This is a genomic window from Leptolyngbya sp. Cla-17, assembly GCF_016807185.1.
Lineage (GTDB): Bacteria > Cyanobacteriota > Cyanobacteriia > Leptolyngbyales > Leptolyngbyaceae > ULC077BIN1.
Genome location: NZ_JAEVYN010000002.1, coordinates 1,180,536 through 1,295,878, shown reverse-complemented (window position 1 = coordinate 1,295,878; position 115,343 = coordinate 1,180,536). Strand labels below are relative to the sequence as shown.

The following is a 115,343-nucleotide window of genomic DNA, read 5'->3' as shown; positions in this document are numbered from 1 at the left end:
CAGGTGGCACCATTACGGGTGTGGCGGAGGTGCTAAAACAGCGCAAGCCAGGATTTAAAGCGATCGCCGTGGAACCTGCTAATAGCCCAGTCCTATCGGGAGGTCGTCCTGGACCACACAAAATTCAAGGGATTGGAGCCGGATTTGTGCCCCCCGTGCTAAACGTAAACCTGATTGATGAAGTGATTAGTGTGTCAGATGATGACGCGATCGCCTACGGTCGTCGGCTTGCCCGTGAAGAAGGTTTGCTCTCCGGCATCTCCAGCGGTGCTGCTCTTTATGCCGCTATCCAGGTTGCCCGTCGTCCTGAAAATGCAGGAAAATTGCTCGTGGTCATCCAACCCAGCTTTGGTGAACGCTACCTCAGTACTCCTCTCTTTCAAGAAGCAGAATTAACGCTCTCTTCCTGATGACCATTAATAGGAAGAGGGTAGTCCTAAAGATGTGATGATAGCTGAAAGCCCCTGCCAGTCTTGAATCTATGGATCATCGCTTGCCGCAAGGGGTTGAAGTTCCCGCGCAATATGGAAGCGAGAACACTGACTATGGCTTAGGCTGGCGCACTTTCGACTCAAAATCAGCCTATAGACTTAAGGCGTAAAACTGCTAGCTGTATGCCTGCAACGTCTGTTCAGTCTTCATAGCAGGCATCATTACCTTTAGGGCACTACCTAGGAAGAGAATCTTTTCGGCGTTGCTGAATCGAGGGATAAACCGCAAAACTCGCCCTTAACCTTGAATTCAGCAACACCATCTTTTTGAGGATTTTTATCCACTAAAAATCTTGACAAAACTCTGAGATTCTGCCTCAAGGCAAGCGCAATTTTTAACTGAATAAACCATCAGAAAGCAACGCAGGCTATGATCCTGGTGTTCTAGCAAGCACGATAGAATACTTGCATGGCAGAACCCGATCACTACCGCATCCTGGAAGTTAGCCCAACGGCAACTCAGGCAGAAATCAAGCAAGCTTATCGCCGCCTTGCTAAACTTTTTCATCCTGATAGCAATCGCAGCACCAATAACCACGAAAAAATAACGAAGGTGAACGCTGCCTACGAGATTCTAGGAGATCCCCACAATCGGCGATCCTATGATCAGTTGCGAATTTACCGCGCTCAATTAGACGCAGCAGGTTTTGCATCGGAAGCTGGGAAATCTTCTAAAAATCAGCGTCAAGAGCGCACTGCTAAGGCTCAAGCACACTATCGAAAGCAGCAAAAAACTGGACAGCAAGCCGATACGGAGCTAGATCAATGGCTCAAACTGGTTTACACGCCTGTGAACCGAATCATCCGCGACATCTTAGATCCGTTAAAAGATGAAATTAATGATTTGTCAGCCGATCCGTTTGACGACGAGTTGATGCGCGACTTTCAGCTTTATTTAGAAGACTGTCAAGCTTGGCTGATGCAAGCCGAAAAAGTTTTTCGTTCCCTGCCCAATCCTGCCAGCGTGGCAGGTGTAGCCGAACATCTCTTCTACTGTTTAAACCGTGTTGAGGACGGCATCGAACAGCTAGAATACTTCACGGCTAATTACGATGAAGACTACTTGCACACTGGGCAAGAGCTTTTTAGAATCGCTAAAGGCTTACTGCGAGATGCACAGGCAGCCGTGAGAGCGATCGCATAATGGAGCGCCGACCCTCCAAACCTAGCAGCATTTGGATCACCCAGTTCATAGTGATGATGGGGATTTTATTATCCCTGATCTTTATACCCGTGCAACTGTTTGGGCTAGTTTCACACTGCTTAATGCCAGGAGTACAAAACTGCTTCACGGTAGGAAAGATTTTAGATTTAGCAGGCTCCTGTATCCTTTTAGGTTGGCTTTTGCTAACAATTTGGGGGCTTCAAAAAAGGAAACTGTATGGTAAGTGGCTGGCGATCGCGTTTCTGCTGTTTGCCGTGTTGGTAGCGATAACTCGTAGTTCATACTTTCAACTGATCTACCGTGCCCTGACTTCAGGTATATCCCTACCCGCTCCTCCCTACGACTGTTGGAAAGGCAGCGTTGGGGAAGTTGAACAGAGATACTGCGGCTATTCGAGCTATGTCGATTTGGGATTGCGGGGAGCTTTAGATATTCTTTTTCCGGCAAGCGTGCTGGGATTTTTAGCAAGCCGGGTTGCGTTTGGGCACGCTGCCAAGCGCTTTTTTGAGGCGAGGATAGAAAGTACAAAATAGTTAAAAGCTTTCAGTAGTGCTCGTTGAGAGTAGTAACAAATCACCCTCTTTTCTAAAGAAGTTTACCGTTGTCATTAACCGAGTCTTAAAGCGATCGCGTTAGATTCGTCACAGAGCGAGACTTTAAGCAAATCTAATATGACTCTCATCGCAGACACTTTCTTCTTTTTCTAGGTGCGACAGCGACGACTGCCGCTTGTGGAGTCCGCCCCGGTCAGCAAACCTCAACCAGTGGCAGTTCCACTTTTAGTCCGGGGGTAAAGTTAGCGTTCCAGCCCATCAAAGGACCAATGCCGCTTGCAGTCAATGCCCTGGCCAGCGATCGCTGTTGTGCTTTAGACTTAACAAAACTCCACATTTCATCGGCTTCTGCTTCTGTATCCTCCCACTGGCAGAGCTTGACGATGTTTTGAGTAGGTTCTAGTTCAGCGAGTTTAGCTGCATTCACCGCTTTGAGTTGACACTCTTTTTTTTAACTCCTTAATCACGGTAGTCGGGCTAATGTGAAGCACACGGGCCGTATCTCGGATGCCACTCCCATTCATCGCCATATCGCTGATTTGTTGCTTGACTTCAGGCACATATCCTGGATACTTGTATTGCAAAATAAAAGTGCGCCGATGGCACTGGGAGTTTTGACAAAAGTAGCGCTGTTTGCCATCTGGAGTGGTGCCGTGTTTGTCACTTCGACTCCATCACATTGAGGGCAGTGAATCGGCTCTAGAACCATGCTTGAGTCTCCACAATATTTGATTCCTCTATCAGAGGAATCTTTGTTATCAATAACAACAAGTTTGAAACATTACCCATTCGATTAAAGCTATTTTATGAAGTCTATTCATATCTGCTTTTGCAAGCTTTTATCCTGCATTAAGGTTTCACACAAGCTTTACGCACAATTAGTAGCATTTACTAGTCTTTTACACAAATAGAACTAGATTAGGGAAGTCAAATTTAGCAAGTAACAGTGTTCTTACACTAACCCTATTTAAGTCCAACTAATTTTTTTAACAGAGTACGACCAGTATTTTCTACAGTTTGAAGTCAAGTAGAGATCGCTACATTTTGCATTAATAAAAGTCTACTTCAGAAGATTTTAAGCGCGTATCCACAAAAGCAACAGTAAAACTTCTAGTAATTTTTTTTGATACAAAATCATACAACTCCTCTGCATTTTTACTTGAGGTCGTTCAACTAGAAGTTTCTTAGATAAAACAAGTGATTGCCGAAATCAACTTGATCTTTGTGTATAGAAACTATACGGATTTGTCATTCTTATGGATTTAAAACCGCAATGATTCAAGCTGTACGCTCATCATTTCAGTTGCCAGAGCCTAATCATTTAACTGCTGAGCAACTTGATTTACCTACTCAACTCTACGATCCACCAAACTTGCCAGTTGATACTCAGAAGTGGAATGAATCAATTCAATGTATTCATCAATGGTTTGAAGCCCAAGTTGACAGCACACCCAACGCGATCTCTCTCTCCTTTGACGGTCAACATCTACCCTATGAAACGTTGAATCAGCGAGCAAACCAACTAGCTCACTGCCTATTACACCAAGGGTTGCAACCTCAAGAATTGGTCGTAATTTCCACGCACCGCAGCTTGGAGATGGTAATCGCTTATTTGGGCGTACTCAAGGCAGGTGGAGCTTACGTACCGCTTGATCCGGAGTACCCAGCAGAACGACGGGCGTATCAACTTCGAGATGTGCAAGCGCGGTTCATTCTCACGCAGAAAAGTTTGGTTGATTCGTTACCTCAACACACCGCATCGGTCATTAGTTTAGACTCGGACTGGCAGTTGATTTCATCCTTTAGTGCCGTTAATCCAGATGTTTGCACCACAGCGGATCATCTTGCCTACGTGATTTACACCTCTGGGTCTACTGGATTGCCCAAAGGAGTAATGGTGCCTCATCGGGGGGTCGTCAATCATAGTCGGGCAATTACGCGCGCCTTTGAGATCAGCGATCGCGATCGCGTACTCCAATTCTCCAGCATGAGTTTTGATGTCACCGTGGAGCAACTGTATCCAGCCCTGGTTAGCGGAGCGACCGTCATTCTCCGCTCTGAGGACGTTTTATCTTCCACACGCCATTTTCTCCAATTTGTGGAACAGCAGAACATCACTGTTCTCTTGTTACCCGTTGCCTTCTGGCATGAGTGGGTGAATGGCATGGCATTGTTGAAACGGTCTGTACCTGCTAGCATCCGGCTTGTCGCAGTGGGTGGGGAAAAACCTTCTCGCTCTATCTATGCTCAGTGGCGCAAACTCGTTGGAGATTATCCACGCTGGCTAAATGGCTACGGTCCCACCGAAACCACGGTTACTGCCACCCTTTATGATCCGATCGCGGCACACTACGATCCATCTCAGGGTGATATTCCCATTGGTAAAGCGATCACCAATGCTGAAGTTCATATTTTGAATGGAAATTTAGAGTCTGTGCCCCAGGGTGAATGTGGGGAACTCTACATTGGCGGGCTAGGAGTTGCACGTGGATATCTTAATTTGCCAGATCAAACGGCTGAGCGGTTCATCTCAAACCCCTTTAGCACTGATCCTCAATCGCGTTTATATAAGACTGGCGATCGGGTGCGATGTTCACCCGACGGCAATCTAGAATTTCTGGGGCGCTATGACTTTCAAGTTAAAGTGCGAGGTTTTCGGATTGAGTTATCCGAGATCGAAGTTCAGTTAGAACAATTTGCACCGATTCAACAGGCGATCGTGCTGGCACAGGACGATCATACTGGAAATTCTCGTTTGGTTGCCTACTTGAAATTGCATCCCAGCCAGAAGTTCAATCCAGATGAGCTGCGGAGCTTTCTACAACAGAAGCTGCCAGATTACATGATTCCAACCGCTTTTGTGAAGATGGAGACTTTTCCCACCACGGTTAACGGTAAGGTAAATCGACAAGCGCTACCCGCTCCTCAGTCGATAGAAATAGCTGAAGATCGAGCGATCGTGGCTCCCACTACTGCTACAGAAGCTCAATTGGTGCAAATTTGGGAAGAAGTTTTGGGCATCAATGGGGTTGGGATCACCGACAACTTCTTTGAGTTGGGTGGTCATTCTTTGTTGGTAGCGCAACTATCTAATCAAATTTTTCAAGCGTTTGGAGTCGATCTCCCCCTATCGATTTTGCTGCAAGCCCCCACGATCGCCCAACTTGCAGCAGTGCTTTCGGAACCGCTCCAGGTAGAGTCAGTAGTGTTGTTGCGATTGGGAGGTAATAAGCCACCCGTTTTCTTGATTCATGATGGGGATGGCGAGACTTTGCTATATCGAACCCTTGCCCATCAACTCGATCCAGAACGCTCGATCTACGGCATTCAGCCCTGCTCCAATGCAAACCACCCCATTTTGCATACTCGGATTGCGGACATGGCATCCGATTACTTGCAGAAAATTCGCTCGATTCAACCGGAGGGACCCTATTACTTGGGTGGACTATGCGCGGGGGGAGTGTTGGCTTACGAAGTTGCTTGTCAATTGCAACAACAGGGGCAAATGGTATCGATGGTTGCTCTGTTTGATGCAGTCTATCCTGCTTTGGATCGATCTCAATGGGTTCAAAATCAACGCCGCGATCGCCTTGCCAAAGCAATGGGTCAGGATCAATCAATCACGCTGCTCAACTTAATTCGTAGGTTGACTACCTTAATCAAGAAAGCCAGAAATTTACTCCACTATGAGGTTACATCCTTCTTGCAACGCAATCTGGATGAGACCAAATTGCGCCTCTTCCGCCACTACCTAGATCAGCAGCAAACTCCTCCCCAATTTCTTGGTCATATTCTTGTCCGCAAGACGTATCTATTTGCTGAAGCTGAGTATGCTCAAGATATAAAGCTGGAGGGGCGATTAGTACTGCTTCGGGCGACGCAAGGGGAAGGCGGTGATCATCCCTATCAGGAAATCTACACTGATCCAGAGTTGGGTTGGGGACAACATGTCACTCAAAAAGTGGATGTTTATGACGTTCCAGGAGGGCACTCCAGTATGTTACAACTGCCTCATGTGAAGGTGATCGCTGATATCCTACAAACCTACTTGAACGATTTAAACTCAGATTCAGGGCTCTGTCTTGAATCGGTATAGTCTTACGGATACAGCGATTTAACCAGATGTAGATATGTTTGCTAGTGCTTTCAAATTATATTTTGACTCCTTCTAACACTTATGCTGGCTAATTCAACGATGGCAATAGCTCAATCTATTCAAACCAGTTCGGTGTTGGTGGCGATCGTCAACTACCGCACACCTATCTTAACCATCAATTGTCTGCGATCACTTGCCTCTGACATCTCCTCTCTACCCAATACACACGTCGTCGTCGTGGACAACGATTCTGAGGATGGATCGGTGGAGCAGATTCAAGCCGCGATCGAGACTGAAGGCTGGAATCATTGGGCGACACTGCTACCAGCAAATCACAATGGTGGATTCTCCTACGGCAATAATGTTGCCATTCGTCCCGCACTCGTTTCGGAACATCCACCAGACTATATTTGGTTGCTTAACTCGGATACTGAAATTCGTTCTGGAGCACTCCATGCCTTAGTGGAGTTTATGCAAACTCACGATAAAGTTGGGATTTGTGGTAGTCGCTTTGAAGAACCCGATGGCACAGTTTGGCCGATCGCGTTTCGCTTTCCTACCATCTTGAGTGAGCTTGAAAATGGGTTTCGCTTGAGTTTAGTGTCTAAAGTATTGTCTCCTTGGAAAGTGGCTCAGGTGATGACCGATCAGCCTCAACAAATGGACTGGCTACCCGGGGCGAGTATGCTGATTCGCCGAGAAGTGTTTGAGACGATCGGTTTAATGGATGAAGGGTATTTTCTGTATTACGAAGAAACCGATTTTTGTTTGCAGGCTGCCCGTCACGGTTGGGAATGTTGGTATGTACCCACCAGTCATGTCATGCACCTTGCCGGACAAAGCACTGGAGTTACGACTCCCCACATTCAGCCCAAACGTTTACCCCAGTACTGGTTTAATTCACGCCGTCGGTACTTTGTTAAAAATTATGGTCGTTGGTATGCCGCGATCGCGGACACGGTTTGGTTTTTAGGTTTTGCCTCCTGGAGCGGACGCAGACTGATTCAACGCAAGCCTGATTTTGATCCCCCTTATCTACTGCAAGACTTTGTCCGGAACAGCGCAATCCTTAACCATGGCATTCCAGAGCATCAGTAAGTTCGTCTACCTATGCCTTGCACGACCGTTTTAGAGTGGTGGCGATCACGTAATGAAGCACAAACCCAAAAACTCCAGCAGCCCATAGACCCCAACGATATTATTAACCGAGTCTTAAAGCGATCGCGTTAGATTCGTCACAGAGCGAGACTTTAAGCAAATCTAATATGACTCTCAATCGCAGACACTTTCTTCTTTTTTTAGGTGCGACAGCGACGACTGCCGCTTGTGGAATCCGACCTAGTCAGCAAACCTCAACCAGTGGCAGTTCCACCTTTAGTCCGGGGGTAAAGTTAGCGTTTCAGCCCGTCAAAGGACCCATGCCACTTGCAGTCAATGCCTTGGCCAGCGATCGCCAGATGACTGAATTTAGCCAGTATGAGGTGGTCGATGATTTGGTGCTGCCAGAGGGATTTACCTATGATGTAATCGCTTCCTGGGGCGACAAAGTCGGCGACTCTCGCTTTGGGTATAACAACGACTACCTGGCATTGATTGAAACCAGCCCCAATGAAGCGTTGATGTCCGTCAATTTTGAGTACGTTAGTGCGGTGCCTTGGCAGCAGAGCTACGAGCAAGTGATGGGCAAGGCGCTACCGTTTCGTGAAGTTGACCAAGCAGTCCGGGCAGCGATTAAAGCAATTAAGGATGATCAGGTTCCTGGGTTGAACGCTTACGCTTTGCCCGATGGCAATCCGATTAAGGAGCAAGTCAAAACAATTTGCAGAGAAGGCTTGATTGATCAAGGCGTGGGAGTGATTGCCCTGCGGCGATCACCTGACGAAAAATGGAGGCGATCGCAATCTGCTGCCGAGCGCCGCATCACAGGCATTTCTGGGTTGGAAGACGGACGCTACTTAAAAACCACAGGTCCAGCCGTTGCCATTTTCCAAAAAACAAAGGGACAGGGCTATGTAGACAAGTTAGGCGACAAAATTATCGGCACTTTTCAAAACTGTGCCGGTGGCATTACCCCGTGGGGCACCGTATTCAGCGCCGAAGAAAACGTGCAGGTGCAAGTGCCTGAACCCGTGTATGCCGATGGCACCTCATTTGACCCAATTAATCGCCCCTTTAACATTACCGATGAAGAACTGACGGGCATGGGCAATGTGTTTGGGCTGGCAGGCAATAAATATGGCTGGATGGTGGAGCTTGACCCCACGAATCCAAACGACTATGGCACCAAGCACACCTGGTTAGGGCGCTATCGCCATGAGGCAGTCGGGGTGCGAGTGGTGGCAGGCAAGCCATTGGCATTCTATTCAGGCTGCGATCGCCGGGGTGGACATCTCTATAAATTTGTCAGTAAAGCCGCTGTCACTGATCCTAAAGATAAAGCCAACTCCAAACTGCTGAGCGATGGGATGCTCTATGTGGCTCAGTTTCAGGCAGACGGCACGGGACGTTGGATTCCCCTAGCACCCACCACCGCGATCGCGCCCACGCCACCCACGTTCCTGAGCGGAGTCATGCTGCCCTTACCCCAACGTCCAGAAGGCGGCGTTTTCAAAGCAGATGACGATGCCCAAATTGAAGCATTTCAGAAAAAGTATAAAACCCTGGGCGCTCTCTACGTGGGCAGCGAATCCGAAAAGCAAGGTGCCATCTTAATTGATGCTCACTTCGCTGCCAATGCGGCGGGCGCAACCTGCACCGCACGTCCAGAAGATACCAAAATTGCACCCGATGGGTCTCTTTTCGTCACTTTTACCTCTGGCGGCATTAGCAAGGAGGATGGTAGCCCCGATAGTCGGATCTTCAAAGGTCCTGATGGCAGCACTGCCTATGAATACGGTTGGATTATGCGCCTTGCAGAAGATGGCGATGCACCAGAGGCGAAAACCTTTAACTGGAAAATGGCGGCAACAGGTGGCGAACCTGCCAATGGCGGACAAGGGTTTGCTAACCCCGACAACCTCGCCTTTGATGCTCAGGGCAATCTGTGGATGGTGACCGATATGTCGTCTGACAAACTGAATCAGGAAGTGCTAGCCAACCGCCGAGAAAAAAACGGAGTGCCCATCACTTCTTCGAGTCTGCGTGGCATCTATGGCAACAACGCCATCTGGTACATTCCCATGGCAGGCGAAGGCTCAGGGCAGCCTTATTTATTTGGAACTGGACCGATGGATTGTGAAACGACGGGTTTGTGCTTTTCATCGGGCGATCGCACCTTGTTCCTATCCGTTCAGCATCCTGGCGAGGTCAACGGCACCCGCAAAAACATGGCGGCAGAAATGCGGCAGTTTGCCATGCAGACCACCGATGGCAAAGAATTCATGCAAACCCGCAAAGTTCCGATTGGGTCAAATTGGCCTAGCAAACAAGCCAACGACCCGCCCAAACCCTCAGTGGTTGCGATTCACCGAAGTAACAATCAGTCGGTGACTGCCTGAGCTAAGGGCGGAGTGCGAGTGGCGAGGGTGAGATAATCGCCCTCCCAGTTTTCATCAAAATTTGCCTAATTGGGCTGAAAAATTAGTAATGGAATGGGTGGCGCTTTACCAAAAAGACTTGTTACAGATGTGGTCTGACTAAGAGTTTCGTAAACTTCCACCTTTGAAATAACTGTGAGTTTGATTGATGAAGCCTCCTAAGATTATTTCTGCTCAAGCAATTGATGACCATACCTTACAGATTGAGAGGAGGTATTCAGGTTTGACTAATTATATTCATGCTGGCACTTGCCCCAAGTGACGAGGAGGGTGATCACCTAGGGCAAATGCCGCTAACATTTCAATCCTGCCGCTCAATTAATCTTGTAGTAGAAAAATTATTGTCAAGACATCCGCAGGAAAGCTGTGATAGTACCTTCCAAGATGGCTTGGTCTAAATCTACGCCTTCCAACAAAGCTTCACACAGAATGGCTTCACTGAAATCTGTGCCAACCAGGATTGCCTGACTGAGGTTTGCCAGTTCTAGATTGGAATTTCGTAGGCTGGCATCTTTAAGGTTGGCTCCCTCGAAATTCGCACCCATCAGTTTCGATTCAATCAACCTCGCCCGCTCCAGATTTGCTCGAATAAATTTTGCACCCGTCAGATTAGATTCACTGAGATTTGCGTTGTGCAGATCCGCCGCCTGTAAATCTGCTGCGATCAGTTTGCTATCGGTCAAGTTAGCAGATCGCACCGTCGAGCCGATTAAATTTGTGCCGATCAGATTCGAGCCTTTGAGGGTCGCCATATCCAGGTTTGCCCAGGACAAATCTGCCAGAATCAAGCTTGCCCAAGACAGTTCTACGCTGATGAGGTTGGCTCCAATTAGGTTGGCTTCATTTAAGTTAGCGCCCCGACAATTGGCAAATCCTAATTTTGCTCCTCTGAGGTCGGTATTTTTGAGATAAGCCTCGCGTAAATCTGCATTAATTAGGTTAATGTCCGGGAGAATTGCCCCCTCTAGGTTCACATCCCTCAGGAGTGCTTCATGGAAATCTCGTTCACCAGCGGCGTAGCGCTCCAGTAGTTGGTTTGCGTCCATGCTTTTGTTCTCCCAAGTTTTGATAGGTTCAGGTTAAATCAAGCATTGCGATTAGGTAACAGCAAAATCGCCAACAAAGTAAGGGTAAGTTCACTAATCCTAGACTAGTTGAAATCTGGGGATTTTCCATTAAGTTTGCTTAGGCACCTCTGATACCAAATTGAAAAAAGGGAGTAACAAATGGGAGACTAAGTTCTACCGTGTGGAGAACAACAGCAATGGTGGGTGTCACTCGCATCAAAATCCAGGAAACAGTGGCAGAACTAGAAGCTCTGATTCAACAGCAATCAAATCCAAACCGGAAAGAGCGGTTGCAAGTGTTGTATAGCGCTACGCATGAATGTTGGAACACTGATTGAACGCAGCATCGACACACTCACGAAAGCTATCAAACTCATCCCACCGTTGCCTCATCCAATTCTTAAGCACAAACCACCAATGCTCAATCTGATTGAAGTCAGGAGAGTAGGCAGGCAGATACCAAAGCTCACAGTCAGCCGCTGCTACCCTGTCCTCAATGCTTTGAGAATGGTGAAAACTAGCATTATCGATGACGATGACATCTCCTGGCTGCAGTTGCGGTAATAGACACTCCTCTAACCACACCTCAAACAAATCCCGGTTACACGAGCCGATAAACGTCAGCGGTGCAAAAAGCTTCCCCTGTTTAAGTGCCGCAATCCAACTGACTCTCTCGGTGCGTTTGCCCGACTTGAGGGCATGAAAGCGGTGTCCAATCTCGCAGTAGCCATAGGGATACTCGTCTCGATTATCAACGCCTGCTTCGTCGACATAAACCATCTGAGCCGCTGTCTTGGTCTTCAATCGCGCTTGAAACTCTTGGCGCTTAAGCTCATCTCGCTCTTGATACCCGTACGTCTTTTTTTTCGACTGATTCCCAGCTTTTGCAACGCATCACTGATGTTTTGTTGCGTCACACCCTCTCCCCATAAAGTTGCCATTTGCCCTTGGGTCTTGCCGCCATGCTCTTGCACAAACTCCCTAAACCGTTGCCAATCGGTGATTTTATGTCTACACCCCTGCTGATAGTTGCGTATGGCTCCACACTTCCCGGTTTGGGCTTCTCGTTTGAGCCACTGGTCTAAGGTATTGCGGCTGATATTTAACATCCGGCTGACTTCGGTTTTACGGTCTCCTCGTTTGACTGCTGCAATTGCTTTCTGACGAAGGTCGTCACTGTAGGGGGCTGGCATAAAAGGTCATTGATATTCTTTGCAATCTTAACTATACGTCCTCATAAGATTTCGTAGTGCTATACTTGCTGAAGTTAGCGGATGCCAGGAGTATTAGTGCGATTGCAAAAGTGGTCGGGCGGCACCGGGGGAGTGTGCAACGCTGGTTGAGCCAGTATCGGGAAGCGGGACTGAACGGATTGCTCGAAACTCGCCAAAGTTCAGGACGACCGCAGGTGATTCCAGGGTGGGCGCTCAAGAGCCTGCAACGACGATTGGATGACCCTGAAACAGGCTTTGGCAGCTACACACAAGTGCAGCAATGGTTATCAGAGACCTTGAACGTAGAAGCCGAGTATGCCACCGTGCATCATCTGGTGCGCTACCGCTTGGGTGCGAAGTTGAAAGCCGCCCGTCCGGTTCATGCCAAGCAGAACCCAGAAGCCCTTGAGGCCTTTAAGCAAACCTCAGCGACGACCTGATTCTGCTCAAACAGTATGCAACGCTAGTAAAACCGGAGTTTGAACGGATTCGCTACTTCGCTCAGGATGAAAGTCGATTTGGGTTGAAAACGACAGTTGGACGATTGATCACGAGCTTAGGAGTCAAACCACTAGGCAGTTGGCAATGGCAGTTCAAAGCCTTTTGGATCTATGGTGCGGTGGAACCGACCACCGGAGAGCAGTTCTTTTTGCAATTTACCCATGTCGATAGTGAATGCTATCAGCTTTTCCTCGACCAATTTTCGCAAGCCTATCCAGATAGCCTCAACATCCTCCAAGTCGATAACGGAGCCTTTCATAAAGCCAAAGACCTGGTGATTCCAGACAATATCATGCTGCTGTTTCAACCGCCTTACTGCCCTGAGTTGAATCCCATTGAGCGGTTGTGGCAGCACTTGAAGAAGGATTTGCGCTGGGCACTGTTCAAGAACCTAACTCAACTACAAACGAAAGTGGACAAATTGATTGCCGATTTAACGACCAAAACCGTTGCTTCTCTGACTGGCTTTAGCTTTATTGTAGATGCACTATCTGTCGCAGGCATTTTTTGATTTGGTATGAAATCAAACCCTTGGAAAAGTCCTGCGATCACCGTTTAATTCATCATTGATCTGCTGAACCAAGGCTGGAACGCCAACGAAATCCTCCGCAACTACCCCGTACCTAGTATTACCCCAGATATATCCAAGCAAGCCTCAGCTATGCCAGTGCAGCGCTCAAAGCCGAAAAAGTCGCCATTCCTGCCTAGTGTATGGTCGCGCTTCATGATGACTGGGCTGGGCAGTTCCACGTTGTATGAAGATGACAAAATCCGCATGAGAGATCTTTAAGCGCGATCACTCTCATCCCCAGAAACCAAGGTTTTTGCAGCAGAACTGGGCGAATGGGATGATTTGAGGCAGAACCCTGATTTCTTAAACCTTGTTCGGTAGAGGCATCGTTCAATAGTCCAGTTAGTGCAAAAAGTGGCGAGTTCCAGTCAGCATCATGACGATGCCCAGTTCATTTGCGGCGATGATTGAGTCTTGGTCGCGCAGGCTACCGCCTGGTTGAACGATCGCCTGAATGCCAGCTGCCGCAGCCATGCGAACCGAATCATCAAAGGGGAAAAAGCCATCGCTAGCCAAAATAGCTGCTTGAGCCTTTTCGCCTGCCTGTTCTAAGGCAAGTTTGACCGATCCGATCCGATTCATTTGCCCAGCACCCACTCCCAAGGTGGCGCGATCGCGAGTTACCACGATCGCATTTGATTTCACATGTTTGCAAACCTTCCAGGCAAACAGCAGTTCTTCTAGCTGAGCAGGCGTGGGCTGTTTCTCAGTTGCAACCGTCCATGCCTGCGGATCAACCGCCTGATCATCACTGGTTTGTGCTAAAAAGCCACCCGCGATCGCCTTCACCGTATAGTCTTCACCTTTCGCCAAATCAGGCAGCACCAATACCCGCACTTTAGACTTCGCTGCCAAAATCTCCTGTGCTTCAGGGTCACAACCAGGAGCCACCACGCATTCCAAAAAGGTTTTGGTCAGTAACAGTGCCGTTGGACCATCAATCGGACGGCTCAATACGACAATGCCTCCAAACGCAGAAATAGGATCAGCATTGAATGCTTTTTCATAAGCTTCCGCGATCGTGTGTCCCAAAGCCGCCCCACAGGGATTTGTATGTTTCAAAATAGCGGCAGCAGGGGGAGTTTGCGGCTCCACAAACTCCGCAATCAGCCGTCGTGCGGCTTCTAAATCAACCAGGTTGTTATAGCTCAGTTCCTTACCTTGCAGTTTGGTTGCCGCTGCCCAACCGCTTGCGATTGCCCCAGTTTGATACCAGGCAGCCGGTTGATGAGGATTTTCGCCATAGCGTAAGGGTTGAAGCTGCTGCCCTGTGAGGGTGAAATTGGGTGAAAGGTCGCGTGCTTCCGGTTGCTCACCCAGATCGACAGCGGATTGTTCTAAAAGATAAGCGGAAATTGCCTGGTCATATTCGCCCGTATATTGGAATACCCGTAAAGCAGCCTGTTGCCGGAATTCTAACGCGACCTCACCGCTACTCTGGCGGAGTTCTTGTAGGTAGGGAGTGTATTGGCTGGGCTGACAGAGTACGGTCAGATGGGCGTAGTTTTTTGCCGAAGCCCGCAGCATTGCCGGACCGCCAATATCAATTTGCTCGATCGCCTCTGCAAGAAATACATCAGGACGGGCGATCGTTGCTGTAAAGGGGTACAAATTCACTACAACCAGATCAATCGGTCGAATGTCTTGGGCTGCCAAATCTGCCATATCGGCTGGCATATCTCGCCGTGCCAAAATACCGCCATGAATTCGAGGGTGTAACGTTTTGACTCGTCCGCCCAAGATTTCTGGTGAACCCGTGTAATCGGATACTTTAGTAACAGGCAAACCGGCTTCCTGCAAAACTTTTGCCGTGCCGCCACTGCTGATGAGATCAAACTTAAATTCTTCAACCAGAGAACGGGCAAACTCTACTAATCCCGTTTTATCTGATACGCTCATCAGCGCTAGACGTGCCATGCTCACAATTCCCACTAAACCTTTCTCTTGAGTTTAGCGGACGAGCGCATACGGGTTCAAAAATAGGGATTTAAATCAAGAGGTTAGGGTTCAAGGGTTAGGGACAGGAACTACTTCTGTTCCATCTGGCGTTTCATTTGATCTCGTGCAGTCTGCAAAATGGTGCGGAGTCCTGCTTTTTGCTGATTATCTAACCGCCAGAACGTCGAAAATTGCTGGCGTAAATTTTCCGTGCGGACTGCATCTGGACGTTTTAGCTTGCCGGGATCAAAACCACTCGAAATCACGGACTCTAGCTGGTCAAAAGCAAATTCGCTAATGGTTGAGAGCGCTTTTTGCTGCTGAGTATTTAACCGGATGGTTTTCTCCAGTTCGCCAATTTCAGAGGATTGGGTCGGTGCAGGAGCCGGAACAGGAATAGAAACTGTTTGAGCCATTGCGCTAAAACTAGACAGACAGGACAATCCAACAGCGATCGCGCTAGCAAAACCAGAGATGATCACAGACGGTTTTAGTTTCATGGCTTAAAGATAGATTAGGTTTCTAACGACTAGAGACTAACAGATGGCGTATCGAATGCGCCCCAGATGAGCAGCCAAACAATTAAGATGCATCTTACCCCTGACTCAGTAAACTCAGAAAAGTTTCGGAAAAATTCATGTCAACCACGCTCTACACCATTTCTGTGCCACCTAAAAGTGGACAACCACCGCAAGGAGTCATCGTGCTGCTTCATGGCTGGGGTTCTAACTGCCAGGATATCGCTGCGCTGGCAAACTACATGGATTTGCCAGACTATCAATTGATGTTTCCTGACGCACCCTTCCCCCATCCTTATAATCCCGTGGGCAAGATGTGGTATGCCTTGCCGCAAGACTACAGCTTTTTGGGAAAACCAGAATTTGGCGATCGCGCTGACCTTTCCACCAGCCGCCAGCGACTGATTGAATTCTTGACCCATCTTACGCAAACTTCCAATGTTCCCCTCTCTCGCACTATCTTGGGCGGATTTTCCCAGGGTGGTGCAATGACTTTGGATGTGGGTGTGCGGCTGCCGCTCGCAGGTTTGATGATTCTAAGTGGCTACCTTCATGCCCCGCTACAACCTCCGCAGACTCCCCTGCCACCAACCTTAATGATCCACGGCAGGCAAGATCAGGTCGTGCCGTTGCCAGCAGCCCACCAGGCGCGCGCGCGCTTACAAGCCCTGGGCGTAACTCCCCAGTATCAGGAATATGATATGGGACACGAAATTCAGCCGATGGTGTTGAACCAGATGCAAAGTTTTGTTAAAGAGTTACTGCCAAGCCTTAATAAGCCGTGAATATTCAGTCTGACCCTAATTAAGTCGGCTAAGATAAGCAAGGACGAATACGGATAGCCTGAAGCGTCTTGGGTTTTCATTAAGCTTTGAACACTGCAACCCGGAGGTGCCAGTCATGCCAGCATTACATTTAGAAAGAGAAAAGGTTTCCAGCTTGACTGAGAAGGACGTTGCAGAACTGGCAGCTCGGTTAGAGCAAGATGATTACTCCGACGCCTTTGAAGGTCTAAAGGATTGGCACTTGTTACGGGCGATCGCGTTTGAACGTCCTGAGATGGTGGAGCCTTACCTTTACCTGCTCGACATGGAAGCTTACGACGAAGCGTAAAAAGCTAAAAATTTGTGATTGCAGATTTGAGAGCCTGGACTGATGATGAACTCATTGGTCTAGGCTCTCAAGTTTTATGCAGGGTTCTCGCGTTTTAGTGGGTGTGGGGGGTGGAATTGCGGCCTATAAAGTGTGCGAAGTCGTTTCAGCCCTGGCAAAAGAGGGTGTCCAAGTCCGCACGGTGCTAACGGATGCTGCCCAGGAATTTGTCACACCACTCACCTTTGCCACGTTGAGTCGGCATGCATCCTATAGCGATCGCGATTTTTGGCAGCCCGTTCACGGTCGTCCATTGCACATTGAGCTAGGAGAATGGGCAGACATTTTTCTGCTGGCACCCCTAACGGCAAACACGTTGGCGAAGCTGGCACATGGCATGGCAGATAATTTATTAACTAACACGGTGCTAGCCTCCACTTGCCCCGTGCTGCTAGCGCCAGCCATGAACACCGATATGTGGGAGCAGGCAGCAGTGCAGCGCAACTGGCAGCAAGTCCAGCAAGATCCGCGCTATCACACCCTTGCACCTGGATCTGGGCTGTTGGCGTGCGATCGCGTGGGTGCCGGACGCATGGCAGAACCCGCTGAAATTTTGCCGTATGTGCGATCTCTACTGCAAACTAAGGGCGATCGCTCTCTGGCAGGTAAACATATTCTAATTAGCAGCGGCGGCACACGAGAATTTCTTGATCCTGTGCGATTCATCGGCAATCCCTCCACCGGAAAAATGGGGATTGCCTTAGCCCAAGCCGCTTTGCATCGCGGTGCTAAGGTAACCCTAGTACATGCTCCCTCAACCGCGATCGACACCGTTCGTGCACTAGCAGGCGTGCGATGCATTGCCGTGAAAACGGCAGCAGAAATGCGGCAAGCAATGCTAGACCATCTCTCTCAGGCAGACTGGACGATTATGGCGGCGGCAGTGGCCGATGTGAAACCTGCCTATTACAGTCCCGAAAAATTGCCCAAGTCTGCGCTGCCAACAAACCTGCCGTTGGCACCAGTCCCAGACATTGTGGCAGAGTTGGCATCTCTAAAACAGCCCCATCAACGGCTAATTGGCTTTGCTGCCCAAACGGGAGACATTGTTACGCCAGCAAAAGAAAAGCTGGAAAGAAAGCAGCTAGACGCGATCGCTGCCAACCCAATTGACCAGCCCAACAGCGGCTTTGGCAGCGATACAAATCAGGCAGTGTTCCTTGATCGCCATGGACGACAGCACCACATCGATCAGCCATGCAGCAAACTAACCATGGCGCATCAACTGCTCAACTTCATCCAAGCGATGCCAGAGCATGGCTAATTACTGATTTGCCATCCTGACAATAGTGCGACCGTTGGAGGACAGCCGTTTGGATTACGCGATCGGTTTCGATTTGATGCGTTTTTTCTCAAACATCGCCTTGGGGATAATTCCATGCACCCCCCAGTTGGCATCAACGACTTGGGTAATGGCAAAGTCACCGCTCACCGTCATTAGAGAATAAGCTTCATCCTCAGTCAAATTCATTCCATTCATCAAAAAGTCTCGTAGCTGAGTGGAACAGTTTTTCAAGGCTGGATCAAGCGATGACATTTGGAAGATCTTGGTCTGAGCTTCGGGACCTAACTCTGCTAAGTAGTTCCGGAAGGTAAAACCATGCACAATCCACGAATCGGGGGTTTCCAGCAAGGGATAATCCACTTTGTCTAAGATCGTGCCTGTGAGTGCTGCTTTTTTGTGTAAGACAAATTGAAAGGTGCCGACGAGTGAAGTTTCGATCGCAGTGCCATTCAGTTCGGAATCTCCCTGAGTCGCATGAGCATCGCCAGCTGAGAAGAGTGCCCCCGGAACCGACACGGGATAGTACATTGAAGTGCCAGCCGCCACATGACGATCATCGATGTTGCCACCAAAATAGCCGGGAGGAATCGAATTCACAATGTCGGCTTCTTTAGGAGCTAAGCCCATCGCCCCAATGTGCAGCCGCAAAGGCACCTTCACCCCATTCAGGACATCCATTGTTTCTTTGACTTTGCCGTGGTCTACGATAATGCCGGGATAATCAATCGTGCCATGGCTTTTGCCATCGGGTGTGGTTTGGTTTGTCCACCGAAAGCTATAAGCTGCTGTTGCCCACTGTTGTTTGCCAGTCGCATCCATTTCGTAAATCGTGATGACTTCCCGTGGCTTTGGTTCTTGGGACAGGTTCTTGTAATGAAAACCCCACCAGGCGGCGGCGTTGGAGCCAAATGTTTTACCAGGATAACGAGGATTACCACTCGGTTTCAGTTTCAAATCAACAATGCGAACTTCTAACAAATCTCCAGGTTCGGCATCGCAGACGTACACGGGGCCCGTGAGGATGTGGACCCCCGGACCGCGATCACTCACTCCTTTTTCAGTCGCAGTCCAGCGGTAAATACTTTCAATTCCTGGATCACCTTGAATCATCCGGGCATAATCATCGCCAGCATGGTGAGTAATCAGATCCATCGTGACGTAGTCTTTAGATTGAACCGCTAGGACAGGCGGTGATTTCTTGCTAAAGAATCCCCACTGTACGGTGTTGGCATTGCCAGTGATTTGATAGCGATTGGAAGATGCACTCTTCTTGGTGCAACCAGCCGTTGCTTGAGCTGGCCGCGTTGTGATCGGCGACATAGCTTTTGGTTCCGCCGCTTTCACACTGAGAAAAGGTGAAAAATTAGCTAGTGTAATCAGCAGCAGCCCCAAGATGCCACTCAGCAGAAAGAATCTTTTCCGTTTACGACCCCACACCATACCCTTTAATTCCCTGTAGCGAATAATACTTTGAATAGCAGGGAGTCTAAGGGAAATGTAAAGCAGTGTTGGTATTCCAGGTTACATCTGGGCGCGATCGCTGAGCCTCAAAACACCTGTGCGATCCTCTTGCCGATGCAGCTAAGCAAATTATAACCGTCGCCAATTTTCGGTCTGTAGCCCAGGGACTCGATCAAATTCTCGCGGGTTCGCAGTGACCATCAGTAGATGATATTGCAGAGCAGTTGTAGCAATCAAAACATCATAAGCACCAATCGGTTGTCCTTGAGTTTTGAGAATGGCACGAATTTGAGCCGCTTGCTCAGCTTCCGAGGTGGTGAAAGGAAGAATTGTCACAGAAGCAAGAAAACTGGCGATCGTAGGCTCAACTTTTTGAGCGCGTTGAGGATTCAACGCTAAGCCATAGCGTAACTCCATGACCGTGATTGTAGAAACTGCAATGTCAGCAGGTGACGTTTGCTTGAGTCTGGTTTGAGTGCCGGGTTCACCTTTGATGAAATCGCTGATGACGCAGGTATCGAGTAGATAGTGCATCAGAATAAATCCGATTCACACGGCGGCAGGAGGTCATCACGATAGGACTCGAAGGCGGGAAAGTCAGGTATTCCTTTATAGGACAACACGACATCCGACCACAGGGAAGCTGAACCAGAGGTCGCTTGGGTTCGCTGGCGTAAGGTTTCGAGGATGAGAGTTTGGAGCGGAACATTCAACTGAGCGGCTTGACGGATCAAGTCTTGCTCCAGATCGGTCGGTAGGTCGATCATAATTTGCATCAATGTTCTCCATTCGTCTTATTGATCGCAACGCTCACTCACAGGAATCACTGGTAGGATTCCATGGGTGGACAGGTGCAAACCAGGTTGCGATCGCCGTAGGCCTGATCAATCCGTCCCACAGACGCCCAAAATTTGTTCTCCCGCGTCCATGGGGTGGGGTAGACCGCCTGCTGACGTGAGTAAGGATGGTTCCACTCTTCAGTTAGGGCGATCGCGGTGTGGGGTGCGTTTTTCAGCAGGTTGTCTTGGCGATCAACGTTGCCCTCTTCAATCGCGCGGATTTCGGTACGAATGGCGATCATGGCATCGCAGAAGCGATCGATCTCTACCTTCGATTCGCTTTCCGTCGGTTCCACCATGATTGTACCTGCCACAGGCCACGACACCGTGGGCGGGTGAAAGCCATAGTCAATCAGCCGTTTCGCAATATCATCGACATCAATATCCGCTGTTTTTTTGAACTGGCGCAGGTCAAGAATGCACTCATGGGCAACCAAACCCTGTTTACCCTTGTATAGCACTGAGTAGTGTCCTTCTAGTCGCTTGGCAATGTAGTTGGCATTCAAAATAGCAACCTGGGTCGCTTTTGTAAGTCCTTCCGCACCCATTGCAGCAATGTAAACCCAGGAAATCGGCAAGATGCTGGGGCTGCCCCACGGTGCGGCTGAAACGGCACCAATGCCCTGTTTGCCGCCAACCTGCACCAATGGATGATTGGGTAGAAATGACACCAAATGTTTTGCCACGCCAATGGGACCCATGCCGGGACCACCACCGCCGTGAGGAATGCAGAATGTTTTATGTAAATTCAAGTGGCAGACATCGGCACCAAAATCACCGGGGCGACAAATGCCCACTTGAGCGTTCAAATTGGCACCATCCATATAAACCTGTCCGCCATTGGCATGGGCGATCGCGCAGATTTCCTGAATGCCCTCTTCAAATACACCATGGGTCGAAGGATAGGTCACCATCAGAGCCGAAAGCGTTTCTTGGTGCTGCTCCGCCTTTGACTGCAAATCGGCAACGTCAATGTTGCCATTGGAATCACATGCCACAGGCACTACTTTCATGCCTGCCATGACAGCACTTGCAGGATTGGTGCCATGCGCCGATGTGGGAATCAGGCAAACATGGCGATGTCCCTCTCCCCTCGATTCATGGTATTGCCGAATCACCAACAAACCAGCATATTCGCCTTGAGAGCCAGCATTCGGCTGAAGAGAAATACCCGCAAAGCCCGTGATTTCTGCCAGCCAATGCTCGAGCTGGTCAAACAACGTTTGATAACCGTTCGTTTGCTCCGTCGGCGCAAACGGGTGGATTTGCCCAAACTCTGCCCAAGTAACGGGCAACATTTCGGATGTGGCATTCAGCTTCATGGTGCAAGACCCCAAGGGAATCATTGCTGTTGCCAGGGATAAATCTTTGGTTTGCAAGCGATACATATATCGCAGCAACTCGGTTTCAGAATGATAGGAATTGAAAACAGGATGAGTCAGATAGGGCGTAGTCCGCTGAAGTGCAGCGGGAATAACGGCATAAAGTGAAGACGAATGGAAGAGATCCTCTGGCGTAAAGTGAACGCCCTGTTCCCCCGCAAAGACTTGGAAGAGGGCAAGCAGATCGTCGGTAGACACCGTCTCATCTAAAGAAACGCCGATCGCACGATCGCTCAGTTGGCGCAAGTTGATGTGATGAGAGTGGGCGCGCCTAATGATGTTGTGAATGCGATCGCTGCCTACATCGATCCGTAGCGTATCAAAGTAAGCTTCAGAATCAAGCGTGTAGCCTAATCGCTTCAAACCACCTGCTAGCAAAATTGTTAGGTGATGAACCCGCGCACCAATATTTCGCAGTCCTTCAGGTCCGTGATAGACCGCATACATGCCGGCGATGATGGCAAGCAGCACTTGAGCGGTGCAGATGTTGCTGGTGGCTTTATCCCGTCGGATGTGTTGTTCGCGAGTTTGCAGCGCCAGACGCAGAGCCGGTTGACCCTGTGCATCTTTAGAAACGCCAACTAAGCGACCAGGCAGTTGGCGCTTAAAGGCTTCTTTTGTGGCAAAGTAAGCGGCATGAGGTCCGCCATAGCCTAAGGGCACACCGAAGCGTTGGGTGTTGCCAACAGCGATATCGGCTCCAAATTCACCGGGAGGCTTGAGCAAGGTGAGGCAGAGCAAATCAGCGGCGACGATGACTAAAGCTCCAGCAGTGTGAGCGCGATCGCAAAACTCATGATAGTCAAAAACCGTGCCATCCGTCGCAGGATATTGCAACAGCGCACCAAAAATCGGCTGGTCGAATAGGAAAGTTTCATGGTCGCCGATGATCACCTCCAGTCCCAAAGCTTTGGCGCGAGTTTGTACGACTGCGATCGTTTGAGGATGGCAAGCGTTGGAAATCCAGAAAGTTTTAATATCGGTCTTGCAATGTCCATAGCTCATGGACATTGCTTCTGCCGCAGCGGTCCCTTCATCCAATAGAGAGGCATTGGCAATTTGTAGCCCGGTCAAATCAGTCACCATCGTTTGGAAGTTCAGCAAGGCTTCCAATCTGCCCTGAGCAATTTCGGGCTGGTAGGGCGTGTATTGGGTATACCAACCAGGGTTCTCCAAGATGTTGCGCTGAATCACGGGCGGGGTAATGCAGTTGTGATATCCCATCCCAATGAAAGAGCGGAACACCTGATTCTCTTGAGCAATTTCCTTGAGTTCTTGCAGTAGCTCATATTCCCCTTTTTCGGCTTCCAGTTTCAAAGGGGCTTTCATCCGAATCGACTGAGGCACCGTTGCACTAATCAATCCCTCTAGATCACTGAAACCAAGTAGGGTCAGCATTTTAGAGATGTCAGCATCGTCTGGACCGATATGCCGCTGTACAAAGGAATCAGTGTATGCGAGAGGATTGGACAACGCAGCATGCAACGATGCCTCAGTTGTTATGGGTAGGCTGTTGTCATCGCGATCGCGGCTATTGGCTAGCGTGCTATCTGAAAGTACACTGGTTTGATCCATTGGACGCTCTAACATAGATGGGGAGTGTTGGGTGAAGGTGATCCAGTTACAAGAATGCTTTTCACAGACTTTAACATCTTGCCCGATTTCTAGGGGTGTCGGCACAGTTGGGGCGAGATTTGCGATACTGGTCTTGGTTGAATAATTTGGTTCTTGTACGGATACGCTACATGTTTATTATTGATGTCACGTTAAAGAGTACGCCGATTACATTGTCGGTGCAGCGCAAAAACTCGGAAGATGCAGAAGCGTCTTATCAGCAGGTAGTCGAAGCCATGAAATCGGGTGAGCACCACTTGATTGAGCTAGTGTGTGAACATCAGGCTGGCAAGAAAATTAGCATTATAGGTAGCGAGATTACGGCAGTGCAGCTATACGAAAAATCGGGCGCAGGCACTTCTTCTGGCAAGCCACCGGGCTTCAGCTTTGCAGTGGCAGAATGACGACGATCGCCCCTACAAGTGACGCTATCGCGATTCAGGTTCAAGATTTGCACTTTCATTGGCACAAAGGCAGCGTGGTCTTGGATGGCTGCTGCCTGGATGTGCCAAAAGGTGAATTTTGGATGCTGCTGGGCACAAATGGTAGCGGTAAATCAACGCTTTTGAAGCTGCTGGCAGGGTTGCTGCAACCTGAATCTGGATCGATCAAACCCTTACCCAAACTGGGGTTTGTTTTTCAAAATCCCGATCACCAACTGGTGATGCCCAGTGTGGGGGCGGATGTCGCCTTTGGATTAGCAGCCGAACAGTTAACAGCAATACAGGTAAGGCAGCGAGTTCACGATGCCTTGACTGCTGTAAACTTGCAGGCTTTGATCCAGCGTCCGATTTATGCACTCAGCGGTGGGCAAAAGCAACGAGTCGCGATCGCGGGGGCGATCGCTCGTCAATGTGACGTGGTGCTGTTTGATGAACCCACGGCCCTACTTGACCTTGACAGCCAACGAGAACTGGTTGCCCAAGTGCAGCGCTTAGTCAAAGAGCGGGGACTAACTGCTCTGTGGGTAACTCACCGATTAGACGAACTGGATTATTGCGATGGTGCATTTTTGCTAGAAGGCGGTAAGGTGATTGACCAAGGCAATCCACAACGTCTACGCGATCGGATGATGAATGAGAAGAGCGAGGGCTGAGAGGCGTGAGGTGAATGCCGAGGAACGAATGACGAACAACGAATTAAAACAAGCGATCGCCTTGTCTCTTGAACCTCCAAAACCTGAAGCCTGTGATACCGGATACCTGACAAAATAGCGATACACTGGAGCTACGCTCAGCACACCTTAACCAGTTCCTACTTGCTGCCATGCCGCGCTCCACACCGCTGGCGATTTTATTAGTTGACGGCTACAACGTAGTCGGCAGTTGGGCTGAGCTAAAACAAATTCGCGATCGCGATGGGCTAGAAGAGGCACGGCGACAACTAATTGAAGTATTAACAAATTACAGCGCCTATCAAGATTTCGACACGCGCCTTGTGTTTGATGCTCAATATCGAGATATTCCTAGTACTCGCGAAGTCATCACCAGCAATCTTGCAGTGTGCTATACCGATTTTGGGCAAACAGCCGATACATTTATTGAAAAAGCTTGCGCTGCCTTTCGCAATGACGTTCGCAAGTTTCATCAGCGGTTGATTGTGGCAACGTCGGATCGGGCACAGCGGTTGACCGTTGTGGGCTATGGCGCAGAATGCATATCGGTCGAACAGCTTGCATTGGATGTTCATGCCGCAACCCTTCAGGTAAAACGCAAGAAAAAGCCCACTCAGAAAAGCGCCGGGCGATTTTTAGCGCATTGCCTTGACCCAGAAGCCCAAAAAAAGCTGACTCAAATGCGCTTTGGCAAAACCGAGTAAAACTAGGCGCGTTCATTTAACTTACCCTGTAAACTTATGTTAAGTAGTTGTTCGGGTAGTTTGAACATGGTGCGATCGCTGTTCTCTTCGGTTTTAGCTCTGTGCCTGATGATGTTTTCAGTTTTGAGTCCTGCCAGTGCTGCTCATGCTTTAGGTGGTCCCTTACCACCGCTCAACCAACCCGCCCCAGAATTTTCGCTGCCCAGTAACATCAGCGATCGCGCCATTTCTCTTAAAGACTATCGCGGCAAGTGGGTGGTAGCTTACTTTTATCCCAAAGATTTCACGTCGGGCTGCACGTTGGAAGCTCAGCGATTTCAAGCAGACCTGCCCAAATACCTGAGCAAAAACACACAGATTTTAGGAATCAGCGTCGATTCCGTCGATTCCCACGTCGAGTTCTGCGATTCTGAAGGGCTAAAGTTTCCACTACTAGCCGATGAAGACGGAGCGGTCAGCAAAGCCTACGGCGCTTGGCTAGCACCCATGTCTTTGCGAAACACCTATATTGTCGACCCGACTGGTGTTTTGCGTGCCACTTTCACAGGCGTGCGTCCGGTCATTCACAGTGCAGAAGTCCTGCAAAAACTAGACGAGTTGCAGCAAGTCGGATAGTCACCGATCAACAAACTATGTATTTCCAAATCATTTCTACTTAACAGCACTTTTTTGTAAAGAAAGATCAGTGCCTGTAGCCAGGGATCTCATCTTCGGGATGACTTAAAAATACATCTTCCCGAAGTTGTTGAATTTGCTGCATGAATTACGTAAGGCAAACCTTGTGGTTACTTCCAATTCGGTCAAGTATGCACTTCGCTACAGGCAGCTTAAGTACCCATGCTCGACATCCAATCTTTCTCAGGTTTTGATTCCGCTGCTCGTGCTGTTTTAGGGTTCCTTCAGGAACGCATCGGATTTGATCTATGGATGGTTACTCGCACCGAAGGGCAAGACTGGATTGTTTTGCAAGCGAGTGATCATGGATATGGAGTAGAAGAAGGGGATGTGTTTCGCTGGGCGGATTCATTCTGTTGCCAAATGGTAGCGGGCCATGGTCCTCGGATTGCGCCTTGCTCTGATGCCATACTTGCTTACGCGATCGCCCCCATTGGCAGACAAGTTCAAATTGGTGCCTATATTGGAGTTCCCTTAACCTATAGCGATGGCTCATTGTTTGGAACCCTCTGTGCGATTCATCCCTCTCCGCAAACAGAAGCAATTACTGACAATCTTGACTTGGTGGAATTGCTGGCAAAACTGCTGAGTACAATTCTCAATGTTGATCTCTATGCAGCGAAACAGACTCGCTTCGCCGAACGGGCAATAGCCGAGGCCATGAGCGATGCTTTAACTAGCCTCTATAATCGCCGAGGTTGGGAAAACCTGTTGGCAAGCGAAGAAACCCGATGTCAGCAACTGGGCTATCCGGCTTGTGTGATTTTGCTTGACTTGGATGGCTTGAAGCAGGTGAATGATGCTCAAGGACATGCAAACGGCGATGAGTTGCTGAAGCAAACGGCTCAAGCGCTGTTGAGCGCAGTGCGTCGGCAAGATGTAGTGGCGCGGCTGGGCGGAGATGAATTTGCAATTTTGGCGGTGGAGTGCGATCGCGCAGCAGGCAGTCTGCTGATGGAACGAATTCAAACCAGTTTAATGGCTGTTCAGGTAAAAGCATCGTTAGGGATTGCCCAACGAGATCCAAGTTCAGGACTCTTTCAGGCGTGGGTGGAAGCAGATCAAGCAATGTATGTTTGCAAAAGAAGTCACTCAAAAGTTTAGGGACTGATGTATCAAACAAGTTCACTCTAGAAAAGTCTGTAGTCACCCGCGATAATCAAAACAGCTCTAAGTCATTCATTAAGGGCGATCGCTCCCTAGCGCTTGAATAAACTGAACTACTACAGCGATCGTTAGCAATTAACCAGCATATCTTCAGGTCATCAAATAAGGCTGTTCACATCTACGCAGTCGATGAATGCACTTTTAGCGTCATTGATCGTTCTTTTTTCGAAAAACCTCCGGAGCAAAACAAAGACCTATCGTATAGTATACAAGTACTATACAGTTCAACCTATGTCACGGAATAATAGTTCGCAAGCAACCTCAAAAGACGAGCTTTGCGAAAAACTTAGAGATCTGGTTGTGGAAAAACAGCAAGTAAAGGAGCAGATTAGAGAAGTAGACAAGCAAATTGATCAACTACAAAACAAAACAAGTCAAGCAGGATAAATCCATGTTTTTTTACCGCAACTTGACTTTTAGGAGCTTAACTTGAAATTTAAGCCGAAAAATTTCTGCTTCTCCGGATATTTCTAAATCGACTAGCAAGTATGGGGTGTAGTAAATCCTAGAGACTTGTTATGACTGATGAAGAATTCTCAGCCCTGATTAATGAAAAGCAGAGCTTAAAGTGGAGGCTTAGAGAAATGACTAGAAGCATAGAGGAAATTCAGAGAATTCTAAATAGAGTAGATGAAATTGATCGACAACTTGGCGTATAAATTCAGCTCAGTAATATAGCTGCTATAGCGTTAGAAGTAAGCCTGAAGTCTTTCACATAATTCATCGAAATGCTCTTCGAGCTTACTTTTCTGAGAAGATTCAACGTTGTCATTTGGAATATTTTCTTTGAGAATTCTGAAGACTTCTCTATATACATCGGGGGAGGCATGATCGTAAACATCAAAATCTGCAAAGGTAGGAGGGGTCTGAGGCTCTCGCAAAAAGAGTTTATTATCCTTTGACAAGGAGAGGTAAATTAACTCCAAATAGCTTTCCAACTGAAAATAAAAATCGTCTAAATTTCCTTTTTCTTCAGCTTCTCTTCTTAGACTTTGAAAGCTCCGAAGTGCTATTCTTCCATATCTCTCAGCTAGAAGTCTTCTGCCGGATAACCAATGCAAGAGAATATCTAGACCCGGTTCAACACTATCTTTCTTTAGAGAGAGTGTTACGCGTTCAATCTCTAATTCTACTGCTTCGAGTTTTTTCTCTAGTAGGCTTTTTCGTACGAGAAGATCATCAATAGTTGAGTCGAATCTAGGTTCTCGATTAGAAGAAACAGAAGTTAGATCGCGACTGCTAGACTTCTTAATGCTTTTTACTAACTTTTCTATAAAGATGCCAACGTCTTGATAATTCTCTATTTTTAGCCACGAACGTCCGCCTAAAAAGAGAAATTCTGCTGATTCTAAAAAGTCCTCACTTACACAAGGTAATACAACCGGAATCACACGAGATCCATTTCTAATGGATTGTTGAATTAGAACTCTTTGTTCATCTTGTTGCCATTTTCCAAGCCCATGTCTTCCAATAAAGAAAGCAGCGCACGTACTGTTTTTTATTGCAAGTTGAAGTTCATCAAGGATCAAATCTCCTCCTAAAATTTGATCTTTATCTAGCCATGGACTCAAACCCTGTTCTTCAAGGCTTTCAGCAATTTCTTCAACTAACTCCTTATCTTTACTGTTGTGAGCAAGAAAAACATCGAATTTGGGCTGACCACTCATTATTCAATTGCTCCTAGCTACTGTTCGACTCCTGCAATTTTTGCCAGCGCGATCGCATATTGCTCTAAATCGCTCCGCAACTCCGTTAACTCTTGACGCATCTGGGCAACTTCCGACCAGTTCTGCTCATGCACCTTTTTGCTCACGTTGCTAGCGCGCTGCACTTCCCATTCCTCTAGTGTGGGGTGCCAGCGGGCCATAAACGGACGCAAGCCATTGTTCAAAACCGCGATCGCGATTCCCCCCACAGAATGCCGCGATGCGCCCACCTTCGGACCCGCTGATCTCAATACCTCTCGCGTTGTGCCAAACAGCGTATACAGTGAATTTAGCGCCTCCCGCAGCAGCCCCTGCTCCGTTCCTAGTGATTGCACTGCGATGCGCGTGACCAATTCCACATACAGTGACCATGCCGCATTTTGCTCGGTCGGGTCAGCTTGCCACTTCGCAGAGCCAATGCCAAACGGCAAGCTTACAGATACTTCTTTCAAAACCGCAGGAGCTTGCTTTGCCATTAAAACTTTTAATTCCTAATTGGTGGGTAAATTTGAAATACTAATCAGGTATCAAATTGAATTGACAAAAGAATTATATCGATGTGCCAGTATTTACTGTTGTGAGATGTGTCACATAATACTCACTCATCTATCGCTTTTGCGGCTTTGTTTTTTCTATAGAAAGAGACTATGGATGAGGATCTTATTCAACAAGTCTGTGAAATCGCCCAAGCACTCTACAACGACAGATAGCAACAAAGGTCGAAAAAACAGTGGGGTATCACCAAGCTTTACAACGGATATTTCCACGGACTGACCAGCCAACTCTTCAAGCTGCACACCACACTAGATCGCTTCGTGATACAAGCTTACGGTTTCAACCCAAACGATGACTTGCTCGAAGATTTACTCGAAGATTTACTCGAAGATTTGCTGGCGTTAAACTTATTAATTGGCAAAGAAAGAGAACGGACAAAGCGATCGCTTGTTTTCCGCTCCGCTCTAAAGAGGTGGAGTTCCCAAACGTATCAAGAGTTTTTATAGCAGCAGAGATTTGGGATGCGTTTGCCCTAATGCTTAAACCCGGCATTATTCCATCTCCGCCTTTATGCGATCGCGCTCCAATTCGTCAACTCGTTTTTGCAATTGCTTGAGCGTTTGATACATATCAGGTAAGCGACTATAAATTGCCGACGACTTGAGATAAATTTTGTGTTCCACACAGGGATAGCCGGAAACCACCTGTCCGGGATCAACGGTGCCATGTACACCTGTTTTAGAAGACGCGATCGCGCCATCGCCAATCTTGGCATCATTCGCTACGCCCACCTGCCCTGCCAAAATGACGCGATTGCCTACTTCCACGCCGCCAGCCAAGCCCACCTGCGCCGCAAATGCACAGCCAAAGCCAATCTGAGCGCCATGCCCAATATGCACAAGATTGTCGAGCTTGGTCTGTCGCGCAATCCGGGTTTCGCCCACCGCCGGACGATCAATCGTGGAGTTGCAGCCCACTTCCACGCCGTCTTCTAACACCACGCAGCCCGACTGCTGCATCTTGTACCAGCCCTGCGCCGTGGGTACAAAGCCAAACCCCTCTGCCCCAATCACCGCTCCCGGTTGAACCACACAGTCCGTTCCCAGGCGGGTGCGCTCGTGAATCGTGCAGTTGGCGTGGAGAATGACGCGATCGCCAATTTGGGCATCGGGATAAATCACCACGTTGGGATGAATGCACGCTTGATTGCCAATGGTCACATTTGCTTGAATCACCACATGCGCGCCAATCGCCACTTCTGTCCCAATTTTTGCCGTCGGATGAATCACAGCGGTTGGGTGAATCTCTGGCTCTGGCTGAAAAGGTTGATAGAACACCGCGATCGCTTGGGCAAACATTAGCCGAGGTTCTGTGGTTTCGATCCAGACAATGCTCCGCTTCGTAGCAGCGGCTTGTAAGGCTTGATTGCGGGGCAAAATGAGAGCGATCGCGCAAGTTGTTTCGATTTGGGCTGCAAACTTCGCTCCATCGATGTAGCTCAGTTGCCCTAACGTTGCTTCGTCCACCGCCGCTACTCCAGTAATATCTGGATCGGGGGCATTATCTAAGCCAAGACTGGTGCGTTCCACTGACACCCCTAGCCGCTGGACAACTTCGCTAAATTTCATCGATTTCAACCTGCAAATGCCCCATTATCCTAGCTTTCCTGGGGATTTACGATCAAAATTTCGGTTGGATTCAGGGCAAGCTCAACGCGATCGCGATAACCAATCCCAGCGATCGGCGGTGCCAAAATTTCTAAAATGGCAGAGTTTTGAAAATGACGCTGCTTGGTTTCAGGGTGCGGATAATAGACAAAACCCTCATACTGAAGAGATTGGAACCTAAGCTGGCAGGGCGAAAAGGAAAAGGTTTCTGGGGGATGAGCCGCCGTCCAATGAACCTCGCGAAAGGTATAGGTCGGATGCTGCATCACAAAGGTGGCAGGGTAAATGGAAATATTCAACGTGCCGTTGAACAGGGCAGATAAATCTAATCCCAATGCCTGAAAGTAAGGCATTTGCATTGCAATGCTGCCCTTGGGATAAGGACTATAATTCGCCCAGCCAGAGGCAATTTGGTGTCCTTGCTGTACCACTCCAGGAACGACCTGCCAGTTGTCAATCATAGAAACTCCGAACTTCGTTCGGGTAGGGTCTCCGAACTCCGAACTTCAAACTCTTAACTCCAAACCCCGCACTCTACCTATCGTCTACGAAATTCCACTACTTCTTGCTTAACAGTGACATCGTAATCGCTAAAAAAATCATGCCCCAATAAGCCGACATCTAGAGCGGCATTGGCGATCGCCACAATCACATCTTTGACCACTGCGTTACCCACGGCGATTGAATCAACGTATGCCAACGGCACTTCCACACCCGTTTGGCTAGCAGTATTCACCTTAGTTTTGCCAATAATCCGAGCACCCAACGCCTGCGCCATTGCCTGGGTAATCACCGTGCCGCTGGCTCCCGTATCCACAATCATTTCAAAGGTTTGATTGCCGTTAAAGGTGACATCAATCACCGGAGTGCCCCCTGCTCGTCGTTTAATGGGGGCACGGAACACTTTGCCTGAATTTGTGCCGCTGGTGGCGATCGCGCTAGAGACTCTGAGCGATCCAGAATCACCGGCTGTTAACCCTGAGGTTTGTATGGAATCACTATCGCGCTTTGCTTGCGCGAGTTTCTTTTGAGCCGTAGCAAATTCTCGCTTAAACTCCTTCAGCTTGGTTTTTGCCAACGGTTGATAAGGGGCGGAAGCAGGCAGAGATTCAAGCAGAGAGATTGCCGCCTCTAAACGGCTTGCGACCAACGTCCAGTCGTCGTCCGTCAGGGCAGTGCGGCTGATATTTCTGGCACTGCTTGCTTTTTGCAGCGCCAGCTTATAAGCAGCTTGCATCGCAGCCGGATCGGTGGTGGAAGCAGCAGATGGAGCAGGTGGAGTTACCATGGCGCTGGGCGCTGGTGATGGTGATGCAATAGGGGCGATCGTCTGAGTTGTTTGATTGCTGCGGCATCCAGTGACTCCTGCTAGCAAAATAGCCAAAGTTAATAGCACCGTCTGAAACTGAGAGCGTTTAAGCATGGGGCACTGGCTAAAGAACAAAATTGAAACAAGGCAGCTAGCAGATCCAGTTTAGCTGTTGCATTCTTTCTCGCCAATCATCAATCGTCATTCCCTATCTACCACCTCCAGCACTGCTTTTGGACTCAACTGATCCTTGAACCAAACTAATCGAGCGGGAGTTTGGCTAAAGTTGACTCCAGCTTTTTCTAGGTTGAGCCGCTCAGAGATTGCCAGCACTAAATCATTTCGTCCTGACTGCTGCACTTGAGAAAACTTTTTTTGCAGATATTCGGGTCGCCAGTAGCCGACGATTTCTAGCAGAAAGGTGCGTCCGTCAGGATGAACTAGCCGAAAATCGGGAATCATCACGCTGCCAGAAATCGGGATTAGATCGACTTCGCGCTCTAGCCGCCAGTCGGTTTTCGTTTTTGCCCAGCGATCAACAAATCCCGACTCCAGCATACTGTCATAAGGTTTGCCAGGGGGATAGTGGGTGACCAAGCCACAGGTTGCATCTAAGCTGAAGCGTCCAGTCCGCGCTTTACCAGAGTAGGAATCTTTCTGTTGCAGAGTGGCGGTCAGGTTCCACTTGGTCACATGCAACAGTGCCGGCAGCATCATTGCTAATTTCAGACCGTAGCGGGTGCTGGGTTTGAATAGGCTGGTGGGACCATCGATAGTGAGGGTGAATCCATGATCCGCATCGCCTTCAATGTAAGTCATCAGCCCAAATAATTTTAGGTAGCGAAACAGCAGCTTATATTCGCCCGGATCGTTGCGGTGTGCGTTGAGGGTGATGTGGCTAGCGCGATAAAAGATGCCCTGAGCCTGCGATAGGTTGTAGCGATGGAGCAAGGCTTCTGGAGTCGGTGGTTCAAAGCTGGTTAAAATTTGGTTTTCAGATAGATCAGCGTAGAGTCCCGTTTGAATTTGATTGGTCAAAATCTCGTGACCCAGTTCTTGGGTTAGGGCATCGGCAAGGCTTTGAAGGGTAGCGGTGGTAGCGATCGCGCTAGCCGGAGCTTGAGCCGAGATCTCAAAGATCCGCTGTCGCAACGTGGCGGGATCGAGTGGACTGACGATTTCAAAAGTGCTAAAGGCATCAGCGCTAAGTAAATGAGCCAATCCGCGCTTGATGCGATAGTCCGTATCCTCGCCTTCAAGTTCTAGCAGTTGACGATTCAGTTCGCCCCTTGTGCCGCCTTTTGCTTCTTGAAACTGATGAATCAAATCCGCCGCGATCGCCACGTTGGCTGAATTGATCACCAACCGCTTTGGCACTACGGTTTCGCCACTGTAGCGATGAATTAATAAGTCACTCGGCAACATAGCAAGATATTCCAATCACCCAAAATCGTCACGCAAATCAATTATGGTATTTTTTACCAAAACTGATTATAATAATCTTTAATATCAGCCCTTTCAGTGTACTGGAGTTGCCCTATGGCTCAGGCTCAGTTACCCATTCCAACCCACTTTAATCCGCAGACTGTGAAAGACGTTTGGCGAGTGCACTATGGCGATCGCGCTGATGAAGCGACACGGTGGGCGCAGCACCATCGTCTTCAGCCTGCGGCAGAGGACACCACACGGATTTGCCTGTTGGCGATCGATGTGCAAAATACTTTTTGCATTCCCGATTTTGAACTATTTGTGGGTGGACGGTTGGGTATGGGCGCAGTGGATGACAGCAAGAGGCTATGTGAGTTTATCTATCGCAATTTGGGCGTGATTACCCAAATCATACCGACGATGGATACTCACACGGCAATGCAGATTTTCCATCCGATTTTTTGGGTGAATGCAGCGGGAGAACATCCAACTCCGGCAGCGACGATGATTACCTTGGAGGATGTGCAGCAAGGCGTGTGGCGCGTCAATCCGGCGATCGCCCCCAGCATCGCTAAAGGCAACCTGGAAGCGTTACAGCATCATGCTCTGCACTACACCAAAAAGCTAACGGACGCAGGCAAGTATCCTCTGACCGTGTGGCCCTATCATTCCATGCTGGGCGGCATTGGACATGCACTCGTCTCAGCCGTAGAAGAAGCGATGTTTTTCCATAGTGTTGCCCGCAGCAGCCAAACCCAATTTGAACTGAAAGGCAGCCATCCACTAACCGAAAACTATTCTGTGCTACGGCCAGAAGTGATGGAGGGTCAGGAGGGCAGTATTTTAGCGCAGAAAAACACATCTCTGATTCAAACCCTGCTGGAGTTTGATGCGGTGATTGTGGCAGGTCAGGCAAAAAGTCACTGCGTTGCCTGGACGATCGCCGATTTGCTGACAGAGATTCAATTGTTTGATCCTGCCCTAGCAAGCAAAGTGTATTTGCTGGAAGATTGCACCTCGCCTGTCGTGGTTCCTGGTGTGATTGACTTTACTGAGCAAGCCGATGCTGCCTACGAACGTTTTGCTGAAGCCGGGATGCACTTGGTTCGATCTACCAGTGAGATCGCGGATTGGGATGGCATTACTCTTTAGCTTTCTAGCCACCAATGGGCTGAAGCCGTTTTTGAGCCGCTTTCAGTAAATTTTGAGCCACTGGGTAAACAGTCGTGCCCTGTTTTACGTATCTCAAAGTTTTTTCAATTTGGCGGAGTTGACTAATTTGCTGCGGTGTCGCCGTTTTTGCTCCTGATCGGACTGAGGCAAGCAACGATATTTGTAACTGCTGAGCTTGTTCAAATGCCTGGGCTGATTCCTGCTCTTGCTTCAAACGGATTCGGACAGAGCTGAGTTTTAGTTGATATTGGCTCAATAATTTTCGAGCTTGAACATAATCAGGATCGTCTGACTTAATAGTCTCTAGAGTTGAGATCGCCTCATTCCACAGCTTTTCTGCTTCCTGCCACACTTCCACACCCTGCGCTTTGCCCGTAGAGAAATTTGCTGCTGTGGCTGCTGAAAATTGTGCTGCTTGGATTAAGTTACCCGATCGCTCGTTGTCTACACTAAAGCCCACCAACTGCTGAAAATCTCTTTCGTAAGCCTTGAGTTTTGTTTGGGCGGTACGTCCTGCTAAGGTTTCACCCGGCACTTCTTGCAGTCGATCCATTCCTTGCTGCCATTGGGCGATCGCATCATCTTTTCTGGCTTGATTGGGGGCTGCTTGATACGATTGCTTCGCGCTATTTACGGCAGTATTTGCCTGTTGCAACTGGGTTTGAGCATTTTTTTCCTGGAATAAACGAGCATCCATACGGGCAACGTTTTTCCGTGCCTGCTGAAACTCATCCAAGGTGAAACGCCAGCTACAGCCAAACCAACCACAGTAAGCACTGGGATAATAGCCCAAAAACCACACCGGCAGAGCATCTAGATGTTGTTGGGCGGTTTTGACTCTGGTTGCGCCCAAGTCAAAATCGGCTGAGCTCGTCGCATTATTCACCAACTGATCGGCTTGTTCAGTAGTAGCGATCGCTTGTCGATAGTGGTGATCCATACTCATGAAGCTGGGTAGCAGCACCATCGGCATCACACGTGCCACTGGATACCGAATCATGGGGTAAGGCAAATTCAAAAACCAGATGCCGCCAGCAATCCCACCAACCGCGATCGTGCCTAGTTTAATCGAGTTCCACAGGGCAGAGGGCGGGCGATTCGCCTTTGCCGCTTGTTTCAAAACTTTGGGATTGAAGTTGGGGAATAAGTCATTTAAGGTCTCGCGCAACTCGTCTTCAGTCAACGGAGTTCCCGTTTGCAGCCGCAGCTTTTCTAGCCGTTTCAACACAATCTGTTGCTGAACTTGAGATGCCACATCGTTAGTGTTGCACCGTCGCAGCTCAGCATTCAAAATTTCAAAGGCACTCTTGTTGAGACGAAACATAGATTTAAAGAGGAACTGAGTTTACAGACAGATTCAATTCAGCAACACTTGATTCCCGACCCAGTGTCAGTGTGCCCATCTGCCTTATAAAACCGCGATCGCTTAAATATCGTCTGCTAAATATCGTGGGTCTTGTGTCACATCTGAATCAGATCTTTTAGATTGAGGCTCTTCTGCGTAGTGAGATTTGGCAATATTTTCGGCAGCCAGAACAGGAGCAGAATGACTGCCATCATTAAGTTCTGACGGATAGGTTGTTTCTTCCACAGCCGCGCGTGGGCTGGGTCGGATGGGGAGGCGCTCTTCAGAGGATTCCAACCGCGCACCACTTGTATTGCTAGCTTGCAGGCGCTCGGTTGATCGCCGGGGGGACGCTGGCGATCGCATAAAAGTTTTCCAGGCAGTTTTCACCCCTGTAAATAAACTGCGAGTGCCAAGCTGCACTTTTTTAGCTTGCTTGCGGGCACCGCTGAGAGACTGATCTACCTGCTTCACAACCTGCCCGGCACTTTGCACACCTTCACTCAAATCATCCGTGAGGTCAGTAATTTCCATGCCCGTCAGCCGAATCGCCTCTAGGGTTGGTGGAAACTCTCGGCGCAAGGTGTCAAACAGTTTTTCTGCACTACGGGCGGCTCGGCCTAATTCCTTTAAGGTAGGAATAGCAACGATAAGTACAATCGTCAAGCTGGCGGTGACGAACAAAAAAGATAGAACTAGCCAGAAGAGAGGATTGGTCACTGGTGGTGGCTACAAAAGGGTATCGCGGGTAGGAGCTTGAGATTGGGTAGCCAAGGAATCGGATTTTTCTAAGGCTTGATGTTGCCGCTGAGTTGCTTCCATTCCAGCCGAGATCGCATCCTTTAAGCGACCCAAGGTGCTATCCCAGTTTCGCAGCGCCGACTCCGAAAGGCGATCTGCCTGAAACTGCACCGTTGTAGACAAGTCTTCTGCTAGCTCTGGTAAGGCATCCGCAGATTTTTTCAAGATCTGACGCGTTTCACGACCCGTTCGAGGTGCCATCAAAATTCCCGCGACTGTACCAGCGGCGGCTCCTAACAGCAGTCCTCCCAAAAACGATCCAGACCGATTATTTGACATATTCCAGCCCTATTTTTGCCATTCAGGAAAACGTTAAGTCAGTTTCAGCTATCAAAGCTTTCATCTTATCAATCTTTGGCAGACTAGGAGAGATTGGGGGTGATGGTGCGGGTGTCAGAGCTAGGGAATTTCTAGAAAAAACCACACAACCCGTCTGTCATGAGTATTTTGCTTATTAAAAATCTTTTCAGATTGTCTTACTTGCCTTATTTTTTAACTTTTGGCCCTCGCCCCGAACTCCTGACTTTTGATTGAAAAAGTTTTGCTGTCGCCAAAGGGATTGCCCTAAGCTAATGAGTGATAAAAACTTTTGGATTTTCTGAAGCTTTTGCTCTAAACCTTGATAGCCATATCGCGCTTTATTAACGCTCAATGTTGCTTTTCCAAGTTTGGTGGGAGCAGCGTAGAGGAGTCGATAAAAATACTGTTCAACTCCTGAGAGTTTACTGGCTATTTTAGGTAGCTTTAGTTTTAGCGCCCACAGTTTTTGGGCAACAATCAAGCAAATAAACCCAATTAAAATGTTAAAGCAGACAACAAAGGGAACCATCACGAAATGAGTAATTGGGGTAAATAACTAGGTTAAGCAGTGGGCGATCGCATTCCTTACTTTTGAAACTGGAAACGCCTTTCGACTATTGTAGTGATGACCACCTAAGACTGATACCCCATCTTGATGATTGGGGCGAAGCGTAAAACATCACAATCAGCGAGTGAGAGAAGATTATGGTTCAAGCTGCACCTGCTGCCACTCTATATATTGATTCAGCAAAAGGCAACGACGCTGCTGCTGGAACTCAAGCGGCTCCCTTCAAAACCATCAGTCGTGCGCTGAAACAGGCAAAATTGGGCGATCGCATCCAGCTTGCTCCCGGAACCTACAGCGCTACTAGCGGCGAGGTTTTCCCCTTAGCCATTCCTGCTGGGGTGACGGTGATTGGCAATGAAGCCACGAAAGGCGCTGGCATTGCGATTAACGGCAGCGGGAGTTTCGCTAGCAAAACCTTCGCCGGACAAAACATTACTCTTCGCATGGAAACGAACGCCCAGCTGCGGGGGGTGAGCGTTACCAATCCGGCTACACGGGGAACGGGAGTCTGGATTGAATCGACCAATCCAGTCATCATCAACTGCACCTTTATCAACTGCAAGCGAGAAGGCATTTTTGCGACCGGAAGCGCTAGCCCTGCTGTGTATGACAATGTGGCGACCCGCAATGATGCCAACGGTTTCAGCATTGTGCGAAATGCTAAGGGGGAATGGCGACGAAATGTTTGCCAGAACACAGGCTTTGGCTTTTCTATTGGAGATCAGGCAGCTCCGCTGCTAGCAGAGAACCGGGTATTTGAGAATAGATCGGGAATGGTGCTGGGTCAGGAATGTCGTCCGGTGCTGCGATCTAACGTGGTAGAACGCAATACTAGTGAAGGCTTGACGATTATCGATCGCGCCTTTCCTGACCTGGGCAAAGGGCAAGATCCAGGGGGCAATATTTTTCGGGATAACACCGAGTTTGATATTAACAATGCCACCGCAACCAAAATTGTGTCTGTGGGCAATCAGGTGAATCCCACTAAGGTCAAGGGTTTATTGGAACTACTGGCAAATGAAGTTCCTAACCCTGGACCACTGCCTACCCCAACGCCTGTGCCCCCCCCTAATCCTGGTGAACTTACCGATATTCAAACCCATTGGGCGGCTGGATTCATTCGCGGCTTGATTGGCAAAGGCTATATCAGCGGCTTCCCGGACGGCACCTTCAAGCCTCAAGCTGCCATTACCCGCGCCCAATACGCCGCCATTATCGCCAAAGCCTTTAATTTGCCTGCAAAACAATCAGCTACCCCATTTGTGGATGTGGCGCAAAGCTTTTGGGCATTCCCCTTTATTCAAAAAGCTAACCAAATGGGCTTTATTTCGGGTTTTCCCGATGGTTCCTTTCGCCCTGATCAAAATCTGACGCGGGTGCAAGCGATCGTGTCGTTGATTGGCGGTTTAGGGTTAACAGGCGGCATGTTGGATGTATTAAGCTTTTACGTTGATCGCGTCCAAATTCCTGGCTATGCCACCGAAAAAGTGGCGACAGCAACCCAACGCCAAATCGTGGTGAACTATCCTACGGTGCGCCAATTAGAACCCATGCGGGATGTAACGCGGGGTGAAATTGCGGCGCTGGTCTATCAAGCGTTGGTGGCGCTGAACCAGGCACCCGCGACATCCTCGCCTTACATCGTTACTCCTAATGTGACAGCTGCTGCTTTCATCGACATTGCTGGACATTGGGCAACAGACTTCATCTCGTCTCTGGCAAAGCAAAACCTGATTGGCGGGTTCGCCGATGGTAGCTTTAAGCCGGATATTGCCATCAATCGGGCGCAATATGCAGCGCTGTTGGTCAAAGCGTTCAATCCTTCACCCAAACGGGATGCGATCGCATTTTCGGATATTCCAGCAACCTTTTGGGCAAAACCGTTTATTGATCAAGCCTATCGGGCTGGTTTCATCTCAGGGTTTCCAGATGGTTCCTTCAAGCCCGACCAAAATATGCCACGGTTTCAACTGCTGGCATCTTTGGTCAGCGGCTTGGGCTTATCTGGTGGAGATGCCACTCTGCTTGCTGCTTACGATGATCGTGCTTCCATTCCTCAATACGCCCAAAATCAAGTAGCAACGGCAACTCAGCAAAAGCTAGTGGTCAACTTTCCAACCCTCCGGCAGTTAAACCCGGTGCGTGACACCACCCGTGCCGAAGTCGCCGCTTTTGTCTACCAAGCCTTAGTGCAATCTGGGCGATCGCCTGCCATCGCTTCGCCTTACATTGTGTCTGTTTGACCGACTTAATCGACTTAATCGACTCTCAAAACATTTTCTTAGATGAAGGAATGAGCAGCTAGAGGCTAGTTTTGTTAGGGAACTCCCAAATTTTGACTGCGATCGCGGAAACTCTTATATCCTGAAAGGCAGGTTCAGGTTGTTAGGTTTCAGCAGATTGCTATGTTGTCACACATTGTTCGCCCGATGGTCCAAACCCAAGTTCGACTGCTGGCAAATAGCCGTGCAACTCGTTCTGTGCTTATTTCAACCGTTGCCCAATGGCTCAGTTTTTTGGGCGTTCACGCTCAAGTAGAGCAACTTAAAACAGCAAACGGCAAGATTCATCTCTGTCTCACGGTAGATAAACCCGAAGCCTGCGATAGCGGCGATTGGCAAAAAATAGTCGGCAATTTGGGTAGCGGCACGTCAGAATATAGCGAATCTATAGATACTGCTCAATTCACAACCCATCAGCAAATTACTCTACAGCGGTTGCTTGCTTATTTAATTCAAGTTGGCAGCCCAGCTCAGCCAACGGCCTGGGAAAAGTTGCAACCTCAGTTAGAAGCAATTGGCTTTGATGAATCCACTTTGCTGGGTGTGCGATCGGCGTTGAAAGTGCCCCAATCATTGGATGATTTGATGGATGGACTGGATGCAGATGTTGCCGCGATCGCCCTCCCGAAAGCGGTTAGTCTTGCCATGATGGATCGGCAGGTGAATCAATCCGAAGATCAGGCATTGGCGGCATTACTCAAGGCAATGAATCACGAAAGCGCCTGTTGAGGTCAGTAAGCAAAAACCAATTTCATAGCTTTATCGGACAAATCGTAGTGTGTAGCGATAGAGCGCAACGGGGCGATCTCCTGCCACAAACGCTTTAGGATGGGGTGGGTTGAGATAAACCGCCGTGAATTGATCAGCCGTCACACTGCCATCAGGCTGATGAGCATAGGCTGTGGTCGTTTCTACCTGATTCTTGTAGGGTTTTTCGGGTGCTTGAAAAAACTGCTGGAATAGCTCCGAGGCAATGAAATGCTCTGAATCAGGTTGTTCAACGCTGCGCCCGGTGGCAAAGGAAAACAACTTTCGATTATCCCGAAATTTTGTGGTCATGCGATTGGGATCGCGTGAATCAACCCAAACACGAAATACGCGATCGCCCAAGTAGGCTTTGGCAAGGCTTAGACCATTAAAAGCCCGATCAGAGACAACCAACGCTTTTGTCAGAGATCCGGTTGGCAAGGATAGAAATGGTAATCCTGCTTTGTGCCGCTCCAAAACATTGCTGGGTAAAAATCGCACTTGACAGGTCACGGGTATATTCAAAAAATCTTGATTGCCATCAAATCCAGGAGTGGTCACTTCGGGTGCCAACGGCGCAACCATATTCACCAGTGTGCTGGTCATTTTCCAGGTGCCCACCATCCAATCTGGGTAGATTAAATCGCCTTCAACAGGTTGCACAGCGGGCTTATCAGTCCACTCAGGAAACGCAACAATACGCTCTGTCAAAGTGCCTGCAAGCGCTGGGGAAGAATCCAGATAGAGGAAGCAGATTAGCAAAAGTGGAAGCAAATATTGAGCCAGCGCAAACAAGGCAGGAACACTTGAGAAAGAAAATTTCATGAGGCGTGTTTGGAAGACAAGTAAGCTAAAAGGCAAATAATCTTAAGAGGCAGACTAATAGGGCGAACAACTTTCGTCGCGCTTGCGCTACGTCATTCCCGACCTTCCCCCTTATTATTCCTTGGTTCCCTTACTTATCTCAAAATGATGGGCTCGTTCCGAAATGGGATGCTTCCTTCAAAATACCTTCTTCTAAAACGATGCGATCGCGCCCACTAGCTTTTGCCCGATAGAGTGCCCGATCTGCCGCTGTTACAAGATGAATCGATGATACATCGGCCAGGGGAGTAACCACTGCAACGCCAATACTAATCGTGACGAAGGAGTTCACTAACGATCCTTGATGAGCAATTTTCAAGTCTGCGATCGCACATTGAATCTCGTTGGCAACTTTTAATGCGCCCTGCGTCGGCGTATTGGGTAAAATAACCGCAAATTCTTCTCCTCCATAGCGAGCCACCAGATCTCCGGGGCGCTTGGCTGCTAGATCGATCGCACCCGCAATTTGACGCAAGCATTCATCACCAGCTTGGTGACCGTAGGTATCGTTAAACTGTTTGAAACAATCCACATCACACAGAATCAAGGCTAGAGGATGTTGCTCTCGCGTCAATCTGCACCATTCGTAGGCTAGAGACTGATCAAAACCACGACGATTCGCAACTTGTGTTAGTCCGTCCAAATGAGCCAACCGCTGTAGTTCTTGGTTCGCAAGTTGCAGAGAAGTTTCGGCAGCACGGCGATCGCTCACCTCATGGCGCAGTTTTTCATTTTGCTGTTCAAGTTGCTGTTGTAATCGTCGCAACGACAAATGCAGTTCAACACGGGCGGCAACTTCAGTACTATGAAACGGTTTTGTAATGTAGTCCACTCCGCCTAGTTTGAAGGCTTTAATCTTGTCTGGCACATCGTTTAGAGCACTGATAAAAATAACTGGAATATCTTTGGTCGCGAGGTTTGCTTTGAGCTTTTTGCAGACTTCGTAACCATCCATCTTGGGCATACAAATATCCAGCAAAATCAGTTCAGGCAAAATAGATTCTGCTAATGCTAAAGCAGTCTCGCCATTTGAGGCTGATTGAATGCTCATCTGCGAAAGGCTTAGCATTTCGCGAAGCAAAGCTACATTGTCAGGCACATCATCCACAATCAGGATAGTACTCTGGTTACGCTTTATCTGCGGCTCGTTCATTAACCACTCTTCATTCCAAAAAACTAGTACTCAAAAAATTGACAGACAGCTAGAAAAATAAATTTTATATAAAAAGGTAAATCGATTATCGGTCTGATCTCCTAGCCTTAATCTACTCTTAAGTTTGCATAGTCGTATCCTATCTAAAATGACCAAAGCGATCGCATTTACAAATGATTTCTCAAAAATTCTCTCTGCAAATGCTTTAAATCTCTAATTTTGATTCAACTTAGTGTTCCCCTCAAAGATGCCATTGGTATACAAATGCGCCACAGTAGCAGCCAAGTTACGATAGGTGGCAAAGATCTAATAGGAAAAACCGTAAATTTGTCATGCCATCGCCTTTCCTCTCTCTTGCTAAATTCGCTCCTGCTAAATGCCTGATTTAATTCTGACTAACGCTCGTATTCCAGGCTACGTAGGCTTACAACAGCTTACGATTCAAGATGAAGTCATCCTCTCTCTGCAACCGCAGTCCAGCATGATTCCGGCTGCTGCGTTCTTGGATTTGCAGGGCGACTGGATTTCCCTCGGCGGTATTGATCTGCAAATCAACGGGGCATTAGGGTTAGCTTTTCCTGACCTAGATTTTGATACGGCAAGTAAGTTAGAAGCCATCAATCAATTTCTTTGGCAGCACGGTGTCGATGGTTACTTGCCAACCCTGGTCACAACTTCTGTAGACAATATTCAGCGATCTCTCTCCATTCTTGCCACGCCCTCCTCCCGCATTTTGGGCGTTCACTTAGAGGGTCCTTTTCTTAACCCTGCTAAACAGGGCGCTCACCCCGCAGAATATCTGCTGCCGCTGACGTTAGATACTGTAAGACGGGTGCTAGGCGATTATGCCAGTCTGGTCAAAGTGATGACATTAGCCCCAGAACTGGATGAAACAGGTGAGGTCATTCCTTACTTGCGATCGCTGGGTATTACCGTTAGCTTGGGGCATTCCCTGGCAACAGCGGCTCAAGCACAACGAGCCTTTGATCAGGGAGCCACTATGGTGACTCATGCTTTTAACGCGATGCCGTCCTTGCACCATCGAGAACCAGGGTTACTGGGAGCTGCGATCGCTCATCCTCAAGTGCGCTGTGGTTTAATTGCCGATGGGCAGCATGTTTCACCCGTAATGATTGACATCTTGCTGCGGGCCTCTAACTACGAGCAGGGAATCTTTTTGGTCAGCGATGCCTTGTCTCCTCTTGGCTTGCCCGATGGCATCTACCCCTGGGATACTCGCCAAATTGAAGTCACTGACGGCACGGCCCGATTGTTGGATGGCACCCTTTCTGGCACAACCTTGCCGCTGCTAGTGGGGGCACAAAACCTGGTGAAGTGGGGATGTGATGTAGAGCAGGCGATCGCTCTGGCGACGAGTGCACCTCGACGGGCGATCGGTTTGTCTACTGATTACATTGGGCAACCTGCCTCTTTGCTGCGTTGGCATCAATCGCAATCCGGGGAATTGCAATGGGAAAGGTTAGGGAATTTTGAGTCGTGAGTGAGATGAGAACTCAAAACTGCACTGCAACTCCTGTACGATCAACACTGATTGCAATCTCACGACAAAAATAATCACTATGACCGCAGTTGACGATAAAAAAATTGTTCGCGAATATTTCAACGCTACCGGATTCGATCGCTGGCGCAGAATCTACGGCGACGGCGAAGTGAACAAAGTCCAGCTAGACATCCGTACCGGACATCAGCAAACCGTGGATACCGTGCTGGCGTGGTTAAAAGCAGACGGCAACCTGAAAGACCTGACCATTTGTGATGCAGGGTGTGGGGTTGGCAGTCTCAGTATTCCTTTAGCAGAAACCGGAGCGCAAGTATTCTCCAGCGACATTTCTGAAAAAATGGTGGGAGAAGCGAAAGATCGGGCGGCGGCACTATCGCTAGAAAATCTTACTTTTGCTGTGCAGGATTTAGAAGGATTAACCGGGCGCTACCACACGGTTGTCTGTCTGGATGTGTTAATTCACTATCCTCAAACCAAAGCAGCAGAAATGATCCAACATCTGAGTTCATTGGCAGAGTCGCGCTTGATCCTCAGCTTTGCACCCAAAACTGTTTTTTACACTGTATTAAAAAAGATTGGTGACTTTTTTCCCGGTCCTAGTAAAGCCACCCGCGCTTACCTGCATAGCGAAGCTCAAGTAGTGAAAATTTTGGAAAGCCAGGGCTGGAAGATTGAGCGCAACGCCATGACCAAAACCCGTTTCTACTTCTCTCGTTTGCTAGAGGCCGTTCGGACATAATCGAGTTTCAACTGCATTTTTTTCTGCCATTTAAGATCGCAGATAAATAAAATCGGATATTGGGGCGTACGGGTTTAGCGTTCGGAACGTCACTCTTGGATGGATTGCAGAGACGGCTGCCCGAATGGCAAATCCCCACCAAATATCGGACTTGTTGAATTTTCATTGCTTAGCGTTTAACAGTGACAACTTATTCTCAACAAAGTTAGGATTTAGCAACTTCAATCTGAGTTGGACTATGAAACTTCTCACAACTGTTTGGGCAACTGTCTTGCTAAGTCTTAGTGTTGTCCTAATTGGCTCTGGAATTTACGCACCATTCAATACGGATATTAGTAGGAAAGAGCGAAAAGAAGGAGCGATCGCTTGTCTTGCGTTTGGGGTGCCTCTCGCGGCGTGGGGAGGCTGGATTGTTTTGGGTTTGCGTCAAGACAAGCAACAGCAACAGCGCGATCGCCTGAATACTGCCTTCTCTAAACTCCTGGATCAGGGAGATGGACGAATTACGACCCTTGCTTTTTCAATGGAAACTGGATTGTCGGGGAAACTGGCAAAAGTTTACTTGGATGAACGGGCTAAAGAATTTGATGCCAACTTTGATGTGGATGATCAGGGAAACGTCAATTATCGGTTTTATGTGGGAAAGTTTGACCAAACCTAATACCGCGATCGCCCCAAAAGCAGCAAACCATGAAGTTACTCACCAAAATTGCCATAGGAGTTTTACTGGGAATTGGTATTCCCATTTCCCTCGTAGGCATGACTGAGGCCCTTAACCCAAAGAATACGGCTGGCGATCGCGAAGGTGCCGTTGCAGCTTTAATTATCTTAGGTTTACCGCCGACTGCTTTCGGTAGCTGGTTACTGTTCTCAAATGTGCGGCGGAGTAAGCAGGAAGAACGCGATCGCCTCCAGGCTACCTTTTTTCGACTATTACAAGAACATAGTGGGCATCTTACCGTATTGCGCTTTTCCATGGAAACCGGATTGGAGGGGCAAGCTGCCAAAGCCTATCTAGACACCTGCGCCAAAGAATTTAACGCTTCTTACAACGTCACCGAAGAAGGCAGCTTTTCCTACTATTTCAACCTCGAAGCACCAAAAGAACTAGGCGGCAGTCAAACAGAGTAATGCTTGAAACCCGCATTTCGCACCTCACACCTCGCACTTTTTATGCCTCAACTTTTCCTCGCGATCGCTGCTATTTTTGGTGGGCTTTCCGTTGCCGCTGGAGCCTTTGCTACCCATTCCCTGCGTCCTCAACTCAGCAATCGCGCCCTAGAGATTTTTGAAACGGGTGTCCGCTATCAGATGTATCATGCCCTCGCGTTGATGGCAGTTGCTTTATTGATTTATCAGGCTGAGTTGCCGCCGCCAACGCTAACAGCAGCAGGCTACAGCTTCATTGCAGGCGTACTAATTTTTTCTGGCAGTCTCTATACGCTCAGCCTAACTGACATTAAATGGCTCGGCGCGATCGCCCCTATCGGTGGCGTTGCCTTGATTGGCGGCTGGATCTGTTTAGCGATCGCAGCCCTAAACTATCGCTAAGCTCCTCTCCCCTTCCCCCTTCACTCCTTTAAGGTAGGGAAATCCGCATCTCCAACGAAAGCTCCTTCCCTGACTACAATTGAAGCAACTTGAATTGAAGCAACTTGCTCAAAATAGCGTTGAGGCATTTTCCACCCTCACTTTTCATTTTTGATCCCTCACCTCTATTCTTCTGGAGTTTTCCCTATGACGACTGTGCTGGAAAAAGGCAATATTTCGATTCATACCGAAAATATTTTCCCCATTATCAAAAAATGGCTGTATTCAGACCATGAGATTTTTCTCAGAGAACTGGTGTCCAACGCTGTGGATGCCATTCAAAAGCTGAAAATGGTTTCTCATTCCGGCGACTACTCCGGCGATTTAGGTGAACCCGAAATTGTCATCACCTTAGATAAAGCAGCAAAAACACTTTCTGTGTCAGATACTGGCATTGGCATGACCGCCGATGAAGTGAAGAAATACATTAACCAAGTCGCTTTCTCCAGCGCTGAAGAATTTATCGATAAATATAAAGCCAGCACCGATCAACAAATTATCGGGCACTTTGGGCTGGGGTTTTACTCTTCTTTCATGGTCGCTGCTCATGTAGATATTGATACCTTTTCCTACCAGCCCGGTGCCACTCCCGTGCATTGGTCTTGCGATGGCTCTACGGAATTTGAATTGAGTGAATCAACCCGCACTACCCGGGGCACCACCATCATTCTGACGCTGCAAGATGAAGAACTGGAATATCTGGAGCCATACCGGGTGCGGCAGTTGATCACCAAATACTGTGATTTCTTGCCTGTACCCATCAAACTGGCAGTGATAGAAGCGCCACCTGAACTATCAGCAGAGGCAGAAGTAGAGTCAGAAATTGCACCAGAACAAGCCGCTGAACAAGCCATCGAACCCAAAGCACCGGAACAGGTGAATCGCCAAAAGGCACCTTGGAAGGAGTCAGCTAGCAATCTCAGCAAAGAGGATTATCTAGAGTTTTATCGCTACCTCTATCCCTATCAAGAAGAGCCCTTGCTGTGGGTGCATTTGAATACGGATTATCCGTTTGTGGTGAATGGGATTCTCTACTTCCCCAAGCTACAGCCCGATGTGGATGTGACCAAGAGCCAGATTAAGCTCTTTTGCAATCAGGTTTTCGTCAGTGACAACTGTGAAGAGGTGATTCCGCGCTTTTTATTGCCCTTACGCGGTGTGATCGACAGTGCTGATATTCCGCTAAACGTGTCTCGTAGCTTTTTGCAAGCTGATCGCACGGTTCGTCAAATTGCCAACTACATTGCCAAGAAAGTGGGCGATCGCCTCAAAGAGCTGTACCGTGACGATCTCAACGAATATATCCGCTGTTGGCAAGACCTCAGCACTTTCGTCAAATTTGGCTCCCTCAACGACGACAAGTTTAAAAAGCAAGTCGAAGATATTCTCATTTATCGCACCACGTGGGAAGGCAGTCAGGAGACGAAGATCGAGGAGAGCAGCGCTACTCCTGAAGTGCAAGTGCAGTCGGGTGAGAGCGACGTTTGGCAAGATGTCTCTTCTCCAGCGGCGTCCACCTCTAGCACTCAGACCTCAAACTCTATCCCTTACACCACGCTTAAAGAGTATCTAGAACGCAACAAAACCCATCACGAAAACCGCGTTTTTTACTGCAATGACGAAATCACTCAAGCGACCTATGTGGAGCTCCACAAAAAGCAAGGCATTGAAGTCTTGTTTATGGACTCGTTTATTGATACCCATTTCATCAGCTTCTTAGAGCGAGAGTATTCCACGATTCAGTTCTCTCGTGTAGATGCGGATTTAGATGACACTCTGATTGATAAAGACAAGGAAACCGAAATTGTCGATCCTGCCACTAACAAAACTCGCAGTGAGCAGATTAAGGAGCTTTTTCAAAGCGCGATCGCCAAACCAAAAGTGACCATCCGTACCGAAGCGCTCAAAGCTGGAGATCCTCAAAGTGCGCCGCCTGCGGTTGTGCTGTTGCCGGAGCATCTGCGCCGTATGCGCGAAATGACCGCTATGATGCAGCAGCAAGCGGTGGAATTTCCCGAAGAACACATTTTGCTGGTGAACACTGCCCATCCGCTGATCGAAAATCTGCTGACCCTCAATCAAGGAACCATTCTGCAAACCAGCGGACAGTCGCCCTCAGCCGAGTTGAGTACTCTTATCTGCAACCAGATTTATGATCTGGCACTGATGGCGCAAAAAGGCTTTGATGCTGAGGGGATGAAAACCTTCGTCGATCGCTCAAACCAAGTTCTGACCCGTCTCACCGATCGCTAAGTTGCTAAGGCACATTTCAACACCATTAATTGACATTACCTCAAGCCCCTCGCCAGCTGGCGAGGGGCTTGAGGTAACTCCTGTTTCCCTCTTAATGATGGTGGGTGAGGGTGGGGTCAAAGAAGTCACAGATTGCGTTATTTTCCGTTCCCTCTATATAATGAAGGACTGGAATAAACCGAAGATATGAAAAGCTGGAGGCTGGTATGGGTCGCAGATGTGAATTAACTGGAAAAAAAGCAAATAACGCCTATGCTGTCTCGCACTCTCATCGCCGCACCAAAAAGCTGCAAGGCGTGAACTTGCAGTGGAAGCGTGTATGGTGGGCAGAAGGAAACCGTTGGGTGCGCCTACACCTTTCCACCAAAGCAATTAAAACGCTAGAAAAGAAAAGCATTGCTGCTTTTGCCAAAGAAGCCGGAATTGACCTCAACAAGTATTAATGCAAGGTTAACTGAATACAAGAAAACCGCGATCGCGATTTTCTGAAGGGGCGTACTAGAATGTACGTCCTTTTTTGTTTTTGTGGAATATTTAGTTTGTACGGGTTTGACCTTGGGGATATCACTTTTGTTATGAGTGTCGAAAATTGCCCAAATGTCAAACTCCTATCAAATTTTGTGAATTTGGCACTTTAATTTCTTTGCTTGTGAACCAGGTCACACAGAGGCAATTTACAGAATTGTTATATTAAGTTGATAGATTTTTTACACACAGTGGGTAACATGGCTGCATGACGGTGAGATATCCGCTCTTGTTAGATGTTTACCAATTTGCTCCCCCAGCCCCCAGCCCTGTTGCTTTAGATTCAACTTTATCGTGCTCTTTGATTGACGTTTTCATGATGGATTAGTTGAATTATTCGTTTCAAATAGCCTTGGAAATAGGTGGCTTTTCCAAAAACTCGTTCATAATTTACTGGGTTTGGAACTTTTTTCTCTTTCAGTTCCATTGTTCGCTTAATTTTATTTCTAACGCTTAGCTTCTCAAACCTATCACTTACTTAGTATTTCATTTCTGACCCCACCCTGTTCCCTTTTCAAGCTCCCTTTCTCGTCACACAATTACCCTCAGGACGCAGCCATGTCAGATCGCAAGTTAGCCAAAAAACTTCAACCCATCTTGAAACAGGTTTGGAAGCTCTCCCGCCGCCTGAGCAAAACCCTTGTTAATTGGCTTCTGCGAACAGTATTTTTGCTGAATCGGCAACCCCGTAACGCTGGGTTTGTCCTGCCCACCACGGTTTTCCTGATTTTGGTCGTTTCTCTGACGGTGGGCGCACTGACCTTCCGGGCATTTAACAGCACTACCCGCACGATTGGTAATGTGAAAAGCCGAGAGATTTATAATGCGGCGACCCCAGCAATTGATCGTGCCCGTTCAAAACTCGATTATTTGTTTGGCAAAGATGTCCGATTACCTAGCGGCACCCCTTCCGAAGAATTCCTCATCGGAATGTTGTTGAATGAAGAAACTCGACCCGTTGGTCCAGCAGGAGTTAAAGTGCCAGCTTTGACAACTGGGGCAAACCCCTACACCCTGAGTGATGAGAGACGCGTTGACATTAATGGGGTGGGTGGGGTTGATAATGCTTGGACGTATAAAGACGGTGACAATGCGATCATCTACTCGATTAATTTTTCCACCCCTGATGATCCTGATCCCGATGATGAGGACGAACAGGGTCCGGTGTCTTTGCTTAAGCTGGATGATGGACAAAAAGCCACTGGCAACGCGGATGGTCCCTATGTCCGTTCTGGACCACAAAGCAATAGTTCTGCGGTCAAGTGTCGCACTAAAGGCGGCGGCTCTAAGGTAGAAGGGGGCTGGTTTCAAGATGTATCCAACACCTCCATTCTGCGGAAGCGCTTTCAGATTGATGCTTTGGTTGTTAACCAAACGGGCATAGATAAAGCGAACCCTGTCAACTTCACCACCCTAGAGTTTTTGCAAGATTACAAGCTAGACCGGGGCAACAAATGGGGGGCCTGGTTTAAGTATGACTTGGAGGCTGTTTCTGGGGCACAAATGAACTGGAATGGTGCCATGCATAGTGAAGGTAATATCTTCATTGGGCGGGATGATGGCCGTATCTTTAACAGTTTTTTGATTAGTGCCACGAAGTCTTGCCTATTTAAACCTGAAAGCAACTCAGAGATCTCGGTACGCGAGTTTATCTTAGATAGAACCCTACCTCTAACCGATTCAAAGCAGATAAATGGCGGTGTCGCCTTTAAGGGCATCATTGCTGGGGCTGAGATAGGGCGTAACACTGAATATAAAAGCAGCCAGCGAGTCGATAAATATAAAGGCGCTGGCTATGAGAGTAAGAACTTTAACCCAGGCAACGATTGGGCAAAACAATCAAAAGATGTCATTGGGATTTCCACAGATCCGGTCAAACTGCTTACAGAAGACATTCACCAGGCAGTTACGCCTGATGTTACGAATAAAGACGACATTATCGATAACATTGAACAAACGGAATTTAACCCTGGTCGCTTTGTCAGCGATGCAAGTGGCACTCAGCCCTACGTAGATGACCTTTATCGGGCAGACGACCGCTATGGTCCTAAAGTGCGTTACAACGCCAAGCCTGAAAATAGAATCCCTAGTGGAACGGTAGTTGGTGCGAACATACCAGCATCAATACCTGATCTGATCAACAACGTTTTTACCACCGGCACCCCTCCAGGGCTAGATGGCTATTGGGAGCGTCGCACCTTCAAAGATTCAGATATTTCTTCTTCTAAGGTCTACACGGGCGGCATGAGAATCTTGGTGGGAGAACGCCTGGAGCTAGGTAACCCCTACGGCTGGGTCGCCCCCCAAGATCGCCCAGTGGGCAATAATGATGCTGCCAAGCAAGATTTAACTTCGACTACGATTTCTCCTGGAAATGGCACCTTTGATAATTTAAGAACTTTTGATCCGAACACGCCAGCAAATAACTATCTACCTGCCACAGTCGTTGCTAATAATGTCAGCTTGGAAAATAGCGATAATCCTGGTGACCCGCTTTATCCATCTTATGCTTATACAGGTGCTGCAAACGACATCCGTAAGCATGAAAACAAGCAGAGACGGGCACTACGAGATAACTTAGCAGCCGTGCAAGCCGCAACGGTTTACCACTATCGCATAGGGGATGGACGAACTCCTGCCGCATGCCTTGCTCTGACTGCTCACCCTGGTTCACCTTACACCTTACGCCAATCAGTTAACTTTTCATCTTCTAAAGCTGCTGGGGGTTCAGATCCTCTGGTTGACTTCTTTTATGGTAAAGGTACTAACGGCTGGGAATTCACGCCCCCTGATATCACATCTGGTACGATGCAGACGGCACTAGCAAACCTGGCAAATTTTGCTGGAGAACTGGATGGAGCCTTCCCGCCCAAGCAAGAATCAGCGGGAGGCAAAATTCACCCCGACCCTACTTTAACCATGTGGGGCAACTTCTCTAACCTAAAACGGGCATTGGAAGCCACAAACAATAGTCCAGCGGATCAAAGCTACAAAGAAACCGCAGGCTGCATGTTGGGCATGTTGGCTTACAACATTAACCAAGTACAAAAGTTTGATCCGGCTGCTGCCGCCAATCAAGCCAATCAAGCGACTCTAGGTGCAGATTTATATAAGTTGATGGATGGTGATACTAGAAATGGTGAAATCTTACCGTCTGGTGCATTAGCAACCTATAACTACACTCAGGCTGCAAATGATGACACAGCGGTTCCTGCTCTAAGCAATTACAATCCACGTGACTACGATCGCGCTACTCCAGAAATGTTTCTGGCGAAGTTGCTTGAACAGATTAGGGCTGCGGGTGGAGCTGATCCCGAGAATAATCAGCTTTACCAATTAGGCACTTTAATCCACGAACATTTCCAAATTCGGCGAGACAGAACCTATGGCTTTCGCCCTTCTCCTGCCGCCAATACGTGGAACTACAATCCATACCTCACTGCTTTCGACATTACTGGCACAACCAACAAACCAACCCTGTGGTCTTCAGCTTGTGATCCAAATATTTTTGCAATCACTGGAGCAACCTCAACGGGTTCTACAGGTGCAACAGCCCTGAACTTGCAAAGTTCAGAAGCTCGTTATCGTTTAGCTCTTTCTCGTCTCTGCGGTACGGTAATTCCTCCGGGGGCAGTTCACGACTATCCGGGTGATAATAGCTATCCTTCTAGGGCGACTGGTGGAATTTTAGAAGAGGTAGTAGGAGTTCCTGCTGCTGACACTTTAAAACCTATAGATGCAACAGCCACTAATGCTGAATTCAATAGGGTGTCAGGTTCCGGTACTCCGCCTAACAACACAATATTTAGCGATCCTGTCTTGACCGCTGCACCTGCAAACTTGAAACGTGCCCTCGTTTCACCAAAGTTCCCCTCTCTCTATTACATTTTTCCTGAATTTGATCATGATTGGGACGGAGACAGTGCAACTGTTGGGGGCATACCTGTTGATCATCGTCAACCAGGAAATCCAACGTTGGATACTCTTCCAGCGGCATTTCAGCCTTGGGTGGAGCCTTATATAAAACAAACCCCTAACACGTTGTTTCTTTATCAGCCTGTTAGTGCCGTACCACCTACGATTGATCGACTCAGTGAATCTTATAGTGCTGGTCCTTATGCAGGTTCTTCTACATATAATCCTGCCTCTACTGCTCCAACTGGAATTGAGAAATTTAGTTACAAGCCTTTTCAGGTTTTTCCAGAAGAGAAATTGGTCGATTTGGGCGTAAGCCCAAGACCCATCTCAGAGTGGGTGTTACCGACGATTGCAGATCCGGATGCCAGTGATCCACCAAATCCCAACCGCATTATCGCGACTGATGGCAGTGTTCAAGCTATTCCCTTCCAAGATAAGGTGGCATTCAATGGGCGGGAGTGGTTGCCTGCCCGTGTGTTAGATATTGACCTGGATATGCTGCGAAACTCCGATAAGGGAGTTGGCAATGATACCTGGTTGCCCGTTACTGGCATTGTCTATGCCTTCCGCGAGGATGCGGTGCGCGAAGATGCGATCGCCCGACCCGCTAGCACCTTAGCATATACCGATGCTCAAACTCCCGGTGCAGAAACCGATCCAAAGCTAAATGCAGCCTTTAATGTTTCAACCAAGCCTGTAGATTTCATTGCCGACCCAGATCGCCGTCCTCATGGCTTCCGCCTCCGCAACGGTGCGATTCTCAAGCGAGGTGGCAGCGTCAAAACGGAGGACAACTTCCATGGACTTTCCTTGATCACTGATCAACCCGCCTATGTCATGGGCGACTTCAATCTGCACCAGGACACCGATGGCAAGCGTCTAGAAGAATTTATGGTGCAGTTGCCAGCAAATCCGGTAGACTACACCAGTGAAACTTTCTACGATAATCGGGATGACGGCGGCGCTGAAGAAAGGTTTGCCGATCCTGACGCAGATTTGTGGCGACCTTCAGAGATTTTGGCAGATAGTGTCACAATTTTGAGCGATCGCTTCTGTGACGGGAGCGCGATCGATACTTTTATGACGGCAGGTCCGCGCCCCACGAACAACGATGGAGGGATTGGCGTTGACACCAGTTCTGGTAGCAATGCAACCAAAGCCGTTTACAAAAATGGTTCTAAAGAGGGCGCACAGGTTTACAACGATACAACCAATGCTTTGTTTGGTAGCGCTAACGGCTGCTTGAATTCTGACACAGAGGGAGCAACCTCCTTCCTTAACCAGAATCGCCCTATGAGGGATCTGACCGATGCCTCCAAATGGAACTGGGTTCGAGAAAACCCAGGTGACCCCATTTATTCGCCTGTAAAAATTTCTCGGAATGGCAACGGGCTAATTGCCAAGTCGCTTGCTAATGGAAGCTCGGTGCCTGTGGAATATAGCTCTGGCAACGACATAGACCCTCTTATTAAGGGAGAGTATATGGACAATAAGAATTCTTCGCAGAGCAAAGCACGCGCCCTCCAAAAAATTCCACAAGACGCAGAAACTGGGGTGAATGTGATTATGGTCAGTGGCGTGGTGCCGGCTCGGCAATTCCAAGGCTACGGAGCCTTGAGTAACTTTCCTCGCTTCCTCGAAAACTGGGATGATGGCAAAACTAGTCTTCGCTTTGCAGGATCGTTTTTGCAGCTTAACTTTAGCAACTACTCTACAGGTCCTTATGATGACGATAGCTGGGAGCCAGGCGAGACTCCAATTGGTGGGAGTGAGGTGCTTCCTTATAGACCGCCTGCTCGTCTATGGGGCTATGATGTGGCGCTACAGTTAGCGCAGGCAAGCCCAGCGGCATCGCGGTTTACCTCTCTCAGCAATGAGAAAAACGAGTTTTATGCGGAACCCTCTGGCAGCGATCCCTACATGCAATTTCTTTGCAGTGCCTTGAAAGCTCAGCCACCTTCTGGGTTTGACCCCGGAAAGCTTAATTGTCCAGCTTAATTACTTCCGTTATCCCTTCTTTTATAAGAGGGGAACTTCTACCCTTCCACTTTTTAGGAAACTGCGATGCTAGTGCGTCACCCGCTTTCTGGTTCTTTCTCTCCTTTGCTATTGAGGATGCTGCGATCGCAAACTGCCAAACCTAATCAAGGGTTGACTTTGATTGAGTGTTTAGTGGCGATCGTGCTCATCGCAATCACGGTCGTCGCGATTACGCCCCCTATTTTTGTTGCCACTGCCAGCCGCATTCAGTCGCGTCGTGTAGAGCAAGCAAACCAAATTGCTCAGGCAGAGGTTGATCGAGTCAGGGTTGTGATGGAGCGGGTGCCTACAGCGGAGACGCAACTGCCCCCGACAGGAACAGGCGTGGCAAGCGGACCCAATCTTAGTGCACTGGCTTCTACGGTCGGGGATTGTGGCACAGGCATCAACCAATATCCTTCTCCAACCGCGCAAGCGCCTTCAACTTCAGTGATTCCGGTAGATATCGATGATGATTGTATACCAGAATTTGCTATGCAGGTGTTTCGAGAGAATGATTGTAAGCCTATAGGGTCACCTGCAACAGTACCGCCCTACTCGTTTGATTTGACCGTGAGGGTGTATGGCTATAAGACTGGGGATGCGATGACAAATCTTGACGCTAAGCGAATGACATTGGGTTTGACCACTGGACGGGCGGGTGACGACCCGACTACGGGGGCACTGAGAAAACCGCTGCAAGTCCTCTCTACAAGAGTCTCACGTGTGGGTGATGTGGATTCAGTCCAATGTGTTGTTAGGTCTTAACCCAGATTAAAACTACTTCTAACCTGCTTTCTACCTGTAAAATTCTATGGTTAACTTTTTCTCCAACTATCGACTCAGGTGGCTACTCCCAGTATTTCAAACCGCGCGAAAAGGTCGTCGCGCTAAAGGATTTACTCTACTAGAACTCTTAGTAGCCATGATCATTGGCTCTTTGATTGTGGTGTCATTGCTAACGCTTGTTGTGGAATTGACTGAAACCAATCAAAGAGATGCGGCACGCACTCAGGTGCAGCAAGATATGCAATCTGCCATGGACTATGTTGCTCAAGATTTGCGATCGGCAGTCTTTGTTTATAACGGGGAATGCTTAGAGGGCAATGGAGAGCCACCTGCGGGTAAAGACTTTGCGACAAAATGCAATGGAATTATCAACCACATTCCAGTAACCATCAACGATAAGTCCAGAGGGAAAGTTGCAGTGCTGGCATTTTGGCGGACAAAGGAATTGCCTGAAAGTATTAAGAAGTTATGCGAGGATAATGCTGACTTCCTTGGCAGCCAAGATCCACAGATAGTGACAGATAACAAAATGACTAAGGCAAAGGTGCCTTGTCTGGCAGGGCATTCATACTCACTAGTAGTTTATGGTCTGGATGGTCAAGAAAGCGCCATTTGGAATGGCAAGGCACGATTGACTCGATATGAGCTGAGCCAATTTGGATCTAATCCTACGGATCAAGACGATCAAACCGTAGGATTTGTAGATCCTTTGGCGGAGCCAGAGTTAACATTTGAGCAATGGCCATTCAAAGACGATGGAACAAAATCAGTTAATCGACAATTAAGTGCGCAGGATGCGAATAAACCGGGTCTTCCGGTAGGAAGTGCTTTCACATTGGTAGATTTTGTGGATGATACCCCTCCGGGTGATCCGACGAAGGAGCCAAAATGTGATGAGTTTGGAGTAGATGATGCTATACGTGAGCGATCGCTTAGCCCTATTGTTACCAGCAGTCCTTTATTCCGTAGCTTCTATGCTTGTGTGCGGGATGGAGGTATTGTTACCCAAATTCTGGGGCCGACTGGCAAGCTGGTCAATCCTCCATCCATCAACCAGGATGTGCTACTAGTGTTGAAAGGTAATGTATCGGGGCAAAGCGGATTTGCTAAGGCAAATGACAACAGTGAACGGATTTCACCGCTGCAAACGCGCGTGTTGGTGCGAGGCATCGTTGGCAAAAAAGACAACAGTTAATTCGCTTAATTTCACTTCCAATTGGAGTCACACAGATGAAAGCAAACAGATTACGCACTCGTCATAAAGCACCTATTGCTGGATTTACCCTACTAGAAATTTTGGTAGTACTGATTATTATTGGAGTGCTGTTTGCCATTTCTGCTCCCAGTTGGAATGCGCTGATGAACCGCCAGCGGGTAGGAACAGTTCGAGAACAGGCGGTGCAGGTGATTCGAGAGGGGCAAAATCAAGCGCGGACAACCCGAACTAGGCTTTTTGTCGTTTTTGATGGGGATGGCGTGTTAACCCCTGCTCGTGCTGCGATCGTGCCCCTAGGTAACGCACCTCTTGATGTTTCAGCTATCAAAAATTGGCGGACGTTAGGAGAGGGCGAGGTGAAACTTGGAACCATAGAGTTTTCTGTTGTCAACGAGAAAATTTTGTTTGATAACAAAGGCGCAGTTGATCGGGAGTGGATAGGAACCTCAGCCGCAACCGATGGGATTCTTGTGGTGAAGGTAAAGCCAAGGGGTGCCTCTGTTGAAACGCAGCGATGCGCGATCGTAGACACGCTGTTGGGCGCTGTGCGACTGGCAGATGGCACTCAAAGATATTGTGATAGTTAGACAATAGATTTTGAGATAACTGCGTTGATTTACAGATTTTTGCAGGGCATAACATTCGGCGAATCACTTAATGATGGAATCAAAGACAGACTACCGAATGCCTTGTCCTTATCCAAGTGGTGATTTTCTGGTGGTAGCAGGATTATTTGCATAAAACCTCTAGAAGCAACTGTATAGATCCTTAGATGGATTTGCTGATGGAGGTTTTTGCAATGAAAGGAACTTTGATTATAGAAGCGGCGATCGCAACGGTCGTTTTTAGCGTAGTTGCTTCTACCTATGGGTTTGTTAGCCCTGCAACTACTATCAGCACGACTGGTAACCATTCACCAACCATTCTTTCAGTTCGGCTACCAATTCAGCCTTAGGGCACAAACTGTGTGACTACCCTACCACCACTGACAACGACTTGCTGATCTTTGAGAGTACCTTTGGCTTTAGGACCCGACAGACTAAGCGGAGGTTTAGCTTGGCGATAAATGACGTTACCATCCGCTTCAAACGCTTGGCTGTCCATATTCCATTTGAGGCGATCGGATTTAAGTGACGCTTGGCGGACTCCACCGCCACCATTCACGTTTCCACTTAAGTTTAAGTCTCTTGTTTTAAGATCTAAATCGCCTTTGTTTCCTACTAGAGTGATATTATCTTTGCTGCCAAAAAAGGTAATGGGCTGATCGGAGAAAATCTTACGGTCTTTAATTTTCCAAAGAATTTGGTTACCGCTTACTAACATCGGCGGATCAGCAATATTCAATCGGGCTGATTGTTTAAGAGTTAAAGTTTCCGATTTAATATCCATTTCACCCCCATCCGCACTGGCTTGATCAGTCACCGTTTTACCTTCATAGCGCTGCATCTGAAGTGCGCGATCGCCTGACAATTGTTGCTTTTCAACTAGCCAAGCAAGGCGATCAGTTGTCACCTGAAAGCTAGGTTCTTTTGATATGGCAACAACATTGCCCTCTAGGTCTAGTCGGCGAGCGCGAGTTAGATATTTGCCGTTTTTTGCGGTTGCAGCCATCTTTTGACGAGTCCCAGTCACGTTATTCCGCACTAAGATCAGGTCTTCTTTAGGTCGCCACTCCAGTTCATTGCCTTTGATGACCAACCCATCTCGCAAATCCGTTGCCAGAATATTGCCCCGCAGAAAAATGCGTTGACCATCTTGCTGCACTTCGCCATTTTGGGCTGAAATTCTAAGAATGGCTTTCCCATCTTGGAAAAACTCACCCTTAGGATCTGTAATCCGTGCTTTTTTTTTGTCTTTGCTGTAAGTTGCCTCTTTTGCTTTTACTTTCCACCACAGTTGCCCTTTCTGGTCAAATTCTTCCAATGTGACAAACGCAAATGTCAAATCAGTGTCAAAACTTTCTTTCTCAAAGCTTTTGGCTTCCTTAGCAAGCTGTTTTTCAGTTTGGCTTTGTCCACCACAGGCGATCGCAACGAAAGGCAATCCACCCATTAGAAGCACAAGTGAGAATTTCACCCATTGCCGAGAGGAAAAGAGAGAGGACGACACGGGCAAAACTCCTAAGTAGATCCAGCGTTATCAACATCTGGTCAGTGCACTACACAATCTAAAGACTATGAAAGCCCAGAAAAAGTTCACTCACGGGGATCAATCATCACACTTCATTGTAGGCTTTAGGTTGATGCTCCAGCTGCTTTATTCAACATCACCATCCACTATCCCAATACCCGAAAGAGGTCGATAAGTGTAGCTTCTAGGATTTTTTTGAATCTCTTCTTTAATTGCATCTAGATCAATATAGCGATCGGCAACATTAATTAAGCTATCACTTGTCATTGCCCGCAGGCTTACAACTTCTACACGCACACCCCGATAACTAACCGCATTCACCGCGTAGGCAAGATCTCCATCACCGCTGACTAAAACCGCAGTGTCATACGATCCCACTAAAGAGATCATATCTACAGCAATTTCTACATCTAAGTTGGCTTTTTTGGAGCCGTCAGGTAACTGTACCAAATCTTTAGAAATCACACGATAGCCATTGCGCCGCATCCATAACAAGAAACCCTGTTGCTTTTCGTTGGTGCGATCAACTCCCGTGTAAAAGAACGATCGCAGCAGACGAGATCCTGCAGTTAAACGGCATAACAGCTTTGTGTAATCAATTTCGATTCCCAGTTGCAAAGCTGCATAAAAAAGATTGGAGCCGTCAATAAAAATGGCAACTCGCCCTCGATTTTCTAACACCTGCTGTGGCGTGAAAACAGATTCACTCATTTCAAAATTGGAAGTGTTACTTAACATGGTGTTATCTCTTTTTATGAAAATTGATTATGACAAGGAGTTTTAGTCGCTATTTGTCGTTTGTTGTAATCAGTGGGAAGCAGTTTCTAAAAGCTCCAGACGTTGAAACACGGGCTGTGGATCACCTAAAGTCTGCCCCATAGGAAGTATTCCCCAAGTGGAATGAACACCAAACGGTACCGACTCAGTTTGTTGGTTCGTAAAGTTGACTGAGAATCCTAACTGCTGATAAATGGCATTGCTAATGTTAGGGATGATTGGCGACAGCAGGTAAGCAGCTAGCCTAACTGATTCCAACACGTGGTATATGACCTGTTCAACAGCTTGTTGATTTCCTTGTTTATATAAAGTCCAAGGAGCTTGTTCGTCAATGAACTTGTTACCCGATCGCACCAAAGTTAGAATGGCATCACAGGCCTCGCTAAAGGCAAGAGCCTCGTAAGCGCGGGTGACACGATTGCCCAAGGTGCTTCCTAGTAGAGACAAAGAGTTGTCTTCGGTTAAATCTGCTGTTGGGCTAGGTATCTGACCCTGGCAATATTTTTGTGCCATTTTGAGCGTACGATTGAGCAAATTGCCCAAATCATTCGCCAGTTCGGCATTCAGAATATTGATAAAGCGCGTTTCGTTAAAATCGCCATCCCGCCCAAACTCAATTTCCTTTAAGAAGTAGTATCGAACGGCATCTGATCCATAGCGCTCAACAATAGCAAAAGGGTCTAAGACGTTCCCTAAAGTTTTACCCATCTTTTGCCCATCTTTGGTCAAGTAACCGTGCCCAAAGATGCGATCGGGTAAAGAAATTCCAGCAGACATCAGCATGGCGGGCCAATAAACTGCGTGAAACCGCAAAATATCTTTGCCAATCAGGTGTAGGTTAACCGGCCACCATCGAGCCAAAGCGTTTTCCAGGTTGGGCTGCTCGTCTGGCTCTAACAAGGCAGTTATATATCCCAACAGCGCATCAAACCAAACATACAGAGTATGAGTAGAATCGGGCGGTACTGGGATGCCCCAATCTAAATTGACACGGGAAATTGAAAAATCTTGCAATCCTTGGTTAACGAAGCTGATGACTTCATTGCGTCGCGTGCCTGGTTGAATAAAATCGGGGCGATCGCAATAAAGCTGTTCAAGTTGCTCTTGGTACTTTGATAAGCGGAAAAAGTAGTTCTGCTCATCACGCCACTCTGCTTCAATGGTTGGATGGATGGCGCAACGGTGCTGATCAAGCAACTCGCGCTCTTCCTTAAACTCTTCACAGGCGACACAGTACCAGCCTGTTTGCTGGCTCAGGTAGATATCATCTTGATCCCAAACCCGCTGAAAGAATTCTTTGACAATGACTTCATGCCGGGGATCGGTGGTGCGAATAAAGCGATCAAACTGAATGTCTAACAGCTTCCATAACGTTTGAAATTCTGCCACAATCTCGTCACAATGAGCTTGGGGATCACGCCCTAAGCCTTCAGCCGTGCGCTGAATTTTCTGACCATGCTCATCGGTGCCGGTGATAAACAACACGGAATTTCCCCGCAATCGCTGGAAACGAGCAAGCACGTCAGCCGCGATCGTTGGATAAGCGCTTCCTACATGAGGCCGCGCATTCACATAATAAAGGGGTGTTGTAATGACAAATTGATTGTTATTGATATGCTTAGAACTCATGAGTTTTATTTAAATTTCACTCCTCAAACAGAAATAGCAAAGGAGGAGAAAATACAATTCCACAACTTTTTTGAAAGTAGCTGCCAAACAGAAATCAGTAAGCTTTATCCCAGAGATAAGTAATACTAAAGTGTGATGTATAAGTAGATTGGTGCTACATAATTCTAACCGCAAACCTGAGCTGAGCAGCTGAAGCAAACCTTAAATTAGCTAGGTATTTCTTACAATCAATTGCTTTCCCTCTTCGTGTAGAAATTAGCTGGTTTTCACATAAGTCAAAGTCTATCTTTGGTTGTGGTGATATCTATGGATAGGGCCATAGGTATGCATAGTATTACTTGTTTATGTGTTGGTGAGTTCAGTTTTTAAAGAGTGAGGTGGTTTATATCCTCAAAATAAATAGCTACGGGGCAAGAATCTACCAGAGGATGGTATTAGGCGTTATTTGACTATGTTAATTCTTAAACAATTCTGTATTTTGATTGCTCAATTTAAGGTTTCTAATGTTTCCAGATGATCCTTTAAAGTTTTCTCAGCTATTTTTGTCTCTTCTTGGCACTCGAATTAACACGCATTACCGCGATCGTGTGCCTCAAGATGGAGCAATTTTAGTCATTGGTAACCATCGTAGTTTTATGGATGCCCCTTTATTAATGAGTGCAATCAAGCGTCCGATTCGATTTGCTTGTCATCACTACATGGGTGAAGTGCCCATTATGCGAGAAGTGATTACTAAATTGGGTTGTTTTCCTTTAGGAGCTCCTGACCAACGCCAACAAAGCTTTTTTCACAAAGCAGGGCAACTACTGGAATCACAACAAACAGTAGGTGTGTTTCCTGAAGGTGCTCAACCGATGGTGCAGCCAGCCATGCCAGAGAAAGTGGGTGATTTCCAGCGAGGATTTGCCCACCTAGCGCTGCGGGCACAGATCGCAAATTTGGCGATTCTTCCTGTTGCGATCGCCTCTCATCAAGAATCCACTAATGCCGCAATTCCATTACGGATGCTGAATCTAGTTGATCCTTCGGAACCGCTTTTTGACCAACCCGGTTGGCATCCTATGATTGTTTATCAACACGTTAGCGTTCTCATTGGTCGCCCTTACTGGATACGAAGCTCTCAGCGGGCAGACTATCAAGGAAAGCAGGCGCGATCGCTGGTGACAGAGATAACCAACGAATGCCATGCTGAAATTGATCAGCTTTTGGCACAGGGATGCTACTAGAAGGATTCTGAGTTCGCCAATCGCTAATTGTCATTCGCTAATCTTTTCCCCATGCTTGAAAGTGGTCCTTGTTTTTTAACGCCTCGATTGTTGCAACCTAACTATCCGCTATTTGTGTTTTTGCCAGGAATGGATGGCACTGGGCAGCTATTGAGAACTCAAACAGATGGGCTGGAAGCCTTTTTTGATGTGCGGTGTTTAGCGATTCCGCCCACAGATTTGACCACTTGGGAAGGATTAAGTGACCAAGTGGTGGCTTTGGTGCAACAAGAGTTGAAAAAGTCTCCTGATCGCTCAGTATATTTATGTGGCGAATCGTTTGGCGGTTGTTTGGCGATGAAAGTTGTGTTGCGATCGCCCGAACTATTCCAGCGAGTCATATTAATTAACCCAGCCTCATCGTTCAAGCATCGTTCATGGATGAAGCTAGGTGCCCAAATAACGGGAATTCTGCCAGAACCCATCTATCGAATGTCTACTGTCGGATTGCTGCCTTTGTTATCGCGGCTGGAGCGAATTAGTCGTGAAGATCGCCGAGCATTGCTACAGGCAATGAAGTCTGTGCCCAAATCTACATCAGCATGGCGGATATCGCTATTAAGCCAATTTGAAGTCTCTGAGGCAGAATTGCAGAAATTGACACAGCCATTTTTGCTGCTGGGAAGTGTGCGGGATAGTCTTTTACCCTCTTTGACAGAACTGAAATGGTTAATGCAAAATCTGCAAAACTCTCGATTGGTGGTCCTTCCCTACAGCGGACATACCTGCTTACTAGAAGCAGATATGAATCTGTTGGACGTTATGAAGGAGCATAATTTTTTAGCCGTAGAAGACTTACCCGAACGGGAATTGGATAAATTGAGCAGTCAGTAACTTGTTTTTATATCAAGGAATACTAGTGGAAAATTACACGCTTTTTCCTACCTGCTTTTTTCACTAACACGTCAACCAGTGTACCCTTTTTGGTTTGCAGATTTCTCTGGCGATTTCCTTTTGTCGATCGCCCCCATAATGGTGCAAGCAAAGAGCTTCAGCATTCCATCCATTTCTGTCTCGTCAATACACAGCGGTTGCTGTCGAATCAGAACTTCGTACTGCTCTAAATCTTTGACGCTTTTCCTCAACAGAAAGATCGCAACCGAGTCTTTGCCCTTTCTCTCCAAATATTGAAAGCCCCTAGGGGTTTGCTTAACAGTAATCCATTTTTCCTGAAAGATAATTCGAGCTGAATTCATTTGTTTAGTTCTATTTTTTCTTTTTCCCTTTTTCCTTCTTCGCCTTACCGTCTAAATGACCATCGATTTTATTATTCAAGCCGTAGACTTCGCGGGTCCCTGCCAACGCAACTAACGTCACTTCTTTTTCATCCCCTGGTTCAAAGCGAACGGCGGTTCCAGCAGGAATATCAAGACGCATTCCAAATGCCTGAGCGCGATCGCACTGCAACGCCTCATTGACTTCATAAAAGTGGAAGTGGGAGCCGATCTGGATCGGGCGATCGCCTGTATTTGCTACTGTCAGCGTTACGGTTGGTCGTCCCGCATTCAATTCAATTGCGCCGTCTTCAATCAATAGTTCGCCTGGAATCATAGATCACTCCTCTAAATAGTCGTCTCGATTTAATTGCCAGCGCCACAAATCTCCATCATCAGGGTCGTGAAAGGCTTCTACCTGTTTCATGCCAACTTTTTCTAGCACTCGTGTGGAAGCATTGGGGGCTGCCAGCGTATGCGCTTGAACCACTTTAACGAATGGATGAGCAAAGGCATAATCGATCAGCTTGAGAGCGGTTTCTGTTGCCAGCCCTTGATTTTGATACAAAGGCACAATTTCATAGCCAATTTCAACCATGCCCGAGTCATTTGGCTTGCCCTTAAATCCGCCAAACCCGATCAAAATCTTGTCTACAGCGTGAATGAATAAGTACGTCCACCAACCGGCTAACGATGGGTCTGACTTCAATGCATTGTAGGAATAGGGAATCACTTCAGGAAACTCTGTCCAATTTTCAGGAATTGATATGCCCAAGCGTCGCTCTAGTTGGCTGGGATTAGTTGCCAGCAAGTCAAGATGTTCCAGATCACAGGACAATAGCAGCAGGCGATCGCTTTTAAGCATACAGGGGACTACTATCTGAGTTGGGTTCAGTTTGATAATCCATCTGCACCCGAATTTTTTCTTTTGCCTCGTAGCCTGCCACTTTCTCGCATAAATACAAGCCCAAATCAATTGAAGCCGTCACACCTCTAGCGGTGATCACGTTACCCTCATCGACCACTCGGCGATCAACCACTTCTGCACAAAATTCAGCCAGTTCTTTAAAGGCATTGGGATGGCTGGTTGCTTGCTTTCCTCTCAGATATCCAGCCGCGCCTAGCAATAAAGAACCCGTACAAACCGAAGCTTTTAGCTGGCAATTTTCAGCCGTTTTGAGCCAGGTGATGAAGTTTACGTCTTGAGTTAATGCATATACTAAAGGCGTAATGCCGCCCGGTAAGATTACCCAGTCAAATTCTTCTAGAGACTGCATGATCTGAGTAGGCAAAAATTTCAGACCTGTACTATCGCTCACGGTTTCAGAATAGGCGCATATCTCCCAACTTAAATCAGGCAAAAATCCCATTGATTTAAGCCGTGTCACAGGGTCGTAAACCCCAATAAAGTCCAGGGCAGTCATATTGCTGTAGATAACAAAAGCAACTTTCATTCGTTCTGTTCCTTAAGCCCCCATAACATTAAGATAGGTCGATGGAAATTTGCCTAACAGCCTAGCGCTGGTTCATCCCATTGGAACATGATTTAGCAAGTTGTGTTAACGCCATACAAGTATGGATGCATTGTAGTGATGGATGAAATACCAGATAGCACCTTTGCCTAATTTTTCATTTCCATAGGTTTGCAGCCATTGATTCTGAAACTTGCGCTGAGCGATTCTAGGCATAAAAAGGCGCTCCAGCAGTAATCGGTCATAGGGCTATGTCCCCACCGAAGGCGTACAAGTATCGGGTAGCTTGCACGAACTGTCGTCCACAGTCCTGGCATTTAAGCCGTTGTTTACCGTGGATACAACCATTCTTAACCGCTTGGGAGGACACACAAGGAGAGCAGGTAGGTATGAGAATAGCAAGAAACTTTACTCTCCATCATTTCATCTTGAGCACTACCAGTAATTGTATTGTGGAGATAATCCTGGCAAACTAAACTGTGACATTTTTAGGAATATTTATTTTGATAGAAATGCCTAGCGTTTGCACCCAACATTGCACTGATTTGGAAAAATCCATTTTAGTTATGTATGAGCTTGATATGGTTAGAACTACTCACGTCAGCTTAAGCTCATCAATCATTGATTTGAGATGTTATATTTCAGCGATGATATGAACAAACGACGGGGATAGACTGAAGCAACTATTCTTCAAAAGTCATAAAATCGATCACGTTGCCTTAATGAGGTATTTAAGAGTTGGACGAGAATTTTCAGACCTACCTGAATCGGGCGATGCGTATGACTCTGCCAGACGCATATCGTACTCAGTTACAAAACATCCAGGAATCTCCCAAGTTTGAACCGCATCCTGATCAAGGGTTCGTACCTACTAACTTTCCTGGCTACAGCATTATCACTCCCTCAAAAGAAGACGAATCGCCAGAGAATCAAGCGCTGTATGACTTACTGGAGAAGTCTCAGACCCAGTTAGTTAATGAATTTGGGGCAGCCGTTTTTGCTCCTGTTGCGCCTGCGACCTTTCATCTAACACTAGCGGATTTAATTTGGGATAGTGCCTATCGTCATGCGAAGAAAGATCCAGCCTTTGAAGCCCAATTGCAAACTCAAATCGCCGACATCTTTCAAGCGTGTCAGCCAATTAGTGAAGGCAAGCCTATTCCGCTTCAAGTGTTGGGGCTAATGCTGATGCCCCGGTCAATTGGGGTTTGCCTCGCGCCGATCGATGAAGTTTCCTATGGGCGTATCTTAAAATTTCGCAGGGCAATCTATCAAAATCACCCTTTGATGGGACTGGGAATTGAACAGCAGTACTATTTCACGCCACACATTACCTTAGGATATTTTGGGTCTGTGCCGTCTTTGGAAAAGCGTGTTCAACTGAGCGATCGCATTACTCAGTTAAACCAACCGTGGGTAGCAGAGACTCCTCAAGTATTTAAAGTGCATCGGGCAGAGCTTTATAAATTTGATCACATGAGCCACTACTATCGAGAAGGAGATTGGGCAACTTTTGAGTTTTAAGTGTCGGATCTGGACGGATGAGAAGTAAATCACTGATAGGGTCTGCCTCATATCGACTCGTCTACTCACCAACTAAAGTTGACACTCGCCTAATCACTGGGGTGATTGTTTATTGAGTGGCGATCGCCCACATCATCGCCCCAGTTATAAGCAGCAGCAAGATCCCAAATATCCCTGCTAATGGCTTGCCATTGCCCGTCACCCATTTCAAACTGTGGTTTGGGTAATCCAAAATTTGGGCGGTGTCCAAACTAGCAATTCCCCAAACCCAGCCAGCATGAAGCCCGATTGCAAGCCCTAAACTGCCGCTATCTAGCCAACGTGCCAGTACTAAAATCATGCCGAGCAACCCCAACCCCAACAATTGCGGCAGCGCCTCCTTACCATCCCACACCAGATGCAGCACGGCGAAGATCGCGCTAGAAATAATCGCCGCGATCGCTAAAGAATAATCGCGTTGAAGCTGGTTTAGCAAAAAACCGCGAAAAACAAGCTCTTCAGTAATGCTGATCCATACTGCGATGCCCAAGGTGGGCGGCAAAGCCGCCAGCAATGAAGGCACCTGCTCAGAATCCCACACCAGCCATCCCAAGATTTTTAGTAGCCCATAGAGGATGAACAATCCCAAAACCGCGATGCTAAATCCACCCAAAATGGCTATTAAAATGCGAGGATTCCAGGTTAGTCCATAGACAGAAAAAGATTGCTGCTGGAGATGGGCAAATCCCCATAAAACGAGGGGCGCGATCACATACAGAGAAGCAACCAACGGCAATTTTTGCTGCATTGTTGGTGGCCGTTGTGGATGCCATTTTAAGACAATTGCTAAGGGAATGGCGATCGGCAACCACAGCCCAACCCACACTCCAAAAAAAGCAGCGATCGTTAGCTCAGGATTTAAGAAAAGCTGTTCAACGCCCACAAGAAAATGCCATAAACTCCACTGCTTAAGACTGCATCCTTCTATTCCTGAGAATTAGTTGGAACTTTGAATAAAAACAGAAAGAAAAATCCAATAATGCCAGAATTGAAAATCTGGACATTACCAGTAGCGCTAGTTTTCTTCATCAGCATCAGTGCCAATACTTTCGCTAGAACCTAGCTGAACAAGTCGAATATGCTTATACCCAAGCTTAATCTCAAACTCATCACCCGACTTTAATCCCATTGATAGGGTGTAGGCTGCACCAATCACAATTTGACCATTTTTATGCACACTGACCCGATAGGTTGGCTCTCGCCCTCGCCCATCTTTTGTACCTTCTGGATCGAGCGGCAACCCGTTTGCTACAAGCAGTGCATCATAAAAATCGGTTAAATTGACCCGCGTTTGATTGTTTTTGGTGACGGTGTAATATCCACATCGCCTCGCTGTTTCTCGACGCGGCAGATGAGAGAGTTCTTTTACCTTTTGGAGTAAAGCTTTTCCTATTAATGGAGTGGTCTGTGTATCTGCCATTTTTCCTCAAATATCCTCAGAGCTTTAGGTTAATGATTCAAACAAATAAGTCTAGATTCAGCACTATAAAAAATATATCCTTAGACCCCTCTATCTTTGCAAGAATTGCACAATGTTTTTACTACTAATATTTTCGAAATATCTTTATACCCTATTAATAATCGCATGGGGTAACGCTAATTTTGAAGAGAATCAGTCAAGTAAAATAACGCTTTTCTGAACATTTGAGGAACGTTTGAGATGCCAAAAAGAATAAGTGAACTGCTTTAGACACCAAATTTAATGAAGATTGAAGTCATTCCTCATGAACTTTTGATCGCTTGCTTTTAAAGGAGCATTTTTATTGAAAGATTGATGGCTCTAAAAATTTGGCTCTAAAAACTTTGATTTAGCAAAAGCGATCACGCATGATAAATCACTCTTTTACTATTGATACAAGCAATCATTTCACCTACAACCCACTGAACTCATCTTTTCTGACGACCTGAAGCAATTGAGAAATTCAGTTTAAGGTTTATCCAAGAAGGCGTATTTGCCGTTACGCTAGAGGCACAGAGGTCTTTTCAACGCATCGAAAACTTTCTTTTTAACTAGAATGCACGTCATCTTTAAAGTGATTCGGCAAGAACCAGGCGCAGCTCCCAAAGTTCAGGATTATCACCTAGAAGCAGAGCCAAGTAATACGATTTTGGAATGCATCAATCGGATTAAATGGGAGCAAGATGGCACGCTGGCTTTTCGGAAAAACTGCCGAAATACGATTTGCGGTAGCTGTACCATGCGGATTAATGGGCGCTCGGCACTTGCCTGTAAGGAAAATATTGGCAGTGAGTTGGCAAGGTTAGAGCAAGCGGTTCCTTTCGGAGAAAAAGTCGATGGCAATACCAGTGTTGCAATTCCAGTAATCACGCTGGCACCACTCGGAAATATGCCAGTGATTAAAGATTTAGTAGTGGATATGAAAGGGTTTTGGGATAACCTAAAGGCGGTTGATCCCTATGTCAGCACGGCGGCGCGTCAGGTGCCTGAGCGAGAATTTTTGCAAACGCCAGAGGAGCGATCGCGGCTTAATCAAACGGGCAACTGCATTATGTGCGGAGCTTGCTACTCTGAATGCAATGCCCGCGAGGTAAATCCCACTTTTGTCGGTCCCCATGCGTTGGCAAAAGCTTATCGCATGGTGGCAGATTCTCGGGATCAAACCACAGAATCACGGTTCGAAAAATACAATCATGGCACTGCTGGAGTATGGGGCTGTACCCGCTGTTATCATTGCAATTCGGTTTGCCCCATGGAAGTCGCTCCAATGGAGCAAATCAGCAAAATCAAATCAGAAATTTTGGAGCGAAAGAATGCTCAATCCAGTCGCTCAATTCGGCATCGCAAGGTGTTGATTGAGCTAGTAAAAAAAGGTGGCTGGATCAATGAACAGGATTTTGGCTTGAAAGTTGTTGGCAACTCGTTTCGAGATTTGCAAGGGGTTGTGAGCTTGGTGCCTTTGGGCGTGAGGATGATTGCGAAGCGCAAGTTTCCACTGAGTTTTGAACCATCAGCAGGGGCAGCAACCGTGCGATCGCTGATTGAATCGGTGAAAAGCCTGGATAAGTCTCAGCAGGTGACAATGACATCTGAAACACCTGAACCGACAGGAGGCTGAGTGAGCAAATCCTCAAAAGGTAATGACAATAAATACCTGAGCCTTTGAACCAAGAGCCTTTGTAATCCACTGTAGGCTACTTCTGGTTAAACTATTGGCTACTTCTGGTTGAACTACTTACGCTGAGCAAGATTTGCTAACCTGTCTGAGATTACGGTGAAGTGGGCTGGGAAATTGGCTGTCCAAAACGGTTGTAAACTACAATATCCCACTGTCCGCTGGCACTCGATTGAAAGGCGATCGCGTTGCCATCGGCGCTAATGCTAGGGTTACGAACCTCTGCTTTCAGCGATTCGGTAAGGTTGCGCGTTTGTCGAGTGTCGCGATCGTACAAATAAATACTAGGGCGTCCACCCCGCGCGCCCATGTAGGCAATATAGCGACCGTTTTCAGAAATTGCTGGATTGGATTCGCTCACATCTAAAGTGTTCAGTCCCGGAACTTCGACCAGGTTGCGTGTCACGGTGTCATACAGATAAATATCTTGACTACCTCGGCGATCAGAGGCAAACACAATATAGCGTCCCGCGATCGCCGGTTGCATCTCTGCAAATGGGCTGTTCAAACTGCGCCCACCTGGATCAAACGGAAAGTTGAGCGAACGAGAACTGGCACAACCGCTGAGCGAGAGTGCTAAAAGCCCAATTGACCAGACAAAATATTTCACAAGATGAACAAACGAGGGGCGAAGGGCAAGGAGGAATGAACGTAGTTTATCGTCGGTAGTCGGGAATATCTAGTTCAACGCCGGCACCGCGATCTAACACTTCAACATCCCACTGTCCCCGATTACCCGTTTCAAACACAATGTAGCGACCATCGGGGCTAATTTTTGGATTGCGAAACCAGCCGCGATACCCCATCGTCAAAATCTGAACTTGCTGAGTGGCGCGATCATACAACTCAACTTCGGGTCTGGCGCTGTCGCTAGCAATGTAGGCGATGTAGCGTCCGGTCGCGCTGAGGCTAGGAGATTCCGCGATCGCGTCACGTCGATTCAAGCGCGGCAGGTTTAGATACTGCTTGTTTCGGATGTCATAGAGCAGAATGGAACGAGTACCCTCTCGATTAGAGACAAACGCCAAAAACCGACCATCTCCGCTTAGAGCAGGCTGCTCATCATTAAATTGACTATTTAATTCACCGGGTGATACTAACGCTGTTTCGGTCGTGCAAGCCGTCAATGCAATTAAACAGCTACACATAAAAACCGCGAACCACCAATGCCGCATACTGACGCTTAGTTTGCTTTCATAAGCGATCGCTGAAAACCATCGACTGACCATCACAAAAGATTTTAAGTAGCAAGGCTAGAGCCTGACTAGATTTCCTGGGCTACTCATTGCTCCAGTTATCTGATTCGTCATTATTCTCAACGGGGCGATAGTCTACGTATTCAGAATATTCCGAGGGAGGAGCAACAGGCTCTTCGTTGCGAGGGCGGCGGGGTGACTCTTGATCGGTTGGACGGGAGCGTCGCGGTCTGACTGCCTCTGAAGGGGGATTACTAGGGCGGGGAGCACCATTGTTGCGAGTGCGCCGCCTAGAGTCGGGCATTGTTTCATCGTCATAAAACGATTCAGGAGCATCAACAGGTTCACTGATAGGACGAGAAGGGCGACGACGGGGGCGATCGCTGTTGCCCGCGCTAGACCGCTCTTCTGAACTAGAGCGACTGCTGGGGCGACGGCGAACGTCTTCTTCATACTCATCACGGTTGGGTCGAGAATCCCGCGTACCCCGAATTCGTCGGGTTGTCGCGCGATCGTCTAGAGTCTCCAAATCATCCAGTTCTGCCCGATACATCCGACTAACCGGGCGATCTTCGTCCACAATGGGCGCAGTACGTCGGGCTTGTTCTGTTGCCAAACCTCGGAGCCGAACACTTTCTACTGCAAAAAATACAGCAGACCCGGTTAGCAAAAACTGTCCAAATTGAAGAATAGGGTCTTGTCGCCAGCCTTGAAAAAAGAGGATACCCCCGCAGAGCAAAGCAACTGCCGCGAAAAATATATCGTGGTCACGAGCTAGCTTTGGACGCATGGAGCGCAGAAAGTACAAAGCTAAGCCTGATGCAGCCAGCGTCACACCTAAAACACTGCTCCAATTCAGCCCTACGTTTACCATCGAAAACCTCTCCTAAGTACATCCTATATTAACGAGTTACGCCCAGAATCTCCAACCGAATATAGGGCGATCGCCAAACTCTACAGTTATTCAAGAATCCAATTTAGCACTTTCGTCAAATGGTGCCTTACGGCAAGATACTTTAACTGAGTTGTAATAAATAAACCTCGAATGACTGCCCAAATAATCTGAATTAACCAGTTTTATGGTAATCACTCAAGGCTTAACAATTTATTCAAATTATGATCGTATTTTGCTACAAGGGTTTAGAAGCGCTGAACCTTATCTTTTTGGCTAATAAACAACAATGCCACGGTTGCAGGAATAAGAATAACAACTGCACCGGCCAGTAGACTTAACAAAAAATTCATTAGTGAAGAAGTCATTGATCCCTCGTCTCCCATTACAACAGCTTGTTTTTATTTTAATGGTCTGTTACACCCTTGAGAAGCTGTTTATCAATTGTTTATTGCTAAAGCACGCAAGCAATCCAATTTTTAACTCTTAGTCACCAGAATGCCAACGAATCCCGTTAAGATCGTTAGATATGACTCTCATTCATAAATATTTAATCTTCTCATGACGGCTGTTGCTCTGACTGCTTTGATTTTGAGTCCTGTCTTGGCACTCATGATATTTCTGTTCATTTTCAGGATTGTGTTGACTTGGTATCCTCAAGTAGACTTGAGCCGATTTCCACTCAATGTGATTAACGTGCTCACGGAACCTCTTCTGGCACCATCCCGTAAAATTGTGTCTCCGATAGGCGGCGTGGATATTACGCCAATTATCTGGGTGGGAATTTTCAGTTTGATTCGAGAAATTTTGCTGGGGCAACAGGGCTTGTTGACGATGATGAATCATGTTGGCTAATCATCGTTTACCCATCATCATTACCTGCTCGACAAAGTTAGTGTAAACATCTCCTCGCTGAAATTCGGGGGTTTCGAGGATGCGCTGATGAAAGTTAATGGTGGTGGGCAATCCGGTGATGGCACATTCCCGTAGGGCGCGACGCATTCGCCGAATGGCAGCAGGGCGATCGCTTCCCCACACAATAATTTTGCCAATTAGTGAATCGTAATAGGGTGGAATTTCATAGTCTGTATAAACATGGGAATCCATCCGTACACCCGGACCACTGGGCGGGAGATAGCCGCTGATTCGTCCGGGATGAGGGCGAAAGTTTTGCTCGGGATCTTCGGCGTTTATGCGGCATTCGATCGCATGTCCGTGCAGCCTAACCTGATCTTGAGTCAAACCCAGTCGTTCCCCTTGGGCAATGCGAATTTGTTCGGCAATCAGATCTAGCCCAGTGATCATCTCCGTTACCGGATGCTCTACCTGGATGCGAGTATTCATTTCCATAAAGTAGAAGTCGCCGGATTGATCTAGCAAAAACTCTACCGTTCCTGCACCCACATAATTAATGGACTTCGCTGCTAATACAGCGGCATCGCCCATCTTTTGCCTCAGTTCAGGGGTGAGCGCTGTACTAGGAGCTTCTTCCAACAGCTTTTGGTGACGACGCTGGATTGAGCATTCCCGCTCTCCTAAATGAATCACATTTCCGTAACTATCTGCCAAGATTTGAAACTCAATATGACGCGGCTTTTGGACAAATTTTTCAACATAAACACCTGAGTTGCCAAAGGCTGCTTCTGCTTCACCTTGGGCCGCTGCGAACAAGGTACCGAGTTCGCTATCTTCCTTGACCAACCGCATTCCCCGTCCACCGCCGCCGGCTGTTGCTTTAATCAACACGGGGTATCCTATGGTGCGGGCGATTGCCCGTGCTTCACCTTCATCCAACACTAGCCCTTCGCTACCCGGAACTGTTGGTACACCAACCGATTGCATCGTTTTCTTAGCGGTCGATTTATCGCCCATTGACCGAATCGAGTCAGGAGATGGACCAATGAAAGCAATCTGATGATCGGCGCAGATTTCGGCGAAACGGGCATTTTCTGCCAAAAAACCATAGCCGGGATGAATCGCCGTGGCATTGCGGGTGAGGGCTGCCGCAATGATATTAGGAATATTTAGGTAGCTTTTAATGCTGGCAGGTTCGCCAATGCAAACGGCTTCGTCTGCCAACTGCACATGCAACGAATGGCGATCGATGGTGGAATGAACCGCAACGGTAGCAATCCCTAGTTCCTCACACGTGCGGAGAATTCGTAGAGCTATCTCTCCTCGATTCGCAATTAAGATTTTTGAAAATTGCATCTTTATAGTTGGTGATTCCGTATCAGTAGAATAAACGTTTCTGGAGACAGGCTGAAAGTAGGCAAGATTAATTGCTCAAAAATGGGACAGTCGCCCCGATTGGCGTTGAACTGTTTCTTATTTCATTTTTTCATCTCTTTCTCATTTATTAACATCGCATGTACATCCATTCTGAAGGTGCATCATGATCGGCTGGGCAAGTCCTCCCCAAAGAGGCGTGTTGACGTTCGCAGCCCGAAGCGCATTCGCAGTCCAAGAATTACAGGTGTTGAGCAGGGAGTAATATCCAGTAGCAGCGTAGAAGCCGCTTTGTTGATCTTGACCGCTGCCCAAGCGTTGCTTTTGACCTTGAGGATTGGTTTGAAAGGAGCGATCGATAAAGGTCATCATCGCTAAATAATCCGTTTTGCCCAAGCGCACACATTTTAAGTCTTCGTTCGGCGTATGAGGAAGAGCCGCATGACCTTTGACAAAGAGGGTAGTCGAATTTTGCCAAAAGAACAGGGCGCGCAGTCCTTCTAACGGGTTGACCTGATTCCAATTGGGCGTTTCCATATAAAAGCGGAGATCGCCCCAGCCAAATTGAATATAGCGATCGCCCATAGAAAATTCATTAGCGATGCCGGAAGTGAGCCGCGTCCAGTCATACACCACTGTTTTAGTTGGAACGAATAAGTTGGTATGGAACCCATCGCTGGAAAGGTACACAGTAAATTCACAGGGTTCCCGCTGCTCAAAACTCCATTTACGTGGAGTGAGAACTGCGATCGCCACGGCTAAACTGCTCGCCAAAGCACCCGCTCCTAAATAAACGAGTCCCTTACGTAAAATATCTTTACAGTTCATACCTTTAACCTTGGCGCTATCGCTACCCTAGCATCGTTCGTCAGGGTGCTGAGTACAAGGTGGGGAGTGCAAGTGCAAACTCAAAATATTTCCTGGAGAACTGCTACGCGAACAAAACGTAGCTTTTAGTCTCGTATTCTCTGCTTTGCACTCCTACTCATTATGGCGATCGCCTTTTACAAAAAGGGGCTTACCATAAAGCTACCCCTGCTGCCGAGAAAAAACGGCAGATCCTCCACCTATGTTGAATCCTTGGTTACTGCTGGGATCGATTGCCTTTGTAGCAAGCTTTAGCATCAGTCTGCTGATAAATCGCGATTTGGGCAGCGCGATCGTAGCAGGTTCAACTGCGCTGGCAACTGCTTGGGGCACTGCTGCCACTGTGAACTGGTATCGCAACCACTCCACCAACACTCGCCTTACCACGCTCAAACATCAAATCCGCACGTTGCAGTACCATCGAGCCACAGAGCAGCAAGCCCTGCTAGAACTAGAAGCAGAAAAGGAACGCATTGCCCAATCGATTGATTTGATGCAGGGTATGGGGCAGTACCCAACTGAAATGCCACCTCCTAAAGGAGTTAGCTGGAACTTGATGGCGACCGAAGTGGTTGAATCTTCCATGAGTTCTCCCCCAGAACAACTAACGACTCTTGGATCTGCAAAAGCCGCAGAAGATGACTTGCGCCAATTTTTAGCTGAGGCAGCGGCAACCAAGCAAAAAATTACTACCACTCTGAATAATTTACAGGCAGAACTGAGGCAGTTAGACGCCCAAACATCAGAGAATCGCCAATTTCGCGATCAGTTAGTACAAGAAATTAATCATCTATCGCAGCAAAAACAAGCGCTTGCTTCCAATACCAAGCGGCTAGAGGCTGAGGTAAAAGATTTGGAACAGTGCCGGACTGAATTAGAGCAATATGTTTCCTACGTGGAAACGAAAAAGCAGGAGCTAGAGACAGGGAATAATCCACTACAAAAGGCGTTAAAGCAGCTACAAACGCAAGTCACCGCCTTACAAACCGAGTTGCGCAAGCTAGAAACCCAAGTGAGCGATCGCCTTCACGAGAAAGAGTCGCTTGACTACGAAATTGCCGCTCTTGAGCAGCAAAAAGCGATCGCCCCTACTGGAGACAGCAGCTTAGAGCAAACTCAGATGACAACGTTGCAGGAAAATTTACGGCAACTAGAAACCCAAATCAGCGATCGCCTGCGCGAAAAAGATGAGCTTGACCAAGCGATTGCCTCGATGACACAACAAAATCAACAGGCTCAAGTGAATCTAGTCGCGCTGGAGAAACTAGACAAGCAACTCAAAACTCGCCGTCAAGAGAAAGAAGCACTGGAAAAGCAAATTACCCAGCTAAAAACCAAGAGAACTGCTCTCCGAGCATCATCTGTGCAGCCTGATTTGCCAACCAAGCCAGAAAGCATGGCTCCAAAGCCTAATTCCAAAAAACTAGTTGCTACACCCAAACCGCCTCCCTTAGACCATGACAATGGAGCCGAAAAATCGCCACAGCCAGCTACCTCCAACACTCCAAAATCTGCTCCATTTCAAGAACCAGAAGATTCATTTCAGAAACTCAACGATGATGCAGATGATCTTTCTGACTCGTGGACGAACTTCATGGTGCAGCTTTCAGACTATGAGTTTCAAGCGCTTAGAGCGATCGCTCAAGAAAGTAATCCGCTGCGAACCCTCAACGCGATCGCCGATGAAGGATTTTCTAGTGTGGACGAATTACTAATCTCTATTAACCGGCAAGCCCAGGATGTTGTTGGTGAATCAGTGGTAAATCCTCGTTCTGGTTTTGCACCTCCCGAGATCGCCCGTCAACACCAAAAAACAATCAAAAAGATGATTGAAACCTATGACTATTTGACCGAATAGCGACTCTAAAAGTGTCGGTTTCAGGTTTCGGGCGCTGGGTTTCAGGTGCCAACTCCGCACCCAGCACTTCGCACTCTTATAAAAAGCCCTCTTGCTCTAAATCTTCAATTAACTGCAAACCACGCGGATCGCCGACTCGTAGCAGAGCGGCTCTGGCATCTTCCCTTACCCCCAGATCTTCATCTTCCACAATGGTTTCCAGTAAGGCATCGATCGCGGTCGCATACACCACGTTAGACGGTAACTCGCGGCACAGCAGCCCCACCGACCAGGCACAATTGCTTCGTACTGCCGCGATCTGGTCACGCCGCATCGCCTCAATCAGGGGCGGAATGGCAGCAATGACGGATTCGTAGTCCACAGATGCCATCTGTGCTAGTGAACTGGCTGCCCACAGCCGCACAGCCGAAATATCAGTCTTCAATGCATCAATTAGAGTGGATAAAGCACGGCGATCACGGCAGTTGCCTAATGCCCACACCACGCCTTTTCGCACATAGCCGTTCCAATCAGTGTTGCACTGAGTGATCAGCGGCTCTACCGCATCATGGCTAGGGTTGCGACCCAATCCATAAGCAGCACTCACCCGCACTAAGGGACAGCTATCTTGTAGCAATCGAATTAAATGAGGAATCGCTCTTTCATCTTGAAGGTCGCAAAATGCCCGCGCTGCCAACATTCGCTGGTTGGGTTCTGCCGATTCTAACAATAACAGCATTTCCTCTGGATCAGGCTTTGGCGCTGACTCTGCATCCAGCGGCTCTAGCTTATCCAGTGGGCTTTCTAGCTCATCCTCTGTCAGGAGAGTCAGTTCTTCTTCTTCGTCATACATAGGTTAACTTTAGCAGGAGGTAGCCGCCTGACAGACAACTCTTCAGAGATTGCGCTCAATTTCTATCTTTGGGTCCGTTTTAAGGGTATGCCATCTTGAAAGACAAGTAATTCTCCGGGTGGAATAATTGTCCAGGTTTCGTTGTCGGTTAGCGGAGTGGTGGCAATGATGGCAACGCGATCGCTGGGGCGAGTCAATTCTTGAAAATCTACGGTGACATCTTCATCAATCAAATGGGCAGCAGCAAAGGGCGATCGCCGCACGATGTAGCAAAGTTTGGTGGTGCAATGGGCAAAAAAGTGTTCTCCATCCGAGAGCAAATAGTTGAAAATTCCGGCGGTTGCGAGAACTTGAGTGACCCTATTCAACACAGGATAAAGCTCGTCGAGGGGTGGTTTTTCCACAGGGAAGTGCTGCCGCAAGGTTTCTAGAATCCTGCAAAAGGCTTGCTCACTGTCAGTTTGCCCCACGGGACGGTAGTAAGTTCCTGGCTCGTACACCAAATCATCCAAATTGCCGTTGTGAGCAAAAGCCCAGTAACGCCCCCACAGTTCTCGTTGAAAGGGATGGCAGTTTTCGAGAGCAATGCCGCCGTGGGTCGCTTTGCGAATGTGGGCAATGACGTGTTTGGATTTGATTGGGTAGTGTTGGACTAATTCGGCGACGGGAGACGCGATCGAGGGTTTCTCATCCAAAAATATGCGGCAGCCTAAGCCTTCAAAAAAGGCAATGCCCCAACCATCGCGGTGTTCATCCGTTTTGCCGCCCCGTGCTGCAAACCCTTCAAACGAAAAGCAGATGTCGGTCGGTACATTGCAATTCATCCCCAGCAGTTGGCACATAAGCAAGCAGGTTACACATAAATAAACAGGTTACACAGCAGAAAAATGAGTACGATACTCACCCTTTTCTATCGCAACTCTTCAAAGTCTTCCTCTGTAATGCCAAGCTGTTTCAAAATCTCGTAAAACAACCAGCTGCCAATTTCAGTCTTGCCGTGAATTGGGATGGTAGTTGATCGCCCATCAGCATGTTTCCAGCGTGCATGACTTCCCTTCTGACGGACCTTTTCAAATCCCAGCTTTCGAGCCACTTTCTCTAACTCACTGGCTTTAGCTGGCATTTGCAATGACCAACTCAACATCCCGTGGAAGTGGTTTTCCTGCTTCTAAATATTCCTCCTGAATCATTTCAAACACGTTGACTAATTCTGCCCTCGCCTCATCGGGTGTTGCTCCCCAAGCATGGCACCCTGCGATGGCAGGAACATAAGCAGCAAATGTACTATTATCATCAGGGCGGACAACGATTGTGTAATCTTGCAGAGACTTCATAGTAGAAACTCAAAAGATGCTGACTGCCAATTCAATTCCAGCATATACCCCCTTACCCTTGACCTAAAATCCGATAGCTTTTAGCTTTATACAGTCATGATCAAAGCTCTCGATTTGAAGGCTCAAACATTAAAATTTTCCATCGATCGCATCATCACACCGTTCACATAACAACGGATGCTCTTCAAATTCGCCGATGTGGGTGGAATAGTTCCAGCAGCGATCGCACTTTTTGCCGTCTGCATCCACCACACCGACCGAGATCGCGTCAGTCTGAGCCGCATATTTAACATCGGCTAAGCGATCAGTAGAATCGAGGAGTTCCACTTGCGAGGTGAGGAAGAGATAGCGCAATTCATCGACGTGATTGGGCTGTACAGAGTGCTGAGTGTGGAGTGCGGCTGGATTGAAAGCTTGTAGGGTGGTTCGCAGTTGGGCATCTGCCACATATAGCAGCAGTTTGGCTTCCAACGAAGAGCCGATCGCTTTGGCAGTACGCGCCTGCTCCAGTACTTTGTTGACTTCGGTACGAATCTCGCGAATGTTGACCCATTTTTCGGCAAGCTCTGGCTGATTCCACTCTGGCTCTATGCGAACCCAACCTGCTTCAAACACCGATTGGTGGGACGTGGAGTAGGGCAAAAACTGCCAGATATCTTCGGCAAGATGAGAGAGAACTGGTGCGATCGCCCGTGCCAAATTTTCTAGCGCCACCCAAATAACGGTTTGACAACTGCGACGACGCAGTGAGGCTTCTGCGCTGATGTATAAGCGATCTTTGGCAATATCCAGGTAAAAATTGGACAGATCGACGACGCAAAAGTTTTGTACCGTTTGAAAGAAGCGGAAGAATTGGAAGGTTTCAAAGGCATCGGTGACATCGCTGAAGACTTCGGTAATTCGGTGCAGCATGTAGCGATCGAGTTCGGGTAGATCCGCATAGGGCACGGCATCTTTAGCCGGATCAAAATCATGCAGGTTACCCAGCAAAAACCGCGCTGTATTGCGAATCTTGCCGCGCACATCTCCCAACTGCTTTAAGATCGTTTTGCCAATCAACACATCGGAAGTGTAATCCACCGACGACACCCACAGCCGCAGCACATCTGCTCCATAAGCTGGGTCTTCTTTTTGGTTTTTACCGCCGTTGATGATGCCAGCAGGATCAACCACGTTGCCCATGGATTTACTCATTTTGCGCCCCTGTTCATCCAGCGCAAAGCCATGAGTTAGCACGGTTTTGTAGGGCGCGTATCCATTCACCGCCACACTCGTCAGCAAACTGGATTGGAACCAACCGCGATGTTGATCCGAGCCTTCCAAATACATATCGGCGGGGTAGGAGAGAGCGGAGTTCTGAGTGCAGAGTTCTGAGTGGGGAACGGGAGGCATAGACTGCACTTGAGCCTCCGGACTCCGGACTGCGAACTCAGAACTATTCAAAACGGCCGCCCAAGATGAACCGGAATCGAACCAGACATCCATCGTGTCGGTGCTTTTGCGGTAGGTTTTGCCATTGCTGCGGTAGGGTTCGGGTAATAGTTCCTCAATGGATAGCGACCACCAAGCATCGGAGCCTTTGTCGGCAACGATCGCCTGCACATGGGCGATCGTCTCCTGGTTCATCAATGGTTCGTTCGTGGCTTCGTCATAAAACACCGGAATCGGTACGCCCCAACTGCGCTGGCGAGAGATGCACCAATCCGATCGCTCAGCAACCATGGGCGTGATGCGGTTTTCGCCCTGCGCCGGAATCCATTGCACTTCCGCGATCGCCTTCAGCGCTTCATCCCGAAAGCCTTCTACCGAGGCAAACCACTGCTCAGTAGCACGGAAAATGGTGGGTTTCTTGGTGCGCCAATCATAAGGATATTTGTGCAGATAGGGTTCTTCTTTCAGCAGTGATCCCGCGTCGCGCAACGCCTCAATTACCGCGCTGTTGCCGTCACCCAACACATTTAGCCCTGCAAACACTCCGGCTTCTTCGGTAAAGTTGCCGTTGTCATCCACGGGCGACAAAATGGGCAAACCGTAGCGCAAGCCCACTTGATAGTCTTCCTGACCATGCCCCGGTGCCGTGTGAACTAAGCCCGTTCCAGAATCGGTGGTCACGTAATCGCCACCGATCAGCACCTCACTTTGGCGATCGTATAAGGGATGGCGATAGGTAAGATGCTCTAGGGTTTTGCCCATTGCCGAAGCTTGGGGCGTCAGGGTCGTGCCGAGGGTTTCGGAGAGGCGATCGACCAAATCCTGGGCAACCAGCAGATATTTGAATTGCCCCGGTGCGTTTTCACCGACTTCCACCACGGCATAGACCAGTTCTGGATTGACGCTCACGCCCAAGTTTGCCGGAATGGTCCAGGGAGTAGTCGTCCAGATGGCAACGCCAAGTTCGCCCAAGAACGGATCAAACGGCATTTGCAGGGCGGCTGGCAAACTGGTCACTTCAAACGCAGCGTAGAGCGATCGCGAGGTGTGTCCTTCGGGATATTCCAGTTCTGCTTCTGCCAGCGCTGTTTTGGAACTAGGACTCCAATGAACAGGCTTGAATCCGCGATAGACATAGCCATTCAGCACCATCTGTCCAAATACGCCAATTTGAGCCGCCTCATATTCAGGCTTGAGCGTTAGATACGGGTTTTCCCAATCGCCCCACACGCCATAGCGCTTGAAGCTTTCCCGCTGTTCGTCCACCGCTTTCAAGGCAAACTCTTTTGCCTTTTGCCGCAGTTGTAATGGAGTCAGCGATCGCCGTTCTTCCTGTTTCATTCCTTGCAGCACTTTCAGCTCGATCGGCAACCCATGACAATCCCAACCGGGCACATAGCGCACCTTGCGCCCTTTAAGTAGCTGATACTTATTGATGATATCCTTCAGCACCTTATTCATGGCGTGACCCATATGCAGCGATCCGTTGGCGTAAGGTGGACCGTCATGCAGCACAAAAAGATCGCCCGGATTAGATTGCGACAGTCGTTGGTAAATCTGGTGTTCTGCCCAAAACTGCTGAATCTCAGGTTCCCGCTTCACGGCATTTGCCCGCATATCAAAGCTGGTCTTGGGCAAGTTAACGGTGTCTTTATACGATCCAGGTTCGGTTACAGCCATGATTTAGATGAGTTCTCTAATAGAAATAGAGGCGGTTGTAGTACTTGTAGTATAACAAAGCTGCCCAATGAGCGATGTGTAGCCATTATCTTGGACAATGCTACAGGCTTCAAGTTTATCAATCGGTATGCTAAAAAAGCTGCGATAAGCTCAGTTAAAAACAAACAAGCAGAGAGGTAAGCCAACAAACCACTGACATTTCTGGAAGCAACTCAGCATTAAGTTTGTGCCGATGGGTAACTATCTGTGTTTGTGGAAGTGTAGAGTCTCTGTTTGCCAGCGTGGGACATTGATCCTGACTAAAATTAATCGCTTGAAGCTGCTACCGCATCCTCCCGCAGCACCTACGCTTGATTAGGTGAATCTACCGGGCTAGCTGTAATGTGTTTTGGCAGAAAGGATTCTGGTGCCGTGTCGTTTTCGAGTTCAGCAACCCAGGTGATTGGGTCTATGGTTGCATCGCCGAGTTCGATCGCCACTTCAATAATTTCGGTTGCTTCTAAAGTCAGGGTTCCTTCCTGAACAGAAATGTCTTCTAGCAAATCTTCCACAATTTCCTCTGCCGAAATCTCTACAGGAGCATTGCCCAGGAGATTTGGCACAACTGCTTCACTGCTGTTTGTACTTGTGGGAACGCTCGCCGTTGGTATTTCGGCAAGACTGCTGGTTGAATCTTTGACTTCCGCGATCGCATCTTCTATCGGTTCTTTGAGTTCTGAAGCGGTCTCTTCGCGAAACTGCTTCCGCACGTAAACCGCCTTACTGGCTGGCTTACTTTCCTTTCGCTGATTTTCCTTGGGTAATGGTTTCTTTCCAGTCTTTGCGGGGGCACCAGTTTTTGCAATAGTCGTCGTTTCTTCACGAAACTGCTTGCGGACATAGACTGGCTTGCTTTCTTTTTTCTGATTGTTTTGGTTAAATCCCTGAAATAGCCCACCCAATCCTTTAGCAGTGTCAGCAACCATTTTGGGCGCTTGTTCACCTACAGGAGCGATCGCCTTATCCGCCGTCTCAGCAGCTTCCATTACGGTATTTGCTGCCTCTTTTATCAGGGATTCTGTTTCATCGACCCGGCTTTCAACCGATGTCTGCTCAGCCTCAGCGATTTCCACAGGGATCGTTTCACGAATTCTGTCCTCACCGCTAGACAGGGCTGGCTGAACGGTTGCATCTTCAGGAATTGCAGCCTTGGCAAATCGTGCGATCGCGTCCTGTCCTGCGGTGCCAAATTCCTCCAGGCTCGGAGGAACATAAACTTCGCTTTGAGTGGGCGATCTCTTCCGGGAAGTCACACCCGCAACGCGCCCTTGCACACTCTGTTTCAACTGATTGAACAAACGAGAAGCTTGCCCTGTCACTTCAGCCCGACCCCCAGAGCTTGCCAGCCCGGTCAACGACGCTTTCACTTCATCCGCCGTCGGTAGCGGTGTTTGTTGATCCAACGGAGCCACTTGCCGCCGCAGCAAAAATGTTTGCCAGCCCAGCCAACCTATAAGCGCCACACTAGCCGTTTGTCCTAGTAGCACGCCCCCGGTAATCCGTTCAGCACACACCCACAGCACTAGCGCGTAAAATAGCCCAATCCCACTCCAAGCAAAGTCATTTTTGCGATGGACTTCTGGAAAAAAGAAGGCAGCCATATAGAGGGCAAAGCTACCTGAGCCGATAAGGAACGCAAGAATATACGCCAGCATTGTCCGGTTTCCATTGTGCTGAACAACTACCTATCACTCTACTCTGTGAGAGCGCTTTCGATTTTCGTCTTTAAGTTTTGCATTGTTTTTCCTCACGCTGCCTTGCTGTAGATCACGTATAAGTTGCCTTCACTGCATAGCGACCATATTTGTCCAGCGTTTCTCGTTTCAGCGACTGCAACCGGAGGCGATAGTTGCCAATTACCTCAAACACAACCATGGCGTAAAACGAGAAATGAACATCATCAATAATTAGACTACCGGTTGGCTCCATCACATCCACAATCTTGGTGAGATTCTCGGCTCTAGTGTACATATTGCCCATGTCATACAAAATGAAGTCATAGGATTGATCAGCATAAGCATTTAAAAAATCTTTCCAGGTGATGCAATGCTCGGTGCTGATGTCATTCGCCTGCAAAAAAGCTTTGGTTTTTTCTAGCCACTCGGCATCATCGTCTACCGATACCACGGTGGTTTCTGGTGCAAGCGTTGCCTGATAAGTTCTAAATATCAGGGAACTGTAGCCGCTGCCCAAGTCCAAAATTCTTTTAGGCTTGGCTTCTTGTACTGCTTGAAAGAGATACCGAGCCGCTTCCCAGGAAACCGCGTGATCTTCCAAAGAAGTCGTGCTGACGTAGGTGCGATAGATCTGAAAAAGTCTTGCTTGTTTTTGTTTGTTGAACGCGATTGCTCTTTGAAGGAGTCGCTGCGAATGCACTTCAATGGCATGGGCATTGCTGACTTCAATGGCAGCGCTTTTTGGAATCATGACAGCGTTTGGTCCAGTTTGCACAAGCTCAATCATTCCAGGTGAGCGTGAAATTGGCTCAGCGCTTTCCACCGTTTCCACCGCAAGTTTACCGACCAGAAAAAACTGCCGTAGCCACTGATGATAAGCAACAACTTCTTGTCCATTTTCATGGAGCGGCGGCAGATCTAAAAAACCTTCCAGAAACTCATGACACTCTCGTTTGACACAGAGATTGCTCAAATTATGGTTTTCCAAAGACATTACAGATGCACTGGCTTTACCAGTTCGGATGCCTGTTTGTACGGCATCAAGGGCGTAGGGCGGCACACTGATCTGGTATTGGTTCTCTTGAATGAGTTTTACGTCGAGGGTGACTTCTCCTAACTGTTGAGCAGGCGGTTGGTTCGGCTGATGCAAACATAAAATGCAAGCGGAAACGTGGGGCAGTGAAAAGAAACTGTTGGGGTCGCAGAAGAAAATTAGTTCGCCTTTGGCGTATTTCAAGCCTGTGTTTCGAGCAATGGCTAATCCTAGGCTGGTTTGATGATTGACCACGATAAACCGCGAGGGATTTGTTTGCATCCATTGCGTGGCAAGCTCCAAGGTGCGATCGCTCGATGCATCATTTACCACAATCACCTCAGCCATGATCTCAGCAACCATGGGGGAAGTTTGACAAAAATACTGAATACTTTGCTCAATACTTTGTAACGTTTTAACGACTGAATCTTGGCAGTTGTAGACGGGCACAATCACTGAAAATGAGAGGGTCATACAGGCATTCCCTTACCGTGTGGCACATTCAAGAATCATCCTCTCTTTTTAGCGGAAAGTCTGAAAAATTATCCTGCCTCCCCGTCTCTACGCTGATGTAGACATTCATAAACGTAGAGACGCAGTGAGGACGCGATCGCAGCCTTCCTCAAAGACTCCTGCAACGAAATCCATTGTTTTGCGCGAGTCAAAATCTCTCACAAAAAAGAGAAATCTCTCACAAAAAGCATGTGTTTCAGTATGCATCCGTCAAAAGCGCAACAGCTTAATATTGTTTTTTTAGATAGTCTCATGTGATTGGTTTACCCTAAGGGATAACGAATCCCGGTACTTTGCAGAATTATCAGAGAGTTTTATGGCACAGCAATTTGGTGTAATCGGTCTCGCCGTTATGGGCGAAAATCTAGCATTAAACGTCGAAAGTAGGGGATTTCCTATTTCCGTTTACAATCGCAGCCGTGAAAAGACTGATCACTTCATGGCAACTCGCGCCCAAGGCAAAAACTGTGTTGCTGCCTATAACTTAGAAGATTTTGTCGCCTCCTTAGAGCGTCCCCGTCGAATTTTGATCATGGTAAAAGCAGGCGCTCCTGTGGATGCCGTGATCGAGCAACTTAAACCGCTGCTGGATGAAGGCGATGTGTTGATTGATGGTGGCAACTCACTGTTTACTGATACTCAGCGCCGTGCTAAAGCTCTAGAAGCCGACAAGTTTACATTCATCGGCATGGGCGTGAGTGGCGGCGAAGAAGGCGCACTCCTCGGTCCTAGCATGATGCCTGGAGGCACAAAGCAAGCCTATGACAATCTGGAACCAATCCTGACAAAAATTGCAGCCCAGGTGGATGATGGTCCTTGTGTCACCTACATTGGACCCGGTGGCGCAGGTCACTACGTCAAGATGGTTCACAATGGTATTGAATATGGCGATATGCAGCTAATTGCGGAAGCCTACGACCTGCTGAAGAGTGTTGCCGGACTCAACGCCGCGCAACTGCACGAAGTCTTTACTGAGTGGAATACGACCGACGAACTCAACTCCTACCTGATTGAGATTACCGCTGATGTGTTTAAGGTGGTTGATCCTGACACGGGTAGTCCTCTGGTAGACGTGATTCTAGACGCAGCGGCTCAAAAGGGAACCGGACGCTGGACAGTAGATAGCGCGATGGAACTGGGTGTTCCGATTCCAACGATTATTGCTGCTGTAACTGCCCGGATTATGTCCTCTTATAAACAAGAACGAGTTGCTGCATCCACCGAGCTAATGGGTCCTGCCATGAACTTTGATGGCGATGTAAAAGCCTTTATCTCGAAGGTGCGCGATGCCCTCTATTGCTCCAAGATGTGTTCTTATGCTCAAGGGATGGCGCTATTGAAGAAAGCATCCGATGAGTACGGATTTGAACTTAATTTGGGTGAATGCGCTCGGATTTGGAAAGGTGGCTGCATTATTCGGGCAGGCTTCTTGAACAAGATCAAGAAAGCTTTTGATGAAAATCCTAGTCTGGCAAACCTGCTGCTGGCTCCAGAGTTTAAGCAAACGATTCTTGATCGCCAGACTGCATGGCGTGAGGTGATTGCAATGGCGGCAAAAGTGGGCATTCCCGTTCCAGCATTCAGTGCATCGCTGGATTATTTTGATAGCTACCGTCGCGATCGCTTGCCCCAAAACCTGACCCAAGCGCAGCGTGACTACTTTGGTGCCCACACCTACGAGCGCGTAGATAAAGGTGGTAGCTATCACACTGACTGGATTCATGTGGCAGATGAAAAGCCCGAACCCGCGATGGCTAAATAGAGCTTGATTGTAGGAGCCTAACCTTGTTAGGTGCGTTATGGCATTGTCATAACGCACCTTTATTTTGAGGAGTTAAGTGCAGAAATACCAAATGGAGGTTAGAACTGAAGCAGCTAAAATCTTTGAAAGATTATGTTTGACCTCTGACATTAGCTATAAAAATTTGATAACTTTCATTTCACCTATCCTTAAACAGATATGCTTTCACCTCATTCCTGATTAGGATAAGAGAACAAACCGAACTGTCAAGCTTGACTGTTAGGGGTGCTGCTTTTTTACAAAAACCAATGACTCAAAACGAGCTAACTCAGTCACTCAATCTTGCCAGAGCACTTGATCTAATTGTGTCCAGCCGGATTATTAATGGTGTACTGCATGTATACAATGCGGCTGGGCAATCGAGATCTTGGGATAGTTTTATTTCAGATTTCCCATTAGAACGGATGCAGGCAATGGTAGCAAGAAGCAATCCTCGTCGCGGGAATTAGCGATCGCTGCCATCTTTTAACATCCTTAGCTCTGCAAGAAAACTGAGGATGTTAAAAAGTTAATGGTCCTGATACTAAAACTGCTCTAAAAATCTCGAATCGCTTGTGTAGAAGCGGCGAATGTCATCAATTTGGTATAAAACAGCCGCTAATCGTTCAACGCCCATGCCCCCCGCAAAGCCCGTATAAACTTCAGGGTCATATCCTACTGCCTTTAATACATTAGGATCGACCATGCCGCAGCCCATAATCTCCAACCAACGCCCCTTCCACTCCATATCCACTTCAGCAGATGGCTCGGTAAAAGGAAAGAAACTGGGACGCATTCGGATTGCCACTTCACCAAAAAGCTGCTCTAGAAATAGGCGAACCGTGCCTTTCATATCACTAAAGGTCAAGCCTTCGTCGATCGCCAAAAATTCGATCTGGTGAAATACCGCAGTGTGGGTCGCATCGACTGTATCTCGACGATAGCAGCGCCCTGGAATGATGATCCGGACGGGTGGCTCATTGGCTTCCATGTAGCGAATCTGCACAGAGGAAGTATGAGTTCGCAGAATATTGCCATCGGGCAGAAAGAGCGTATCTTGCATATCCCGCGCTGGGTGATCAGGCAAGAAATTGAGCGCCTCAAAGTTGTAGTGATCTGTCTCCATTTCTGGACCTTCTGCCACTGTGTAGCCCAAACCCACAAAAATATCGTTAACTCGATCCATGATCGTGTTGAGTGGGTGGATTCTTCCTTGAGGACAATATACTCCCGGCATTGTCACATCTAAAGTTTCGGTTTCTAGCTGTGCCTGTAGTTTGGCTTGCTGCAAAGCCGTGCGACGCTGATCTAATTCAGACTGAATCGCTTCTTTCACTTCATTAGCACGAGCACCAATGCGGGGGCGATCGCTCGGATCGAGTTTACCCATGCCGCCTAACACAAGGGGAATTGGACCCTTCTTGCCTAAATACTTCACCCGTAACTGCTCTAGCTGATCAAGCGAACTTGCTTCAACTAAGGCTTGCTGTGCTTCCAGACGGATGGCTTCTAACTGGGCTTCCAATTCAGTGGACTGAACAGTCATAGGGAAAAGAGATATCAAAGAACATCAAAAAAACTGGGCAGAACGACCAATGCCCTACCTCTATCTAGTGTAGAGCTAGGGCTGGTCATCTGATGCGATCGCGCAAAATTAAGGCGACAGGATACGGTTCTGCCACCTGCCATATCTCCCTACCGTCCGTAGATGACTCGCGCATCTAAGTTGTTGTTTCTCAACAGATAAGTTAAAGAATTTGCCGCGTCAAAACTCGAATAACCACCCGCGTTGATAAAGCTACCTTCTCGCGCTCGATCAAAATAAGCATTAGGTACAATTCGGCGAACTTGAGACAAATTTGCAGAATTTGCACCTGGAACTGCAACCACGTAAGCCCCGCCAGCATTACTAGAGATAGGTCTAATAATGGGCCGAACGGGTTCAGCAGAACCCCCGGCGCAGTTGCCGTTGTAGTAAGAAACTGGCTGATAGCAGTTGCCAGCGGTACTCACGGGGGTAAAACCGTTACCTGCAACATATTCGGTGGCAACCCAACCACCAGTGACTGCACGTTGCCAGCGATAACCATCGGCAACCGTAGGAGAGCCTGATAAATCTAGATATACACCATCGTCAGCGCCACCAATGATGTCGTAGCTGAGACCTGGACCTGAGCGGATATTGAGACCGATGCCGGATTGAGTACTAACAGTTCCACCTGCACGCGTTGCAGCCACTGGACGCTGGTAATAGACTTGTGCGATCGCCTGATTAGCACCGATGCCAATGCCAATAGAAGTGACTGCCAAACTTAAGAAATAGAGCCAGGTAGAAGTTGAAATCTGGCCAAACACTTGAGCAAATGAGCTGAAACGAACATTACAAGACTGATCTTTTTGTTTGGAAGGAGCGTAGACAAAACCAAGGGTTTTCATAGTGAAAGTGAGGTAAACAACAGAATAACCTGCGCCCCAACTTGCTGAAAGCTAGGAGAAGAAGCTATTCATTAAACTATCAGAATCTAATAGGATGTGCCTAGCGTAGAGAGGCACATCCTACTGATAAAAACAGCTCTTTTTGAATTAAAGGCTTCATTTGTTGATCTTACTTACCTGTAAGAAAGAGCTTTTGATTCTATAAAGGCAATGAAGTTCCGAAAGGCAATTAAGTTGGGATACATAACTAGAGTAAATAGCTATTTATAGAAAGATAAAAATGTGATTCAAAACGTTGCCGCAAATTTGGATGCCCCAATTGCGATCGCCTATCGCCGTGTTCACGGAACTCTTTTCTGTGAAAATTCCCTTAGTTGATTAATTAAGCACCTTGCCGAATGGATCAGCATGGATCAGCCGATCTAATTATTGCTGACCCGCCTGTAATCTCAAAAAATCAGAATGGGACACCTTTCACTCTCAAGAAGCTTATATTCATTAGTCGCTTCAATGTTCTAGAGGCCGCTCGAACTTTAAAGCCGACCGACTCGTGCCCTGTATATAATGGGCTTTTCAGAAATACTAGCAGACCTAAAACATCTGGTCAGCAAGTATTTTGCTGGTTGTAAATGGCTAATTTGGCATTATAAAAATAAAGCGAAAAACTTAGATTGGGATTGAGGGCGATCGCACAAAAGCATTTTGCTTTTCCGTAGCTTTCATCCGCAAATTTGTATTGGCTTCTTCCGATCTCAGAGATCTGGTTATCGATCTTTTTTTCGGTTTAAGAACCACTCTCGTTGTAGATGAACAATTAGGGCGTACTTTAAGTGCAATTCACACGAATTGAAGCTATTAAGTTACATTCGTGACGAAGAATGATTTTAGCGCGAGCTACAAGGACGAAGAATACCGTTGCCGTATCCGCACACAGACGGATAAATGATGGCAAATATCAGAGCAGATTAATTAATAGATTGACAACTTGGAAAGACTCAGGAAATAGATCTTTAAAGTGAATGTGCTTAGTTCAAGCCAACAGTGTTCATAATGCAATCTATACCTTTAGCTAGGAGTCAAAACAGCTACGTTTAGCTTGCTTAAGATTGCCAGACATTGTTTGTACTATCGATTGTTCTGTTGACTGCACTAATTTCAACGCTACTTTGGCTGCACAAGGACGCATCAGCGACCACAACAACGGAGCTAGCCATCCACGCAGCGTCACTGAATAAGAAACACACGTCCCACAAAGTGTGGACTCTACTCGATAAGTCACCTGTTCTTCCAACCCAGGAAAAACTAAGATTCGGATACTGAGTGCCTCTTGCGGACGAACACGCTCCACAAAAATTTGAATTGGAATCGGAATCAGTCGAGTAAATGCTTGATAGATTAAACCAGGCTTGACTACCAATCCGTAGGGTACGTTAGTACTGGCAATAATCGGATGCCAAGATACATCTTCAAGATTTGTAATCTTATTCCATAATTCTTCAACTGAAGCAGAACTCAGCGCTTGGTAGGTTCTAACAAGCGCAGTTTGCGAAACATCCCTCTTAGGAGAATGAAAATTAAATAGACTACTAGACATTGCTAAGTCCTCTATATCGAAGCCTAACTTAGAAACCCCTATCTTATTCAACACTGTGTAATTAAGGGATCGTCCTAACGTGGGTTTTCTACAAATCCTTTATTTAGGAGGAGATCGCTTAAGTGGGTAGTTTTGTAGAATTGTTAACTTGCTCGTTTATAAAGTTTAAACCACTGCAACAATTCCGTTGGTTGCAGAGCCAATTCGCGGTAGGCTTAAAAAACTTGAGTGCCAAAGTCTAGCCGTCTAATACTTTTTGACTTATTGCTTCTTAAAACTTTTCATCTAACTCAAAGTTATTTGGATTGAATGCGGCTCTAGGTAAGAACATAGTCTCTGTTTGAGTTCTATAGTATTAAAACGTGCAGTAACCAGTCAGAAGAGTCTGTTCTGTAATTGGCAAACAGCACACTACAAATCAGTTTGTATCAGGAATTGGGTGGGTATGACAGCTTTTTTTACTTCTGAAACAGCCATCTCCGATAATGCTCTTCCTCCTAGTAACTCTCGTGAGCGTGTAAATCAGTTGTTACGCGATCTGCAAGACGAAATTTGCAGCGGTTTAGAGCAAACAGATGGAATCGGCAAGTTTCGTGAAGACAGTTGGGTACGAGATGAAGGGGGTGGCGGGCGATCGCGCGTCTTGCGAGATGGCAACATCATCGAGCAAGGAGGCGTAAACTTTTCTGAAGTATGGGGGAAAGATCTGCCGCCTTCTATCTTGGTTCAGCGTCCTGAAGCGGCTGGGCACAGTTTTTATGCGACAGGCACTTCAATGGTGCTTCATCCTCGCAACCCCTACATTCCCACAGTTCACCTGAACTATCGATATTTTGAAGCCGGTCCCGTGTGGTGGTTTGGTGGTGGAATTGATCTCACGCCCTATTACCCCTTTGCGGAGGATGTAGTACATTTTCACAGCACTCTCAAGCAAGCTTGCGATGCTCACCATCCTCAGTACTATCCCGCATTTAAATTGTGGTGTGATGAGTATTTTTATCTCAAACACCGCAACGAAACTCGTGGTGTGGGTGGGTTATTCTTTGACTATCAGGATAATCAGGGTAAGCTTTATCCCATCTCTTATCCCGGTTCTCACAGCGACACTCCTGCTGCTCACTACAGTCAATCGGTAGGTGATGTGCAAGGACGCACCTGGGAAGATATTTTCGCTTTTGTTAAAGATTGTGGCAAAGCCTTTTTGCCAGCTTATGTGCCGATTTTGGAGCGTCGCCAAGCAATGGAATATGGCGATCGCCAACGAAACTTCCAGCTTTATCGTCGAGGTCGGTACGTTGAATTCAATCTTGTATACGATCGGGGCACTATTTTTGGATTGCAAACCAATGGGCGTACTGAATCGATTCTGATGTCTCTGCCGCCCTTAGTACGTTGGGAATACGGCTACGAGCCTGAACCCAACACCCCAGAAGCCGACCTGTATACGACCTTCCTCAAGCCTCAGGATTGGGTTAACTGGAACCTGACAAGCTCCCAGGGGGTGGGATAAACTAAAGGAAAACAAATTTATCTCAAAGAATTTGTTATTGTTTAATGGATTTGTGTCGAAACTTAAGTCGAGCCGTAGCCGTCACCCAGATATCCACTGCGTTTAGGAGAAGGGACTGAGCCCTATGGAGCAAAAATCAATTCATATGGAGCAAAAAAACCATACGACTCAGGATGGCACCACTGTGATTGTCTTGATTCCTACGGGGCGTTTGGACATTACGACTGCATGGCAGTTCCGTCTCAAGTTACAGGAATGTATTTCTAAGCTAAGTCGCCATGTTGTTGTTAATTTGGGGCAGGTAAATTTTATCGATAGTTCTGGTTTAACCTCTTTGGTTGCTGGAATGCGAGATGCTGACAAAGTCAGAGGTAGCTTCCGTATTTGTAACGTTCATCCTGAAGCACGGTTAGTCTTTGAAGTAACCATGATGGATTCGGTATTTGAAATTTTTGATACCGAAGAAGAGGCTTTGGAAGGCGTTCCTCGTGGAATTGCTAGTTAAAGCGTTGTCATTCTTTTAGCATAAGCTCGTGGCTGTAGTCTTGAGTTTTTGTGTAGCGATAGGGACCCATCATTGCTCCCCACAGAGCTTGGTTGGTTTCGAGGTCAACCCCTTTATCGTAGGTTAAATACTTATCAGCACTTGCTTCAAAACCAAGGACAACCTGCCGTGCTTTTCCTTGATAGTTAAAGCAGCAGCGAGTATCAACGGGGGTTTTTGCAATAAAGCGATCGCCTTCCAACAAGCTCACATTCAAAATGCAGCCTGGCAGCAGATTTATTTGCTCAAATGTTACCGATTTGAGTAAATCTGGATCACTTCCAGCACCTTTGACAATTGTTGGTTTTTTGAATTCATAATATTGAACCTGTAGCGCGTGAAAAGGTTCTGAAGCAGGTTGTAGCCGCATCAAACGCTGACGATAGGGATTTTGCAGATTTGTAATATTTGCTTGCTCTGCAAACAGAGTGATGCTGTCTTCGCCAAAAAGTGCCACCGGGCGCTGCCATAACCGCAAGTGAACATACCAAATAGGCTCAGCCGCCGCTTGCTCAGCATTCTCAAACTCACCGATGATATGGGAGGCTAAGCTCAGAAGGGTAGGAGAAAAGGGCATAGTGTAGGGTGAACGAGTGAAGAGATAAATGGGTGAACTTGCCAATCCGCTCTTCTTTAACAAAACTTGGCAAACGTCTCATCACAAGCGAGAATGGAGAAGAGATCAACCACCAAGATTCTACTGTGAATACTGTCCGTACCGTTTCAGATACTAAGCGAGCTTTTTACTCCTGCCACACTCGCCCAATTAATTCGATTTATCGTCGGGTGGTTGAAGAATTAATGGTAGAGATGCACTTACTTGCGGTAAATGTGGATTACCACTACGATCCAATCTATGCCCTAGGAGTGGTCACCTCATTGGATCGTTTCATGCAGGGATATCGTCCTGAGCAGGATAAGGATGCAATTTTTAATTGCCTTTGCCAATCGCTACCTGATGACCCTCAACGGTATAAAAACGATGCCGAACGGTTACTAACCTTTGCTCGCTCAGTCGGCTCAACGAAAGAAGTAGTGTCTTGGATAGAAAACGCTGCCACGATCGCATCGGGTGATGAGCTACAGGAACAGGTCAAAGCGATCGCTAACAATCCCAAGTTTAAGTACAGCCGGTTGTTTGCGATTGGGCTGTTCACATTATTTGAATCGATTGATACAGTAGGGATGCAAGATCAAGCGCAGCGCAATGAGCTGTTAAAGCAAGTCTGTGCGGCTCTGCGAATACCTGAAGACAAAATTCAGAAAGATTTAGAGTTTTACCGCAGCAACCTGGAGAAAATGGCTCAGGCTCAGGCGGTGATGGCAGATATTTTGCAGGCTGAGAAGAAAAAGCGGGAAGAACGGCTCCAGGCAAATAGCGGAAATGGTGCTGGTTCCACCGATGTTGCTGAAACTCCTAAAAACGAAGCTGCTTCAGGTTCTTAATGTATGTCTCCTCATACGACGTCAAAACCCCAGCAGGGTCACTATCGGTATGATCCGACGGTCTTAGATCAAGCAGGTCCGGCACGCCTTTTTTCTCACATCGGAGAGGATGGCATTGCACGCTATGTTTTGACTCAATTGGGACAGGCTGCCGCTAACCAAGGAAAGCTGTCTCATCCATTGAGCCTTTTAAATAGTCAGTTGAAGCGCACAGTTCACAAAGCAGACGAACTTTGGAGCTTTATAACAACACGGCTAGTAGATCTAGAAATTTTTCAGTCGGGATGGTTTAATTTTGATTTGCCACCGGATGAGCAATTTGGAGTAGAGTTTGTTCGCGATCGCCGAGACATGATAGAAGCGCTATTGTCGGCGCAAGCAGCAGCAAAAAAAGAAACTCAGCTAATCCAGGCAAGAGCGCGTTTTTATGAAATTTTGGAGCAGCATCAAAGATCGCGCCCAGTTGTTGCTCATATTCACGAACGGGAAGGTGGGTTAAGCGATCGCGAGTTTGCCCGTCAGCGTCTCGCTGGGCAAAACCCAATGGTATTGCGTCGCATTCAGTCCACCGATCGACCATTGTTGCAAAGCTGGGCGAATCTGGAGTGCTTGCTATCGAATGGCGATCGCATTGATTTAGAGCAAGCAGCGACGGCTGATCGCTTATTTGTGGCAGCTTATCCACTGCTGCAAAGCCTGTCGATTGCCGACTTACAGCCTGGGAGATATGTAGGCAGTCCTGTTGCGCTATTTCATCGCACTCAAAATGAGCTAGAACCGCTATTGATTCAGCTTGAAAATGGTTGTGTAGTCACGCCGCATAATGCAAAAGGCGATTCCTGGATGCAGGCAAAATTGTTTGTGCAAGTGGCAGATGTAACCCATCATGAGTTGATTGTTCATCTGTGTGATACTCATTTGGCAATGGAAGCCTTTGCGATCGCGACTCCGCGCCAATTGCCCGCAACTCACCCGCTGTATCGGTTACTGCGTCCCCATTTTCAGTTCTTGCTGGCAATAAATAGTCGAGGGAACACAGTGCTGCTAGGCGAGGGAGCCGCTATTGATAGATTGATGGCTCCTACACTCAAAGCCTCAATTGGATTAATCAATCGTGCCTATCGAGAACAGTCGTTTGGGGATTATGCTTTACCCAAAAATATTCGGCAGCGGGGCGTTGAGTCCGATTTTTTGCCAGAGTTCCCTTATCGCGATGATGCTTTGCTTTTATGGGATGCAATTCATCGTTATACTACTCAGTTTTTACAGCAGTACTATCCAACGGATGAGTCAGTGCGGCAGGATCTTTATGTGCAAGCCTGGGCAGCAGAACTAGGCAGCTCTCTAAGCGATCGCCCCACTAGCGATTTTCCTCAAGCGCCCTCTTGGCTGCCACCCGACGCGATCGCTCAAGCAGGGCTTGCTCTGCGCGAACGCCCCGACTATGTGCGTGTACCAGGGTTTCCAACCGAACTCTCTACCCTTCAAGCTCTCGTTGACATTACCACTCAACTAATTTTTACTTGCGGTCCTCAACATGCAGCAGTGAACTTTAGCCAGTTTGACTATGTGGGCTATACTCCCAATGCCCCTCTAGCAGCCTATTGTCATCCTAATCGCTGCGCCTCTGTAGAGCAACTGCTGCCTCCACTGAGACAAGATTTAGGACAAATTGAGCTAAGCTTTGCCCTCAGCGGCATTCGCTGGGGACGATTGGGCAGTTCTGATTTAATCGATTTCAAAGACGTTGGCGATCGCCAAGTGTTAGAGCAGTTTCGGACAGATTTAGTCGCGATCGAGCAAGAAATCTCCTACCGCAACCAAAAACGGATTGAGTCTACAGGAATCGCCTATCCTTATCTGCTCCCATCCCGCATCCCCAATAGTATTAATATCTAGCTGAGGATGAAGGTGAAGGTGAAGAGCAGAGGTAAAAGTTTTGAGTTTCCTAATCCTTGCTATTTCTTCCCATTCGTTACCCAGCACTCAACCGCTCTAGAGAAATTCGGGCTGCTTCAGCAACTTGTGAATGGCTATCTTTTGCCAGGTATTTCGCTGCGGAAACACTTTTTGGAGTAGGCAAATGTCCTAGTGCCTCAGCAAGGCGCTGACGGACCAGCCAATCTTCCGACTGGGCAAAGCGGAGGATGTGGTCTACAGAATTGATCGCTTTAATTTCACCCAAAGCCGCGATCGCTGCCTGCTGAAGTACTACTTCCTGACTGTCCAAGGCTTGAATCAGCACATCATAGGCACGGGGATCTTTCAAATTACCCAAAGAAACCGCCGCACTAAAGCGCACTAACCATTCTGTGTCTTCATAGAAAGTGCGAACAAGTGGCTCAAATGCACGGATGTCTTCCAAATAACCTAACGCTCCCGCCGCATCAGCTCGAATGCTATAGTCTGCCTCATTCGTCAAAACATCCAGCAGTAACGGATAGCATTCGTCGGTCTGTTTAATTCCTAATGCAAACACCGCCATCGATCGCACCTGCAAATTTTCATCATGCAGCACTTTTTTGATCAATGGCACCGCATCGATCGCCGGCACATCTCGCAAAGTTGCCAATGCGATTCGGCGATCGCGCACATTCTCGCTTTCCAAATCCGTCGCAATTTTTTCTAAATTTGGCTGAGTCACTTTAAAAATCTCTTTACAAAACTTTACTGCTCGCTCATTATAGCGTGGTAATTTTTTGTCAGGAGTTAAGTGTCAGGCATCGTGTGTTAGATCACTTCCTACTCATCACTTCGTGCTTTGCAGTTGTATCTTATTCCTCACTTCCTTGCCGCTTTCGCTCTTGCAACTTCAGCAAAATCTCAGCATGAACTTCACGGGTAATCGGGTAAAAATAAGCCAGTACTAATCCAATCAGCAAAATTGCGGCTGGGATAGGACCAATCATCAGCCGAATTGCCCACAATGCTGAGTCTGGCTGAGTAGGGTTAGGCTGACCTGCAACGGTTTTTAAAAAACCCGAAACTTGCAGAGATTGCCCGACCAGAAACACCCCGATCGCCAGCGCTACCTTTTGCAACAACACCATATATCCATAAAAAAGACCTTCGCGTCGTTGTCCCGTGTTCAGTTCATCCAACTCAATCACATCAGGAATCATTGACCAAGGCACCAGATAAGCAGTGGATACGCCAACACCTGCCATCACTGCCAACGCATACATCCAGCCGACCTGTCCGGGCTGCAAGAGAAACAGTCCAATCTCTGCAATTACCCACAGCGACATGCCCATAAAGTAGACCGCTTTTTTGCCAATCCGCTTACTCACCTGCGTCCACACAAATAGCATGATCAAGGCAGTCACCTGCACCGCAATCACCACCTTAGTAAAATCTTGTGACGTTAGACCCATCCAGCTTTGGACAAAGTAAGGAATGATGGCGACGGTATTTTGCACGGCTAGCCAAGAACAGAGATAGATGCCCACCACATATAAAAAAGGGCGATTGGTAAAAGCAACTTTTAGCTGTTCCACATAAGACATCGTTTGTGGCGGTAATGGATTGGCTAAGCGGCGGGCTTCTCCTTCTAGCACTCGTTGACGAATACCAAATACGCACCAATATAAAGGCAGTACCGATATGACTGCACATACGCCCCCAATCAGCAGATATTGCTTAATCGGATTGTTCGGGAAAAATCCAAATAAAACGAGCGCGATAATTAAAGACAGAATGCTACCGCTGATGGAAAAGGCAAACCGAAAACTATTGAGACTGGTGCGCTCATCGTAGTTTTGAGTCAGTTCAGGAGTCAGAGCAGTGTAGGGCAAGTTAACAACCGTGTAGAAAGCATTGGAGAAGATGCTGATGACTACGTAGTAAAAAAACAGACCCCACTGATTGGTGTTGGGATTGTCGCTGAAACGAGGCACTACCCATTGCAAAAAGAAAAAGAAACCGAATGGCACAGCGCCCCATAGCATCCAGGGTAAGCGCCGTCCCCACTTGCTTTGGGTGCGATCGCTCAATGCTCCCACCATTGGATCATTAATAGCATCCCAAATCTTGCCAATCAGCAAAATGCTACCTGCCAAGCCAGGATCTAACCCTGCCACATTGGTGAAAAAGACCAGCAAGAACACCACCACAATGTTGGCAGTAATTGCAGGGCCCAGATCGCCTGCTCCATACGCCATCTTTGTCCAGAAACTTAATGGGCGAGAGTCAGGGCTTTCAGAATTAGAATTGTTCATAACAAGATGAGTAAAATTTCGTCAACAGTTGTATTATTCTCTTCGACTTCTGCAATTCAAAGAGCTTGACCATGCCACCAGATCTTTATGTCTCTTGGGAAGATTACCATCACGCGATTGAGCAGCTTGCCGTGAAGGTGTATCAATCCGATTGGCAGTTTAATCAAATTATTTGTTTAGCCAAGGGCGGTTTAAGAGTGGGGGATATTTTGTCACGCTTGTATGACGTGCCTCTAGCCATTTTGTCCACTGCGTCTTATGGGGGCAGCAATAATCAATCTCGTGGTTCGCTGGTTTTTTCCCATGATCTCACCAAAACAACCGCTAATTTGGGCAGCCATATCCTGTTGGTGGATGATTTAGTAGATTCCGGTATAACACTGAAGAAAACCATCGACTGGCTCGATCGCAAATACGGATTCTATATTGAAGAAGTTCGCACCGCTGTGCTTTGGTATAAACAGTGTTCCGTTATCGCTCCAGACTATTACGTGGACTATCTGCCAGACGATCCTTGGATTCATCAGCCCTTTGAACTTTATGAGCAAATGACCGTTGCAGAATTGGTGGCTACCCACTCAAAAAACTAGGGTTAGCGATTTAGTTAATTAAATTTGCAAAGCACTCTCGTTTTTTATGGAGACGATAGCTTTTTGGCGGTTTAGCTTAAATGCCAAAGTAATTTTTGATTGAAGTAGTATTTCTGTAGACAATAAGGGCACTCTGTGAAAAAGCGATCGCTCCTACTAGAGAGTTTTTTCAAATCTTTGATTCATTTAGTTAGCGAAAGCTTTATTTATGTGGAAGAAAGTTCAGCAGAATTGCTCAATTTAACTTCCGGTTCTATTTACAGGGTGTTTGTAATTTCATAATTAAGATGTTTTGTTGCGTCAAATGAGTTTATCTAGCTAGCTGTTGTTCCCTCCATTACTAGATTTGTCCCCATTTATGCACTTTAAATTAAAGAGTCATGTATTCAAACAGCGACCCTAAAGTTTCTCATGACCCTTCATCGCTGCGCACCAAGCGGATTGGTGGCTATTTGGTTGAAGCTGGATTACTCACACCCGCCCAAGTAAACGTGGCGCTAGATGACCAAAAAGTAAACGGACTGCGCTTTGGAGAAATCTTGGCAGCACGAGGGTGGGTAAAACAGCAAACGATTGAATATCTCATGGAAAAAGTTATTTTGCCTGAGCAAGAGTCTTTGCAGCAACAGGATAGTTCAGGTGACTCTACTCATCAATCTGATGATGTAGACACCGTTTAGCGAAAGTGAAATTGCAGCTCACTGATATCCACCAAATAGCCATAGCCATAGCGGTAAAGTCAGCAACAGGGTGAGGCTACCGATCGCGATCGCGGTTACCGCCAGTTCATAATCCAGTTCATAGGCTTCTGAAATCACCAGCGTGGCAAATGCAGGTGGCATTGCCATTTGCAGCAAAATTGCCCGATGCACCAATCCATGTACGCCCAAACCCCACAGACCGGTGCCGATTACCAGAGGCACTAGCAGCATTTTAATACTGATGCTGAAAGCGGCAGGTTGAATGCTGTTGAACGAAGACAGTTGGCTTAAGCGCATCCCCACCAGTACTAAAGATAGTGACACCACGCTCCAAGCAAACCCACGTAAGCTTGCTTCTGCTAACGGTGAAATTGCCATATCTCTCACTGCTAACCCCACGCAAAACCCCCATAATGCCGGATTGACTAGCAGAGTGCGGAAGAGTGTGCGAAGTGATCGCTGCCAACTATGATTCGTCTGGTGCTTACCCCAGCGCGAAGCCACCGCCACACCTAAGCCATAGGCTCCTAGGGTAGAGCCGAGCATGTCATAAAATATCGCCCAGGCAAAGTAGTCTGCACCCACTAACGCTAGAGAGACAGGAAATCCAATATAGCCCGTATTGCCCACCATGGAGGTGAGTAAGAAACTCGCTTGGGTTTTGCGATTCCAACAGGCGCGATCGCTCTCAAGGTCTTTTCTAAACCATTGTTTTATCCAGGGATGCCCATACTGTATCCACCCCCATGCAAGGCTGCTGCCCAATAAAATCGCAGCCCAAGCAGCCAGTGGTGCAATCCACAGGGATGCAGAAATGAGCGCATGGCGCAAAAAAGCCACAATTCCGATGGGCACCCCAATCCAAAAAAGAAATTTGCCAAGAGCAATAGGAGCCTTGGCTGGCAATATTCGCCCCAACAGCCAGCCCAACCCCGTCCAGCTTAAAAGTGGAATGTAGATTGCTAGCAGGTTTGAAAATGGCATAGCTTGACTGAATGCTTGTTGGAAAATTCGATTTCAGTCTACGGTTCCTAGTGTTAAGATGTTGCCTGTTAAGCAGGCGCTCACCAGAGCAGGAGTCAAACGCTTGGATAAGATTAGCGCACTAGATAACTCCTCGGATGTTACTAAACATCTGCCAGACGATATTCCGATTGCGCTACGCGACATTCCAAGTGTTGCACCGAAACCTACGGTTGATCGATCAATGTTGATGGCAGGTTTGACGACGCTTGGCGCGATCGCTCTAGCCGCAGGAATTTTGGTGGCAGTACAGCTTCAGCGTTCTCAGCAAGCTCAGTCTAGTAGCACCGCGGTCGCAGCCAATTCTGCTCAGTCGGTAACGGCTGCTAACCCAACTGCATCACCAACTTCAACAACGGTAAATGCAGATACGATGCTAGGGCACTTTCGCTATGCAGAAGCAACTCAAAGTGAGTTAAGCTCTGTCACTGCCGATGGCTCTATTAAGATGAGAAAAGCCGCTGCCAAAGCCTATCAAGAGATGGAAGCCGCCGCCCAGCAGGAAGGCGTGAGTTTGGTGCCCCTCTCTGGCTTTCGATCGCTCACCGATCAAGATTATCTCTTCTTTGGGAAGAAGGCAGAAAGGGGACAGGTTGCCGCCGAACGGGCAAAAGTAAGCGCTCCTCCCGGTTACAGTGAGCATCACACAGGTTACGCGTTGGATATTGGGGATGGTGCTGTGCCTGCCATGAACCTTAGCCCGGATTTTGAAAATACACCTGCCTTCAAATGGCTGAAGGTAAATGCACCGTTCCACAGCTTTGAGCTATCGTTTCCTAAAAACAATAAGCAGGGCGTGACCTATGAACCCTGGCATTGGCGCTTCGTCGGCGATCGCGCCAGCCTCGAAACGTTTTATAAAGCACGGATCAAAAAATAGCGATCGGATATTGGTGATGCATGTTGGTCAAGCATTTAGAGGAATATTCTCGTGATTGGATGTCGTCCACCAACAGGAGTGACCCATGTGTAAACTTCAAACATGGCGTTCAAAGTGGCTGCCCATTGTCTGCATCATATTTGTCGCCTGTACAGCCAACTCCCAGCCAGATCCTTCCCAGCGAGGCCGTTCAGAAATTGGGACCACAGCTCAGCCTAAGCAGGAATTAGCGCAAGCAGTTCTCTCAGAGATCGGAATCGCTCAGCACTATGATCGATACCTTGGTAACAGTGTTGACATCGTAGTTGCACCCGCTACCAATAGACCCAAATTTCATGCATGGCTGCAAGGCGTTTTGGCGCGAGAAGCGGGATGGAGCCATGCAAAATCTAGCTATCTTGCGCGATTAGAAGCCACATTTTCAGAAGCAGAGCTGAAAGAATTATTAACTCTATCTAAGCAACCCCTGATGAAAAAGTTGATGCAAACTGAGGTTCAAGCCTATGTGGATGCATCTCCAGAGCGGCGCAAGCGACTTCAGAAAGTGTGGGACGATTATAATTCTGGTCGGATTCAAATTCCACCAGAGGTTGCGAAAGAAGCCGAACAGCCACGCAAATAATTCGTTGTTTAAACCTATGGGCAGATTTAGCCTTAGCCATCCGCTACTGCTCTGCATTTGTTGCTAGGCTAAATATCAATCGCCACTTACAAATCACTCTCAATGAGTCAGTTGTCCCTTAATTTGGTTGCCATATCTATTTTTTTGGTTACCATGTCCGCGTTGCTGGGACCGCTGGTGGAATTGTCTCCCGTGGTGCCTGCGATCGCCACTGCGAGCGCTTTAGGATTAGCTGCACTGGACACTCTCACCTGGCAGGGGCGCGGCTCCACTTTGATGCTGGATTGGCTAGCGGGGTTTTCTAAAGAGCATCGGGCACGAATTATTCGGCATGAAGCAGGGCACTTTTTGGTGGCTCGTCAGTTGGACATCCCCGTCACAGACTACACTCTCAGCGCTTGGGAAGCTTTGAGAAAAGGGCATCCGGGGCAGGGCGGCGTGCAATTTGATACACAAATTTTGGATGCAGAATTGCAGCAGGGCAAGTTATCGGCACAAATGCTTGATCGCCTTTGCACGATTTGGATGGCGGGAGGAGCAGCAGAAGCAATGGTCTATGGTAATGCTCAAGGGGGCGATGATGATCGCGGGAAACTGCGTGCCCTGCTGATCCAAATTCGCTTTTCAGCCGCCGACCGTCAGCACAAAGAGCGACTTTCCGTCCTACGTGCTAAAACTCTGCTGGAGACTCACTGGACGACGTATGAAGCACTCGTGGCTGCAATGGAGCGACGAGAAACTGTGGAGGAATGCGATCGCATTATCGCTTCTGCCGTAGCGTTACCAGAAAATCTTTAAATCTAAAATCTTCAAGATTATTAAGAGCGCCGTCTTGAAAGGAACACGCTAAAGTAGTGGGAAAGAATGACACGATTATAATAGCTAGTAACCATTAGAGGAGATAACCTGAAATGAATCAATCAAGTTTATTAATATCCACTCGCCGCGCCACCTATTTTGTTTTGAGTGGGCTGATGGTTACTACAATTCCTTTCGTTACAGCTGTTTCAGTTCAGGCTCAAATCGCTTCCCCAATCCAAGACTCGCGGGCAAAGGACGATGCCAATTTTTTCTCTGGGCAGTCTGGGGACGCAACCAGTAGCTTTACAAACTTCATGCTGCGTGCATTGCAAGGTAATTCCGTTAGCCCTGAAGACTATGCATCCGATAAACGAGAGAGTTTAGATAAGGAAACCGCTAATTTTCGCAAGCAGCAAGCAGATCGTCTTCGGCAGCAAGCGCCTCAATCGGCTACACCCGCTGTTTTAGAAGTGGGCACCCCCAAGTCTAATTAGTGACATTCCATAAACCAGCTGATAGGCTAGATGCAAATACTTTTCTCGGTGTGAGGTATATTGCATGAATAGTCAGAAAGTATGCTGGAGTTTCATTTCAGCGTTAGCAGCAGTATGTGGAATTGAGTGCTTTAGCATGGCAAATTCCGCGATCGCAGCGCCATTAAAAGATGTGTCTGCTCAGGCCGAACCTGTTGAACTCGCCCAGGCAACCACTGTCTGTCGGCGCGTTTTGCCAACACCCACATTAGTCAGAACAAACGGTGTTTTGCTCCGCTCAGAAGCGTCTAGAAGCAGCAGAATTGCTGGGATTGGCTATGCTCCAGGTCAAAAGTTTGATACTGCCCGCAAAACGGTCAAATCTAGCGATGGTTTAATTTGGCTGGAAGTAACAGCCCCTCGCGCTGGCTGGATTTGGGCAGGCAGTGGAAACAAGATTACTAATATTGGTAATTGTTTGTAGGAAATATTGCAGCTTCTAACTGTTACAAAAATCCAAGTTGCTATCTGGGCATATCTATTGATATGCCCTTTTTAATCGAACTTCTTGATTTCTAAAAGTGAATAGTGATTGAATTTTGTTCTCAGACTCAGCTTTGAGACTATTCAGTGCCTATTTTTTGTTTAGTAAAGTTGAGTTGGAAAAACGTGGGTTTAAGGGGGTAAATAAATATCGTTTATTGGAGCCTGTGGTAATCGGTGCGACAGTAATGTAGCTAGGTAGTTGATTGCGCTTCGCCTGAAAGCTCACCATTCCTTTTGCTCCGGGTACCGAAAAATTTGGCTCAGATAAAGCCCGATAAACTCCATCCCGTGTGGGATCTTGGCTTAATCCTTTGATTAGGGCTTGAGCTGCGTCATAGGCAAGTGCAGTGCGCCAACTGATCAGGTCTCGTTGCCCCCAAAGTTTTGTTCCCCGCTGTAAAAAGGGCGTATCAGTCACATCTACTGGCACAGCCAGAACGATTCCCATAGCTTTGTCTTTTGCAATTTTAGGAACGCGTGCGGTAAACATGCTATCTCCGCCCAAAATGGGTATTCGGCGGTTGGCGCTTTCAATCACTCGAATGGCTTTATCCATCACTTCATTGTCGGGTGCTAGCATTAGCACTTCAGTTTTGCTGGCGATCGCCCGATTAACACTATCTTCAGCATCAAAATCGGGTCGAGACAGGTCTACTTCTTCTATTACATTCAGATTTGCAACACCGCTGTAATCAAGTGCCGCTTTGAACTCTTTTGTTAACGATTGACTGTATTGACTATTCGAATTGTAAAAAACGACCACTCGACGCTTCTGCAACACACGAACCATATAGTCTTTCAAAGCTTTCGCGGTTTGTTGATCAGTTGGCATCGTTTGAAAAATGTGGTCGCCAATCTCTCCTAGCTTCATAGCTGAACTCACAGGCGCAATCATTACCAGGCGCTGATCCTGGTAAACCTGGGCGGCGGCAAGACTGGTGTCGCTGGTGCCGTGTCCGATAATTCCCAATAGATTGGGATTCTTTGTCAGACTCTCCGCCACCTGTTGAGATACCTCGCGCTGGTTGCTGTCATCGGCGATCGCCACTTTCAGAGACACCCCCTGAATTCCACCCGCCTGATTTATCTCATTTTGGGCTGCCGCCACACCCCGTAAAATTTCCTGAGCAGAATCCAACGTGCTACTCAGCGGTACAGCGACAGCAATTAAGTGCGCTTTGCTGGTTCCTATGCGGGCATTATTTAAGTAGATCAAAGTTTCAGGATCGCTAGGATTTTCTGCGCGAGCGGCTTCTAATGCAGTAACGGCTTTATCATAATTACCTGCGGCAATGTGATCAATTCCTTGCTGCTTCGGAGGATTGGATGACCACCGATTGAGCTGTTTGCTGCCTGTACTGATGCGATCGCTTTCCAAAGAAATACCCGGTGGCGTAAGAGTTCGGCTCACTTGCCACGGTAAGGTGTTAGGAGCATCGGACAAACTGCGACCTAAAACTGCAATTGCCAGAGTTCCCAGGATAGCGAGACCCACTCGTGCGAAAGACGGCTTGTTGGAAGCCGTAAACATCCGAGTTATCTGACTAGAATTTTCACTATCCCTTGTAGGCTCACTGATCAAGGTGGTAGTAGCAGTTGCTTCTGGAGACGTGGTTAACAGCGTCGGAGCGGTTGAAATCACCTTTCGCAACGCTTGCAATGCTTCACTTGCTGAGTGAAAGCGCTCCATAAAGTGAAAGCGCGTCATTTTATGAAGTACGGCTGCTAATTCGTCACTAGAGATCGCCTGATCTCGCCAAATCAGCTCAGACGTTCCATAGTCGTGAGGTAATTGAGCTGGGTGAGAACCTGTCAATGCTTGAATGCCAACCATTCCTAGGGAATATAAATCACTACTGAAGCGGGGTCGTCCCAAGCATTGCTCACTAGCGGCATAGCCAGTAGTATAAATCGGCATACTTAAACTGGTTTCACCCATCGTTTCGGCAACCGTATTTCCAATCGTTTTAACGGCTCCAAAATCAATCAGAACCAGCTTGCTGTCTTGGCGACGGCGAATTAAATTTGCAGGTTTAATATCTCGATGAATTACACCTTGAGCATGAACATATTCCAGAATATTTAGGACATCTTCTAGCAAAGGAACCACTTCAACTTCACTCAGTTGAATGCCTTTAGCTAGTTCAGTGCTGAGCGGATGCCCTTCAATAAACTCTTGAACTAGGTAAAACTGGTGATTTTCTTCAAAATATGCCAATAACCGAGGGATCTGGTCATGCTGTCCTAGCCGCTCTAACGTTTCGGCTTCCGCCTGAAACAAGCGTCTAACCTGTTGAAAAACAGCAGTATCATTACTACTGAAGGTCAAATGCTTAAGAACACAACGAGGATTGCCAGGGCGTTGGATATCTTCTGCAATATAGGTGTGCCCAAATCCACCGGAGCCTAAAACCTCAATCACCTTGTAGCGTGCACCGATCAGTTCGCCTATCATCGTATTCACGGAGTGCAGCAGAATGATGCTTCTGATAGTGAAGCGCTTTTCGTAAAAGACTTTATCGCGACTTTGGTTATCCTGCCACCATTAAGAGGCTAGTTTATCAGACCAGGGGGGATCGCATATCAGAACTCAGCCCGTTAATTTTTAGCTCTTAGCCTAAAACATTACCCTAAAAAATCTGAATTTAGAATCCCATCTACACTTAGTAGTCGATAAGATTCTCGTTGTCGAGCAGTACTATGAATCCCAGACCGTGATACCGTGCAATCCCTCTCAGTTATGAACCCAATTTCCCTAGAATTAGACCGCCAGATTCGCGACACCATTCGGCACTGCGGTCTTCAGATTATTCAGATGGCAAGTGAAGAGTTCGAGATTTTTGAAAAAGGACCTGAAGATTACGTTACAACGATTGACCAAGCCTTAGATGCACAACTTTCGACGGTCTTTTCTCATCTGTTTCCCAATGACGGGGTGATTACAGAAGAAGACATCCCATCACGTCAAAAGTTTTATCAAAAGTATGCTCGACTGTGGTGCATTGATCCCCTAGATGGCACGGAGGATTTTATTGAAGGTAGAAGCAACTATTCCGTCATGGTGGGCTTGCTAGAGAACTATCAACCGATCGCAGGCTGGATTTATGCGCCCGTTCATGACCAACTGTATTATGGCGGTGTCAATTGGGGGCTGTTTCAAACCTCGGCAGATGGATCGCCCAGGCCTTTGGCGAGCGCTCCCCAGATTTTTTCAGCCGATTTGTGCCGAATGATGATTGGGCATCGTGATCAAGCACGGTATGGAAATGCGATCGTTCACCAAATTCCTAATGCAGAGTTTTACTCTATGGGCAGTTTTGGCTTAAAGGTACTGGAAGTAATCACCGGAAAAGCAGAGCTGTATATTTACCTCAACGGACGAGTCAAATTATGGGATACAGCAGGGCCACTGGCGCTTGCACAAGCGGCGGGATTAATCTGCTGCACTTTGGAAGGAGAACCAATTCAGTTTTCGCCAGATGCGATCGAGCCCAACACTTTCGCTCATCGCCAGTCTATTGTGATTGGTTGGCCAGACTATGTGGAAGCCCTGCGACCAAAGCTGGAAATGGCTGTGAAGATGATTGCAAAAAAGTGAGCGTTGCACATCTTGCAAGACTGTTTATACTAATAATTTCCTTATCTTTCCATTGCTTTTATACATCGATATAGTTTTGGGAATGCTTAAATTAAGTGATCCGACGACTATTTGAATAGTCAAATTGAATGGTCGAATATTGACATTCATGATTGTTCAGAATTGCTGGTATTTTTGAAGCTCTGTTGTTTTATTCCAACCATTTTTCATGCAGATTGAAGCGTTTAGTGAGCTTTTCCCGTTATTAATGGCAGCCAACCCAGAAACTCTGGAAGGGCTACTTTCTGTGGCTGTTGAGCATGAATATCCTGCCAATCGAGCAGTGCTAATGGAAGATGCTTGGGGAAATGCAGTGTATTTCATCGTCTCGGGTTGGGTTAAAGTGCGTCGATTGTCGGGTTCTGAAGCCGATAACGTTGTCACCTTAGCTATCTTAGGGAAGGGCGACTTTTTTGGAGAAATGGCAATTTTGGATGAGTCACCGCGCTCAACAGATGTCAGTGCCCTATCTAGCGTTAAGCTGATTAGCATTTCAGCCCAGCGTTTTATTCAAACCCTGTTCAAAGACCCCCAACTCCACCACCGGATGCTGCAGCTAATGGTGAGGCGTTTGCGGCAGACTAACATTCGTTTCCAACTGCGTCACAGACCGCCTGCTGTGAAGTTAGCAAATACCCTGGTTGCTCTCGGTGAAAACTATGGGCGAGAATCCAGCAACGGCGCTGAGATTTTTAATATTCCACCAAAAGATTTGGCAGATGTTAGTGATATTGGAGTAGAAGAAACGTCCAAAATTATGGAAAAGCTAGATAGCAAAGGCTGGATCAAGATTGACCAAGCAAATCAATCAATGCATTTGGTAAATATGAAGCAACTCATAAATTTAGCAGGACAAGTTTAGAGAACTTCTTGTAAAGTAATATTACCGTTATTAGAAAGCGCTACGACTGATGAAGCGAGAAGTTTGGGAACCTGAAGCAGGGGTGCAGTTGGATTCCCCAAAACAATCTGAACCTGTCTATTTAGATGAGGATTCGGAGGGTGCGATCGCATCCATTCATCGTCCTGTTCTGATGCATTATCAGGTGGCTATGTCTCAACCTGAATCTCATTTGTTTGAGGTGACATTACAGGTGAGCGGGTGGCAAGCAAAAGCGCTTGACTTGAAGATGCCCGTCTGGACTCCTGGTTCCTATTTGGTAAGAGAGTATGCACGGCACCTGCAAAACTTTAGGGCGGTTAGCTCTGAAGAGTCTCCTTTGCCATGGCGTAAACTGGGCAAAAATCATTGGCAGGTTGATCCTCAAGGCACCACGGCACTAACCATTCACTACCAAATCTACGCCAATGAGCTTTCAGTGCGTACCAACCATTTGGATGGGTCCCACGGCTATTTTAATGGTGCATCGCTTTTTTTCTATATTCCTGGATACGAGCAGCAGCCGATTCAGGTAGAGATCATTCTCCCAAAATCAGATTGGCAAGTGACAACTTCTTTACCAGCCATTTCTGAAGCTGCAAATACGTTTGAAGCGATCGATTTTGATACGTTGGTTGATAGCCCCTTTGAGATTGGCACACACCAACTCTTTGAGTTTGAAACACTCGGAAAACCCCACCAGCTTGCTGTTTGGAGAGAGGGCAATTTAGAGATCGATCGCTTGATTAGCGACATTCAACGCATTATTCAAGTTGAGGCAAATCTGTTTGGTGGCTTACCCTACGATCGCTACCTCTTTTTGCTGCATCTTTCATCTCATGGGTTTGGTGGGTTAGAACACAAAAACAGTTGTTCGTTAATCTATCAGCGCTTTGGTTTTCGGAACAAAGACAAATACGACCGCTTCATCCAACTGATTGCTCACGAATTCTTTCACTTGTGGAACGTCAAGCGCATCCGTCCTAAAGCGCTAGAAATCTTTAATTATGAGCAGGAAAACTACACGCCCTCTCTCTGGTTTAGCGAAGGAACAACCAGCTATTACGACTTGATTATTCCTTATCGAGCGGGCATCTATAGTATTCATACTTATTTAAATGCTCTTAGCAAGCAGGTCAGTCGCTTCCTGACTACGCCCGGAAGATTAGTACAGCCATTGGCAGAATCCAGCTTTGATGCTTGGATCAAGCTATATCGACAGGATGCAAATAGTCCGAATAACCAGATATCTTACTACCTCAAAGGCGAATTGGTGTCTTTGCTACTGGATCTGCTAATTCGAGAGCGACATAATAACAAGCGATCATTTGACGATGTGCTGCGTCGTTTGTGGGAACAATTTGGTAAACCCGAAATTGGCTTCACGCCAGAGCAACTTCAGCAAACGATTGAATCGGTCGCAGATATAGACCTCAGCGATTTCTTCCAGCGCTATCTCAACACCACAGAAGAGCTGCCTTTTGACAGCTATCTGGAACCATTTGGGATGCGGATTTTGCCTGATCGCGATGACAGCCTGCCAGTTTTAGGTTTAACCCTTAAAACTGAAAACGGTCGTGAAGTAATCAAATTTGTGGAAAGTGGTTCTCCTGCACAGCAAGTTGGCATTGATGCAGGCGACGAACTGCTGGCAATTAACGGCATCCGAGTTAGTGCTGATCAATTGAGCGATCGCCTGCGTGACTACCAAGCGGGTGACCCGCTGAAAGTTGCCTGGTTTCATCAAGACGAATTGCACTTATCAACACTGACTCTGGCAGAGCCACGCCCAACTCGCTTTCAACTCATCCCTGTACCTCATCCCACCCGTAAACAAGAGCAACTCTTTCACGGTTGGCTGGGTGTGTCTTTGGGCGAAATTATGTAAACGCAATTCAACCGTATTCAAGCAAAGACAATGAGCTATCAATTGCCGCCTGATTTTTTGTGGGGTGTGGCGACTTCTGCATATCAGATTGAAGGCGCAGCCGAAGAAGGCGGACGCAAGCCGAGTGTGTGGGACGTATTTAGCAGTACCCCAAAGCGAACGATCAATGGCGATACTGGAACGGTTGCCAATGACCACTATCACCGCTATGAAAGCGATGTGAAGTGGATGGTGGAATTAGGCGTAAAACACTACCGTTTCAGCATTGCCTGGTCACGAATAATTCCTGATGGGCGGGGAAAGGTGAATGAAACGGGTGTAGATTTTTACCGCAGACTGTGCGATTGCCTATTGGAAAATGGCATCACTCCTCACGCCACACTATTTCACTGGGACAGCCCCCAAGCCTTAGAAAAGCGCTATGGATCTTGGCGCAGTCGGGAAATGGCAAAGGACTTTGCCGATTACTGTACGGCTATAGTAGGACGATTGGGCGATCGCGTCACCAACTGGATGACCCTCAATGAAATCGCCTGCTTTACCCATTTAGGCTATGACGTAGCTGGGGTACCACAAATGGCTCCTGGTTCGCGGGTCTGGCGCAAGAAAGATGTGTGGCAAACATCCCATCATGCTTTACTGGCGCATGGATTGGGCTGTCAGGCAATTCGTGCCGCCTCCCCTCGTCCCTGCTCTGTTGCGTTGGTTGATAATCCTGGTGTGACCGTGCCTTTAACAGAATCACCAGCAGACATTATCGCTGCCCAGACGGCTTTTCGCACCAACTGGGTAAATGGAGGCATTATTTTTCCGGCGTTGACTGGGCAATATGACGAAGTATTTTTGCAAAGTTTAGGTAGGGAGGCTCCAGTCATTCGTTCGGGTGATATGGAGACGATTCATCAGCCCTTAGATGCGTTTGGATTGAATATTTATACTGGAAGCCACGTTCGCGCTAGCCAAAAAGTACCGGGCTATGAGTATGTAGCGTATCCCAAGAGTTACCCTCGGATGCATATGCCCTGGTTATGGCTAGTTCCAGAGTCTATATATTGGGCGATAAGACATGTGGCGGAAGTGTTAAACCGTCCAGAATTGCCACTACTAATCACTGAAAATGGATGCGCTGCACAGGATGAAGTGACCCAGCAGGGCGAAATTTTGGACAGCGATCGCATTTTGTATTTACGTCAATACTTACAATCTGCCCATCGTGCGGTTGCAGAAGGCTACCCGCTTCAAGGATATTTTCTATGGAGCCTGATGGACAACTTTGAATGGGCATGGGGCTATGACCGCCGCTTTGGCATTCTTTACAATGACTTTAGTACACAACAGCGTACACCCAAAGCTAGCTTTTACTGGTATGCCGAATGCATACGGCAGAACCGCGTGGCGTAATGGTGGCAACTCAACAGGAGCGACTGCAAGAGGCATAGCTTTTTAGCAATCGATAAAGGGATAAAGTTAGCAGTTGTTTGACCTAACTCCTTTCACCCTGGAGACCAACAATTTATTATTGAGTAGTGTTAAGAATCACTCAATATGATTGAGATAACATTTAGTTACTAACAAGTTAAAGACTAAATCGACTCAATTGAGGTTTTTAGATTGGGGGTGATTCAGTTCCTTACACTTCGCCACAGCGGCTTCATACGCCTTGAGATATTCTTTCCCGCCTAACATGACATCCCCATAATATTCGTAAGGTTGAGAGCCATAAATTGGCAAGGGTTCATCATCTGGATAATCTTCCTTTGCTTCTTCAATTTCAGCCTTCAATTTTTTCACAGTCAATTTCTGAGCAGGAAAGTAGTGTAGATCCGCAGCTTTTTTGCCGAGATGAGGTAGGTTTGGGTCAATAATGCGGTCGTCAAACTCAATCCAACTATGTTCAATTGGTCGAAAAGGTTGCCCTTGAAATCCCAAAAATCCCTGAACATAAACTGCATCTTTTAGTATTAAGGCTGCCTTATAAGCGGTATCAAATGGTGATTTAGTTTTACTATCAATTTGGTTAGCCGTTGAGATAGAATTTGCTTCGTCTAATGGCTTATTCAAAATATTTACCCTTAAATTACAAATATTTTTATTACATCCTATAAATGTTGTGTGTGCCAACATTAGGGATACAGCGATCGCTGAGTTAACTCTTCTTATCTTAGGTGTAACTTTTATCATTAAAAAGCCCTCCCCGGCTTAGGGAGGGCTTAAATCATGCAACTGAACAAGCCAAAAGACTAGCCATTGATGGCAGGAGCAGTCAGAGCAACTGGAGTCGCTTCGCCCGCAGCCAAATCCAATGGGAAGTTGTGAGCATTGCGCTCGTGCATCACTTCCATACCCAAGTTGGCGCGGTTCAAGACATCTGCCCAAGTGCTCACCACTCGACCCTGCGAGTCAATGATGGATTGGTTGAAGTTGAATCCGTTCAGGTTAAACGCCATGGTGCTGATGCCCATGGAGGTCAACCAGATGCCAATCACAGGCCATGCACCCAAGAAGAAGTGCAAAGAACGTGAGTTGTTGAAGCTGGCGTACTGGAAGATCAACCGTCCGAAGTAGCCGTGGGCTGCAACGATGTTGTAGGTCTCTTCTTCTTGACCGAACTTGTAGCCGTAGTTTTGAGACTCAGTTTCGGTGGTTTCACGAACTAAGGAAGAGGTGACCAACGAACCGTGCATTGCACTGAACAAGCTACCACCGAATACACCTGCTACGCCCAACATGTGGAAGGGGTGCATCAAAATGTTGTGCTCTGCTTGGAAGACAAACATGAAGTTGAAGGTGCCAGAGATGCCCAGAGGCATGCCATCAGAGAAGCTGCCTTGTCCGATGGGGTAGATCAAGAAGACTGCGGTCGCTGCAGCAACAGGTGCGGAGTATGCAACACAGATCCAAGGGCGCATTCCAAGACGGTAGGAGAGTTCCCATTCGCGTCCCATGTAGCAGAAGATGCCGATCAAGAAGTGCAATACAACTAGTTGGTAAGGTCCACCGTTGTAGAGCCATTCATCCAAGGATGCGGCTTCCCAGATGGGGTAGAAGTGCAAGCCAATCGCGTTGCTGGAAGGAACAACTGCGCCGGAGATGATGTTGTTTCCAAACATCAAGCTACCTGCAACAGGCTCACGGATGCCATCGATGTCAACGGGAGGAGCAGCGATGAAGGCGATGATGAAGCAGAGGGTGGCAGAGAGCAGGGTAGGAATCATCAGGACTCCAAACCAGCCTACATACAGGCGGTTATTGGTGCTGGTGACCCATTCGCAGAAGTTCTGCCATACAGACTGGCGCTCGACGCGCTGTAGTGTCGTGGTCATGGTTCTATGAGTGCTTTATGTAACGTGACAATGATGTAGATGAATTAATCATCTGTAGCTAAGATAAGCGATTTATTTCTTTTTGTAAAGCGTCGGACTCATATTTGTTTTACATGTAGAAGCTTACTAAGCGATCGCGCCTGTTTACAGCCATCGAAAGCCCATGCAAACTTAGATTTCGTTACAAAAAGATTGCTAGATAGTTCGGTAGTGCACTAAAGGATTGTGGGGTAGG

The 115,343-nt window shown here is 47.5% G+C and carries 110 protein-coding genes and 1 pseudogene (2 of these 111 cut by a window edge); 57 read left to right on the top strand and 54 right to left on the bottom strand.

The window, feature by feature from the left end:
* From cysK to JOY44_RS17135, 3 genes are all read left to right on the top strand, one after another.
* Positions 1-410 carry the 3' portion of a cysteine synthase A gene (gene cysK, locus JOY44_RS17145; RefSeq protein ID WP_171574834.1) on the top strand. 544 nt of this gene lie to the left of the window's left edge, so the window shows 410 of its 954 coding nt (coding positions 545-954); its start codon lies off the left edge, out of view; it ends in the stop codon at positions 408-410.
* Positions 411-900: 490 nt separating this feature from the next.
* A complete protein-coding gene (locus JOY44_RS17140) occupies positions 901-1,635 on the top strand; it encodes a DnaJ domain-containing protein (RefSeq protein WP_171574833.1) in 735 nt (244 codons plus the stop codon).
* Entirely contained in the window at positions 1,635-2,189 is a 555-nt protein-coding gene (locus JOY44_RS17135) for a hypothetical protein (protein WP_171574832.1), read from the top strand. Before JOY44_RS17140 ends, JOY44_RS17135 begins: the two co-directional genes overlap by 1 nt.
* Positions 2,190-2,505: 316 nt before the next feature.
* Here JOY44_RS17135 and JOY44_RS32880 read toward each other — a convergent pair.
* A pseudogene (locus tag JOY44_RS32880) lies at positions 2,506-2,919 on the bottom strand (IS1-like element transposase); the annotation flags it as partial.
* A 564-nt stretch (positions 2,920-3,483) separates the two neighbouring features.
* On the opposite strand from JOY44_RS32880, the gene JOY44_RS17120 reads away from it, so the two are divergent.
* From JOY44_RS17120 to JOY44_RS17110, 3 genes are all read left to right on the top strand, one after another.
* Complete coding sequence (locus tag JOY44_RS17120) at positions 3,484-6,306, top strand: non-ribosomal peptide synthetase (protein ID WP_171574829.1); 2,823 nt, start codon at positions 3,484-3,486, stop codon at positions 6,304-6,306.
* A gap of 81 nt (positions 6,307-6,387) precedes the next feature.
* Positions 6,388-7,404 (top strand): glycosyltransferase family 2 protein, encoded by a 1,017-nt coding sequence (locus JOY44_RS17115; RefSeq protein ID WP_197985519.1) that lies wholly within the window; start codon positions 6,388-6,390, stop codon positions 7,402-7,404.
* Positions 7,405-7,571: 167 nt separating this feature from the next.
* Complete coding sequence (locus JOY44_RS17110) at positions 7,572-9,803, top strand: PhoX family protein (protein WP_171574828.1); 2,232 nt, start codon at positions 7,572-7,574, stop codon at positions 9,801-9,803.
* Between the two features lie 383 nt (positions 9,804-10,186).
* Here JOY44_RS17110 and JOY44_RS17105 read toward each other — a convergent pair whose 3' ends face one another.
* The gene (locus JOY44_RS17105; protein WP_171574827.1) at positions 10,187-10,888 is read right to left on the bottom strand and encodes a pentapeptide repeat-containing protein; all 702 of its coding nucleotides are present in this window, start codon (positions 10,886-10,888) and stop codon (positions 10,187-10,189) included.
* 218 nt (positions 10,889-11,106) lie between these two features.
* Here JOY44_RS17105 and JOY44_RS17100 point away from each other — a divergent pair, with 218 nt between their 5' ends.
* Positions 11,107-11,247 carry a hypothetical protein gene (locus JOY44_RS17100; RefSeq protein ID WP_171574826.1) on the top strand — a complete coding sequence of 47 codons (141 nt, stop codon included), beginning with the start codon at positions 11,107-11,109 and terminating at the stop codon, positions 11,245-11,247.
* On the opposite strand, the gene JOY44_RS17095 is transcribed toward JOY44_RS17100, so the two are convergent.
* A protein-coding gene (locus JOY44_RS17095) for an IS630 family transposase (RefSeq protein ID WP_197985220.1) occupies positions 11,219-12,102 on the bottom strand; the annotation gives its coding sequence in 2 pieces (ribosomal slippage) (positions 11,219-11,773 and positions 11,776-12,102; 882 coding nt in all). The genes JOY44_RS17100 and JOY44_RS17095 overlap by 29 nt on opposite strands.
* A gap of 56 nt (positions 12,103-12,158) precedes the next feature.
* Here JOY44_RS17095 and JOY44_RS17090 point away from each other — a divergent pair.
* Positions 12,159-12,563 (top strand): helix-turn-helix domain-containing protein, encoded by a 405-nt coding sequence (locus JOY44_RS17090; RefSeq protein WP_171574825.1) that lies wholly within the window; start codon positions 12,159-12,161, stop codon positions 12,561-12,563.
* Complete coding sequence (locus tag JOY44_RS17085; protein WP_171575927.1) at positions 12,560-13,135, top strand: IS630 family transposase; 576 nt, start codon at positions 12,560-12,562, stop codon at positions 13,133-13,135. Before JOY44_RS17090 ends, JOY44_RS17085 begins: the two co-directional genes overlap by 4 nt.
* A gap of 402 nt (positions 13,136-13,537) precedes the next feature.
* Here JOY44_RS17085 and purH read toward each other — a convergent pair whose 3' ends face one another.
* Both purH and JOY44_RS17075 read right to left on the bottom strand, forming a co-directional pair.
* Entirely contained in the window at positions 13,538-15,112 is a 1,575-nt protein-coding gene (gene purH / locus JOY44_RS17080) for a bifunctional phosphoribosylaminoimidazolecarboxamide formyltransferase/IMP cyclohydrolase (RefSeq protein WP_171574824.1), read from the bottom strand.
* 110 nt (positions 15,113-15,222) lie between these two features.
* Positions 15,223-15,633 (bottom strand): hypothetical protein, encoded by a 411-nt coding sequence (locus JOY44_RS17075; protein ID WP_171574823.1) that lies wholly within the window; start codon positions 15,631-15,633, stop codon positions 15,223-15,225.
* Between the two features lie 137 nt (positions 15,634-15,770).
* On the opposite strand from JOY44_RS17075, the gene JOY44_RS17070 reads away from it, so the two are divergent.
* From JOY44_RS17070 to coaBC, 3 genes are all read left to right on the top strand, one after another.
* Positions 15,771-16,436: an alpha/beta hydrolase gene (locus tag JOY44_RS17070; protein ID WP_171574822.1), complete on the top strand. Its 666-nt coding sequence runs from the start codon at positions 15,771-15,773 to the stop codon at positions 16,434-16,436.
* 115 nt (positions 16,437-16,551) lie between these two features.
* On the top strand, positions 16,552-16,764 hold the full coding sequence (locus JOY44_RS17065; RefSeq protein ID WP_171574821.1) for a DUF2555 domain-containing protein: 213 nt from the start codon (positions 16,552-16,554) through the stop codon (positions 16,762-16,764).
* A gap of 76 nt (positions 16,765-16,840) precedes the next feature.
* Positions 16,841-18,067, top strand: a complete 1,227-nt coding sequence (gene coaBC / locus JOY44_RS17060) for a bifunctional phosphopantothenoylcysteine decarboxylase/phosphopantothenate--cysteine ligase CoaBC (RefSeq protein WP_171574820.1) — start codon at positions 16,841-16,843, stop codon at positions 18,065-18,067.
* Positions 18,068-18,121: 54 nt separating this feature from the next.
* Here coaBC and JOY44_RS17055 read toward each other — a convergent pair whose 3' ends face one another.
* From JOY44_RS17055 to gcvP, 4 genes are all read right to left on the bottom strand, one after another.
* A complete protein-coding gene (locus JOY44_RS17055) occupies positions 18,122-19,528 on the bottom strand; it encodes an acetamidase/formamidase family protein (protein ID WP_171574819.1) in 1,407 nt (468 codons plus the stop codon).
* 150 nt (positions 19,529-19,678) lie between these two features.
* Positions 19,679-20,083, bottom strand: coding sequence for a type II toxin-antitoxin system VapC family toxin (locus JOY44_RS17050; RefSeq protein WP_171574818.1), 405 nt, complete (start codon positions 20,081-20,083; stop codon positions 19,679-19,681).
* Entirely contained in the window at positions 20,083-20,325 is a 243-nt protein-coding gene (locus JOY44_RS17045) for a hypothetical protein (RefSeq protein ID WP_171574817.1), read from the bottom strand. The genes JOY44_RS17050 and JOY44_RS17045 overlap by 1 nt, the downstream gene beginning before the upstream one ends.
* A 47-nt stretch (positions 20,326-20,372) precedes the next feature.
* Positions 20,373-23,450, bottom strand: coding sequence for an aminomethyl-transferring glycine dehydrogenase (gcvP, locus tag JOY44_RS17040; RefSeq protein ID WP_322091352.1), 3,078 nt, complete (start codon positions 23,448-23,450; stop codon positions 20,373-20,375).
* 65 nt (positions 23,451-23,515) lie between these two features.
* Between gcvP and JOY44_RS17035 the strand changes: the two genes are divergently transcribed.
* The 5 genes from JOY44_RS17035 (at position 23,516) to JOY44_RS17015 (ending at position 26,981) form a co-directional block, all read left to right on the top strand.
* Positions 23,516-23,788 carry a hypothetical protein gene (locus tag JOY44_RS17035; RefSeq protein ID WP_171574816.1) on the top strand — a complete coding sequence of 91 codons (273 nt, stop codon included), beginning with the start codon at positions 23,516-23,518 and terminating at the stop codon, positions 23,786-23,788.
* Positions 23,785-24,480: an energy-coupling factor ABC transporter ATP-binding protein gene (locus JOY44_RS17030; RefSeq protein ID WP_171574815.1), complete on the top strand. Its 696-nt coding sequence runs from the start codon at positions 23,785-23,787 to the stop codon at positions 24,478-24,480. The genes JOY44_RS17035 and JOY44_RS17030 overlap by 4 nt, the downstream gene beginning before the upstream one ends.
* Positions 24,481-24,650: 170 nt before the next feature.
* Complete coding sequence (locus JOY44_RS17025) at positions 24,651-25,202, top strand: NYN domain-containing protein (RefSeq protein WP_171574814.1); 552 nt, start codon at positions 24,651-24,653, stop codon at positions 25,200-25,202.
* A 36-nt stretch (positions 25,203-25,238) separates the two neighbouring features.
* Entirely contained in the window at positions 25,239-25,817 is a 579-nt protein-coding gene (locus JOY44_RS17020) for a peroxiredoxin (protein WP_197985516.1), read from the top strand.
* A 222-nt stretch (positions 25,818-26,039) separates the two neighbouring features.
* Positions 26,040-26,981 (top strand): sensor domain-containing diguanylate cyclase, encoded by a 942-nt coding sequence (locus JOY44_RS17015; RefSeq protein ID WP_171574813.1) that lies wholly within the window; start codon positions 26,040-26,042, stop codon positions 26,979-26,981.
* Between the two features lie 752 nt (positions 26,982-27,733).
* Here the strand turns inward: JOY44_RS17015 and JOY44_RS17005 are convergent.
* Both JOY44_RS17005 and JOY44_RS17000 read right to left on the bottom strand, forming a co-directional pair.
* Positions 27,734-28,711, bottom strand: coding sequence for a toll/interleukin-1 receptor domain-containing protein (locus tag JOY44_RS17005; RefSeq protein WP_171574810.1), 978 nt, complete (start codon positions 28,709-28,711; stop codon positions 27,734-27,736).
* A gap of 17 nt (positions 28,712-28,728) precedes the next feature.
* Positions 28,729-29,226 carry a hypothetical protein gene (locus tag JOY44_RS17000; RefSeq protein ID WP_171574809.1) on the bottom strand — a complete coding sequence of 166 codons (498 nt, stop codon included), beginning with the start codon at positions 29,224-29,226 and terminating at the stop codon, positions 28,729-28,731.
* A 339-nt stretch (positions 29,227-29,565) separates the two neighbouring features.
* On the opposite strand from JOY44_RS17000, the gene JOY44_RS16995 reads away from it, so the two are divergent.
* Entirely contained in the window at positions 29,566-29,751 is a 186-nt protein-coding gene (locus JOY44_RS16995; protein ID WP_171574808.1) for a hypothetical protein, read from the top strand.
* 45 nt (positions 29,752-29,796) lie between these two features.
* On the opposite strand, the gene lpxD is transcribed toward JOY44_RS16995, so the two are convergent.
* The 4 genes from lpxD to JOY44_RS16975 all read right to left on the bottom strand — a co-directional run bounded on the left by lpxD (position 29,797) and on the right by JOY44_RS16975 (position 33,646).
* Positions 29,797-30,873, bottom strand: coding sequence for a UDP-3-O-(3-hydroxymyristoyl)glucosamine N-acyltransferase (gene lpxD / locus JOY44_RS16990; RefSeq protein WP_171574807.1), 1,077 nt, complete (start codon positions 30,871-30,873; stop codon positions 29,797-29,799).
* Between the two features lie 29 nt (positions 30,874-30,902).
* Entirely contained in the window at positions 30,903-31,373 is a 471-nt protein-coding gene (locus tag JOY44_RS16985) for a hypothetical protein (protein ID WP_171574806.1), read from the bottom strand.
* A 77-nt stretch (positions 31,374-31,450) separates the two neighbouring features.
* Positions 31,451-32,335, bottom strand: coding sequence for a TIGR02281 family clan AA aspartic protease (locus JOY44_RS16980; RefSeq protein WP_171574805.1), 885 nt, complete (start codon positions 32,333-32,335; stop codon positions 31,451-31,453).
* 87 nt (positions 32,336-32,422) lie between these two features.
* The gene (locus tag JOY44_RS16975; RefSeq protein ID WP_171574804.1) at positions 32,423-33,646 is read right to left on the bottom strand and encodes a DUF790 family protein; all 1,224 of its coding nucleotides are present in this window, start codon (positions 33,644-33,646) and stop codon (positions 32,423-32,425) included.
* A 114-nt stretch (positions 33,647-33,760) separates the two neighbouring features.
* Here JOY44_RS16975 and JOY44_RS16970 point away from each other — a divergent pair, with 114 nt between their 5' ends.
* On the top strand, positions 33,761-34,801 hold the full coding sequence (locus tag JOY44_RS16970) for an isochorismatase (protein WP_171574803.1): 1,041 nt from the start codon (positions 33,761-33,763) through the stop codon (positions 34,799-34,801).
* Positions 34,802-34,805: 4 nt separating this feature from the next.
* Here JOY44_RS16970 and JOY44_RS16965 read toward each other — a convergent pair whose 3' ends face one another.
* From JOY44_RS16965 to JOY44_RS16955, 3 genes are all read right to left on the bottom strand, one after another.
* The gene (locus tag JOY44_RS16965) at positions 34,806-36,146 is read right to left on the bottom strand and encodes a hypothetical protein (protein ID WP_171574802.1); all 1,341 of its coding nucleotides are present in this window, start codon (positions 36,144-36,146) and stop codon (positions 34,806-34,808) included.
* A gap of 102 nt (positions 36,147-36,248) precedes the next feature.
* Positions 36,249-36,833 carry a DUF948 domain-containing protein gene (locus JOY44_RS16960; protein WP_203032041.1) on the bottom strand — a complete coding sequence of 195 codons (585 nt, stop codon included), beginning with the start codon at positions 36,831-36,833 and terminating at the stop codon, positions 36,249-36,251.
* Positions 36,834-36,896: 63 nt separating this feature from the next.
* Positions 36,897-37,247 (bottom strand): YtxH domain-containing protein, encoded by a 351-nt coding sequence (locus JOY44_RS16955; RefSeq protein ID WP_171574801.1) that lies wholly within the window; start codon positions 37,245-37,247, stop codon positions 36,897-36,899.
* A gap of 726 nt (positions 37,248-37,973) precedes the next feature.
* Between JOY44_RS16955 and JOY44_RS16945 the strand changes: the two genes are divergently transcribed.
* Positions 37,974-40,079, top strand: coding sequence for an S-layer homology domain-containing protein (locus JOY44_RS16945; protein ID WP_171574800.1), 2,106 nt, complete (start codon positions 37,974-37,976; stop codon positions 40,077-40,079).
* 186 nt (positions 40,080-40,265) lie between these two features.
* Complete coding sequence (locus JOY44_RS16940; protein WP_197985514.1) at positions 40,266-40,847, top strand: hypothetical protein; 582 nt, start codon at positions 40,266-40,268, stop codon at positions 40,845-40,847.
* Positions 40,848-40,877: 30 nt separating this feature from the next.
* Here the strand turns inward: JOY44_RS16940 and JOY44_RS16935 are convergent, their stop codons facing one another.
* Both JOY44_RS16935 and JOY44_RS16930 read right to left on the bottom strand, forming a co-directional pair.
* Positions 40,878-41,690 carry a DUF6816 family protein gene (locus tag JOY44_RS16935; RefSeq protein WP_197985513.1) on the bottom strand — a complete coding sequence of 271 codons (813 nt, stop codon included), beginning with the start codon at positions 41,688-41,690 and terminating at the stop codon, positions 40,878-40,880.
* Between the two features lie 139 nt (positions 41,691-41,829).
* Complete coding sequence (locus JOY44_RS16930; RefSeq protein WP_171574798.1) at positions 41,830-42,882, bottom strand: diguanylate cyclase; 1,053 nt, start codon at positions 42,880-42,882, stop codon at positions 41,830-41,832.
* A gap of 376 nt (positions 42,883-43,258) precedes the next feature.
* On the opposite strand from JOY44_RS16930, the gene nagA reads away from it, so the two are divergent.
* From nagA to JOY44_RS16870, 12 genes are all read left to right on the top strand, one after another.
* Entirely contained in the window at positions 43,259-44,383 is a 1,125-nt protein-coding gene (nagA, locus tag JOY44_RS16925) for an N-acetylglucosamine-6-phosphate deacetylase (protein ID WP_171574797.1), read from the top strand.
* Between the two features lie 79 nt (positions 44,384-44,462).
* Entirely contained in the window at positions 44,463-45,143 is a 681-nt protein-coding gene (gene bchM / locus JOY44_RS16920; protein WP_171574796.1) for a magnesium protoporphyrin IX methyltransferase, read from the top strand.
* Between the two features lie 238 nt (positions 45,144-45,381).
* A complete protein-coding gene (locus JOY44_RS16915; RefSeq protein WP_171574795.1) occupies positions 45,382-45,804 on the top strand; it encodes a hypothetical protein in 423 nt (140 codons plus the stop codon).
* A 29-nt stretch (positions 45,805-45,833) separates the two neighbouring features.
* Positions 45,834-46,274, top strand: a complete 441-nt coding sequence (locus tag JOY44_RS16910; protein WP_171574794.1) for a hypothetical protein — start codon at positions 45,834-45,836, stop codon at positions 46,272-46,274.
* Between the two features lie 42 nt (positions 46,275-46,316).
* A complete protein-coding gene (locus tag JOY44_RS16905) occupies positions 46,317-46,694 on the top strand; it encodes a DUF423 domain-containing protein (protein ID WP_171574793.1) in 378 nt (125 codons plus the stop codon).
* A 186-nt stretch (positions 46,695-46,880) separates the two neighbouring features.
* Positions 46,881-48,986: a molecular chaperone HtpG gene (htpG, locus tag JOY44_RS16900; protein ID WP_171574792.1), complete on the top strand. Its 2,106-nt coding sequence runs from the start codon at positions 46,881-46,883 to the stop codon at positions 48,984-48,986.
* Between the two features lie 206 nt (positions 48,987-49,192).
* Positions 49,193-49,429, top strand: a complete 237-nt coding sequence (rpmB, locus tag JOY44_RS16895) for a 50S ribosomal protein L28 (protein WP_171574791.1) — start codon at positions 49,193-49,195, stop codon at positions 49,427-49,429.
* A 640-nt stretch (positions 49,430-50,069) separates the two neighbouring features.
* Complete coding sequence (gene hpsA / locus JOY44_RS16890; RefSeq protein ID WP_171574790.1) at positions 50,070-55,427, top strand: hormogonium polysaccharide biosynthesis protein HpsA; 5,358 nt, start codon at positions 50,070-50,072, stop codon at positions 55,425-55,427.
* 66 nt (positions 55,428-55,493) lie between these two features.
* The gene (locus JOY44_RS16885; RefSeq protein WP_171574789.1) at positions 55,494-56,216 is read left to right on the top strand and encodes a type II secretion system protein; all 723 of its coding nucleotides are present in this window, start codon (positions 55,494-55,496) and stop codon (positions 56,214-56,216) included.
* Between the two features lie 46 nt (positions 56,217-56,262).
* A complete protein-coding gene (locus JOY44_RS16880; RefSeq protein WP_171574788.1) occupies positions 56,263-57,432 on the top strand; it encodes a prepilin-type N-terminal cleavage/methylation domain-containing protein in 1,170 nt (389 codons plus the stop codon).
* A 35-nt stretch (positions 57,433-57,467) separates the two neighbouring features.
* Complete coding sequence (locus JOY44_RS16875; RefSeq protein ID WP_171574787.1) at positions 57,468-58,040, top strand: Tfp pilus assembly protein FimT/FimU; 573 nt, start codon at positions 57,468-57,470, stop codon at positions 58,038-58,040.
* Between the two features lie 212 nt (positions 58,041-58,252).
* Positions 58,253-58,408: a hypothetical protein gene (locus JOY44_RS16870; RefSeq protein ID WP_171574786.1), complete on the top strand. Its 156-nt coding sequence runs from the start codon at positions 58,253-58,255 to the stop codon at positions 58,406-58,408.
* Here JOY44_RS16870 and lptC read toward each other — a convergent pair.
* From lptC to metG, 3 genes are all read right to left on the bottom strand, one after another.
* The gene (lptC, locus tag JOY44_RS16865) at positions 58,405-59,562 is read right to left on the bottom strand and encodes an LPS export ABC transporter periplasmic protein LptC (RefSeq protein ID WP_171574785.1); all 1,158 of its coding nucleotides are present in this window, start codon (positions 59,560-59,562) and stop codon (positions 58,405-58,407) included. The genes JOY44_RS16870 and lptC overlap by 4 nt on opposite strands.
* Before the next feature lie 147 nt (positions 59,563-59,709).
* Positions 59,710-60,321, bottom strand: coding sequence for an NYN domain-containing protein (locus tag JOY44_RS16860; protein WP_171574784.1), 612 nt, complete (start codon positions 60,319-60,321; stop codon positions 59,710-59,712).
* Between the two features lie 69 nt (positions 60,322-60,390).
* Positions 60,391-61,989: a methionine--tRNA ligase gene (gene metG, locus JOY44_RS16855; RefSeq protein ID WP_171574783.1), complete on the bottom strand. Its 1,599-nt coding sequence runs from the start codon at positions 61,987-61,989 to the stop codon at positions 60,391-60,393.
* Between the two features lie 503 nt (positions 61,990-62,492).
* Between metG and JOY44_RS16850 the strand changes: the two genes are divergently transcribed.
* Together JOY44_RS16850 and JOY44_RS16845 are read left to right on the top strand one after the other, a co-directional pair.
* Positions 62,493-63,215 carry a lysophospholipid acyltransferase family protein gene (locus JOY44_RS16850; protein WP_171574782.1) on the top strand — a complete coding sequence of 241 codons (723 nt, stop codon included), beginning with the start codon at positions 62,493-62,495 and terminating at the stop codon, positions 63,213-63,215.
* A gap of 51 nt (positions 63,216-63,266) precedes the next feature.
* Entirely contained in the window at positions 63,267-64,088 is an 822-nt protein-coding gene (locus JOY44_RS16845; RefSeq protein WP_171574781.1) for an alpha/beta fold hydrolase, read from the top strand.
* Between the two features lie 71 nt (positions 64,089-64,159).
* On the opposite strand, the gene JOY44_RS16840 is transcribed toward JOY44_RS16845, so the two are convergent.
* The 5 genes from JOY44_RS16840 to JOY44_RS32875 form a co-directional block, all read right to left on the bottom strand.
* A complete protein-coding gene (locus tag JOY44_RS16840; protein WP_171574780.1) occupies positions 64,160-64,450 on the bottom strand; it encodes a hypothetical protein in 291 nt (96 codons plus the stop codon).
* Between the two features lie 10 nt (positions 64,451-64,460).
* The gene (locus JOY44_RS16835; protein WP_171574779.1) at positions 64,461-64,805 is read right to left on the bottom strand and encodes an urease subunit beta; all 345 of its coding nucleotides are present in this window, start codon (positions 64,803-64,805) and stop codon (positions 64,461-64,463) included.
* 3 nt (positions 64,806-64,808) lie between these two features.
* Positions 64,809-65,333: a GNAT family N-acetyltransferase gene (locus tag JOY44_RS16830; protein ID WP_197985512.1), complete on the bottom strand. Its 525-nt coding sequence runs from the start codon at positions 65,331-65,333 to the stop codon at positions 64,809-64,811.
* Positions 65,326-65,922 carry a DJ-1/PfpI family protein gene (locus JOY44_RS16825; protein WP_171574778.1) on the bottom strand — a complete coding sequence of 199 codons (597 nt, stop codon included), beginning with the start codon at positions 65,920-65,922 and terminating at the stop codon, positions 65,326-65,328. The genes JOY44_RS16830 and JOY44_RS16825 overlap by 8 nt, the downstream gene beginning before the upstream one ends.
* 259 nt (positions 65,923-66,181) lie before the next feature.
* Entirely contained in the window at positions 66,182-66,310 is a 129-nt protein-coding gene (locus JOY44_RS32875; RefSeq protein ID WP_415881112.1) for a transposase-like zinc-binding domain-containing protein, read from the bottom strand.
* 368 nt (positions 66,311-66,678) lie between these two features.
* On the opposite strand from JOY44_RS32875, the gene JOY44_RS16820 reads away from it, so the two are divergent.
* Positions 66,679-67,464, top strand: a complete 786-nt coding sequence (locus JOY44_RS16820) for a DUF1868 domain-containing protein (RefSeq protein WP_171574777.1) — start codon at positions 66,679-66,681, stop codon at positions 67,462-67,464.
* Between the two features lie 109 nt (positions 67,465-67,573).
* Here the strand turns inward: JOY44_RS16820 and JOY44_RS16815 are convergent, their stop codons facing one another.
* Both JOY44_RS16815 and JOY44_RS16810 read right to left on the bottom strand, forming a co-directional pair.
* Positions 67,574-68,386: a type II CAAX prenyl endopeptidase Rce1 family protein gene (locus JOY44_RS16815; RefSeq protein WP_197985511.1), complete on the bottom strand. Its 813-nt coding sequence runs from the start codon at positions 68,384-68,386 to the stop codon at positions 67,574-67,576.
* A 132-nt stretch (positions 68,387-68,518) separates the two neighbouring features.
* Positions 68,519-68,923 (bottom strand): AbrB family transcriptional regulator, encoded by a 405-nt coding sequence (locus tag JOY44_RS16810; protein WP_171574776.1) that lies wholly within the window; start codon positions 68,921-68,923, stop codon positions 68,519-68,521.
* Between the two features lie 595 nt (positions 68,924-69,518).
* On the opposite strand from JOY44_RS16810, the gene JOY44_RS16805 reads away from it, so the two are divergent.
* On the top strand, positions 69,519-70,580 hold the full coding sequence (locus tag JOY44_RS16805; RefSeq protein ID WP_171574775.1) for a succinate dehydrogenase/fumarate reductase iron-sulfur subunit: 1,062 nt from the start codon (positions 69,519-69,521) through the stop codon (positions 70,578-70,580).
* A 151-nt stretch (positions 70,581-70,731) separates the two neighbouring features.
* On the opposite strand, the gene JOY44_RS16800 is transcribed toward JOY44_RS16805, so the two are convergent.
* From JOY44_RS16800 to psbX, 4 genes are all read right to left on the bottom strand, one after another.
* Positions 70,732-71,247 (bottom strand): TolB family protein, encoded by a 516-nt coding sequence (locus JOY44_RS16800; protein ID WP_197985510.1) that lies wholly within the window; start codon positions 71,245-71,247, stop codon positions 70,732-70,734.
* Positions 71,248-71,293: 46 nt separating this feature from the next.
* Positions 71,294-71,866, bottom strand: a complete 573-nt coding sequence (locus JOY44_RS16795; RefSeq protein ID WP_197985509.1) for a TolB family protein — start codon at positions 71,864-71,866, stop codon at positions 71,294-71,296.
* Between the two features lie 49 nt (positions 71,867-71,915).
* Positions 71,916-72,707: a Ycf66 family protein gene (locus JOY44_RS16790; RefSeq protein ID WP_171574774.1), complete on the bottom strand. Its 792-nt coding sequence runs from the start codon at positions 72,705-72,707 to the stop codon at positions 71,916-71,918.
* A gap of 266 nt (positions 72,708-72,973) precedes the next feature.
* On the bottom strand, positions 72,974-73,093 hold the full coding sequence (psbX, locus tag JOY44_RS16785) for a photosystem II reaction center X protein (protein WP_171576061.1): 120 nt from the start codon (positions 73,091-73,093) through the stop codon (positions 72,974-72,976).
* 193 nt (positions 73,094-73,286) lie between these two features.
* Between psbX and JOY44_RS16780 the strand changes: the two genes are divergently transcribed.
* A complete protein-coding gene (locus JOY44_RS16780; protein ID WP_171574773.1) occupies positions 73,287-73,580 on the top strand; it encodes a YggT family protein in 294 nt (97 codons plus the stop codon).
* On the opposite strand, the gene accC is transcribed toward JOY44_RS16780, so the two are convergent.
* Positions 73,581-74,936 carry an acetyl-CoA carboxylase biotin carboxylase subunit gene (gene accC, locus JOY44_RS16775; protein ID WP_171574772.1) on the bottom strand — a complete coding sequence of 452 codons (1,356 nt, stop codon included), beginning with the start codon at positions 74,934-74,936 and terminating at the stop codon, positions 73,581-73,583.
* A 141-nt stretch (positions 74,937-75,077) separates the two neighbouring features.
* Positions 75,078-75,782 carry a DUF2459 domain-containing protein gene (locus tag JOY44_RS16770; protein WP_171574771.1) on the bottom strand — a complete coding sequence of 235 codons (705 nt, stop codon included), beginning with the start codon at positions 75,780-75,782 and terminating at the stop codon, positions 75,078-75,080.
* Between the two features lie 241 nt (positions 75,783-76,023).
* Here JOY44_RS16770 and JOY44_RS16765 point away from each other — a divergent pair, with 241 nt between their 5' ends.
* The gene (locus JOY44_RS16765) at positions 76,024-77,679 is read left to right on the top strand and encodes a hypothetical protein (protein ID WP_171574770.1); all 1,656 of its coding nucleotides are present in this window, start codon (positions 76,024-76,026) and stop codon (positions 77,677-77,679) included.
* Between the two features lie 76 nt (positions 77,680-77,755).
* Here the strand turns inward: JOY44_RS16765 and JOY44_RS16760 are convergent, their stop codons facing one another.
* The 7 genes from JOY44_RS16760 to JOY44_RS16730 all read right to left on the bottom strand — a co-directional run bounded on the left by JOY44_RS16760 (position 77,756) and on the right by JOY44_RS16730 (position 86,178).
* Positions 77,756-78,511 (bottom strand): HEAT repeat domain-containing protein, encoded by a 756-nt coding sequence (locus tag JOY44_RS16760; RefSeq protein WP_171574769.1) that lies wholly within the window; start codon positions 78,509-78,511, stop codon positions 77,756-77,758.
* Between the two features lie 62 nt (positions 78,512-78,573).
* Positions 78,574-79,353 (bottom strand): class II glutamine amidotransferase, encoded by a 780-nt coding sequence (locus JOY44_RS16755; RefSeq protein WP_171574768.1) that lies wholly within the window; start codon positions 79,351-79,353, stop codon positions 78,574-78,576.
* Positions 79,354-79,421: 68 nt separating this feature from the next.
* On the bottom strand, positions 79,422-79,634 hold the full coding sequence (locus JOY44_RS16750; RefSeq protein ID WP_171574767.1) for a type II toxin-antitoxin system HicA family toxin: 213 nt from the start codon (positions 79,632-79,634) through the stop codon (positions 79,422-79,424).
* A complete protein-coding gene (locus JOY44_RS16745; RefSeq protein WP_171574766.1) occupies positions 79,624-79,845 on the bottom strand; it encodes a type II toxin-antitoxin system HicB family antitoxin in 222 nt (73 codons plus the stop codon). Before JOY44_RS16745 ends, JOY44_RS16750 begins: the two co-directional genes overlap by 11 nt.
* Positions 79,846-79,974: 129 nt before the next feature.
* Positions 79,975-82,956 carry an isoleucine--tRNA ligase gene (gene ileS / locus JOY44_RS16740; RefSeq protein ID WP_171574765.1) on the bottom strand — a complete coding sequence of 994 codons (2,982 nt, stop codon included), beginning with the start codon at positions 82,954-82,956 and terminating at the stop codon, positions 79,975-79,977.
* 344 nt (positions 82,957-83,300) lie between these two features.
* Positions 83,301-84,650, bottom strand: a complete 1,350-nt coding sequence (locus tag JOY44_RS16735; RefSeq protein ID WP_171574764.1) for a Ycf66 family protein — start codon at positions 84,648-84,650, stop codon at positions 83,301-83,303.
* A gap of 112 nt (positions 84,651-84,762) precedes the next feature.
* Positions 84,763-86,178, bottom strand: a complete 1,416-nt coding sequence (locus JOY44_RS16730) for a glycosyltransferase (RefSeq protein ID WP_171574763.1) — start codon at positions 86,176-86,178, stop codon at positions 84,763-84,765.
* Between the two features lie 355 nt (positions 86,179-86,533).
* Here JOY44_RS16730 and gndA point away from each other — a divergent pair, with 355 nt between their 5' ends.
* Both gndA and JOY44_RS16720 read left to right on the top strand, forming a co-directional pair.
* Positions 86,534-87,979 (top strand): NADP-dependent phosphogluconate dehydrogenase, encoded by a 1,446-nt coding sequence (gene gndA / locus JOY44_RS16725; RefSeq protein WP_171574762.1) that lies wholly within the window; start codon positions 86,534-86,536, stop codon positions 87,977-87,979.
* 287 nt (positions 87,980-88,266) lie between these two features.
* Positions 88,267-88,467, top strand: coding sequence for a hypothetical protein (locus JOY44_RS16720; protein WP_171574761.1), 201 nt, complete (start codon positions 88,267-88,269; stop codon positions 88,465-88,467).
* A 74-nt stretch (positions 88,468-88,541) separates the two neighbouring features.
* Here the strand turns inward: JOY44_RS16720 and pheS are convergent, their stop codons facing one another.
* Both pheS and JOY44_RS16710 read right to left on the bottom strand, forming a co-directional pair.
* Positions 88,542-89,543, bottom strand: coding sequence for a phenylalanine--tRNA ligase subunit alpha (gene pheS / locus JOY44_RS16715; RefSeq protein WP_281063309.1), 1,002 nt, complete (start codon positions 89,541-89,543; stop codon positions 88,542-88,544).
* Positions 89,544-89,692: 149 nt separating this feature from the next.
* Entirely contained in the window at positions 89,693-90,433 is a 741-nt protein-coding gene (locus JOY44_RS16710) for a hypothetical protein (RefSeq protein ID WP_171574760.1), read from the bottom strand.
* Positions 90,434-91,103: 670 nt separating this feature from the next.
* Here JOY44_RS16710 and JOY44_RS32870 point away from each other — a divergent pair.
* Positions 91,104-91,283, top strand: coding sequence for a DNA methyltransferase (locus JOY44_RS32870; RefSeq protein WP_415881127.1), 180 nt, complete (start codon positions 91,104-91,106; stop codon positions 91,281-91,283).
* Between the two features lie 219 nt (positions 91,284-91,502).
* On the opposite strand, the gene JOY44_RS16705 is transcribed toward JOY44_RS32870, so the two are convergent.
* Positions 91,503-92,027, bottom strand: a complete 525-nt coding sequence (locus JOY44_RS16705; RefSeq protein WP_171574759.1) for an SRPBCC family protein — start codon at positions 92,025-92,027, stop codon at positions 91,503-91,505.
* Positions 92,028-92,472: 445 nt separating this feature from the next.
* Between JOY44_RS16705 and hemF the strand changes: the two genes are divergently transcribed.
* Positions 92,473-93,537, top strand: a complete 1,065-nt coding sequence (hemF, locus tag JOY44_RS16700; protein WP_171574758.1) for an oxygen-dependent coproporphyrinogen oxidase — start codon at positions 92,473-92,475, stop codon at positions 93,535-93,537.
* Between the two features lie 124 nt (positions 93,538-93,661).
* On the top strand, positions 93,662-94,042 hold the full coding sequence (locus tag JOY44_RS16695) for an STAS domain-containing protein (RefSeq protein ID WP_171574757.1): 381 nt from the start codon (positions 93,662-93,664) through the stop codon (positions 94,040-94,042).
* A gap of 7 nt (positions 94,043-94,049) precedes the next feature.
* Here the strand turns inward: JOY44_RS16695 and JOY44_RS16690 are convergent, their stop codons facing one another.
* A complete protein-coding gene (locus JOY44_RS16690) occupies positions 94,050-94,658 on the bottom strand; it encodes a chromophore lyase CpcT/CpeT (RefSeq protein WP_171574756.1) in 609 nt (202 codons plus the stop codon).
* A 125-nt stretch (positions 94,659-94,783) separates the two neighbouring features.
* On the opposite strand from JOY44_RS16690, the gene psb29 reads away from it, so the two are divergent.
* Both psb29 and JOY44_RS16680 read left to right on the top strand, forming a co-directional pair.
* Complete coding sequence (gene psb29 / locus JOY44_RS16685) at positions 94,784-95,527, top strand: photosystem II biogenesis protein Psp29 (RefSeq protein ID WP_171576058.1); 744 nt, start codon at positions 94,784-94,786, stop codon at positions 95,525-95,527.
* A gap of 3 nt (positions 95,528-95,530) precedes the next feature.
* Entirely contained in the window at positions 95,531-97,426 is a 1,896-nt protein-coding gene (locus JOY44_RS16680; RefSeq protein WP_171574755.1) for a lipoxygenase family protein, read from the top strand.
* Between the two features lie 76 nt (positions 97,427-97,502).
* Here JOY44_RS16680 and JOY44_RS16675 read toward each other — a convergent pair whose 3' ends face one another.
* Both JOY44_RS16675 and JOY44_RS16670 read right to left on the bottom strand, forming a co-directional pair.
* Positions 97,503-98,171: a HEAT repeat domain-containing protein gene (locus JOY44_RS16675; protein ID WP_171574754.1), complete on the bottom strand. Its 669-nt coding sequence runs from the start codon at positions 98,169-98,171 to the stop codon at positions 97,503-97,505.
* A 130-nt stretch (positions 98,172-98,301) separates the two neighbouring features.
* Complete coding sequence (locus JOY44_RS16670; RefSeq protein WP_171574753.1) at positions 98,302-99,744, bottom strand: MFS transporter; 1,443 nt, start codon at positions 99,742-99,744, stop codon at positions 98,302-98,304.
* Positions 99,745-99,815: 71 nt separating this feature from the next.
* Between JOY44_RS16670 and JOY44_RS16665 the strand changes: the two genes are divergently transcribed.
* On the top strand, positions 99,816-100,334 hold the full coding sequence (locus JOY44_RS16665; protein WP_171574752.1) for a phosphoribosyltransferase: 519 nt from the start codon (positions 99,816-99,818) through the stop codon (positions 100,332-100,334).
* 380 nt (positions 100,335-100,714) lie between these two features.
* Positions 100,715-101,014 (top strand): hypothetical protein, encoded by a 300-nt coding sequence (locus tag JOY44_RS16660; RefSeq protein WP_171574751.1) that lies wholly within the window; start codon positions 100,715-100,717, stop codon positions 101,012-101,014.
* An 18-nt stretch (positions 101,015-101,032) separates the two neighbouring features.
* Here the strand turns inward: JOY44_RS16660 and JOY44_RS16655 are convergent, their stop codons facing one another.
* Positions 101,033-102,019 (bottom strand): AEC family transporter, encoded by a 987-nt coding sequence (locus JOY44_RS16655; RefSeq protein WP_171574750.1) that lies wholly within the window; start codon positions 102,017-102,019, stop codon positions 101,033-101,035.
* A gap of 103 nt (positions 102,020-102,122) precedes the next feature.
* On the opposite strand from JOY44_RS16655, the gene JOY44_RS16650 reads away from it, so the two are divergent.
* The 5 genes from JOY44_RS16650 to JOY44_RS16630 all read left to right on the top strand — a co-directional run bounded on the left by JOY44_RS16650 (position 102,123) and on the right by JOY44_RS16630 (position 105,318).
* Positions 102,123-102,938, top strand: coding sequence for a D-alanyl-D-alanine carboxypeptidase family protein (locus JOY44_RS16650; RefSeq protein WP_242541797.1), 816 nt, complete (start codon positions 102,123-102,125; stop codon positions 102,936-102,938).
* An 85-nt stretch (positions 102,939-103,023) separates the two neighbouring features.
* Positions 103,024-103,560: a DUF2059 domain-containing protein gene (locus JOY44_RS16645; RefSeq protein WP_171574748.1), complete on the top strand. Its 537-nt coding sequence runs from the start codon at positions 103,024-103,026 to the stop codon at positions 103,558-103,560.
* 153 nt (positions 103,561-103,713) lie between these two features.
* A complete protein-coding gene (locus JOY44_RS16640) occupies positions 103,714-104,358 on the top strand; it encodes an ATP-dependent Zn protease (protein WP_245404932.1) in 645 nt (214 codons plus the stop codon).
* Positions 104,359-104,471: 113 nt separating this feature from the next.
* Positions 104,472-104,855 (top strand): hypothetical protein, encoded by a 384-nt coding sequence (locus JOY44_RS16635; RefSeq protein ID WP_171574746.1) that lies wholly within the window; start codon positions 104,472-104,474, stop codon positions 104,853-104,855.
* Positions 104,856-104,919: 64 nt separating this feature from the next.
* The gene (locus tag JOY44_RS16630; RefSeq protein ID WP_171574745.1) at positions 104,920-105,318 is read left to right on the top strand and encodes a hypothetical protein; all 399 of its coding nucleotides are present in this window, start codon (positions 104,920-104,922) and stop codon (positions 105,316-105,318) included.
* Positions 105,319-105,468: 150 nt separating this feature from the next.
* On the opposite strand, the gene JOY44_RS16625 is transcribed toward JOY44_RS16630, so the two are convergent.
* On the bottom strand, positions 105,469-107,835 hold the full coding sequence (locus JOY44_RS16625) for a bifunctional serine/threonine-protein kinase/ABC transporter substrate-binding protein (RefSeq protein ID WP_242541838.1): 2,367 nt from the start codon (positions 107,833-107,835) through the stop codon (positions 105,469-105,471).
* 285 nt (positions 107,836-108,120) lie between these two features.
* Between JOY44_RS16625 and JOY44_RS16620 the strand changes: the two genes are divergently transcribed.
* The 4 genes from JOY44_RS16620 to JOY44_RS16605 all read left to right on the top strand — a co-directional run bounded on the left by JOY44_RS16620 (position 108,121) and on the right by JOY44_RS16605 (position 113,186).
* Positions 108,121-108,978, top strand: a complete 858-nt coding sequence (locus tag JOY44_RS16620; RefSeq protein ID WP_171574743.1) for a 3'(2'),5'-bisphosphate nucleotidase CysQ — start codon at positions 108,121-108,123, stop codon at positions 108,976-108,978.
* A gap of 208 nt (positions 108,979-109,186) precedes the next feature.
* Positions 109,187-109,879, top strand: a complete 693-nt coding sequence (locus JOY44_RS16615) for a Crp/Fnr family transcriptional regulator (RefSeq protein WP_171574742.1) — start codon at positions 109,187-109,189, stop codon at positions 109,877-109,879.
* 49 nt (positions 109,880-109,928) lie between these two features.
* Positions 109,929-111,785, top strand: a complete 1,857-nt coding sequence (locus JOY44_RS16610; protein WP_197985505.1) for a M61 family metallopeptidase — start codon at positions 109,929-109,931, stop codon at positions 111,783-111,785.
* Between the two features lie 30 nt (positions 111,786-111,815).
* Positions 111,816-113,186, top strand: coding sequence for a GH1 family beta-glucosidase (locus tag JOY44_RS16605; protein WP_171574741.1), 1,371 nt, complete (start codon positions 111,816-111,818; stop codon positions 113,184-113,186).
* Positions 113,187-113,378: 192 nt separating this feature from the next.
* On the opposite strand, the gene JOY44_RS16600 is transcribed toward JOY44_RS16605, so the two are convergent.
* The 3 genes from JOY44_RS16600 to JOY44_RS16590 form a co-directional block, all read right to left on the bottom strand.
* A complete protein-coding gene (locus JOY44_RS16600) occupies positions 113,379-113,966 on the bottom strand; it encodes a hypothetical protein (RefSeq protein WP_197985504.1) in 588 nt (195 codons plus the stop codon).
* Between the two features lie 59 nt (positions 113,967-114,025).
* Complete coding sequence (gene psbA / locus JOY44_RS16595; RefSeq protein WP_171574740.1) at positions 114,026-115,108, bottom strand: photosystem II q(b) protein; 1,083 nt, start codon at positions 115,106-115,108, stop codon at positions 114,026-114,028.
* Positions 115,109-115,323: 215 nt separating this feature from the next.
* Positions 115,324-115,343, bottom strand: a protein-coding gene (locus tag JOY44_RS16590; protein ID WP_171574632.1) for an IS1 family transposase; it runs 810 nt beyond the window's last position. Within the gene, positions 115,324-115,343 belong to an annotated coding region that runs on past the window's edge; the region does not span the whole gene.

What these genes read in the sequence shown, in the direction of transcription:
- JOY44_RS17140 (WP_171574833.1), top strand. Translation starts at nt 901, where the DNA reads ATGGCAGAACCCGATCACTACCGCATCCTGGAAGTTAGCCCAACGGCA.
- JOY44_RS17135 (WP_171574832.1), top strand. Translation starts at nt 1,635, where the DNA reads ATGGAGCGCCGACCCTCCAAACCTAGCAGCATTTGGATCACCCAGTTC.
- JOY44_RS17120 (WP_171574829.1), top strand. Translation starts at nt 3,484, where the DNA reads ATGATTCAAGCTGTACGCTCATCATTTCAGTTGCCAGAGCCTAATCAT.
- JOY44_RS17115 (WP_197985519.1), top strand. Translation starts at nt 6,388, where the DNA reads ATGCTGGCTAATTCAACGATGGCAATAGCTCAATCTATTCAAACCAGT.
- JOY44_RS17110 (WP_171574828.1), top strand. Translation starts at nt 7,572, where the DNA reads ATGACTCTCAATCGCAGACACTTTCTTCTTTTTTTAGGTGCGACAGCG.
- JOY44_RS17105 (WP_171574827.1), bottom strand. Translation starts at nt 10,888, where the DNA reads ATGGACGCAAACCAACTACTGGAGCGCTACGCCGCTGGTGAACGAGAT.
- JOY44_RS17100 (WP_171574826.1), top strand. Translation starts at nt 11,107, where the DNA reads ATGGTGGGTGTCACTCGCATCAAAATCCAGGAAACAGTGGCAGAACTA.
- purH (WP_171574824.1), bottom strand. Translation starts at nt 15,112, where the DNA reads ATGGCACGTCTAGCGCTGATGAGCGTATCAGATAAAACGGGATTAGTA.
- JOY44_RS17075 (WP_171574823.1), bottom strand. Translation starts at nt 15,633, where the DNA reads ATGAAACTAAAACCGTCTGTGATCATCTCTGGTTTTGCTAGCGCGATC.
- JOY44_RS17070 (WP_171574822.1), top strand. Translation starts at nt 15,771, where the DNA reads ATGTCAACCACGCTCTACACCATTTCTGTGCCACCTAAAAGTGGACAA.
- JOY44_RS17065 (WP_171574821.1), top strand. Translation starts at nt 16,552, where the DNA reads ATGCCAGCATTACATTTAGAAAGAGAAAAGGTTTCCAGCTTGACTGAG.
- coaBC (WP_171574820.1), top strand. Translation starts at nt 16,841, where the DNA reads ATGCAGGGTTCTCGCGTTTTAGTGGGTGTGGGGGGTGGAATTGCGGCC.
- JOY44_RS17055 (WP_171574819.1), bottom strand. Translation starts at nt 19,528, where the DNA reads ATGGTGTGGGGTCGTAAACGGAAAAGATTCTTTCTGCTGAGTGGCATC.
- JOY44_RS17050 (WP_171574818.1), bottom strand. Translation starts at nt 20,083, where the DNA reads ATGCACTATCTACTCGATACCTGCGTCATCAGCGATTTCATCAAAGGT.
- JOY44_RS17045 (WP_171574817.1), bottom strand. Translation starts at nt 20,325, where the DNA reads ATGCAAATTATGATCGACCTACCGACCGATCTGGAGCAAGACTTGATC.
- JOY44_RS17035 (WP_171574816.1), top strand. Translation starts at nt 23,516, where the DNA reads ATGTTTATTATTGATGTCACGTTAAAGAGTACGCCGATTACATTGTCG.
- JOY44_RS17030 (WP_171574815.1), top strand. Translation starts at nt 23,785, where the DNA reads ATGACGACGATCGCCCCTACAAGTGACGCTATCGCGATTCAGGTTCAA.
- JOY44_RS17025 (WP_171574814.1), top strand. Translation starts at nt 24,651, where the DNA reads ATGCCGCGCTCCACACCGCTGGCGATTTTATTAGTTGACGGCTACAAC.
- JOY44_RS17020 (WP_197985516.1), top strand. Translation starts at nt 25,239, where the DNA reads ATGTTAAGTAGTTGTTCGGGTAGTTTGAACATGGTGCGATCGCTGTTC.
- JOY44_RS17015 (WP_171574813.1), top strand. Translation starts at nt 26,040, where the DNA reads ATGCTCGACATCCAATCTTTCTCAGGTTTTGATTCCGCTGCTCGTGCT.
- JOY44_RS17005 (WP_171574810.1), bottom strand. Translation starts at nt 28,711, where the DNA reads ATGAGTGGTCAGCCCAAATTCGATGTTTTTCTTGCTCACAACAGTAAA.
- JOY44_RS17000 (WP_171574809.1), bottom strand. Translation starts at nt 29,226, where the DNA reads ATGGCAAAGCAAGCTCCTGCGGTTTTGAAAGAAGTATCTGTAAGCTTG.
- lpxD (WP_171574807.1), bottom strand. Translation starts at nt 30,873, where the DNA reads ATGAAATTTAGCGAAGTTGTCCAGCGGCTAGGGGTGTCAGTGGAACGC.
- JOY44_RS16985 (WP_171574806.1), bottom strand. Translation starts at nt 31,373, where the DNA reads ATGATTGACAACTGGCAGGTCGTTCCTGGAGTGGTACAGCAAGGACAC.
- JOY44_RS16980 (WP_171574805.1), bottom strand. Translation starts at nt 32,335, where the DNA reads ATGCTTAAACGCTCTCAGTTTCAGACGGTGCTATTAACTTTGGCTATT.
- JOY44_RS16975 (WP_171574804.1), bottom strand. Translation starts at nt 33,646, where the DNA reads ATGTTGCCGAGTGACTTATTAATTCATCGCTACAGTGGCGAAACCGTA.
- JOY44_RS16970 (WP_171574803.1), top strand. Translation starts at nt 33,761, where the DNA reads ATGGCTCAGGCTCAGTTACCCATTCCAACCCACTTTAATCCGCAGACT.
- JOY44_RS16965 (WP_171574802.1), bottom strand. Translation starts at nt 36,146, where the DNA reads ATGTTTCGTCTCAACAAGAGTGCCTTTGAAATTTTGAATGCTGAGCTG.
- JOY44_RS16955 (WP_171574801.1), bottom strand. Translation starts at nt 37,247, where the DNA reads ATGTCAAATAATCGGTCTGGATCGTTTTTGGGAGGACTGCTGTTAGGA.
- JOY44_RS16945 (WP_171574800.1), top strand. Translation starts at nt 37,974, where the DNA reads ATGGTTCAAGCTGCACCTGCTGCCACTCTATATATTGATTCAGCAAAA.
- JOY44_RS16940 (WP_197985514.1), top strand. Translation starts at nt 40,266, where the DNA reads ATGGTCCAAACCCAAGTTCGACTGCTGGCAAATAGCCGTGCAACTCGT.
- JOY44_RS16935 (WP_197985513.1), bottom strand. Translation starts at nt 41,690, where the DNA reads ATGAAATTTTCTTTCTCAAGTGTTCCTGCCTTGTTTGCGCTGGCTCAA.
- JOY44_RS16930 (WP_171574798.1), bottom strand. Translation starts at nt 42,882, where the DNA reads ATGAACGAGCCGCAGATAAAGCGTAACCAGAGTACTATCCTGATTGTG.
- nagA (WP_171574797.1), top strand. Translation starts at nt 43,259, where the DNA reads ATGCCTGATTTAATTCTGACTAACGCTCGTATTCCAGGCTACGTAGGC.
- bchM (WP_171574796.1), top strand. Translation starts at nt 44,463, where the DNA reads ATGACCGCAGTTGACGATAAAAAAATTGTTCGCGAATATTTCAACGCT.
- JOY44_RS16915 (WP_171574795.1), top strand. Translation starts at nt 45,382, where the DNA reads ATGAAACTTCTCACAACTGTTTGGGCAACTGTCTTGCTAAGTCTTAGT.
- JOY44_RS16910 (WP_171574794.1), top strand. Translation starts at nt 45,834, where the DNA reads ATGAAGTTACTCACCAAAATTGCCATAGGAGTTTTACTGGGAATTGGT.
- JOY44_RS16905 (WP_171574793.1), top strand. Translation starts at nt 46,317, where the DNA reads ATGCCTCAACTTTTCCTCGCGATCGCTGCTATTTTTGGTGGGCTTTCC.
- htpG (WP_171574792.1), top strand. Translation starts at nt 46,881, where the DNA reads ATGACGACTGTGCTGGAAAAAGGCAATATTTCGATTCATACCGAAAAT.
- rpmB (WP_171574791.1), top strand. Translation starts at nt 49,193, where the DNA reads ATGGGTCGCAGATGTGAATTAACTGGAAAAAAAGCAAATAACGCCTAT.
- hpsA (WP_171574790.1), top strand. Translation starts at nt 50,070, where the DNA reads ATGTCAGATCGCAAGTTAGCCAAAAAACTTCAACCCATCTTGAAACAG.
- JOY44_RS16885 (WP_171574789.1), top strand. Translation starts at nt 55,494, where the DNA reads ATGCTAGTGCGTCACCCGCTTTCTGGTTCTTTCTCTCCTTTGCTATTG.
- JOY44_RS16880 (WP_171574788.1), top strand. Translation starts at nt 56,263, where the DNA reads ATGGTTAACTTTTTCTCCAACTATCGACTCAGGTGGCTACTCCCAGTA.
- JOY44_RS16875 (WP_171574787.1), top strand. Translation starts at nt 57,468, where the DNA reads ATGAAAGCAAACAGATTACGCACTCGTCATAAAGCACCTATTGCTGGA.
- JOY44_RS16870 (WP_171574786.1), top strand. Translation starts at nt 58,253, where the DNA reads ATGAAAGGAACTTTGATTATAGAAGCGGCGATCGCAACGGTCGTTTTT.
- JOY44_RS16860 (WP_171574784.1), bottom strand. Translation starts at nt 60,321, where the DNA reads ATGTTAAGTAACACTTCCAATTTTGAAATGAGTGAATCTGTTTTCACG.
- metG (WP_171574783.1), bottom strand. Translation starts at nt 61,989, where the DNA reads ATGAGTTCTAAGCATATCAATAACAATCAATTTGTCATTACAACACCC.
- JOY44_RS16850 (WP_171574782.1), top strand. Translation starts at nt 62,493, where the DNA reads ATGTTTCCAGATGATCCTTTAAAGTTTTCTCAGCTATTTTTGTCTCTT.
- JOY44_RS16845 (WP_171574781.1), top strand. Translation starts at nt 63,267, where the DNA reads ATGCTTGAAAGTGGTCCTTGTTTTTTAACGCCTCGATTGTTGCAACCT.
- JOY44_RS16840 (WP_171574780.1), bottom strand. Translation starts at nt 64,450, where the DNA reads ATGAATTCAGCTCGAATTATCTTTCAGGAAAAATGGATTACTGTTAAG.
- JOY44_RS16835 (WP_171574779.1), bottom strand. Translation starts at nt 64,805, where the DNA reads ATGATTCCAGGCGAACTATTGATTGAAGACGGCGCAATTGAATTGAAT.
- JOY44_RS16830 (WP_197985512.1), bottom strand. Translation starts at nt 65,333, where the DNA reads ATGCTTAAAAGCGATCGCCTGCTGCTATTGTCCTGTGATCTGGAACAT.
- JOY44_RS16825 (WP_171574778.1), bottom strand. Translation starts at nt 65,922, where the DNA reads ATGAAAGTTGCTTTTGTTATCTACAGCAATATGACTGCCCTGGACTTT.
- JOY44_RS16810 (WP_171574776.1), bottom strand. Translation starts at nt 68,923, where the DNA reads ATGGCAGATACACAGACCACTCCATTAATAGGAAAAGCTTTACTCCAA.
- JOY44_RS16805 (WP_171574775.1), top strand. Translation starts at nt 69,519, where the DNA reads ATGCACGTCATCTTTAAAGTGATTCGGCAAGAACCAGGCGCAGCTCCC.
- JOY44_RS16795 (WP_197985509.1), bottom strand. Translation starts at nt 71,866, where the DNA reads ATGGTCAGTCGATGGTTTTCAGCGATCGCTTATGAAAGCAAACTAAGC.
- JOY44_RS16790 (WP_171574774.1), bottom strand. Translation starts at nt 72,707, where the DNA reads ATGGTAAACGTAGGGCTGAATTGGAGCAGTGTTTTAGGTGTGACGCTG.
- psbX (WP_171576061.1), bottom strand. Translation starts at nt 73,093, where the DNA reads ATGACTTCTTCACTAATGAATTTTTTGTTAAGTCTACTGGCCGGTGCA.
- JOY44_RS16780 (WP_171574773.1), top strand. Translation starts at nt 73,287, where the DNA reads ATGACGGCTGTTGCTCTGACTGCTTTGATTTTGAGTCCTGTCTTGGCA.
- accC (WP_171574772.1), bottom strand. Translation starts at nt 74,936, where the DNA reads ATGCAATTTTCAAAAATCTTAATTGCGAATCGAGGAGAGATAGCTCTA.
- JOY44_RS16770 (WP_171574771.1), bottom strand. Translation starts at nt 75,782, where the DNA reads ATGAACTGTAAAGATATTTTACGTAAGGGACTCGTTTATTTAGGAGCG.
- JOY44_RS16765 (WP_171574770.1), top strand. Translation starts at nt 76,024, where the DNA reads ATGTTGAATCCTTGGTTACTGCTGGGATCGATTGCCTTTGTAGCAAGC.
- JOY44_RS16760 (WP_171574769.1), bottom strand. Translation starts at nt 78,511, where the DNA reads ATGTATGACGAAGAAGAAGAACTGACTCTCCTGACAGAGGATGAGCTA.
- JOY44_RS16755 (WP_171574768.1), bottom strand. Translation starts at nt 79,353, where the DNA reads ATGTGCCAACTGCTGGGGATGAATTGCAATGTACCGACCGACATCTGC.
- JOY44_RS16750 (WP_171574767.1), bottom strand. Translation starts at nt 79,634, where the DNA reads ATGCCAGCTAAAGCCAGTGAGTTAGAGAAAGTGGCTCGAAAGCTGGGA.
- JOY44_RS16745 (WP_171574766.1), bottom strand. Translation starts at nt 79,845, where the DNA reads ATGAAGTCTCTGCAAGATTACACAATCGTTGTCCGCCCTGATGATAAT.
- ileS (WP_171574765.1), bottom strand. Translation starts at nt 82,956, where the DNA reads ATGGCTGTAACCGAACCTGGATCGTATAAAGACACCGTTAACTTGCCC.
- JOY44_RS16735 (WP_171574764.1), bottom strand. Translation starts at nt 84,650, where the DNA reads ATGCTGGCGTATATTCTTGCGTTCCTTATCGGCTCAGGTAGCTTTGCC.
- JOY44_RS16730 (WP_171574763.1), bottom strand. Translation starts at nt 86,178, where the DNA reads ATGACCCTCTCATTTTCAGTGATTGTGCCCGTCTACAACTGCCAAGAT.
- gndA (WP_171574762.1), top strand. Translation starts at nt 86,534, where the DNA reads ATGGCACAGCAATTTGGTGTAATCGGTCTCGCCGTTATGGGCGAAAAT.
- JOY44_RS16720 (WP_171574761.1), top strand. Translation starts at nt 88,267, where the DNA reads ATGACTCAAAACGAGCTAACTCAGTCACTCAATCTTGCCAGAGCACTT.
- pheS (WP_281063309.1), bottom strand. Translation starts at nt 89,543, where the DNA reads ATGACTGTTCAGTCCACTGAATTGGAAGCCCAGTTAGAAGCCATCCGT.
- JOY44_RS16710 (WP_171574760.1), bottom strand. Translation starts at nt 90,433, where the DNA reads ATGAAAACCCTTGGTTTTGTCTACGCTCCTTCCAAACAAAAAGATCAG.
- JOY44_RS16705 (WP_171574759.1), bottom strand. Translation starts at nt 92,027, where the DNA reads ATGTCTAGTAGTCTATTTAATTTTCATTCTCCTAAGAGGGATGTTTCG.
- hemF (WP_171574758.1), top strand. Translation starts at nt 92,473, where the DNA reads ATGACAGCTTTTTTTACTTCTGAAACAGCCATCTCCGATAATGCTCTT.
- JOY44_RS16695 (WP_171574757.1), top strand. Translation starts at nt 93,662, where the DNA reads ATGGAGCAAAAATCAATTCATATGGAGCAAAAAAACCATACGACTCAG.
- JOY44_RS16690 (WP_171574756.1), bottom strand. Translation starts at nt 94,658, where the DNA reads ATGCCCTTTTCTCCTACCCTTCTGAGCTTAGCCTCCCATATCATCGGT.
- JOY44_RS16680 (WP_171574755.1), top strand. Translation starts at nt 95,531, where the DNA reads ATGTCTCCTCATACGACGTCAAAACCCCAGCAGGGTCACTATCGGTAT.
- JOY44_RS16670 (WP_171574753.1), bottom strand. Translation starts at nt 99,744, where the DNA reads ATGAACAATTCTAATTCTGAAAGCCCTGACTCTCGCCCATTAAGTTTC.
- JOY44_RS16665 (WP_171574752.1), top strand. Translation starts at nt 99,816, where the DNA reads ATGCCACCAGATCTTTATGTCTCTTGGGAAGATTACCATCACGCGATT.
- JOY44_RS16660 (WP_171574751.1), top strand. Translation starts at nt 100,715, where the DNA reads ATGTATTCAAACAGCGACCCTAAAGTTTCTCATGACCCTTCATCGCTG.
- JOY44_RS16655 (WP_171574750.1), bottom strand. Translation starts at nt 102,019, where the DNA reads ATGCCATTTTCAAACCTGCTAGCAATCTACATTCCACTTTTAAGCTGG.
- JOY44_RS16645 (WP_171574748.1), top strand. Translation starts at nt 103,024, where the DNA reads ATGTGTAAACTTCAAACATGGCGTTCAAAGTGGCTGCCCATTGTCTGC.
- JOY44_RS16640 (WP_245404932.1), top strand. Translation starts at nt 103,714, where the DNA reads ATGTCCGCGTTGCTGGGACCGCTGGTGGAATTGTCTCCCGTGGTGCCT.
- JOY44_RS16635 (WP_171574746.1), top strand. Translation starts at nt 104,472, where the DNA reads ATGAATCAATCAAGTTTATTAATATCCACTCGCCGCGCCACCTATTTT.
- JOY44_RS16630 (WP_171574745.1), top strand. Translation starts at nt 104,920, where the DNA reads ATGAATAGTCAGAAAGTATGCTGGAGTTTCATTTCAGCGTTAGCAGCA.
- JOY44_RS16625 (WP_242541838.1), bottom strand. Translation starts at nt 107,835, where the DNA reads ATGATAGGCGAACTGATCGGTGCACGCTACAAGGTGATTGAGGTTTTA.
- JOY44_RS16620 (WP_171574743.1), top strand. Translation starts at nt 108,121, where the DNA reads ATGAACCCAATTTCCCTAGAATTAGACCGCCAGATTCGCGACACCATT.
- JOY44_RS16615 (WP_171574742.1), top strand. Translation starts at nt 109,187, where the DNA reads ATGCAGATTGAAGCGTTTAGTGAGCTTTTCCCGTTATTAATGGCAGCC.
- JOY44_RS16610 (WP_197985505.1), top strand. Translation starts at nt 109,929, where the DNA reads ATGAAGCGAGAAGTTTGGGAACCTGAAGCAGGGGTGCAGTTGGATTCC.
- JOY44_RS16605 (WP_171574741.1), top strand. Translation starts at nt 111,816, where the DNA reads ATGAGCTATCAATTGCCGCCTGATTTTTTGTGGGGTGTGGCGACTTCT.
- JOY44_RS16600 (WP_197985504.1), bottom strand. Translation starts at nt 113,966, where the DNA reads ATGATAAAAGTTACACCTAAGATAAGAAGAGTTAACTCAGCGATCGCT.
- psbA (WP_171574740.1), bottom strand. Translation starts at nt 115,108, where the DNA reads ATGACCACGACACTACAGCGCGTCGAGCGCCAGTCTGTATGGCAGAAC.